General features: G+C 50.4%; 113 protein-coding genes and 1 riboswitch (1 of these 114 only partly in view). Of the genes, 37 read left to right on the top strand and 76 right to left on the bottom strand.

What is annotated here, in order from left to right; translation table 11 throughout:
* The first annotated feature begins 321 nt into the window (after window positions 1-321).
* The 3 genes from ACEPSU_RS02280 (at window position 322) to ACEPSU_RS02270 (ending at window position 3414) form a co-directional block, all read left to right on the top strand.
* Window positions 322-1632 (top strand): tyrosine-protein phosphatase, encoded by a 1311-nt coding sequence (locus tag ACEPSU_RS02280; protein WP_395322618.1) that lies wholly within the window; start codon window positions 322-324, stop codon window positions 1630-1632.
* Between the two features lie 419 nt (window positions 1633-2051).
* Entirely contained in the window at window positions 2052-2375 is a 324-nt protein-coding gene (locus ACEPSU_RS02275; RefSeq protein WP_395322616.1) for a hypothetical protein, read from the top strand.
* 10 nt (window positions 2376-2385) lie between these two features.
* A complete protein-coding gene (locus ACEPSU_RS02270; protein WP_395322614.1) occupies window positions 2386-3414 on the top strand; it encodes a hypothetical protein in 1029 nt (342 codons plus the stop codon).
* Window positions 3415-3659: 245 nt separating this feature from the next.
* On the opposite strand, the gene ACEPSU_RS02265 is transcribed toward ACEPSU_RS02270, so the two are convergent.
* Complete coding sequence (locus tag ACEPSU_RS02265) at window positions 3660-4361, bottom strand: reverse transcriptase family protein (RefSeq protein ID WP_395322612.1); 702 nt, start codon at window positions 4359-4361, stop codon at window positions 3660-3662.
* 39 nt (window positions 4362-4400) lie between these two features.
* On the opposite strand from ACEPSU_RS02265, the gene ACEPSU_RS02260 reads away from it, so the two are divergent.
* Complete coding sequence (locus ACEPSU_RS02260; RefSeq protein ID WP_395322366.1) at window positions 4401-5132, top strand: helix-turn-helix domain-containing protein; 732 nt, start codon at window positions 4401-4403, stop codon at window positions 5130-5132.
* 5 nt (window positions 5133-5137) lie between these two features.
* A complete protein-coding gene (locus ACEPSU_RS02255; protein ID WP_234898053.1) occupies window positions 5138-5977 on the top strand; it encodes an IS3 family transposase in 840 nt (279 codons plus the stop codon).
* Between the two features lie 12 nt (window positions 5978-5989).
* Here ACEPSU_RS02255 and ACEPSU_RS02250 read toward each other — a convergent pair whose 3' ends face one another.
* From ACEPSU_RS02250 to ACEPSU_RS02240, 3 genes are all read right to left on the bottom strand, one after another.
* Window positions 5990-6415: a hypothetical protein gene (locus ACEPSU_RS02250; protein WP_395322610.1), complete on the bottom strand. Its 426-nt coding sequence runs from the start codon at window positions 6413-6415 to the stop codon at window positions 5990-5992.
* Between the two features lie 237 nt (window positions 6416-6652).
* Window positions 6653-6946, bottom strand: a complete 294-nt coding sequence (locus tag ACEPSU_RS02245) for a hypothetical protein (RefSeq protein ID WP_395322608.1) — start codon at window positions 6944-6946, stop codon at window positions 6653-6655.
* Window positions 6947-6952: 6 nt separating this feature from the next.
* Complete coding sequence (locus ACEPSU_RS02240) at window positions 6953-7801, bottom strand: hypothetical protein (protein ID WP_395322606.1); 849 nt, start codon at window positions 7799-7801, stop codon at window positions 6953-6955.
* Window positions 7802-7990: 189 nt separating this feature from the next.
* Between ACEPSU_RS02240 and ACEPSU_RS02235 the strand changes: the two genes are divergently transcribed.
* Window positions 7991-9166, top strand: coding sequence for an IS256 family transposase (locus ACEPSU_RS02235; protein ID WP_395322604.1), 1176 nt, complete (start codon window positions 7991-7993; stop codon window positions 9164-9166).
* A 145-nt stretch (window positions 9167-9311) separates the two neighbouring features.
* On the opposite strand, the gene ACEPSU_RS02230 is transcribed toward ACEPSU_RS02235, so the two are convergent.
* The 3 genes from ACEPSU_RS02230 to ACEPSU_RS02220 all read right to left on the bottom strand — a co-directional run bounded on the left by ACEPSU_RS02230 (window position 9312) and on the right by ACEPSU_RS02220 (window position 12471).
* Complete coding sequence (locus ACEPSU_RS02230; protein WP_395322592.1) at window positions 9312-10250, bottom strand: ATP-binding protein; 939 nt, start codon at window positions 10248-10250, stop codon at window positions 9312-9314.
* 18 nt (window positions 10251-10268) lie between these two features.
* On the bottom strand, window positions 10269-10799 hold the full coding sequence (locus ACEPSU_RS02225) for a helix-turn-helix domain-containing protein (protein WP_395322590.1): 531 nt from the start codon (window positions 10797-10799) through the stop codon (window positions 10269-10271).
* A gap of 457 nt (window positions 10800-11256) precedes the next feature.
* Window positions 11257-12471: a PLP-dependent aminotransferase family protein gene (locus ACEPSU_RS02220; RefSeq protein ID WP_395322588.1), complete on the bottom strand. Its 1215-nt coding sequence runs from the start codon at window positions 12469-12471 to the stop codon at window positions 11257-11259.
* Here ACEPSU_RS02220 and ACEPSU_RS02215 point away from each other — a divergent pair.
* Both ACEPSU_RS02215 and ACEPSU_RS02210 read left to right on the top strand, forming a co-directional pair.
* Window positions 12470-12811, top strand: a complete 342-nt coding sequence (locus tag ACEPSU_RS02215) for a hypothetical protein (RefSeq protein ID WP_395361585.1) — start codon at window positions 12470-12472, stop codon at window positions 12809-12811. The genes ACEPSU_RS02220 and ACEPSU_RS02215 overlap by 2 nt on opposite strands.
* A 296-nt stretch (window positions 12812-13107) precedes the next feature.
* Window positions 13108-14016, top strand: coding sequence for a LysR family transcriptional regulator (locus tag ACEPSU_RS02210; protein ID WP_020088514.1), 909 nt, complete (start codon window positions 13108-13110; stop codon window positions 14014-14016).
* A 162-nt stretch (window positions 14017-14178) separates the two neighbouring features.
* On the opposite strand, the gene ACEPSU_RS02205 is transcribed toward ACEPSU_RS02210, so the two are convergent.
* The 5 genes from ACEPSU_RS02205 to ACEPSU_RS02185 form a co-directional block, all read right to left on the bottom strand.
* On the bottom strand, window positions 14179-14871 hold the full coding sequence (locus ACEPSU_RS02205; protein ID WP_395322584.1) for an RloB family protein: 693 nt from the start codon (window positions 14869-14871) through the stop codon (window positions 14179-14181).
* Entirely contained in the window at window positions 14864-16120 is a 1257-nt protein-coding gene (locus tag ACEPSU_RS02200; RefSeq protein WP_395322582.1) for an AAA family ATPase, read from the bottom strand. Before ACEPSU_RS02200 ends, ACEPSU_RS02205 begins: the two co-directional genes overlap by 8 nt.
* A gap of 217 nt (window positions 16121-16337) precedes the next feature.
* Window positions 16338-16583 (bottom strand): DUF2922 domain-containing protein, encoded by a 246-nt coding sequence (locus ACEPSU_RS02195; RefSeq protein ID WP_395322580.1) that lies wholly within the window; start codon window positions 16581-16583, stop codon window positions 16338-16340.
* Between the two features lie 31 nt (window positions 16584-16614).
* A complete protein-coding gene (locus tag ACEPSU_RS02190) occupies window positions 16615-16812 on the bottom strand; it encodes a hypothetical protein (protein WP_260339678.1) in 198 nt (65 codons plus the stop codon).
* Window positions 16813-16915: 103 nt separating this feature from the next.
* A complete protein-coding gene (locus ACEPSU_RS02185) occupies window positions 16916-17476 on the bottom strand; it encodes a sigma-70 family RNA polymerase sigma factor (protein ID WP_395322578.1) in 561 nt (186 codons plus the stop codon).
* Window positions 17477-17908: 432 nt separating this feature from the next.
* Here ACEPSU_RS02185 and ACEPSU_RS02180 point away from each other — a divergent pair, with 432 nt between their 5' ends.
* Window positions 17909-19012 (top strand): hypothetical protein, encoded by a 1104-nt coding sequence (locus tag ACEPSU_RS02180; protein WP_395361583.1) that lies wholly within the window; start codon window positions 17909-17911, stop codon window positions 19010-19012.
* A 69-nt stretch (window positions 19013-19081) separates the two neighbouring features.
* On the opposite strand, the gene ACEPSU_RS02175 is transcribed toward ACEPSU_RS02180, so the two are convergent.
* The 13 genes from ACEPSU_RS02175 to ACEPSU_RS02115 all read right to left on the bottom strand — a co-directional run bounded on the left by ACEPSU_RS02175 (window position 19082) and on the right by ACEPSU_RS02115 (window position 29077).
* Window positions 19082-19378, bottom strand: coding sequence for a hypothetical protein (locus ACEPSU_RS02175; RefSeq protein ID WP_395322574.1), 297 nt, complete (start codon window positions 19376-19378; stop codon window positions 19082-19084).
* A 67-nt stretch (window positions 19379-19445) separates the two neighbouring features.
* Entirely contained in the window at window positions 19446-19796 is a 351-nt protein-coding gene (locus tag ACEPSU_RS02170) for a hypothetical protein (RefSeq protein WP_395361582.1), read from the bottom strand.
* A 604-nt stretch (window positions 19797-20400) separates the two neighbouring features.
* Window positions 20401-20526 (bottom strand): hypothetical protein, encoded by a 126-nt coding sequence (locus ACEPSU_RS02165; protein ID WP_020088502.1) that lies wholly within the window; start codon window positions 20524-20526, stop codon window positions 20401-20403.
* 27 nt (window positions 20527-20553) lie between these two features.
* Window positions 20554-20937: a hypothetical protein gene (locus ACEPSU_RS02160; protein ID WP_395322572.1), complete on the bottom strand. Its 384-nt coding sequence runs from the start codon at window positions 20935-20937 to the stop codon at window positions 20554-20556.
* Between the two features lie 348 nt (window positions 20938-21285).
* Window positions 21286-21669 carry a hypothetical protein gene (locus ACEPSU_RS02155; protein ID WP_395322570.1) on the bottom strand — a complete coding sequence of 128 codons (384 nt, stop codon included), beginning with the start codon at window positions 21667-21669 and terminating at the stop codon, window positions 21286-21288.
* Between the two features lie 13 nt (window positions 21670-21682).
* Window positions 21683-21982, bottom strand: a complete 300-nt coding sequence (locus ACEPSU_RS02150) for a hypothetical protein (protein ID WP_260339720.1) — start codon at window positions 21980-21982, stop codon at window positions 21683-21685.
* Between the two features lies 1 nt (window position 21983).
* A complete protein-coding gene (locus tag ACEPSU_RS02145; RefSeq protein ID WP_020088498.1) occupies window positions 21984-23282 on the bottom strand; it encodes a Y-family DNA polymerase in 1299 nt (432 codons plus the stop codon).
* A gap of 639 nt (window positions 23283-23921) precedes the next feature.
* Window positions 23922-24578, bottom strand: a complete 657-nt coding sequence (gene thiE, locus ACEPSU_RS02140; protein ID WP_395322568.1) for a thiamine phosphate synthase — start codon at window positions 24576-24578, stop codon at window positions 23922-23924.
* Window positions 24578-25393 (bottom strand): bifunctional hydroxymethylpyrimidine kinase/phosphomethylpyrimidine kinase, encoded by an 816-nt coding sequence (gene thiD, locus ACEPSU_RS02135; RefSeq protein ID WP_020088496.1) that lies wholly within the window; start codon window positions 25391-25393, stop codon window positions 24578-24580. Before thiD ends, thiE begins: the two co-directional genes overlap by 1 nt.
* A 17-nt stretch (window positions 25394-25410) precedes the next feature.
* Window positions 25411-26199, bottom strand: coding sequence for a hydroxyethylthiazole kinase (gene thiM, locus ACEPSU_RS02130; protein ID WP_395322566.1), 789 nt, complete (start codon window positions 26197-26199; stop codon window positions 25411-25413).
* A 462-nt stretch (window positions 26200-26661) separates the two neighbouring features.
* Window positions 26662-26767: riboswitch (TPP riboswitch) on the bottom strand.
* Window positions 26768-26814: 47 nt separating this feature from the next.
* Entirely contained in the window at window positions 26815-27651 is an 837-nt protein-coding gene (locus ACEPSU_RS02125) for an oxidoreductase (protein WP_395322564.1), read from the bottom strand.
* Window positions 27652-27662: 11 nt separating this feature from the next.
* The gene (locus ACEPSU_RS02120; RefSeq protein WP_020088493.1) at window positions 27663-28430 is read right to left on the bottom strand and encodes an ABC transporter permease; all 768 of its coding nucleotides are present in this window, start codon (window positions 28428-28430) and stop codon (window positions 27663-27665) included.
* Window positions 28427-29077: an ATP-binding cassette domain-containing protein gene (locus ACEPSU_RS02115; RefSeq protein ID WP_395322561.1), complete on the bottom strand. Its 651-nt coding sequence runs from the start codon at window positions 29075-29077 to the stop codon at window positions 28427-28429. The genes ACEPSU_RS02120 and ACEPSU_RS02115 overlap by 4 nt, the downstream gene beginning before the upstream one ends.
* Window positions 29078-29889: 812 nt before the next feature.
* Here ACEPSU_RS02115 and rlmD point away from each other — a divergent pair.
* The 5 genes from rlmD (at window position 29890) to ACEPSU_RS02090 (ending at window position 33916) form a co-directional block, all read left to right on the top strand.
* Window positions 29890-31401, top strand: coding sequence for a 23S rRNA (uracil(1939)-C(5))-methyltransferase RlmD (gene rlmD / locus ACEPSU_RS02110; RefSeq protein WP_395323503.1), 1512 nt, complete (start codon window positions 29890-29892; stop codon window positions 31399-31401).
* 177 nt (window positions 31402-31578) lie between these two features.
* Window positions 31579-32034, top strand: a complete 456-nt coding sequence (locus ACEPSU_RS02105) for a hypothetical protein (RefSeq protein WP_020088490.1) — start codon at window positions 31579-31581, stop codon at window positions 32032-32034.
* A gap of 219 nt (window positions 32035-32253) precedes the next feature.
* A complete protein-coding gene (locus ACEPSU_RS02100) occupies window positions 32254-33111 on the top strand; it encodes a DUF368 domain-containing protein (protein ID WP_395322557.1) in 858 nt (285 codons plus the stop codon).
* A gap of 135 nt (window positions 33112-33246) precedes the next feature.
* Window positions 33247-33594, top strand: a complete 348-nt coding sequence (locus tag ACEPSU_RS02095) for a type II toxin-antitoxin system RelE/ParE family toxin (RefSeq protein ID WP_395323501.1) — start codon at window positions 33247-33249, stop codon at window positions 33592-33594.
* Window positions 33587-33916: a helix-turn-helix domain-containing protein gene (locus ACEPSU_RS02090; RefSeq protein ID WP_395322552.1), complete on the top strand. Its 330-nt coding sequence runs from the start codon at window positions 33587-33589 to the stop codon at window positions 33914-33916. Before ACEPSU_RS02095 ends, ACEPSU_RS02090 begins: the two co-directional genes overlap by 8 nt.
* A gap of 118 nt (window positions 33917-34034) precedes the next feature.
* On the opposite strand, the gene ACEPSU_RS02085 is transcribed toward ACEPSU_RS02090, so the two are convergent.
* The gene (locus ACEPSU_RS02085) at window positions 34035-35972 is read right to left on the bottom strand and encodes an acyltransferase family protein (protein ID WP_395322550.1); all 1938 of its coding nucleotides are present in this window, start codon (window positions 35970-35972) and stop codon (window positions 34035-34037) included.
* Between the two features lie 979 nt (window positions 35973-36951).
* Here ACEPSU_RS02085 and add point away from each other — a divergent pair.
* From add to ACEPSU_RS02070, 3 genes are all read left to right on the top strand, one after another.
* Entirely contained in the window at window positions 36952-37992 is a 1041-nt protein-coding gene (gene add, locus ACEPSU_RS02080; RefSeq protein WP_395322548.1) for an adenosine deaminase, read from the top strand.
* Window positions 37993-38070: 78 nt separating this feature from the next.
* Window positions 38071-38895 carry a site-specific integrase gene (locus tag ACEPSU_RS02075; protein WP_395322546.1) on the top strand — a complete coding sequence of 275 codons (825 nt, stop codon included), beginning with the start codon at window positions 38071-38073 and terminating at the stop codon, window positions 38893-38895.
* Between the two features lie 66 nt (window positions 38896-38961).
* Window positions 38962-39816 (top strand): polysaccharide deacetylase family protein, encoded by an 855-nt coding sequence (locus ACEPSU_RS02070; protein ID WP_395322544.1) that lies wholly within the window; start codon window positions 38962-38964, stop codon window positions 39814-39816.
* A 536-nt stretch (window positions 39817-40352) separates the two neighbouring features.
* Here the strand turns inward: ACEPSU_RS02070 and ACEPSU_RS02065 are convergent.
* Window positions 40353-40991, bottom strand: a complete 639-nt coding sequence (locus ACEPSU_RS02065; protein WP_395322542.1) for a helix-turn-helix transcriptional regulator — start codon at window positions 40989-40991, stop codon at window positions 40353-40355.
* A gap of 358 nt (window positions 40992-41349) precedes the next feature.
* Here ACEPSU_RS02065 and ACEPSU_RS02060 point away from each other — a divergent pair, with 358 nt between their 5' ends.
* Entirely contained in the window at window positions 41350-43074 is a 1725-nt protein-coding gene (locus tag ACEPSU_RS02060; protein WP_395322540.1) for a hypothetical protein, read from the top strand.
* 120 nt (window positions 43075-43194) lie between these two features.
* On the opposite strand, the gene ACEPSU_RS02055 is transcribed toward ACEPSU_RS02060, so the two are convergent.
* Complete coding sequence (locus ACEPSU_RS02055) at window positions 43195-43407, bottom strand: hypothetical protein (protein WP_395361581.1); 213 nt, start codon at window positions 43405-43407, stop codon at window positions 43195-43197.
* 449 nt (window positions 43408-43856) lie between these two features.
* On the opposite strand from ACEPSU_RS02055, the gene ACEPSU_RS02050 reads away from it, so the two are divergent.
* Complete coding sequence (locus tag ACEPSU_RS02050) at window positions 43857-44420, top strand: L,D-transpeptidase (RefSeq protein ID WP_395322536.1); 564 nt, start codon at window positions 43857-43859, stop codon at window positions 44418-44420.
* Window positions 44421-44752: 332 nt separating this feature from the next.
* Here ACEPSU_RS02050 and ACEPSU_RS02045 read toward each other — a convergent pair whose 3' ends face one another.
* Window positions 44753-46174, bottom strand: a complete 1422-nt coding sequence (locus tag ACEPSU_RS02045) for a MucBP domain-containing protein (RefSeq protein WP_395361580.1) — start codon at window positions 46172-46174, stop codon at window positions 44753-44755.
* 386 nt (window positions 46175-46560) lie between these two features.
* Between ACEPSU_RS02045 and ACEPSU_RS02040 the strand changes: the two genes are divergently transcribed.
* The 5 genes from ACEPSU_RS02040 (at window position 46561) to ACEPSU_RS02020 (ending at window position 50422) form a co-directional block, all read left to right on the top strand.
* Complete coding sequence (locus ACEPSU_RS02040; protein ID WP_395323499.1) at window positions 46561-47451, top strand: LysR family transcriptional regulator; 891 nt, start codon at window positions 46561-46563, stop codon at window positions 47449-47451.
* A 203-nt stretch (window positions 47452-47654) separates the two neighbouring features.
* A complete protein-coding gene (locus ACEPSU_RS02035; RefSeq protein ID WP_395322530.1) occupies window positions 47655-48032 on the top strand; it encodes a nuclear transport factor 2 family protein in 378 nt (125 codons plus the stop codon).
* Between the two features lie 70 nt (window positions 48033-48102).
* Window positions 48103-49062, top strand: coding sequence for a DMT family transporter (locus ACEPSU_RS02030; RefSeq protein ID WP_395322528.1), 960 nt, complete (start codon window positions 48103-48105; stop codon window positions 49060-49062).
* A 13-nt stretch (window positions 49063-49075) separates the two neighbouring features.
* On the top strand, window positions 49076-49723 hold the full coding sequence (locus ACEPSU_RS02025) for an NAD(P)H-binding protein (protein WP_395322526.1): 648 nt from the start codon (window positions 49076-49078) through the stop codon (window positions 49721-49723).
* A gap of 18 nt (window positions 49724-49741) precedes the next feature.
* Window positions 49742-50422 (top strand): NAD(P)-dependent oxidoreductase, encoded by a 681-nt coding sequence (locus ACEPSU_RS02020; protein ID WP_395322524.1) that lies wholly within the window; start codon window positions 49742-49744, stop codon window positions 50420-50422.
* A gap of 76 nt (window positions 50423-50498) precedes the next feature.
* On the opposite strand, the gene ACEPSU_RS02015 is transcribed toward ACEPSU_RS02020, so the two are convergent.
* The 6 genes from ACEPSU_RS02015 to ACEPSU_RS01990 form a co-directional block, all read right to left on the bottom strand.
* Window positions 50499-51506 (bottom strand): aldo/keto reductase, encoded by a 1008-nt coding sequence (locus ACEPSU_RS02015; protein WP_395322522.1) that lies wholly within the window; start codon window positions 51504-51506, stop codon window positions 50499-50501.
* Between the two features lie 49 nt (window positions 51507-51555).
* Window positions 51556-52230 (bottom strand): putative quinol monooxygenase, encoded by a 675-nt coding sequence (locus ACEPSU_RS02010; protein WP_395323497.1) that lies wholly within the window; start codon window positions 52228-52230, stop codon window positions 51556-51558.
* A gap of 34 nt (window positions 52231-52264) precedes the next feature.
* On the bottom strand, window positions 52265-52852 hold the full coding sequence (locus tag ACEPSU_RS02005) for a DapH/DapD/GlmU-related protein (RefSeq protein WP_395322518.1): 588 nt from the start codon (window positions 52850-52852) through the stop codon (window positions 52265-52267).
* A gap of 39 nt (window positions 52853-52891) precedes the next feature.
* Window positions 52892-53800 (bottom strand): amidohydrolase family protein, encoded by a 909-nt coding sequence (locus tag ACEPSU_RS02000; RefSeq protein ID WP_395322516.1) that lies wholly within the window; start codon window positions 53798-53800, stop codon window positions 52892-52894.
* Window positions 53801-53811: 11 nt separating this feature from the next.
* Complete coding sequence (locus tag ACEPSU_RS01995) at window positions 53812-54453, bottom strand: NAD(P)H-binding protein (protein WP_395322514.1); 642 nt, start codon at window positions 54451-54453, stop codon at window positions 53812-53814.
* An 80-nt stretch (window positions 54454-54533) separates the two neighbouring features.
* Window positions 54534-54914: a DUF2255 family protein gene (locus ACEPSU_RS01990; protein WP_395322512.1), complete on the bottom strand. Its 381-nt coding sequence runs from the start codon at window positions 54912-54914 to the stop codon at window positions 54534-54536.
* A gap of 116 nt (window positions 54915-55030) precedes the next feature.
* On the opposite strand from ACEPSU_RS01990, the gene ACEPSU_RS01985 reads away from it, so the two are divergent.
* On the top strand, window positions 55031-55912 hold the full coding sequence (locus ACEPSU_RS01985) for a LysR family transcriptional regulator (RefSeq protein ID WP_395322510.1): 882 nt from the start codon (window positions 55031-55033) through the stop codon (window positions 55910-55912).
* Between the two features lie 63 nt (window positions 55913-55975).
* On the opposite strand, the gene ACEPSU_RS01980 is transcribed toward ACEPSU_RS01985, so the two are convergent.
* A complete protein-coding gene (locus ACEPSU_RS01980; RefSeq protein ID WP_395322508.1) occupies window positions 55976-56557 on the bottom strand; it encodes a sugar O-acetyltransferase in 582 nt (193 codons plus the stop codon).
* 252 nt (window positions 56558-56809) lie between these two features.
* On the opposite strand from ACEPSU_RS01980, the gene ACEPSU_RS01975 reads away from it, so the two are divergent.
* A complete protein-coding gene (locus ACEPSU_RS01975) occupies window positions 56810-57496 on the top strand; it encodes a hypothetical protein (RefSeq protein ID WP_395322506.1) in 687 nt (228 codons plus the stop codon).
* 148 nt (window positions 57497-57644) lie between these two features.
* Here the strand turns inward: ACEPSU_RS01975 and ACEPSU_RS01970 are convergent, their stop codons facing one another.
* From ACEPSU_RS01970 to ACEPSU_RS01955, 4 genes are all read right to left on the bottom strand, one after another.
* On the bottom strand, window positions 57645-58490 hold the full coding sequence (locus ACEPSU_RS01970; protein ID WP_395323494.1) for an aldo/keto reductase family protein: 846 nt from the start codon (window positions 58488-58490) through the stop codon (window positions 57645-57647).
* Between the two features lie 172 nt (window positions 58491-58662).
* Entirely contained in the window at window positions 58663-59022 is a 360-nt protein-coding gene (locus tag ACEPSU_RS01965; protein WP_395322502.1) for a hypothetical protein, read from the bottom strand.
* Window positions 59023-59152: 130 nt separating this feature from the next.
* Window positions 59153-59404, bottom strand: coding sequence for a hypothetical protein (locus tag ACEPSU_RS01960; RefSeq protein WP_395322500.1), 252 nt, complete (start codon window positions 59402-59404; stop codon window positions 59153-59155).
* 86 nt (window positions 59405-59490) lie between these two features.
* Window positions 59491-61146, bottom strand: a complete 1656-nt coding sequence (locus ACEPSU_RS01955) for an FAD-dependent oxidoreductase (protein WP_395322498.1) — start codon at window positions 61144-61146, stop codon at window positions 59491-59493.
* Window positions 61147-61652: 506 nt separating this feature from the next.
* Here ACEPSU_RS01955 and ACEPSU_RS01950 point away from each other — a divergent pair.
* A complete protein-coding gene (locus ACEPSU_RS01950; RefSeq protein WP_395322496.1) occupies window positions 61653-62354 on the top strand; it encodes an ABC transporter ATP-binding protein in 702 nt (233 codons plus the stop codon).
* Between the two features lie 8 nt (window positions 62355-62362).
* Window positions 62363-64939 carry an ABC transporter permease gene (locus ACEPSU_RS01945; RefSeq protein ID WP_395322494.1) on the top strand — a complete coding sequence of 859 codons (2577 nt, stop codon included), beginning with the start codon at window positions 62363-62365 and terminating at the stop codon, window positions 64937-64939.
* A 318-nt stretch (window positions 64940-65257) separates the two neighbouring features.
* Here the strand turns inward: ACEPSU_RS01945 and ACEPSU_RS01940 are convergent, their stop codons facing one another.
* Both ACEPSU_RS01940 and ACEPSU_RS01935 read right to left on the bottom strand, forming a co-directional pair.
* Entirely contained in the window at window positions 65258-66682 is a 1425-nt protein-coding gene (locus ACEPSU_RS01940) for an MFS transporter (RefSeq protein WP_395322492.1), read from the bottom strand.
* A gap of 791 nt (window positions 66683-67473) precedes the next feature.
* Window positions 67474-68733, bottom strand: a complete 1260-nt coding sequence (locus ACEPSU_RS01935; RefSeq protein WP_395322490.1) for a D-alanyl-D-alanine carboxypeptidase family protein — start codon at window positions 68731-68733, stop codon at window positions 67474-67476.
* 215 nt (window positions 68734-68948) lie between these two features.
* Between ACEPSU_RS01935 and ACEPSU_RS01930 the strand changes: the two genes are divergently transcribed.
* The gene (locus ACEPSU_RS01930; RefSeq protein ID WP_395323492.1) at window positions 68949-69398 is read left to right on the top strand and encodes a CopY/TcrY family copper transport repressor; all 450 of its coding nucleotides are present in this window, start codon (window positions 68949-68951) and stop codon (window positions 69396-69398) included.
* Between the two features lie 137 nt (window positions 69399-69535).
* Window positions 69536-71551 (top strand): heavy metal translocating P-type ATPase, encoded by a 2016-nt coding sequence (locus tag ACEPSU_RS01925; protein ID WP_395323125.1) that lies wholly within the window; start codon window positions 69536-69538, stop codon window positions 71549-71551.
* 4 nt (window positions 71552-71555) lie between these two features.
* On the opposite strand, the gene ACEPSU_RS01920 is transcribed toward ACEPSU_RS01925, so the two are convergent.
* The 3 genes from ACEPSU_RS01920 to ACEPSU_RS01910 all read right to left on the bottom strand — a co-directional run bounded on the left by ACEPSU_RS01920 (window position 71556) and on the right by ACEPSU_RS01910 (window position 74064).
* Complete coding sequence (locus ACEPSU_RS01920; protein ID WP_260338568.1) at window positions 71556-71729, bottom strand: hypothetical protein; 174 nt, start codon at window positions 71727-71729, stop codon at window positions 71556-71558.
* A 219-nt stretch (window positions 71730-71948) separates the two neighbouring features.
* Window positions 71949-72596 (bottom strand): FusB/FusC family EF-G-binding protein, encoded by a 648-nt coding sequence (locus ACEPSU_RS01915; protein WP_395322486.1) that lies wholly within the window; start codon window positions 72594-72596, stop codon window positions 71949-71951.
* A 538-nt stretch (window positions 72597-73134) separates the two neighbouring features.
* Window positions 73135-74064, bottom strand: coding sequence for a DMT family transporter (locus ACEPSU_RS01910; RefSeq protein ID WP_395322484.1), 930 nt, complete (start codon window positions 74062-74064; stop codon window positions 73135-73137).
* A gap of 560 nt (window positions 74065-74624) precedes the next feature.
* Here ACEPSU_RS01910 and ACEPSU_RS01905 point away from each other — a divergent pair.
* Window positions 74625-75194, top strand: a complete 570-nt coding sequence (locus ACEPSU_RS01905) for a sugar O-acetyltransferase (protein WP_020088455.1) — start codon at window positions 74625-74627, stop codon at window positions 75192-75194.
* A gap of 54 nt (window positions 75195-75248) precedes the next feature.
* On the opposite strand, the gene ACEPSU_RS01900 is transcribed toward ACEPSU_RS01905, so the two are convergent.
* The 13 genes from ACEPSU_RS01900 to ACEPSU_RS01840 all read right to left on the bottom strand — a co-directional run bounded on the left by ACEPSU_RS01900 (window position 75249) and on the right by ACEPSU_RS01840 (window position 89836).
* Window positions 75249-75860, bottom strand: a complete 612-nt coding sequence (locus ACEPSU_RS01900) for a sugar O-acetyltransferase (RefSeq protein WP_395322482.1) — start codon at window positions 75858-75860, stop codon at window positions 75249-75251.
* A gap of 101 nt (window positions 75861-75961) precedes the next feature.
* Complete coding sequence (locus ACEPSU_RS01895) at window positions 75962-76966, bottom strand: GW dipeptide domain-containing protein (protein WP_395322480.1); 1005 nt, start codon at window positions 76964-76966, stop codon at window positions 75962-75964.
* A 161-nt stretch (window positions 76967-77127) separates the two neighbouring features.
* Window positions 77128-78546, bottom strand: coding sequence for a C69 family dipeptidase (locus ACEPSU_RS01890; RefSeq protein WP_395323490.1), 1419 nt, complete (start codon window positions 78544-78546; stop codon window positions 77128-77130).
* Window positions 78547-78830: 284 nt separating this feature from the next.
* The gene (locus tag ACEPSU_RS01885; RefSeq protein WP_395323488.1) at window positions 78831-81581 is read right to left on the bottom strand and encodes an HAD-IC family P-type ATPase; all 2751 of its coding nucleotides are present in this window, start codon (window positions 81579-81581) and stop codon (window positions 78831-78833) included.
* 243 nt (window positions 81582-81824) lie between these two features.
* Window positions 81825-82163, bottom strand: a complete 339-nt coding sequence (locus tag ACEPSU_RS01880; RefSeq protein ID WP_395322474.1) for a type II toxin-antitoxin system PemK/MazF family toxin — start codon at window positions 82161-82163, stop codon at window positions 81825-81827.
* A complete protein-coding gene (locus ACEPSU_RS01875; RefSeq protein ID WP_020088449.1) occupies window positions 82153-82437 on the bottom strand; it encodes a type II toxin-antitoxin system RelB/DinJ family antitoxin in 285 nt (94 codons plus the stop codon). The genes ACEPSU_RS01880 and ACEPSU_RS01875 overlap by 11 nt, the downstream gene beginning before the upstream one ends.
* A gap of 282 nt (window positions 82438-82719) precedes the next feature.
* Window positions 82720-84276 (bottom strand): bifunctional metallophosphatase/5'-nucleotidase, encoded by a 1557-nt coding sequence (locus ACEPSU_RS01870; RefSeq protein WP_395323124.1) that lies wholly within the window; start codon window positions 84274-84276, stop codon window positions 82720-82722.
* A 2-nt stretch (window positions 84277-84278) separates the two neighbouring features.
* Window positions 84279-85091, bottom strand: a complete 813-nt coding sequence (gene phnE, locus ACEPSU_RS01865; protein WP_020088447.1) for a phosphonate ABC transporter, permease protein PhnE — start codon at window positions 85089-85091, stop codon at window positions 84279-84281.
* 1 nt (window position 85092) lies between these two features.
* Window positions 85093-85887 carry a phosphonate ABC transporter, permease protein PhnE gene (phnE, locus tag ACEPSU_RS01860; RefSeq protein WP_260346835.1) on the bottom strand — a complete coding sequence of 265 codons (795 nt, stop codon included), beginning with the start codon at window positions 85885-85887 and terminating at the stop codon, window positions 85093-85095.
* A 10-nt stretch (window positions 85888-85897) separates the two neighbouring features.
* Entirely contained in the window at window positions 85898-86650 is a 753-nt protein-coding gene (gene phnC, locus ACEPSU_RS01855; RefSeq protein ID WP_020088445.1) for a phosphonate ABC transporter ATP-binding protein, read from the bottom strand.
* Between the two features lie 90 nt (window positions 86651-86740).
* Complete coding sequence (locus ACEPSU_RS01850) at window positions 86741-87688, bottom strand: phosphate/phosphite/phosphonate ABC transporter substrate-binding protein (RefSeq protein WP_020088444.1); 948 nt, start codon at window positions 87686-87688, stop codon at window positions 86741-86743.
* Between the two features lie 317 nt (window positions 87689-88005).
* On the bottom strand, window positions 88006-88854 hold the full coding sequence (locus tag ACEPSU_RS01845; protein ID WP_395322471.1) for an aldo/keto reductase: 849 nt from the start codon (window positions 88852-88854) through the stop codon (window positions 88006-88008).
* A gap of 535 nt (window positions 88855-89389) precedes the next feature.
* Window positions 89390-89836 (bottom strand): MarR family winged helix-turn-helix transcriptional regulator, encoded by a 447-nt coding sequence (locus ACEPSU_RS01840; RefSeq protein WP_395322469.1) that lies wholly within the window; start codon window positions 89834-89836, stop codon window positions 89390-89392.
* Between the two features lie 79 nt (window positions 89837-89915).
* Between ACEPSU_RS01840 and ACEPSU_RS01835 the strand changes: the two genes are divergently transcribed.
* A complete protein-coding gene (locus ACEPSU_RS01835; RefSeq protein WP_395322467.1) occupies window positions 89916-90470 on the top strand; it encodes an NADPH-dependent FMN reductase in 555 nt (184 codons plus the stop codon).
* A gap of 89 nt (window positions 90471-90559) precedes the next feature.
* Here ACEPSU_RS01835 and ACEPSU_RS01830 read toward each other — a convergent pair whose 3' ends face one another.
* The 5 genes from ACEPSU_RS01830 to ACEPSU_RS01810 all read right to left on the bottom strand — a co-directional run bounded on the left by ACEPSU_RS01830 (window position 90560) and on the right by ACEPSU_RS01810 (window position 96366).
* Window positions 90560-91252 (bottom strand): glycerophosphodiester phosphodiesterase, encoded by a 693-nt coding sequence (locus ACEPSU_RS01830; RefSeq protein WP_395322465.1) that lies wholly within the window; start codon window positions 91250-91252, stop codon window positions 90560-90562.
* Between the two features lie 200 nt (window positions 91253-91452).
* Window positions 91453-92577, bottom strand: coding sequence for a vitamin B12 independent methionine synthase (locus ACEPSU_RS01825; RefSeq protein WP_395322463.1), 1125 nt, complete (start codon window positions 92575-92577; stop codon window positions 91453-91455).
* 364 nt (window positions 92578-92941) lie between these two features.
* Window positions 92942-93892, bottom strand: a complete 951-nt coding sequence (locus ACEPSU_RS01820) for a zinc-binding dehydrogenase (RefSeq protein WP_395322461.1) — start codon at window positions 93890-93892, stop codon at window positions 92942-92944.
* Window positions 93893-93911: 19 nt separating this feature from the next.
* A complete protein-coding gene (locus ACEPSU_RS01815) occupies window positions 93912-95432 on the bottom strand; it encodes an ABC transporter permease/substrate-binding protein (RefSeq protein WP_395322459.1) in 1521 nt (506 codons plus the stop codon).
* A 1-nt stretch (window position 95433) separates the two neighbouring features.
* The gene (locus ACEPSU_RS01810) at window positions 95434-96366 is read right to left on the bottom strand and encodes an ABC transporter ATP-binding protein (protein WP_395322457.1); all 933 of its coding nucleotides are present in this window, start codon (window positions 96364-96366) and stop codon (window positions 95434-95436) included.
* A gap of 471 nt (window positions 96367-96837) precedes the next feature.
* On the opposite strand from ACEPSU_RS01810, the gene ACEPSU_RS01805 reads away from it, so the two are divergent.
* The gene (locus ACEPSU_RS01805) at window positions 96838-97257 is read left to right on the top strand and encodes an Lrp/AsnC family transcriptional regulator (protein ID WP_395322455.1); all 420 of its coding nucleotides are present in this window, start codon (window positions 96838-96840) and stop codon (window positions 97255-97257) included.
* Here the strand turns inward: ACEPSU_RS01805 and ACEPSU_RS01800 are convergent.
* On the bottom strand, window positions 97254-98198 hold the full coding sequence (locus tag ACEPSU_RS01800; protein ID WP_395322453.1) for a zinc-binding dehydrogenase: 945 nt from the start codon (window positions 98196-98198) through the stop codon (window positions 97254-97256). The two genes, ACEPSU_RS01805 and ACEPSU_RS01800, sit on opposite strands and share 4 nt — an antisense overlap.
* Before the next feature lie 100 nt (window positions 98199-98298).
* Here ACEPSU_RS01800 and ACEPSU_RS01795 point away from each other — a divergent pair, with 100 nt between their 5' ends.
* Together ACEPSU_RS01795 and ACEPSU_RS01790 are read left to right on the top strand one after the other, a co-directional pair.
* A complete protein-coding gene (locus tag ACEPSU_RS01795) occupies window positions 98299-99108 on the top strand; it encodes a MerR family transcriptional regulator (protein ID WP_395323486.1) in 810 nt (269 codons plus the stop codon).
* Window positions 99109-99289: 181 nt separating this feature from the next.
* On the top strand, window positions 99290-100525 hold the full coding sequence (locus tag ACEPSU_RS01790; protein ID WP_260338550.1) for an ArgE/DapE family deacylase: 1236 nt from the start codon (window positions 99290-99292) through the stop codon (window positions 100523-100525).
* Window positions 100526-101932: 1407 nt separating this feature from the next.
* Here the strand turns inward: ACEPSU_RS01790 and ACEPSU_RS01785 are convergent.
* The 8 genes from ACEPSU_RS01785 to fabV form a co-directional block, all read right to left on the bottom strand.
* Window positions 101933-104071 carry a lectin-like domain-containing protein gene (locus ACEPSU_RS01785; protein ID WP_395323484.1) on the bottom strand — a complete coding sequence of 713 codons (2139 nt, stop codon included), beginning with the start codon at window positions 104069-104071 and terminating at the stop codon, window positions 101933-101935.
* A 12-nt stretch (window positions 104072-104083) separates the two neighbouring features.
* The gene (locus tag ACEPSU_RS01780) at window positions 104084-105121 is read right to left on the bottom strand and encodes a DUF916 and DUF3324 domain-containing protein (protein WP_395322448.1); all 1038 of its coding nucleotides are present in this window, start codon (window positions 105119-105121) and stop codon (window positions 104084-104086) included.
* Window positions 105122-105175: 54 nt separating this feature from the next.
* Window positions 105176-105817, bottom strand: a complete 642-nt coding sequence (locus ACEPSU_RS01775) for a WxL domain-containing protein (RefSeq protein WP_395322446.1) — start codon at window positions 105815-105817, stop codon at window positions 105176-105178.
* Window positions 105818-106067: 250 nt separating this feature from the next.
* Window positions 106068-106730 carry a hypothetical protein gene (locus ACEPSU_RS01770; RefSeq protein WP_395322444.1) on the bottom strand — a complete coding sequence of 221 codons (663 nt, stop codon included), beginning with the start codon at window positions 106728-106730 and terminating at the stop codon, window positions 106068-106070.
* Between the two features lie 503 nt (window positions 106731-107233).
* On the bottom strand, window positions 107234-108604 hold the full coding sequence (locus tag ACEPSU_RS01765; RefSeq protein ID WP_027825881.1) for an amino acid permease: 1371 nt from the start codon (window positions 108602-108604) through the stop codon (window positions 107234-107236).
* 304 nt (window positions 108605-108908) lie between these two features.
* Window positions 108909-109427, bottom strand: a complete 519-nt coding sequence (locus tag ACEPSU_RS01760; protein ID WP_395322442.1) for a GNAT family N-acetyltransferase — start codon at window positions 109425-109427, stop codon at window positions 108909-108911.
* A 28-nt stretch (window positions 109428-109455) separates the two neighbouring features.
* Window positions 109456-109902: a flavodoxin domain-containing protein gene (locus ACEPSU_RS01755; protein WP_395322440.1), complete on the bottom strand. Its 447-nt coding sequence runs from the start codon at window positions 109900-109902 to the stop codon at window positions 109456-109458.
* 293 nt (window positions 109903-110195) lie between these two features.
* On the bottom strand, window positions 110196-111386 hold the full coding sequence (gene fabV, locus ACEPSU_RS01750; RefSeq protein ID WP_395322438.1) for an enoyl-[acyl-carrier-protein] reductase FabV: 1191 nt from the start codon (window positions 111384-111386) through the stop codon (window positions 110196-110198).
* A 196-nt stretch (window positions 111387-111582) separates the two neighbouring features.
* On the opposite strand from fabV, the gene ACEPSU_RS01745 reads away from it, so the two are divergent.
* On the top strand, window positions 111583-111855 hold the full coding sequence (locus ACEPSU_RS01745) for a hypothetical protein (RefSeq protein ID WP_395322436.1): 273 nt from the start codon (window positions 111583-111585) through the stop codon (window positions 111853-111855).
* 228 nt (window positions 111856-112083) lie between these two features.
* Window positions 112084-112362: a hypothetical protein gene (locus ACEPSU_RS01740; RefSeq protein ID WP_395322434.1), complete on the top strand. Its 279-nt coding sequence runs from the start codon at window positions 112084-112086 to the stop codon at window positions 112360-112362.
* A 223-nt stretch (window positions 112363-112585) separates the two neighbouring features.
* Here ACEPSU_RS01740 and ACEPSU_RS01735 read toward each other — a convergent pair whose 3' ends face one another.
* The 4 genes from ACEPSU_RS01735 to ACEPSU_RS01720 all read right to left on the bottom strand — a co-directional run.
* On the bottom strand, window positions 112586-113584 hold the full coding sequence (locus ACEPSU_RS01735; protein ID WP_395322432.1) for a tRNA dihydrouridine synthase: 999 nt from the start codon (window positions 113582-113584) through the stop codon (window positions 112586-112588).
* Between the two features lie 131 nt (window positions 113585-113715).
* Window positions 113716-114687, bottom strand: coding sequence for a DUF4097 family beta strand repeat-containing protein (locus ACEPSU_RS01730; RefSeq protein WP_395322430.1), 972 nt, complete (start codon window positions 114685-114687; stop codon window positions 113716-113718).
* The gene (locus tag ACEPSU_RS01725; protein ID WP_395322428.1) at window positions 114684-115328 is read right to left on the bottom strand and encodes a DUF1700 domain-containing protein; all 645 of its coding nucleotides are present in this window, start codon (window positions 115326-115328) and stop codon (window positions 114684-114686) included. The genes ACEPSU_RS01730 and ACEPSU_RS01725 overlap by 4 nt, the downstream gene beginning before the upstream one ends.
* Window positions 115321-115343, bottom strand: partial view of a PadR family transcriptional regulator gene (locus ACEPSU_RS01720; protein ID WP_020088417.1) — the 3' portion only. It continues 295 nt past the right edge of the window; 23 of the gene's 318 nt are visible here — the last part of the coding sequence; its start codon lies off the right edge, out of view; its stop codon occupies window positions 115321-115323. Before ACEPSU_RS01720 ends, ACEPSU_RS01725 begins: the two co-directional genes overlap by 8 nt.

Here is a 115343-nt window from a genome sequence, read left to right as displayed (position 1 = left end):
GGCAAACCCCTAGAACTATCATATTACACATAAATTGATCATCACACACAACTATAATCCTAGAATGACGCCTATCACCAATAACCTCTTCACCTGCACCTCTGCCTCATAATTTTATTAATAATCTATTCAGGCCGCGCCCAATCCCACGCCCAGAATTCAGCCCCATACCCGGCCAGCTCACGATTATCTAGCTCCAACAACTAATTCATCATTTCACAAACATTTACCGAGTTTATACATAAAATCTACAATACCGCAACATTCTCCTGCTATACTCTGTTCTTGTCATCAAGTAAAAAACATCACAGGAGGATTCATATGCAACGCGCAACGATCGTCAAATCACTAAGTCTCGCCTGGGTGGCCCTGTCTTTGGGTGGCCTGGGAACGTCCAGCGCCTTAGCCGCAACGACCGCCACACCAGAAACCGCTCCAATCACGCAGACTGCGGCACCGACCACGACCCAGCCCAAGCCTGGATCGCCAGAATATCCCGCATACTTAGCCGACCAGGTCGCGCAATACGGTGACGTTAAAGACACCCTGATTCCTCTTGAAGGTACCAAGAATACCCGAGACATTGGCGGGTACAAGACAGCCGATGGCAAATGGCAAATTCGCCAAAACCGGCTCCTCCGTTCTGATAACTTAAGCGCACTGACCCCTAGCGACGCAAACAAACTGGCCAAAGATCACCACGTAACCTCTATTGTTGACTTTAGAACGCCCGGTCAACAAGACAAGCAACCCGACAAAGCCATCCCCGGAGCGTCTCTGACGTCCATTTCAATCCTGGGGAACCTCGCCGACACCAACGGTAAGGGCGACGGCGAGTTCTACAACTGGCAATTGGAATTCGGCTACCACGCTGTAACGGGCTACCATCAATTCTTGAACATGCTGCTGACCAATCCGAACGCCACGCTCTACCACTGTAGCTCAGGCAAGGACCGGACAGGTATCGGGACCGTCCTGATCATGACCATTCTGGGGATGGACCGGAAGACGATCGTCAATGATTTTCTCCAATCTAACCAGACTGGGCGTCACGTCGAACGGGCTTGGATCATGGAATACTACCGAGAAATCTTCGCGCGCTATGGGACGATGGACAAATACATCAATGACTTGCTGAAGTTCACGCCGGCCCAACAGGACCAGTTACGTGCCAAGTACCTGGTCTCCACGGATGGTAAGAACACACCTTACCCAGCCGCCACGCAACCCAGTGCGCCGCAGGTTCCCAGCACACCGGCTCCGGCACCAACGCCAACACCGGAACCTGAGAAACCAACGCAACCAAACAAGCCTACACCCAACAAACCAGCTCAGAATAGTAAGCCGACTGCTAAGCCACACAAGAAGCAGCCTAAGGCTAAAATTGTCTCAATGAAGAAATTCAACACGAAATTTAATTACCGTTTAAAGGCTAATAAGAAAACCTTCAAAGACGTCTACCTCCACAAACTGAAGGGCCACACGCCCAAAAAGTCTGTTAAGAAGTGGAAGTTAGTCAAGGTTACCAAGGTGAAATTCAAGGGTAAGATCACCACACACTACCAAGTGAAGGACCGCGCTGGCCATCAAGTCTGGATTCTAAAAGGACACGTTGTCAAAATTCACAAATAACCCTAAGTCAGCGACACTAATCACCAAAGCGGCGTTCTTCCTACGAAGGACGCTGTTTTTGCATGGCGTGATCAACAAAATCCCTCTGAATAATCACGCTCAGCAACCCCCATTTAAATCCCGAAATTCACGTCCCTAGCTTAACCAAAACTAAAATCCACGCGACTTTTTCGTCAGAGTCCCCGAATAATCTAGCTACTGAATCAGTCCCTACCATCAGCCGCGGCAGTCCCACACATACTCATCTCAGCTGTACTCTGTTACCATCCAACACTCGTCCCAGCCACGCTAGCAAACGCTGAGATTGACGTCTAAGTACGAACTCCCCGACCACGAAAATATGGCCGAATCCTTTGCTATACTATCCCCTGTTAAGTCGTGATTGACTTAGCCACTCAAATATAAGGGAGACAATGGATATGCAATCAAGCTTAAAGAAATCACTTTACGTTGGCCTAACTGCCCTGAGTTTTTCGGGGATTGCGACCGCCACTGCGACGACTGCTTCTGCCAAGTCCTACGCGACCGCTGGTGCCTATACCACTTTACAAACGGACGAGAGCTCGCGAAACGTTGAAGTTAACGGGTCCAACGCCCTCTACTCCAAACCCAGCACGGTCAAGGGGGCCAAAGTGGTCGCTTCCAAAGCAACCATGAAGACCTTAGCAGCTTCCAAAAAGCCCGCTAGTTACTTCCGCGCTTACGGTCAAGAAGACCGCCAACCGTGGCTCCGTTTACTATAAGATTGTTTCCATGGACGGCAAATATCGTGGCTACATTTACGGCGGGAAGACGGCCGGCACGTTTGCCGGTGGAATCACTTCAGCCAATACCACGACGACGGCAACCACGCCATCGACGAAAACTTACTACTTAAAGAATCCGGGTACGGCGAATACGCTGTGGAGTGCTCCTAAGTACACCCAATATAAGGCAAGCAAGGTCATCAACAGTACGTCTGCATTGGCTTCTGATTCCTTCACGGTGGACTCCGCGGCCACGAAGACCAAAGAAGGCTCCCTGTACTACCACGTAACTGATAACAACAATACCAAGGTCACGGGCTGGATCTACGCAGGCGCCCTGCAGACTGGCGAAAACAGCACTATCACCAGCGCCAAAAGTATCACGGTTAACTACGTGGATAACACTACGGGTAAGACCGTGAAGAGTGGCGTGCTGATCACCACATCGAGTGCTAAACCTGGCGCCGCCTTAGGCACGGATGATGCCGCAACTGTCAATAAAGACATTGCCGCCTCGACCTACCTGCCAGCCGGCTATAGCCTATCAAACGCCTCAAACAGCTACGTCTCAGACACGACGACTTGGGGCAGTAGCGTGACAGTACCAGTGACGGCTAACGCGGCCGCAGGGATTACCGTGGCCAGCTCATACGCGCTGAACGCTACCTCTGGCGCCAGTGAAAAATTGACCACGACGGACGCCTTAGCTGCCGATGGGAGTACGGCGGTCGCCACGGATCAAACCAACTTCACGGCGGATTACCAAGGTGTAGGTGGCACGACTGCTTCACAGAGTGGCTTGGCGACGGCATTGACCTCGGCTAAATTAAACAAGATCTACGTACCCGTCTACGAATCGGATGGCACGACCCAATCCACCAACGCAGCTGGCAACAAGCTCTACACCAAGTACACGCTGAACACGGACACCTTACCAACGGGCATCACCTTCGGCAGTTCATCATTAGTTCTGAACTACAACGCTGCTGGAAACTATGCTTTGACGACTGGTAGTGGTACCATGACGGCCGAATAAGCTTGATTTAGCGTCAAAGTAACCCTGAGACTGCAACTACACCTCCAAACAGAATATGAGAGCTGTCCCGCATAAGCAGCTCCGGAATATAGGAAACGGGAGAAAAACCATGAATTTTGGTTTTTTTCCCGTTTTTGGAGACGAACTTACAATTGAATTGCAACATTAATTGTAAATACGACATGTACTAAAAAAAATAAGAATAAAATCCTCATTCAAACCTGAGGGCCAACACTTCTATAAAATCAATCCATATACTCCGCTATTTTATCGACTAAACGTTGTTTCACCGTTTGAAACTGCCTAATTTGCGGATTAACAAAGAGAACAAAATTAACTTTTCCAAGTAAACTTCTGAGATATCTCACAATATCACTATTTGTTGGTGTACTTTCAATTTTATTTTCCACATTCTTTTCAAGATCTCCATCTAACGCATAGTGACATTCCAATCTCAAAGATCTGCGGAAACTACGAGGCGTGTTTAATTTTTCATTGACTAAAATCCCAGTCACGATTTGATGGTTATTATCTCTCAGTACTCTGACTTTCGATGTATTCAATTTTAAACCCATAACTGCCAACATCTGTGAAACGACTCTAATCAATTCATTTCGCTTCTTCAAATTACCCGAAAAAGTCATATCATCAGCGTATCGAGTGTATCGAATCCCCTTGCTTAAACAATATTCACTAAGTTTAGCATCAAAATTATTCATTACTAGATTACTTAAAGCTGGGCTAGTGGGCGCTCCCTCAGGTAAGCCACCTTTTAAGGTAACACACCTTGCCAACAAGACTGACACGCCTGTCGCATACCCGCAGTCCACAAATACATGATAAATGCTTGAAGTAGAAATACTTGGAAAGAAATCTTTTATATCAAGTTTTAAAATCACCTTTTGCTTTCTATGATAGGATATACTCCTCTTTAGGTAGACAAGCAAATAACTAAAGCTTGTTTATCTAGAGAGGAGTTTTTTCTTATGGGCCGAAGAGGGTCTAGATATACAGTTGAGGAAAAATATTTTTACGTTAAATTGGTTCTCGACGAGGGTAACTCTTATCACGCCATTCAACGAGAATATGGCATTCGACATACTCAGGTAGAACAATGGGTAGAAAGATATCGAAAACATGGTCTAGAAGGTCTAAAACGACAGCCGACCAATCAAGCATATACCCGAGACTTCAAGGTTAAACTAATCAATATTTACCTTGAAGGACAGACCTCCTACCGCAAATTAGCTAAGCAATTCAATATTCCTAACGCTGGTATTATCTATCAGTGGGTGAACCTGTATACTAGTGGTAAATTACCAAAAACCACTAGGAGGTTAGTTTCTATGAATGGCAGAAAGACTACCCAACTCGAACGTATTGAAGTCGCACAATGGATCATCGAAAACGATTTTGATTACAACAAGGCAACCCAAAAGTTCAAAATATCTTACAATCAGGCATATAACTGGACCAAGAAATTTCAAGATGGTGGTGCCGAAGCATTGCAAGATCGTCGCGGCAAGTCAAAAGCTGACAAACCCAATCTAACTGAAGCTGAACAGCAAGAATTGCGGATCAAGCAGCTGGAGGCACGTAATGAGCATCTGGCGTTAGAGAATAAATTACTAAAAAAATTGGACGAGATAGAGAGGACGGATGCAGTTCAATCCAAAAATATCGTGCCATTCAGGCACTCTCACAAGAAGCGTCGATAAGCTATATGTGCCAGTATCTAGGTGTTTCACGAGCTGCCTATTACAAGTGGCTTAAACGAAGACCTAGTCACCGAGAACAAGAAGATAAAATGATTGTCGAATACGTTGTCAAACTAGAGGAAGATAATAACTATATCTTTGGGGTTAACCGATTGGTCACATATGTCAATATGGAGACTGAGTATCATGTTAGTAGCAATAAAATGCGAAGAATCATGCATGATTATCGGATTGTCGCCTCAGTTCGAGTCGCAAAACATGATCGAAGGTCAGAACAAAAGCAAGCTGTGTTTGACAATAAATTACTGACTGATAAGGCGACCCATAAGTTCCACCCAGACCGTTCTAACGAGGTCTGGGTCACTGACTGTAGCGAAATTAAATATGGAATTAAGGGTACCGGCAAACTTCGCGTGAGTGCGATTAAAGATCTGTACGACCACAGTGTTATCGCATGGCGAGTAGAAGCCACTGAAACAGCCAACTTAGTTACAAAGACCTTTGAAGCGGCTTTGTCCGCCACATGCGGGAAAAAGCCGCAAATATTACACAGTGATCAAGGATCAAGCTATACTTCTGGAACATATAACTTGGCCCTAGCTAAGAATGGGATTACGCATAGCATGTCGCGCCCCGGAACACCAGGAGATAACAGCCCGATGGAAAGTCTGTGGAGCCATATGAAGACCGACTTTTTCACTTTCCGGCGGCCGTTATCAGAGGATGAGGCTATCATGATGGTCGCTGAGTTTATGGACTGGTATAACCAGCAACGTCGGCAAGAAACACTGAACGGCATGACTCCGGAAGAATACCGGAATCATGCCGTTCAGGAAGTCGCATAAGACTTTAGTTATTTAATTGTCTACTTGACAAGGAGTAGCCCCATATTTAGCATTATCTAGTAATGATGATGATTTTTTATACGCCTTTGCGTATGCACTAACACGCAAATTATTAATTATATTTTCCAAAATCCACGTTTGCAGTATTTTTAAAACTGGCAATGGCACCGAAATCGGCCTTTTTCCACCATTCTTTTTATCTAAGTTAAATGTCTTGTAAAAATTAGAGCGATCGCTATTTGACACTGCATACAAATAGCCTATCTTTACACCACTGAGTTTTGACAAATGATCTGCACTTAAAATCACCGGTACTTGATTCTCAATCTGTTTCTTTGCTTGTTCCAAATATTTATCAATATAACTGTTACTTTTACCGCTTAATACTGCCTCATTTATAAACCTATTTTTAAATTCATTAAACGAAATTTTTTCCATACCAAAAGACCCCATCACTTTATTTCATGTCTCCATAGAGGTCATAAACGATGCTGGTTTTGCATCGGTTGTGACCTCTATGGAGGGTGCCTAACGACCCCGTTAGGCACCTTAGTCTAGACAAGGCGACCTCCGGGAGCCTTGGGTAGACTGAGCTCGAAGTTCTGAATTCTTCCAGATGACGAAATCATCATCCCAGCACTTGAAACAGCCCAAGTGCAACTTGCTGATGGGGCCTTAAGGTAAGTATATATGATTATTAGATCCCTGTGAAGCAACTTGCGAAAAATCAGGATACACATGCCGATATATCCCTCTAAGAGCAAGTTCTCCAGCAAGTCTTTCATGTGCACGTTTCCCTTTATTGGTCACCTTATTATCTTGATCAATCCATTTAACACGCTGAAAGAAAGAAAACGTTCTAACATAACTGAGTTCATCATCAAATATAAAATAAGGAATCCTCATTTTTCTAATTAAGCAATCTAAAATACAATAATTTTTATAATCAATTATCATTCTCTGATCCATAATTTTTCACCTCACAAATGGCGGTAATATTTTTCTCCCATTTTTGCTACCTTTTTTAAAAAAACAGGGAACCGTATTATTAGGAGTTCTTGCCATAGTAACCACCACACCAGAACAATAATTGTCTTTTGCTTGCTTAACACCTAATGCTTTAGACAACTCTATGACAGTCTGATTATCACAAACCTTTTGAACTATCTCTGCGTAATATATATTCACGTCATCTGGAAGCTCTGATTTCAAATATTTAAACCCTTCAGCTGTAGACACCAAAACTAGCGCACCTTTTACCTGTATTCCCCGTTTTTTCCAATATTTATAACTCTTCATAAAACTTTGTCCAGTTCCAACAAAGTCATCAACCATTATCCACGGATTATTTTGATGACTTTCAATATACTTTCCGTTATACGAAAATTGTCTCGTCAAAGAAACATTACCTTCAAATGTTTTAAAAAAAGTTCCTTGGTATAGATATTGTACCAGATTAGAGCTTTTTACTTTCCTACTTTGTATCCCTTGAGCATCTACGACTGGTAAAAGATTGAAATTCTTTTTGCTGTCAAAATCTTTATGTAATTTAATAAAGGCACGTTTTAACAAGTCTGGGTAAGCTTCTATCGGAAAATAACTGTATTTTCTCACCATCTCGCAAAATTTCGTTTCCATTTTAGGGTTGCCTAGATTGGCATACTCAATTGTCAAGCGGTCAACAACCTCATCATAATTCTCTCTATCAAATAGATATCGTTGAAAAGTATCATTTTCTCTAACACATTCTTCAATTAATCTTCTGGGAACACTGATATCATCAAACGACAATGTCTTCTTCGAAGCTCTATATTTTCTTCTCACTTTCTAAACCTCACCCGCGCATGAAACGATTCTCGTTCGATTGGTTAATATACTAATTCTCAAATAAAAATAGAGAGCGTAAAATATCTTGTGTAAATGCATAAAAGATTTCTGAATTGTATAGAAATAGGGAATGCCTTCCCTTATGATATTTAGTAACCACAGAAAACATCACAGGAGGCATTCCCCATGAATGAACTTACCACAGAAATTATCGCTGCACTAGCCCAAAAGCAAGATTTGGACGAAGTTTTTCGTCACCACCTCGAAATTGCGATTAACCAGCTGCTTCAAACCGAATTGGCAGAGTTTTTGGGTTACGAACGCTACTCATACGCTGGGATTAACACTGGTAATAACCGCAACGGCAGTTATGAGCGCTCGTTTGATAAGAAGTACGGCCAACTTAACTTAACCATTCCTCGAGATCGCAATGGCCGGTTTGAAAATCATACCTTGCCAGCCTACGGTCGGCACAGTGATAATTTAGAAACAACGGTCATTCAGTTGTATACCAAGGGAATTACCACTGCTGAAATTGCCGAACTCATTGAGAAAATGTACGGTGCTCACTACTCCAAAGCCACGGTTTCCAACATGACTAAAGCCGTCAATGAACAGGTTCAAGCTTTCCAGCAACGTCGACTGGCTTCACAATATGCGGCCATCTTCTTAGATGCCACTTACTTGCCGTTAAAGCGGGATACCGTTCAAAAAGAAGCCGTTCATATTGCGATTGGCATTCGTCCAGATGGTACGAAAGAAGTGCTGAACTACCAAGTGGCGCCAACGGAATCGACTGGAATCTGGACTGAACTGCTGGGAACCTTGATCAAGCAGGGCGTTAAAGATGTGCTGTTGTTTGTGGCCGATGGGTTAGTTGGTTTGGATGAAGGCTTGAATCGGTATTTCCCTAAAGCCAAACGACAACGTTGCCTGGTTCATGTTGGGCGGAATCTGATGAACAAAGTTCGCGTAAAAGACCGCAAGGCCGTGATCAGTGACTTTAAACAAGTTCATCGGGCCGCCAACCGTGAAGCAGCCGAACTGAAACTGAATGAGTTCGCCAACAACTGGCATCAGAACTATCCCAAATTAATCAAAGATCTGCTTAAAATGCCGAATTTACTCACTTTCATGGACTTTCCACCAGCTATCCGGCAATCACTATACTCCACTAACCTGATTGAGAACTTTAATAAGCATCTCAAGCGCACCACCCACCACAAAGAACAATTTCCAACGGAAGATTCACTGGATCGCTTCCTGGTTTCTCAGTTTAATGTTTATAACGAGAAGTCTCTGAAGCGGATCCACCGAGGGTTCAAAGGACTCCAGGACACCTTGGAAGCATCATTTATTTAAGTTAGATACATATTATATGTACGAAGGCATTTCATTTACACAAGATTCTTGACGCTACCTTTTTTACCTTTAGTCTTCAAATAACACACATACTTGATAATCTACCAGCGACTTCCCATCTACGACCAGTTCACTAAGTAGCCTCTTATTTTTCCCTAATCATTTTCCTTAGCAGACTAGGCATTATTTGAAGCTGTGCCATGAGCTGTTCTTCACTTGAAGATATCCCGTATCGGGTCGATCTTGCTTTTCCATACTTTACCAAGATACCCTTTGCCAGTAAGGAATTTAGAGCCCCAGTTACCAAAGCTCTTGATGTCCCTGTTGACTTCTCGATCTCTTTATGGCTAAGTGCATTACCACCCGACACCATGATACTTTTTAAGATTTCTTTCTCTTTGTCATCAATATTCTCACCCTCAAAAGATCCTAGATAGGCGACCTTCCATATCTTTAAATTAGTTTGATCAATGTTTGTAGATATATTAGGAATTCTAAACTTACTCGTCACTGCAGCTTCATATATCTTTTCGCCACCTTGTCCCGCTCGCTCACCGTCACCCATTTGCACAAATAATTTAGATATAATTGGATTTCTTGTCTTAGTGTTATTGGTCGTGAAAAAATCTTGAGAAGGTATCTTCATCTTGCCTGGATTTGTAAAATTGTAAAAGTTTATATTCGCCTCTGCTACAATCGGCGCATCACCATAATAATCTGCATGCATGAGCATATTTATAATGGCTTCTCTAAGCGCAACTTCCATGTCCCCACCAGTATCTACACGCCTTAAATTAGCATCCAATGCAAAAGGATCTGGAATAGTACTTTCAATTGCACGAGTTACCCTTTCAAAAAAGGAAAACACATTCAAATTATCTTCTACGGACGAAATTCGCTTACTCCATCGTTCATTAAGATTAGTTTTATCAAAATAGTCCAATTGAAAATGTGGGAACGTATGCAAAATGGCATTGTTTTCTCCAAAGAACAGAAGTCCCCCAGCTGTTACACCATACTTCCCATCACTCTCATAATCTTTTGCTATCACACCGACCTTGATTAAAAAGTCATCGATATTCATAGTGCGATATCGTCTGTACTATTTTCTATCACCGAGTATTTTCTTATAACTCTCTATATCAGTTAAATTCAAGTCATCTTTCCCATAATTCTTTAGAACTTTTGTATCTAAATCATCCGCGGATTGACGCACAAGCGTACTCTTTTGTTCTCTGCTTGCTTTGCGATCAATAGCTCCTTGTCTGATATAGATTTGACCATGACTATAGACTGGTTTCCTATTATCAGGCGCCTCATCAACATTTATCTCAATAATCGTCAAACTCTCAACAGAAATAAGCTTAACATCTGCATTGCTGATTGTCTTAAAGCTGATTGCACTATCAATTGTTGACCAAAATTCATCAAGCACGCTCTGCGGATTCTGAATGCCAGTTATTTCGAATGACTTTTCATTTTCATTCTTCTCAGTTACCCCCAAAACAATGATTCCGCCGTCAGTATTCTCAAAGGAAGATATCGTTTCCCACAAGTCTTTGGTTAGTTTAGTCTTATTCCTTTTATACTCGCGATGTTCATTTTCGATGGGTAACTGCCTTGAATAGTCCATAACTCATTCACCTCAAGCCTAAGTGCCAAATTTTATTTAACGTCGTACTTCACACGATACAATTACACGGATGCAAATAAACCACTAACCAAAACCGCTACGCAATAGGGTTCAGCCACATTTACACTACCCCACAGATGCAGATAAATGCAGATAAATGCAGATAAATGCAGATACGCCACAGCTCTAAAACGCTCTATACTAGGATTTTGCTGCAATTTAGCCATTTTCAAATGCAGATAAATGCAGATATCTACTCAATACCCTTTATTCTAACTTAAATTCAGATTCATTAACACGACTGGCCCTACTTTTCATTTTACAAAGGGTATACTTCACAACTTTCGCTATTTTCCAACACTCCCCTATATTTGAATTGTACCGAACTAACGACTAAGCATCCGTGGCTTGGCCAACATCGGCCAGCTACGGATGCTTTTTCACTTCTCACTAGCCATTACACCACCGGCTTCACACCCCGCACGGCCCCTTTCACCGCATCACCCAGCCGATGCATCCCAGCATCAATCACGGCCGGCGTCAGGCCCGTGAAGCACAGGCGCAAGCTGTTGTGCACGTCGCGGCCTGGGTAGAAGTTGGTACCCGGCACGTAGCTCACGTGGGCCTGCGGAATTACCGTATCCCGAAGCAAGGCTGCTGCATCGATTTCCTCCGGCAGGGTCACCCAATCAAAGAAGCCCCCGACTGGCTGCGTGTAGCTGACGTCATCCGGAAAGTAAGCCCCCAACGCGTGAACCATCGCCGCACACTGCTCGCGGTAACTGGTCTTCAGCGCTGTAATGTGTGCGTCCAAATCGTTGGCATCCAGATAGGCATCGATGGCCGCGTGCACCACGTTGCCAGTCTCCAAGTCACTAGCTACTCGCACGCGCATAATCGCCGCCAGCAGGTCGTTATCGGCCACCAGCCACCCCGTCCGTAGCCCCGGCATCAGAATTTTCGACAAGCTCGACACGAAGACCACCCGGCCCTCGGTGTCGAAGCTCTTAATGGCGGGCAATGGTGCGTGTTCGTAGCCCAGATCGCGGTACGGCGAATCCTCCAAGATGATGAAATCATAGCGATTGGCGAGGGCCACCAGTTCCCGACGCTTCGTTACGCTCATGGTGATCCCGGTCGGGTTGTGGTAGTCCGGCACGGTGTAGAGTAACTTGATCTGTGGGTGACGCTTCAACGTCTCCTCCAATTGGTCGAGATCCAAGCCATCCGCCTGAAGCGGCACCGCGTGGTAGGTCGGCTGGTACAGGTCGAACGCCGCCAGTGCGCCCACGTAGGTCGGCACCTCCACGGCTACCTCGTCCCCCACGTTCAGGAGCGCCTTGGCCACCAGCTCGATGGCCTGTTGCCCACCGACCGTCAAGACGACGTTGTCAGCGGTGGTTGTAACCTGCCCCCATTTACCGATGCGCGCCGCTAACTTCGCCCGCAAGTCCGGATTGCCCTGCGCCGTCTGGTACTGGAAGAGGTGCGCCCCAGTCTGCGCAATAGCTGTGTCAAACGCCGTCTGCATGGCCGCTACCGGAAAGAGGCTCTCGTTCGGACTCCCCGCCGCAAAGGAAATCGCACGCGGATCGGCATCTTGCGGAAACAAGCCACTCAAAGCGGAAGGAACATCAGGATTAACGCGTTGTGCAAACAAGTCATTTAACATGGCACTCACACCTTTCTGGAAAATCTTGGAAACTGGTTTAATGACGAAGCAGATTGATGGTCAACTCGCCTTGCCGGGTGGCGCCATTCGCCTGGGACGCGGTGGGCGGACCTTCTTAAAGCTTATTTATCCTTTTATCTCTATTTCTATATTTACCTATAATCCTATTTCCCTTTATCCTCATTTTTTGACAACCATCCAAGCAGGTTGGACAAATCCGCAGTCACGGTTAAATCCGACGCAAACCGTTGTCGGGCCCCCATCCACCATGTCAGCCGCAGGGCTGGTGAAAATGGGCTCAGCCGTGGGAGTTGTCTTAGCGGTGGGTTCTGCCGGTTAGACAACTGGTGGTGGGGAGACTCGTTTCCTAGAGGCTCACCGCCAAGCCGGAAGACCGCCCTGTGGCTTCCGGCGTCCGCCCACAGCGCCCTGCCCATTTTCACCAGCCCTGAGGCGCTGAACAGCCGCGAGTTAAGCGGCCCAACAACTAATTGCCACCACGAATTAACCCAACTGCCAATTGCCACTACCTGCTTTTCAAGGAGTATGATAGAATACCGTTGACAGAAAAACTATTTCAACTATCTAGAAATAGCATGAATGTAATTCATCTTAACCAATTTGGAGGTGTCCCCGATGTTACCGTTTGCCTATCGCGTCTTTCAAACTATTGTGCAGGAACAGACCTTTTACCGGGCTGCTCAAACGCTGAACGTGACGCCCTCAGCCATCAGCCACTCGGTCAACCAGCTGGAAAAAGAGCTGGGTTTTCCGTTATTCATCCGCAACCGGACCGGCGTCGAACTGACACCGGACGGGCAGACCATTCTGCCCCTGATTCAAGCCATCATCAACGCCGAGGACCGGCTTCAACAAGCCGCCGCCAACATCAACGGCCTCAACGCCGGTTCCGTGCGGATGGGCGCCTTCTCGTCCGTCTGTATCAACTGGCTACCCCCGATCATTCGGCAATTTAAACAGGATTTCCCGCAGATCGACATCAACGTCGAGCAGGCCGACTTCAGTAGTATCGCCTCCGCTGTCAAGACCGGCCGACTGGACCTGGGACTCTCCGCGTTACCGGTGGCGGAAAAGCTGACCGTCCTACCACTGGTCAAGGACGAGATCTACTGCATCACACCAACTGATTTCATCCCCGCCAACCGCACGACGGTGACCGCCGCCGACCTCGCCGACCAGAATTTCATCCTGCAACGGGGCGACTACGACAAGGACACCAAGGCGGCGCTGGACCACTACCAGATTCGGCCCAACGCGCTCCGTTTCTCCATCGACGACCAGTCCATTTTGGCCATGGTTGAAGCTGGCATGGGGATGGGCATCTTGCCCGAACTGGCGTTGGAACGGGTCAGCGGGAACGTCAACGTCTACCCATTTGACACCAAGTTCTTCCGCACCATCTGCCTGGTGGTCAACTCGGAACAGGCCAAGGCCCCCTCGACCGCCAAGATGATTGCGGCCATCACCGACTACGTGACGGCGAAGTACCCGGACAAGGTGCTGGCGCATCCGCACGTGGGGTAGCGTACTGCGCTTGGTGATGGTCAGATTAGCCCCTTTAGTGAGTAACGTCTTATGGGTTATTTCAATTCGTCTGACACTCCCATACTTAAACTGTTCAAACTAAACAGTCGCAATCCGTATCGCCATTAATCTGGTGACTCGAATTGCGACCTTTTAGTCGATCTATTTTTTCAAATTCTTTCGTAGTGTATCGGCCCGCTGTCCCAATGCGGTCAATTCCGCAACCAATTGATACACAGCCGTTCCAGGGTTTCGCTGATGATATGGTATATTCGCCTGATAATATCCAGCCAATTTCTTTGCGAACCGGATAGCTTGTTGACGTTTCTCTGGTGTGAAAAGCTGGAGAATCCGCGCCGAATTCTTTTCATATTTACCTTGAATACCATTTGTCTGCATATGCTGCGTTAACTTCATCTTGTACTCTTCACGATCAATCGCCGCATTGAGAAATTCAAAGTGAAGGAGGTACCATAGCTCAAACGAATCGTTGCTCCACGCTGCATGCCAGCCTAATTGTTCCGCTGATTTGATTGCATTATCGAATTTATCTAACGGAATATCGTCCTTATCAAATACAATCCACACATGTTCAAACAAGGTGGGGCTGAGTTGAATAACTTCTGCCACGCGCTCAATCAGTGTCAAATTACTGACACCAGTCCCTTTGACAGTCAGGCTAGGGATGGTTACCTCAATCCGATTAGCCAAGCCGGCGTATTTCTGCTCCAGTTCCTCTGCCAGGTCTCTAAAGTAAAGGACCTCGGTTTGAATCCCCTCAGTTGCAATCAAATAACTACCCGGCAATGGCAATGATCGTTTGTGCTTCGGCCTTTTACCGATTCGTTTAGACATCCGCATCCCCCAGACGTTTTAGCATCGGTGTTGCTCGAAATTTTCCCAAAATATAGTCTTTTCCGTAACTCGCATCGTTGCGCACCTTTTTACCTTCATCCAGTCGAATCGTATCCAGCGAGTATAGGTCGGAACGCCCATTCTCATCTTTGTTCACAAACCAGACTTCGTCACGCCGGAAATTATCTCTATCCAACGTAAATAGTTCTTGTGTGGTGAAAATCAGCTGCGCACCTTTAGGGTTAAGGGCCGGATCATGAAACATAATCAGAATATAACGGAGCAGTAACGGATGCAATTTAGCATCCAGTTCATCGATCAAAATGGTATTTCCTTGCTCTAAAGCTTGTTTTAAATCGACGTAAAGCATCAACATCTTTCGTGTGCCGCTAGATTCCGCCGCGATCGGTGTCTGCATGAGCTTACCCGTTTGCGGATGGCGATGAAAGGCAACTACCCGTTGATGCGGCTCAGTATCACTAGCCAGATTATGGTCATCGCTCACTACGCCTAACCCCGCGATTCCAACATCGACAGCACGGATAAACGCTTCAAACCGTGCCTTTTCTGTCTCATCTGTCAGTAAATCAACCAATGGATTTCGTGGACGATGGGTCTGTAATCGCTGATTCTTGTTGATCTCACCTCGTGGGTCCCCGTAATCCAGGACCTGCACATTTCGAAACCAGGCCATGACTTCCTTAATCACCGACAAATTTAATCGTGCAAGTGCCGATAATAGGAGCGTTCCCGGTTCAATCAGTCTCTCTAGGGTTTGAACTTCAGCTTGCGTCGTAATTTTCCCAGTAATCCCCGTTGCCGTCCGGTCAAAAATTTCCAGATACTGTTCACCAACGCGCTGTTTATCGCGCTGATACAGATATTCTGCTGTAATTGTCCCTTGCACACAAGAAAAACCATATTGATAGATATTAGTTGCCGTTGAGAAAAGAACACTAAATTCCGTAGGCGTTGTGGAATCTTCAAACCAAAAGGGCTTCACTTTGCGCAAAGCATCTTCATCGGAAAACGAAGCCAACACAACGTAAGACATTGCTTGAAATGCTTTAAGAACGTTACTCTTCCCAGAGGCATTGGCACCATAGAGTGCCGCCAGCTTCAACACGGGTTCATGTAGAACATCCACCACTACATCCGCCGGCAAATCTTTGATGGCGGATGCCGTCAAATCTAACGTTGCCTCTTCCTGAAAGGATTTAAAGTTTTTAAACGTAAATTGATGGAGCATCGTCATCACCTCTATGCGAAGAATACCTGATATGATGGTAATTTACAAGTAATTGAGATTATTTCTCAAATATAATATTATTTGTACATTAATGGCGTTTCGTGGACCCAACGACTCCACAGACTCTTTATGTACCCCAACCGGCCACCACACCTCACAAGGAAGTGGCGACCGCAGGGGTGTTGCGTTACGAGTGACTAATTACAGATGGTACGGGTTAGACGGCGGGTGCCGGTACGGGTTGTGGTCCGCCCACTAAGGCCGTCTTGGTCGTTTCCACGATTTCGGCACGCAGGGGTTCGGCGTACAGATCCACCTCGCCCTTGGCGAATAACTTGGCATCGGCAACTTGCTTCATCAATGCTTGGACTTCCGTTGGCGTGAGGTCGGCGTTGACGTACTTGAGGCGCAGGTGCTTGACGCGTTTGTCGGAACCTTTAAAACTCAATTCTAATGTCTTCATAGAGAGACTTCCTTTCTATTCTGCGGGAGAGTTAGGCGACGGCGCTTTGGCTGGACACGACGGCGTTGCGGAACGGTAAGCCGGTCAAACCGGAGAGGACGGTGCCGAAATCTTCGACTTGCTTGGCGGCTGGCGCGTTGACCGCATTTTGTAGCACAATCTTAACGGGCTTGTCGTCGATGCCGGCGAAGATGAAGGTGATAGTCGTTTTCTTCCAATTTGTTTGCATGGGTGGTGCTCCTTCCGTGGTGCGAAATTTTATAAGTGGCTGGCCAACCCTTACACTTATTACTAATGTAAAAAATCGAAAATCAGTCTCACTTATTTTCAAATTATTCAAAAAAACTTTCTGGCGGGGCCAAATGATGGACCAATCGGCGTAGCAGTGACCGCCGCCACCGAAAGACGGTCGCCCGGCCAACGCCGTGTTTGATAGCAATCTCCTCCGGTGTGAGCTGATCGATTAAGGTCCCGACCAGAAATCGCCATTCGCCGGTATTCCCCGCGCCACCAATCAGCTTGATGAGGTACGTGCGAAAGTCGTTGAGCCCAATGGCATTCAGAATATCCTCGTCGCTAGCCAGCTCATCAATGATCGGCGTGTGGTCCCCCGGTTCCATGGGAATATCCTGACGGCGATCGTTCCGCAGCTGGTTACCCACATGCCAGACTAGGGCCTGCTGGGCGAACGCCAACAACTGGTGGGGTTGGCGTTCTGGGTCACCGGGAAAGTCGGCGTAGGCTTGGGGGAAATACAGCCGGGCCTCTTGGAGATAATCCTCGTAATCGTCCTGATCTGGGCGTAACCGCAGACGTTTCAGGGCGGCGTAAATAATAGTTTCGTGATCGCCGGTGTACAAGAAGCGGTACGCGGCGGCGTTATCGGTGGTCAATATGAATCATCCCTTCACTCGTGGTGATCCATAGCGCTATGGTCAGCCCCCACTTTACCGGAGTTCAGCGATAACACCTAAGGCGGATTATTTCGTAAAACAGGTGGAAAATTCGGCTTAATTTTATCCGTTTTCATCGGAAAATCGTGAAAAAGCCGGCACACCGCGATTGGCGTTCCGGCCCGTTATTTCGGGAATTGGGGTGATTTTTTACTTTTGGCCACAAAATAAATTTCGGATTTTGTTCCCTCATACTGACTATTTTGTGGTATAAATAGTTATGTGATACGAATTTAGTGTGCCTAGAAGGTTTTCGTGCAACGCGACTATCACGATTGAAAGCGCATTCGTTAGTGAATAGACGCTATCTTTGGTCGGTCGTCGAGCATGGTACCCTACCTGACCCACAATTTCAGGAGGAGATTCGGACATATGAAGAAAGCAGTTCTATTGACCACTGTCGCTGCGGCCGCCCTATTATTTGGCGGGTTGACCACGCTGGCACAGGCCAAGACATATAATCAAAAGGGTAACGCGCTGGCAAACTACAACGTCAAGAAGTACAAGACGGTCAAGAATAAGAATTTATTCGTGAAGCGCTATACGTTTAAGACCAGCTACAGCAACATCTTCCAGACCAAGCCAACCAGCATCCACACGACTAAGGGGAAGAAAGCAACCTTCAAGTCCAACGTCTTCTTGCCAGTAACCTACAACAAGTCCGCCGACTGGGGCAATCCTCAAGCTGAAGCCCTATCCAAGGATGGTAACACGCTGTACGAACTGATCACCAAGAACGGCAGCAACCGCGGCTGGATCGTTAAGTACAACTTGGGCAAGCTCCGTAGCAAATTTGGCGTCAGCCACAGTCACATGGATGCACTGCGCCGGGCTTCCTACGACCACGCCACTAAGAACATGACCAGCAAGGACAAGCAGATCATGAAGTACGTCAAGGTTGGCCCCATGTTCAATACTGGTCATGGTCAATCACTGGCCATGAACCCCAAGAATGGGCAACTCTGGTTCATCGGTAAGCCAGTTGCCGTCAAGACCAACGTTCAACGGGTCAGCACCAGCAGCCTAAAGCCAATCACTAAGATCAACTTTAAGCTGAAGAGTACCGTCACGATGGGCTCTAACCTGACGTTTGATAAGCATGGGAATGCCTACTTCTTCACCTACTCCAATGGCGGTTGGGCGCCTAAGGGTGCGGTCAAGATCTACAAGGGGAAGATTGGCAGCAAGTCCGTCAAGTTCCACTTGGTTATGCAGGGTCTGCGCAACCGTCCTGGGACCAAGCCACAGTCAATGGCCTACAACGCCAAGCGTAACCGGCTGTACTTCGTCTCTGACAGTAGCATCTCATCCATCCCTGCTTCCAAATTGGGCAAGCTCAAAGCCAGCCAGGTTGAAGGATCTAACTTCAGCGGCAAGCGTGAGTTCGAAGGAATTCAATTCGCCAAGAACGGTGCCAGCTACCTATTAGTCAACAAGGGTGCTGAATTAATGCAAGCAACTAACAACAAATTCTAAATTTTCAACTTAAAAAGCCAGTGTCCCCTGCGACGGTTATGTCATGGGAACACTGGCTTTTTGTTGGTCTTAGATGGCATTGGCTTGTTGCGCGAGGTGGTAGACTGTATCAAGAAATTCATCGAGATCTTCAAAGGCTTCAAAATCATCAAAATAGGGATCACGTTCTTGGACTGCTTCGAAATCAGGACCAGCCGTTTTTAGCATATGAATACTATACAAGGATCCCGGAACCCTTGCCCGTTCATTCAAAGACCGCCACTGCAAACTCACATCATCTGGATTGAGACTCGCATGGTGATAGGCAACTGCCCGCTCGTAAAATTTGGAAATGACGACGAAATGAAAGTATTTGTACTCAAACATTCTGACGACCTACTTTCTGCGTTTTCCGTTCTTGAACATAGCTTCTAACTGTAAGATTCCTAAAAAACTATTTTGTACTCTGCTCTAGCCCTAAAGTTTTCGCCGTCCACAACCGCCCCAGGGCGTTATGAGCGACAGCTGAACGATAAACAGCGTCCAAAAACTCACCCATGCTTTCAAAAACCTCAAAATCATCAAAATACGGATCACGAGCCTGAACTGACTTGAAGTCTGTCCCTACCGTCTTCAACATGTGAATACCGTAAAGATAACCTGGCACTCGCGTCTGTTGGTTGAGCAATTCCTTATGATCCATAACATCGTCACCATCCGTACTGGCATAATGATAAGCTAACGATTGGCTACCAAATTTAGCGATAACTACTAAATGAATATATTTGTACATCAAATCACTCACCCTTCAACTTACGATGCTCTTTATCATGCCGAGCATGCTCAAACCTATTTTTGTATTCCCTGTTCTCATCCCATATTTGTAATTCCCATGGAAAATAACGATTGTCAGTTTGAAAGTAACAGTGTGTCGCTAAATAATCACCATCATGTCGCGTATAGTAACGTGTGATGACGCCTTTACTTTTCAAGTTATTTAGCCTTTCTTCCAGTTCATTATGCTGTTGTTCAATTCTAGTCAAGATGATCCTTGCACCGAATAAAAATTTAGGCTAAAAGTATCATACACATCTTTAATCGTAATTGCCACTTCTTCAATTATCGCAAGATTATCCATCAGCACCATCATTCCCGGAGTATTTAGGTTACGCTACCTAACTCCGTAAAATGTGGCCGAATATTTTTAATGATTGCGATAATTTATCCTTTTTCCCAACACAAATACTGCTCAAACTTGTTCCACAATGTTATACTGAGCCCGAGACGGACCGGCACTTTGATCGGTTCCGCCTGGAATAACTACCATAACTCAATCTCCAACAAAGGGAACATCGACGCCTGCCCGGCGCTGACGTTCCCTTTGCTAACTTCTATCGGTAAAAAACGGGCTACAATAAAGCGAAAATAACACCAATCATCAATAAGACGGCTAGGCCAATGCCGGCCTCATACTTTCCCCGGCGCGGTGTGCGCTCCAAGCGTAAGGTGAGGTGGGGTCCGTCAACTAATTTCATGATGGTTCTCCTTTCACGAGTCCAGAGTTACTGCAATCTGCCTAAATAGTGAAAGTCTGGATCACGACCGACCGTATAACAGGCAAAGGCCTTGGTCAGTTCGTTGTGAAACGTGACCAGAATTGCGGGAGTGGCCCACGTCGAAGCCGCCCAGAAGACGGTATCGTCGGGTTCCCGGGGATCATTGGGGTACCGGTAATATCCCTGTTGCTCGTCCCAAATCGTGCCTTGGGTGTTCAGCCAATCCTCAGCCAGTCCCGCTTGCACCACCGCCATGACGTCGTGATTATCACGAATCAGGGCTGCCAGGGTCGCCCAGTCCAATTGCCAATCGTGTTGTTTGGGCAATTGGGACCGGGTTCCCAGTGGCGTGTGGCGGAGGGCAATTGGTGTTAAATCAATAAAGTCCATGTGCGTGACCTCCTAGCGTTTTACCCTTATCATAACGCATCGCTAGGTAAATGGCCGGTAACGGGTTGGGTTACCCCAACCCTACAGGAGTTTATCGAAAATAGCGACCTTTATCGTACCCATGGACTTAGTGACTAACGGCCTGTGCAGTCCAGTCGGTTGTTCATCCAGCTTCACAATTATTAGAGCCAAACGGTCCTCAGATTGTTAATTATCTGGGGGCCATTTTTCACTGCCTATCATACATGAAAGCGTTTAAAATTGCGACACTTATCACATCGATACATTTAGTTGGTTAACCATCAGCCTATCTCATTCATTAGATATCCATCGCGAACTTTGAGTAGCCTACCGCACCCATGTCACCCAGCGGATTTCGGTCAACGTTAAATAGCGGAACCGATCATTCGCTAGCCGCAGGACAATATGGTCTTCGTTAACGCCGGCAACGATACCGTCCACCGTTGTTATAACCTGGTTATCATCCAAGATATTCAGCTGCAAGTGAACCGGCTGCTGCGCGTGCCAAGCGGCCGCCAACTCGCGGCTGATCTCTATCACTGGCTGTTGTGGCTGGGCTTGTTCGACCTGTTCTGCGGCATGCATTTTGGTCAAAGCACTCGTATGGTCGGACAGGTAAAAGCCCCCCCACTTCAGCATCCCCCGGTCATGATAGTCCCGGTGGAAGAATTCAGTTGCTAGCTTATCATCAGAGGCCTGGTGTAAGATCATGACCCATCACTTCCTAGTGCACCCAGCGCTGGCTCTCCGGCCAACGCACGTGTCCAAAGTTAATAAAGTTCAGGGACAACTGAGTCTGTATCTTGAGTGCCCCAATGACTTGTTCCAGAATTTCGAGGTCGGTCGTTTGGAGGGTGTGTAGCGGAATTGACCGCTCACGATGGCCTTTACGCTGGATGTCCATAAAGAAATTAGTGGTCTGCGCGTACTGATCATGAACGACATCAATCCGATACTGACAGTGCCACTGCGCCGCAAATAATTTATCCGCTCGCACATAAATTAAGTCGGCTTCCTTCTGCACATCAATCAAAGCTATTCCCCCCATTGTGACCACCAACCAGTGCCGCCCGTCGGAGCATCGTTCCGCCAGGCATCAAACTGCTGGCTGGAATGACCGCGGTCTTGCCGAACTTATCCCGAAGTTCATCAATGACGCGGTCGAAGCGTTCATCCTTAATCTGCCGGTGTGGATCTTGGAAAATGTCGAGTTGCAGGCCGCGACTTGCGTTCAGCCGCGATAACCCCACACCGATATTACGAATAGACTGACCTTCCCAGTGTTGGCGAAACAGCCGCAGTAATGCCGCGATAATCGTCTGCGCACTATCAGTTGGGTCAATCCGACAGCTGTGATGGAAGCCACTGCGCCCATCGTCCGCTTCACCCACACGGGCAAACCCAATAGATAGGCTGACGCAACCTGCCTGCTGACGGTGATGCCGCATTCGCGACGTGGTCTGCTGGCCGATCTCCCGGATCACCAGCTCAATCTCCTGCTGCACCTTATAGTCACGCGGCAGAACCTGCGAATTACTCCAGCTCTTCTCCTTGGCCGGCCGGAGCTCATGCAGGTGGCTCCGGTCGATACCCCAGGCCAGTGCAAATAACTGGGCACCAATCATCCCCATCTCTGCACGTAACTCGTAGGGGTTGACCATCGCTAAGTCACGCATGCTATGAATACCCAGTCGCTGCAGATGTGCGGCCGTCCGGTGGCCAATGCTCCACACTTTCTCGAGATTGGTAATTGGCCATATTTTCTCTGGAAAGGTCTCATAAGTCAGTCGCCCGATCAACTCGTGATCGTGTTTGGCTTGCAGATCAAGGGCCAGCTTGGCCTGCACCGGATTTTCGCCAATACCCACGGTCGTGTAAAGTCCCAGCTCCCGGCGAATCCGCAGTTGAATCCGCCGCGCCACAATCTCGGGGGTCGGCCCAAACAAACGCCAGGACTTGGTCATATCCAGGATGGATTCATCGATCGAGTATGGAAATAGGTCGTTATCGGCCACATACTCCCGGAAAATTTTGTTGATCTTCAAATTTTCCTGGATATACAAGTTCATTCGCGGCGGGACGACTAGAATTCGGGGGTCATCGGGCACCTCATATTGGCGCGACACATTGCTAATGCCGAAGAGTTTCTTAGCCATCGGTGAAGCGGCCAGCACCAGACCGCTCCCAGTATTATCGGCTTCGGACATCACCACAATCACCGAACGCAACGGATTTAATCCCCGCGCAGCGCTCTCGACACTGGCGTAAAAGGACTTATTATCAATCATGAAAAACATGCCGTGTGGCTCATTTCGATAATCCATCACCGCGACCCCCCTTTGCTGATGTTCTTATTATACGAACATTTGTTCGGTAATGCAAGCCTGATTTCAAAAAATTTAGATTGGTGGCCAAACATACCAGTGCCGTTACCGTTAAACGCGGTAACGCGGACTTTTTTTCGATGAGTGCTACTCGCTTCTAAACATTTAGTTTCAGTACCAATCGCATGCCATTCCGGTATACTTAGTGCACGGTTTAACCATAGAATTATATTATTCAGTAAACTAGTTCACCTAACAAATCGCTATTCACCCACAGTGGTTATGCCCATGAACACCTTATGTGCCAAATTAATAAAGTTTTCCATTTCGGTAGCTTTTCTCAAATATCCGTGTTATTATGTACTTGTGAAGTTAGCCCTAGTCAACTAGCTTCCTCAACTTTAAATGCGAAATCAGCCTTGCCGTCACTTAAACGCGGTAAGACTGATTTTGTTTTTTACAGCCAATTTTATATTTTTCAATGATGTTACAATATTAATGAATCGTTACAAACCAGTCATATTCAATTTCACAATCTGGCCTTAGACCACTAAAAAAGCTGCCGACGCGGGAAAAATACACTCCCCGTCGGCAGCCTTTCGCTATATTGCTTTCATTATTAAGTAATTAATAATTGGTCTATCCCACTACGAATGCCGTCCGCATTGCCGCGGTATCCGCTTGCGGATCGGTACTCCGCGTCAACAGCGTGATCACAGCGACCCCGGCCGCACCGGTGGCAGCGATGGCTGGCAAACTCGCTACCGTCACACCACCAATGGCTACGATAGGCACGGTCGCCTGTTCGACGAGCGCCTTCAGACCAGTCACACCCATGACAGGGTCGGCATCGGCCTTAGAGGTCGTTGGGTAAATCGGACCGCTGCCAATGTAGGAAATTCCCTTGATTTGGTTCGCCTTAGCCACCTGTTCCGCCGTATTGCAGGACAAACCCACGAACATATCGCGGTCAGCTACCGCGTTGAGGACCTTCGTGATCTTTTCATCGCTCTGACCGACGTGAATCCCATCAGCCTGCAGTAACAACGCCAAGTCCACGTCGTCATCCACGATAAACGGCACACTGGCTTCGTGACATTGGTCGCGCAAATCGCTACCTAACGCCACGCGCTGTTCCGGCGTCAACTGGCTAGCACCCTTATCTCTAAATTGAAACGCCGTGATGCCGGCCTTTAACATGGTCGCTAACACATCTCGTAAGTCTTGACCGGGAACGTCTTGGCTCCCCGCCACAAAGTATGCCCGTAATAGACCGGGCTCAAAAGTTACTGACATTAGTGCGCACCTCCCTGGCCGTAAGCCCAATGATTCAATGGGCCGTGGCCGTTTCCAACTGCAATGGGATTGGCAATGGCTGCCGTCACGTAGTCCTTACCAATGCGAATGGCCGACTCGAAATCCTGGCCCTTCGCCAACTCTGCCGTGATGCATGAGGATAACGTATCCCCCGTGCCGTGGGTCCGCACGGTATCAACGCGCGGTGCCGACAGCCAGAATGACCGGCCATCCGCCAACAAGACAAAATCGCTAGCCTTATCCGGCGTAGCCTCATGGCCACCCTTGATGATCACGTTCTTGGCACCCAAGTCCTGTAAGACAACTGCCGCCGACTCCATGGCTTTTTCATCGGCAATCTTGATATTTGTCAATCGTTCGGCTTCGGGCAAATTCGGCGTCAAGACGTCGGCCAACGGCACTAATTCATCCCGCACCGTTGCCACAGCATCGTCCGCTAACAATGCAGCTCCGCCCTTGGCAATCATCACCGGATCAACCGTGAGTGGCCCAAAATCATATTTCTTCAAATTCTCTACCACACCATGGACGTGTTCCGCATCCGCTAGCATTCCCGTCTTGCAGGCCCGAATCTTCAAATCAGCTGCTAATGACGCAAATTGTTCATCGACCAATTTCTGTGGTAAGGCCATGAAGTCCTGAACGCCCAACGTATTCTGCGCGGTCACCGCGACAACTACTGCCGTCCCAAAGACGTTGCGTTCCTGCATCGTCTTCAAGTCGGCCATGACACCGGCACCGCCGCCGCTGTCAGTCCCCGCGATCGTTAACGTTTGTGGAAATTCATTTGCCATCCTTACTCATCCCTTCTTTACTGATAGGCCGCGATTGCGTTGATCTGAGCAGTCGTGGTCAATTGTAGCCCGTCCATTAATTGGACGCTGAAGCTGCCGGCACCGAGGTTCGGCGTGGCCTGAGCCACCCGTTCACCAATTGCCGCAAAGACCAGACAAGCCGTCTGGGCCGCTTCAAAATAATCCGGTTCAACGGCGCAAAATGCCGCCACGATACTTGATAACATATCACCAGACCCAACGTGGACCTGGAACAATGGCGTGCCGTTCAGCACCTTGACGACCCGCGTGCCATCGGTGATGACATCGGTCGGCCCGGACAGGATCACGACACAATTTAATTTCTGCGCACACGCCTGGGCAATTGCCACCAGGTCGCCGGTCCCCTCACCGGCATCGATGCCTTTCGCCTGCCAGTCCACATCGGCCAACGCCGCAATCTCACCGGCATTGCCACGAATCACGTCCGGGTGAAAATGGGTCAACAAATTGTTGGCGACCATCTTACGATAAGCCACCGCCCCCACAGCCACGGGATCAATCACTAGCGGCTTGTGTTGCTGGTTCGCAACCTCGCCGACCTTGCGGATCTGCTCGACCTGCGTCTGGGTAAATGCCCCTAGGTTAAGGCACACGGCACTGGATAAGCCGACCATTTCGCCAGCCTCCGCGACCTCCTCAGACATGATGGGTGACGCGCCCAACGCGTTGAGCCCGTTGGCCACATCCTGGACCGTGACGAAGTTGGAGATGTTGAAGACGATTGGGTTCTGGTGGCGCAAGGTGTCTAACAAGTCTACTTTCATTTTTCTTCCCCCTTAGGAATACCTGACACGTTCGCAAAAAGTCACGCGTTTCGCCTACGACAGGCAAGGATTCCGCCTGCTGTGGGGACCGGTCCAAGCCACAGAGCGGTCTTGGACCTCGACTTGAAGCCGCCAAAATTCAGCCGGCTCCAAGCTCGTCCCATGGCCTAACCTGGCAAAGACCACCAGCTAAGGCCATCGTCACGGCCGGCTACATCCCTGCCTGTCTCCGGCTACACTCACTTTTAGCGAACACATCGCTTTCACTACAACCGACGCTTTACACTTACTCTTTATCAACATTTTCACGGTATCTCGCCACTTGGCTCCGACCACCGCGATACTACCCCCACTAAGTCGTGTTCCCAACGTTCTCGTTGCCCCGGCAACCTATTCGACCACTACTTCAGCCCAAATTAAAACGGGCCGCTGGCTCACAAAGTTAGTGAACCGGCGACCCGTTACCGTGCCACGACACATTCCCTTCGCAAGTTTGAGCTTGACAGGTTCCAAGGGATTGCGGTGTTCGCCGCATCTCAGCCCGTCGTGGACACCCCTAGTGTACTGGTTAATTTAAGCATAACAGGTTTTACCGCCACGTCAACGATTCTCGCATTAGCGGGTAATCTGTTCAGCCGCTTTACCAATGACCTGCCACAGACGGTCAATCGTCTTATCAGACAAGAACCGCTGTGCCCACAAAATTTGGCTCCCTGCACCCGCCGAATAGCGGGTCTTAGGCCGCCGAGACAGTGCTGCCTTGTCCACCAACCGGGCAATAACCTTGGGCTTGCTGGAGAACTTTTTGACAGCCTTTAAAATGGCCGCCGCGCGACTGGCATCCTTTTCGTAGGGACCGTTCGCCGACAGCGCCTGTAAATGGTCGGCCGCAATGTCCGCCCATTCCGATTGGATGGCGCCCGGTTCGATCACTGCCACGTGAATTCCCTGAGGTTGCAGTTCCATGCGCAACGCATCCGACAGACCTTCCAGTGCAAATTTCGACGCGACGTACCACGCACCAAAGGGCTGAGCCACCTTGCCATCGACTGAGGTGATGTTGATGATCCGACCGGCGTGTTGCTGGCGCATCATGGGCAAGACCGACTGAATCAGCCGGGCCGCCCCAAAGAGGTTCACGTTGAACTGGTCTTGGGCCTGTTCCAGGGGAACGTCCTCGACCGCCCCCATCAAACCATAACCGGCGTTGTTGACCAGGATATCCACCCGACCCGTCTCACTGACAATTCGGTCGACCACGCTTTCCACGCTGGCTGGATCGGTAATGTCCAGCGCCAAAGTCGTGATTCCCAGATCATCGAGATCGTTCATCCGACCAACTCGCCGCGCGCCAGCGTAAACCGTGACGCCGTTTCGATGTAAACTCCGGGCAATCGCATTGCCAATCCCTGACGACGCACCCGTAACCAACGCAACTTTTCGATGTACCATATGTTTTCCTCCTAATTTGACGGACCAACTAACTGTTTACGTTCATTGTAGAACTCCCGGTAGGCCCAGTAACAGGCCAGTACCGAGCCAATACTGGTCGCCGACATCAACATGAAGGTGACCATGATCTGATATTTAATCGCTCGAACCGGATCCACGCCGGCAAAAATCAACCCGGACATCATCCCCGGCAGACTCACGATCCCCACAGTTTTAGCAGAGTCGATGGTCGGTTGCATGCCCGTCTTGATGCTGGCCCGAACGATATCGCGGGAAGCATCCTTTAAATCAGCCCCCAGCGCTAACTTTTCCAAAACTGCCTGCCGTTCCTGCTTGAACTCCGCATTGAGATTGCGGTAACACAGGCCAATGGCAACCATCGAATTCGACGCAATCATCCCTGAGATTGGAATCATCTGCGCCGGAATAAATTTAATCGCCCCCGCCAACATCAACACGCCTAGGGTGACCGCCGTACTGATGAGGATTGCGCCGACGGAAATCGGCAACGCTCGTGGAATCCCGTTACTACGCTGTTTGGCGTTATAGCCAGCATTAAAAATAATAATCAAGATCAAGACTGCCGTGAGCCAAACGTTAGCCACGCGAAAGACGTATTTCAACAGGTACCCGACCACAAATAGCTGAATGACGGCCCGCACGACCCCGATGATCATGTCGCGGTCGATCCCCAGCTTCTCGTGCCACCCAATCGCCAGGGCAATCATCACCAGACCCAGCGCCAGAATCAACGACTGATTGTTCACTGCTAGATTCATCGTGCACCTCCCGTGATGCGCCCGTCGGCCAAGCTCACCAGCCGTGTCGCCGCATCGATCTCCGATTGATCGTGCGTGATGGCAATAATCGTAATCCCATCGTCACCATTAAAATGCCGAATCATCGACCAGACAAACGCCTTGTTCTCAGCATCCAGACCAGCGGTAACCTCATCTAAAATCAAGACTTCAGGATAAATCATCACGTTTCGTAGCAAGGCCACCCGTTGCCGCTGACCGCCAGACAGATCAATGACGGCTTTATCCAGATCACCGGCAGCTAAACCCACGTAGTCCAGCGCCGCCACCGCCCGTTGCTCATCGAACGGTAACTGACGAATCTGATACGGAAAGCTCAGATTGTCGCGCACGGTTTCACCGAATAGAGTCGGCTGTTGAAAACTATACGAGACCCGACGCCGATACGCGACCGGATCATAGGTATCAATAGATTTTCCGGCAAAGTTCAGTTCACCACTGGTTCGACTCAGAAGCGACGCGATGATCCGCACTAGCGTAGACTTTCCACTCCCAGACGGTCCGGCAATGGTCACCCACTCGCCGGCGTTGATGGTTAGGTCGATATCTTCCAGGATCGTTGTTTCCCCGGCTCGGTAGCCGACCCCTTTCAGTTCCAGCAGACTCATAGGCCCCGCCCCTCCTTGGTTTTAATACATCATCCCCGTTGGTCAAAAACTGTCGCCTCCGGCTGCCAGGAATTCCGGCTGCTATGAGGAACGCCTCCAGCCAAAGAACGGGCTTCCGGCTCGGTTTGAAACCTCGCCAGGAACACGCGAGTTTCCAAACGCGTCCTGCGCTGTAAGGCCGGGAAAGTTCATCCCGGTCTAACACCGCCGACACAGCTACCTCCATCCCTGGCCTCCTACGGCTAAGCTAGTTTTTTACCCAAGATGCTGGTTTACAACTTATACATATTTACCTACGCCTATGAGACGCTTTGCATGTAGCATTCACTAACGTCTAGCATCATCAGCACATGTGGGGTTACCGCCATCTCAGCCGCAGGGGCGGTGAAAATAGACCCAGCCGTGGGAGTCCTCTTAGCGGTGAACTGCCGCTTAGAAAACTGGTGACTTTGAGACTCGGTCCTCAGAGGTTTGAAGTCAAGCTTCGAGACCGCTCTTCGGCTCGGAGCGTCCGCCCACAGCGCCACGGTCCCATTTTCACCGTCCCGGAGGCGCTAGGATAGCTGTAACTCACAGCGTCACGGTCTATTTGCGGCCCCCGGCAAGGCGTAGTTTAACCACCAATGTGAGCGATAACCGCATATAATCTTATTGTACATAAATGGGGGCGGCTTGCCTATGGAAACGGCTTCAATTTGACGAAAAAGGCTTGCGGCCCCGGTGAGCTCTAAAGTTTGGTATAATGTTCAAGACCGTAACTGTTCGGAATTAATGAATTAACTTAACTAACGTCAACCTAAGTAGGAGAAAATATGCCAAATTATGAGTCAAAGAATCACCGCGGTTATAACGACCGCAATGACCGCAACGACCGGCGCCAACACGGTGCTGGCAACCATTATCGGCCTAACAATAATCACCGTCCCAACCGACGGCCACGTCAGGAGACGCCCCAAGTTCAAGTCGAAGTTGGCCAACGTTTTCCACTGACCATCAAGCGCATGGGAATCAATGGTGAAGGTATCGGCTATTACAAGCGGATGGCCGTCTTCATCCCCGGTGCCTTAACGGACGAAGAAGTCGTTGCCGAAGTCACCAGCGTGGCAACGCGCTACCTGCGGGCCAAAATTCACCGCGTCCGCAAGACTAGTCCACACCGCGTGGAACCGCGCGACAGCTACGCCGATCAAGTCGGTGGTTTTGAGCTGGAACACTTAGACTATCCCGGCCAATTGGCTTTCAAGCGAGACGTCGTTGCCCAGTCCCTCGAACGTTACAAACCCGAAGGCTACCGCCACTATGACCTGCGCTCAACTCTGGGGATGGACGACCCTTACGGCTACCGTAACAAGGCCCAATTCCAAGTTCGCCGCAACGCCGAAGGTAAGGTTGAGGCTGGCTTGTACGCCGAACGTAGCCATGACCTAGTCGACCTGGAAACTTGTTCCGTTCAGATGCCCGTGACCATGACCGTCATGCGTGCTGTGGTGCAGATGCTCCAGGACTTAGACATGCCGATCTACGACGAAGAAGCCGAATCCGGGATCGTTAAAACGCTGGTGGTTCGCGCCGCAGCGCACACCGACGATGTCCAACTGGTGGTCATCACTAATTCATCTAAATTACCACACAAACATGACCTGTTGACGCGGATCGCAGACGAACTGCCCCAAGTCACCTCCGTCATGCAAAACATCAACCCCGGTAAGACTTCCCTCATCTGGGGCGACGAAACGGTTCATTTGGCTGGTGAAGAGACGATTACGGAAAAGCTCGATGGCCTGGCTTTCAAGCTCTCCGCTCGTGCCTTCCTGCAACTGAACCCGGCACAAATGGAAGTCCTCTACGGCGAAGCTAAAAAGGCATTGGACTTACAGCCAGGTGAAACCGTCGTCGATGCCTACTCTGGTATCGGGACGATTGGCCTCTCCCTGGCAGATGTCGCCGAGGAAGTTCGCGGGATGGACGTCATTCCTGAAGCTGTCGCGGATTCTAACGAAAACGCCGCCGCTAACGGCATCACCAACGCCCACTACGAACTTGGCACAGCCGAAGAGCTCCTGCCAAAGTGGATCATGAGCGGTTTCCACCCGGATGCCATCGTGGTCGATCCACCCCGCACTGGTTTGGACGATACGTTGATTGAAACCTTGCTGGCAGTGCGACCACCAAAACTGGTCTACATTTCCTGCAACCCCTCGACGTTGGCCAAGGACTTGGTTGACCTGACGCACGATTATCAAGTCGACTACATTCAGTCCGTGGACATGATGCCTCAGACGGCTCGGTGTGAAGCCGTGGTTAAATTAAGTCGCCGGCACTAATCGCCACTTCTCGGTGATTCTTGGTGAGGCAGATGTGCGCGCTCGCGGAAACGTGTAGCCACCACTTAACCGGCACCAAATAGTCACTGCCAATAGATTAATAGGCAGACACGTCTTTTCGTGTTAGACTTTTATTTAACGTATAACACTGAATTCTGTAGAAAGTTGGCAAATGACATGCAAGATCCTTTCAAGGGCTTTAACAACGACGATGATCCTGATAACCAAAATGGTGACGGCCCTCAAGGTCTACCGTTACCGCCAAATTACGCTACCGTTGTTAATCCCGAAACGGGGAATATGCGTATCGCCAAGGTCGGATTTTCCTGGACGATGTTTATCTTCCCGCCGTTTCCGACCCTCTTCCGGGCTGACTGGTACAATTTGTTCTGTATCATGGGTGTGGAATTAAGTCTCATGATGGTGCTCTCCTTGATGGTTCCCGTCAATCAGCTCGCCCAATTCTTCGCGGTTGGCGGCTGGGAAATGCTGCGCGGCTTCCTGTGGGGATTCCTTTACAACATGATGTACTTCAAGCACCTATTCACTAAGGGCTTCGTCCCAGCAGACGATCGGTCAAAAGAAATTCTGACCCACGCCCGCTACTGGTCACAACCAAAGAATAATGATTAACTGAACTCTAAGTAAGAGCGCCCAGAACATCACCTGTTCTGAGCGCTTTTGTTATAGATATCGGGATTGATCTCGATTTAAAACTCTCAGCAAGTAAAAATCGTTCCTAAAGTAATTCCTAAATTAGCTCACCCTTAGCCGGTTTTAGTTGCGTCACTACGTGGGATTTGGTAAATTGAGGACTACGACAATAACCGTTAAGTAAAAAAGGAGAAACGCATGCAAACTACGCGATCCGATGGCCCAGTGAAACGCTTCTTTAAGGGCGTGATCATTGCGCTAGGCTTCATTCTTCCCGGGGTCTCCGGCGGGGTACTCGCCGCCATTCTGGGCATTTACGAACGACTACTGGGCTTCATGGCCCATTTCCGACAGAACTTCAAACGTGACTTCTGGTACTTTGTGCCGGTCGGTCTGGGTGGCATCGTGGGTATCGCCCTCCTGTCGGCCCCACTGGAATATCTGCTGGCGCACTGGCAGGTCATCGTGCTATGGGGCTTCGCCGGTGCCATCGTGGGTACGCTTCCCGCACTGATGCAGACGGCCAGCTCCCAGACGCCCCGCGATGCCGCGGACTACGGCTGGTTCTTTGGCACACTGCTGATCAGTGGTGGCTTACTGTACTTCATGAGTGACATCTTCGGCACCCTTCCCGCTAACTTCTGGGGCTTCGTGGTTGCCGGCATTCTGATTGCGCTGGGCGTGCTGGTGCCCGGTCTGAGTCCGTCCAACCTCCTGCTAATTCTAGGATTGTTCACGCCCATGTTGACTGGCTTTAAGAGCTTCGACTTATTGGGCGTCTACCTACCGATTGCACTGGGGGGCATGCTGGCCATGATTCTCTTTTCCAAGGGCATGGACTACCTGATTCACCGCTTCCACTCGCGCGTCTACCACTTCATTCTGGGGATCGTGGTCGCCAGCACCATCCTGATTCTGGTGCCCAATTCTCACGCCGCCGAAAGTATCTCTTACGCGGGCGCAACCTGGAGTACCCTGCTATTCAGTGCGCTGGCGCTGGTGGTTGGGATTGGCTTGGGGTATTGGATGAGCCGGCTGGAAATTAAATACAAATAAATTCAAAACTCCGCGAAAAATCGTCTCTTTTTCGCGGAGTTAGTCTATGTATCGCCAATTTAGGTCAATCCCAAATGGCAAGCCTACTTGATTGCTATTTGATAGCGGATTGGCTATCATAAGGAGGATTCATAGATGGAGTTTCAGTATTATGACTGGGAGGAATTCAAAAAGTTTTTAAATTCTCTTCCTAACAAAGATGCAACAGAACTAACCGAATTAATCTTTAAGATTCAAAAAGTAGGATTTTCTTTTTCCGCAAAACAACAGTGGATCAAAAAGTTATCACAAAATCTCTATGAAATTAGGTCCCGTCGAGCAAATAACATTCAGCGCGTTGTTTACTTTCATGTGGAAAACCACATATTTGTGATATCCCATGGATTCACCAAGAAAACCAACAAGATACCGCTCCATGAAATAAACAAGGCCCAACGCCGTAAAGTTATTTATCTGACCAGAAAGGATTTACACAATGACTAGTAAAATTCAAGAGTATATCGAACAGCGCAGTGCAGCCGATCCCGAATTTGCCGCCCTTGCGCGCCAAGCTGCCTTTAACCTCGATGTAGCTGTTGCCGTCCGTAACCTGCGCGACGAGAAGCACATGACGCAGCGTGCCTTTGCCAAATTAGTCGGTAAACCACAATCGACCATTGCGCGCATCGAGACTGGCGAAATGAACGTTTCGGTTAACTTACTGAATGAGATTGCCGCCGCAACGGGAAAGGGCCTGTCCATCCAGTTCACCGACCCCGATCCCGACGTAGCCACTTCCACGGATCAAGTTTCTACCAACAACTGATTCAGTACCGGATTAGCACCTGAGATAAGTTCTTAGGTGCTTTTTTGATGTTTTTTCCCGTAACCATAACCAAAAGAGTCAGCTCCAATCGGAACTGACTCCCTAAAAAACTTAACTATTACTGATTAGCCTTCGCAATTGCCTTGGCGATCAACGAGGTGTAGTGCCGGTTCCCGTAGTTATTTGGGTGCACGTGATCACTGACGAACCACTTGGGTTGATCCTTAGCCGTTGCGTACCAGTCGATCACGTGAACGTTATGGTATTTATCCGCGGTCTTGGCAATTCGATTGTTCACGGAATTCTGCCACTCACGCGTTGGCACGTGGGCCGTGACCCAGAAGATTTGATGATCCGGCCCGATAGCGTGAACGATAGCATCGGCCTGTTCCGGTGTCACGTAACCATTCGTCCCAATATTGATCAAGACGTTCTTCGCCAGCTGACCTTGCTGGGCCATCCCCACGATGATGTCGTGCATATCGGCCGCCTGCCGGCCAACCTTACCATTAACGATGGCGCCTGGAAAGACGTCCTGCAAGTCACCAGAGTCATCCAACAAGACGGAGTCTCCGATTGCAGTCAACGGTGTCTGCTTGCTATTTAAGACTTCATCTGGCGTCAGGTAGTAATACTTCGCTAATTTTTGATTAGCCTTCGACAACTTGGAAAAAGCAACCTCAGTGTCGTGCTTTTTCTTGGATGAAGCCGCCGCCAAAGCTTTCTGCTTCTTCACGGCCGCCGCATTCTTTTTCTTCGTCGCCGCCTGCCGCGCGGTAATAGTCTGTTGCAGCGCCGTTGGTTTGGCTGCTGCGGGCTGTTGCACGAATCCCACGGCCGTCAGTCCAAAGAGTAACGCCGCGACCACACCCAGGGTATTCGCCAAGCGGTGCGCCTTGGGTTGCTGAAAGTACCGCACAACGTCTCCCGTTAACTGCCCATAATGGTAGTGTCGCATCGGATTTTCAATCCACCGGTAACTGAGCTCGGTGACCAGTAAGATCAGAGCCACCTCAATCAGCGCATGAAACAGCGGGTGGTTCCCAATGTTGACCTTAGATTCGTAAAAAATCATCACTGGAAATTGGTAGAGGTAGATGCCATAGCTTCGTTTACCCACATAGCTAAACGCCCGATTCGTCAGGATGCGATTCATATCGCTCCCGGGATGGGCCACCGTGCCGACCAGAATGCCGGACAGCACCGTGAACCAGAACATCCCACCACGATAGGTACTGACTGACTGCCCGTTCATGGTAAAGAAGAGGTAAACCAGTGCCAACAACGAAGCACCCCCGACAATGTCCAGCGTCAATCGTTGTTGCCGCCCGACGTCAGCGTTTAATTTATGCGCCGGCCAAACAAAGGCCATCCCCGCACCAATCAAAATCGCAAACATCCGTGTATCGGTCCCGTAGTAGGCCCGGTTGGGGTTGTTAGGGCTGTACAACACGGCCATCGCAATCGCCGAAGCCACGGCAACCGCCATGAGAATACCCAGCCGTTGCGATTTTTTGTGCACGAACAACAAGAGTCCCAGCACCACCAGCGGCCAAATCAGGTAAAATTGTCCCTCAATTGATAGCGACCACAGGTGCGTAAACGGTGATTCACCACTAAAACGATCAAAGTATGACTGGCCGTGATTGATTTCAAACCAATTGTAGCCGTAAATCAGGTTGGTCATGACCGTTCCCCGGATATTAACCAGCAAACTTCGCTGAAACAGCGTGATGTAGGCCGTTGTCCCGAGAATCATGGTCACCAGCGCCGGATACAACCGTTTCAGCCGCCGTCCGTAAAAGCCTAGAATATCAATGTGATTTTGTGAGTCAAACTCTTGAATCAATAAATATGTAATTAAATATCCTGAAACGACGAAGAAAATCGGCACCCCTAAGTACCCACCCTGTAAGGTGGATGGCGCCAAATGGTAAATAATGACCCCCAAAACGGCCAACGTCCGGATACCATCGAAACCGGTGATATACCGCCGTTTGCCCGACTGGCGCGCGCGTATCCCCATCCGCGTCAATTCCGTGTTAAAATGATTCATCGCAATTACTCCTTCTCTTCAACGCTGCCATTACTCCCCCAGGTTAAGCCTGTGATAAACGCCTCCGGGACGGTGAAAATGGACCGGGTCGCGGCAGGCGGACGTCTAAAGCCAAAGAGCGGTCTTTAGGCTTGGTGTGAAGCCGCAAGAACCGCGTCTCCACACCACCCAATGTTCTAAGCGGCATAACCCACCACTAAGAACATTCCTACGGCTGACACAGGCTTAACTTGCGGCCGACTGGACCCTCGACCGCGTTAGGTAGTTCACCCAACAGCAACTACCTATCCTCTTAATTAATATTAATTTTTTAATTGAGTTATCGTGCCAATACTCCGGCACACGGGGGATTTGTTAACCCCCTGACGATTACATCAATTCTATAATGTTTAGCCCCCAGACACAACGTTTTTTAACGAAATTTCACATTTGTAAAATTTGCAATCCAACCGTCACGTATTAACGGCGACAAACCGCAAGACATCGCGGTTTTTGGCGGTCGGTTTGTTCACTAACTTTCCCTTTTGAAGACGATAAAAATGCAAAATTTGTATTAAACGACAGAACTATCTTTAAATTTGATGACTTTTAACGAATATGTCCATAGCATTTTCAAATTAATTTCCAAAATTAGAAGAACTCCGTACCAAATGATAACCGCCATTACTGCGCGACACGGACTAAACTCGTGTGAGCCGCAAGGGCGGTGAAAGGTGAAAATGGGCTCAGCCGTGGGATAACTCTTAGCGGCTGAACCTTGGCGCTCAGAGCGGTGGTGGTTTTGAGACGCGGTTTTCAGCGGCTTAAAGCCAAGTCTAAAGACCGCTCTTTGGCTTTAGACGCCCGCTCACAACGTCCCGGTTTATTTGCACCGCCCGGCAAGGCGGCCAAAAGGTAAATTTATCCCGTAAGGTCGCGTAGTTAAGCGCTATCATGGTATACTGGAAGGAAGCTACATATTCCAAAGGAGGACCTTGCCATGTCTCAAGTTAACCCTTTTACCGCAGACGCCGTTCGTCAGTATCCGAAAGTTGAGTTGCACTGTCATCTCGACGGCTCAATCTCGCTACCTGCGCTACGGAAAATGGCGGCCGTTACCGGTGCCGAGTTGCCAGCCAGCGACGCGGAGCTCCGGACATTGGTGTCGGCACCCATTGATACGGTCAGTTTGATTGATTACTTAAAGCGATTCCAGGTCGTAACCGATCTGATGCAAACGCCGGAACAGCTCCGGATTGCTGGTTACGATATGGTCCAGACCGCTGCAGAAGACGGTCTGATTTACTTAGAAACGCGGTTTGCTCCTGCTATTTTCACTGAAAAGGGGCTTTCCATTCGTGAAGCCATTGTCGCCACATTGGAAGGCCTACATGCCGGCTCCGCTGAGTTTGGGATTCCGGTCAATGCCATCATCTGCGCAATGCGCGACCGACCCCTAGACGAGTGTATCGAAGTCTTCCAGACCGCCGCCGACTTCAAGCACGAGGGCGTCGTTGGCCTGGACTTCGCAGGTGACGAGTACAACCACCCTACGATTGACCTGGTTGACGCCATCCGTGCGGGTCAGGCAACTGGCCTCCCATTCACGGTCCACGCGGGTGAGGCTGGCCCCGTCGATAACGTCGTGGTCGCCCTGACCATGGGAGCTAAACGCATCGGCCACGGAGTCCACATGAGTGGCTTCCCCGCTGCAATCGCGCAAACCAAAGCAGCTGGGGCCACCATTGAAATCTGTCCGACGAGCAATATCCAGACGAAAGCCGTTCAAAGTTGGGACGACTTCCCCCTCTCGGAATTTCTCAGTGCTGGCTTGAAGGTCACGGTCAACACCGACGATCGCACCGTCTCCAACGTTACCTTAACCGATGAATTTATCACGCTCCGTAAGCAGTTCGGCTTGAACTGGTCTCTGCTGGAACGCCTAACACTCAACGCCATCGACGCCGCCTTTATCGATGACGATCAGAAGGAACATTTACGCGAAAAGGTTCTGGCCGCTCGCACCTCAACAACGGCCTAACCCCATCACCACCACGGCTTCACGGTCGTGGTCATCAATCTAAGTTAACGTAATTTTTAGCAAAGGAAGTGTTTTGCCATGTCCCAATCCTATCCGTATCAAGACGCCTTCAACCGCACACTTCAACAGCGGGCCATGGCGCAGGCCACCGAAGATGAGTACAACGCGACCCTGACGGACTTTTTCAAATACTTAGAGAACTTCAATCCCACCTACCAGCGAGACCACCGCGTCAATCAACTGCAGACACCCGATGTGGAGCAGTACCTGGCCATGCTGGTCGACGCCCGTAAGATTCAAAACCAGACCTACAACAAGGTTTTGTCGCACCTCAACGTCTACTTCAAATTTCTCTTCTCACACAGCTGGACCCCCTATCTGCCGACTCTGGATCTGAAGAGTAAACCCAAGCAGGCCGCCCAACCACTGAACTACCGCTGGGTCGATGACCTCGACAGCTTCCTGGCCGACCCGCGACTCCACGTCTATACGCGGCTGACGCTCCTGCTCGTGGCCCATGGCTACCCAGTGCAGGCCTTTCTCCAGCCCAATTTCACGGCCAACCTGAAGACGCAGAGCTGGTCAGCACCGACGCAACAATTTCTAAATGAACTCCAGGCCTTTCTGGCCCCGCTGCAGCAACGGTTCCAGTCCAACGATTGGTTCCTGAAGCAGCGAGCTGCGGCCGATCCCCACTTAACGTTACCCGGTCTGCATAAATATTTGAAACCAGACGAGGCCATCGTGGGCTTTGCTCTGAGCCCGACCGTGCTGTACCAAGGTTACTTAGTTAACTATCTTCGCCGACACCCCCAACTTTCCGACCGTGAAGCCATTTCTGCCCTCCATTTGGAGCCAGATTCCATCGACTATTATCGTCGATTGGCCCAGCGCGCAGACTAAATACGTGCCACCAGTCATTGAACCCCCTATACTAAATAGTAAACGAACAAGCTGGGGGAATAATCGATGAAAAAGAAATGGTGGTTCTTGGGAGGCTGTCTGGCATTAATTGCGTTGCTGGGTGGCGGATTCGCCTGGAGTCAATCGCGGCCGAATACCACTAGTCATCCGGCACGCCACAACCGAATTCAAAGTCAGGACGCCGAATCCACTGAGGTTAAACCCGTCAAAACTAAACCCTGGATCAAGTTAAAGCAGCCACTCAAGTTGCCAATTTTGATGTATCACAGTATTTCCAGCGGGAATCAGTTACGGGTTCCTAAGGCCCAGTTCGCCAGTGAGATGGCCTACCTCAAGCAGCACCACTACCGGACGCTGACTACAGCCGAGGCAATTCACGCACTCTCGACTAACAGCATTCCACAGAAGAAGGTCGTCTGGATCACGCTGGACGACGCTTACAAGGACAACCTGACTAACGGTCTGCCGGCACTGAAAAAATACAATCTCCACGCAACCATCAACGTCATCACAGGCTTTACCCACAAGAGTAATCACCTGACGCTCGCTGAAATGAAACAGATGAAGGCCACCGGCCACGTGGACTTTGCCAGCCATACCGTTCAGCACTTGAACCTCGATGAATTGACGGCGACTCAGCAGAAACAGGAACTGGTCAACTCCAAACAATGGCTAGATACTCATCTCGATCAGGAAACGCGGATGTTGTGTTACCCAGCTGGCCGGGCCAACGCCACAACGCGGCGGTTGGCTAAGCAGAGTGGCTACGCGCTGGCACTGACCACACAGGAGGGTGTTGCCACCATGAAACAGGGGCGCTATAACTTGTCGCGGCTGCGGGTCGTTCCCGGCATGAGCACCGCCACCTTTGCCAGCCTCGTCGATGTTACCAATCAATGATCAGATTAGGCGTTGCATTTCCGCCTGCGGCTAAAACAGTCTATACCCTGACAACAAGCCAGAACCAAATAAGCCGTGATCGACAGCACTCCCAGCTATTCTGAACTTCAAAAAAACTGACAACGCATTACGTATATACAAATTAAATCCATCACCAAATATGCCCCAGCATAGGCCCATTCGGCGATGGATTTATTCAAAAATGTAAGCGGTTCCCATTGTGTCACTTCAGTGTTCGGCGTACAATAAAGGTAATTAGAAACCGGACAGAACCGAGGAGGTCTTTAAAATGGGAAGCGTCGCAACACTTGTTACTTGGTCATTCATGATTGTTTTAATTGGTGCTGAAATTGTGCGGGGCATTTTCATGTTTAAGCATTAATGACCCCCACTCGAAAATAAATGTGTTTAGGGGACTGGCTCAATTGGCTGGTCCTTTTGTTTTGCACCAACGCCAATCTCAAAAGGCACGCCCACCAAACTGTATCGGTGGGCGTGCTTCTTCGATGACGATCATTATTAAACGGTATGAGTGCCTACCTCTTGGGCTTTGACACTTTGTCTTCTTGCTGTTTAAGCCGGCCCATCACGTGGCCTAGCCAAATCAGTAGTAGTGTCAGCCACCCCACCAGCGTGACGCTGACCAGACTACTGGTGACCGTCGCAGAGACTGACCACCAGTTGGTCGCAATCAAGGCGCCCGTTGCCGCTAGACTTCCCAGCAATCCCGGTAGCCGACCCCGTCGCCACCGCTGTTCCCATACCGGCAGGTCACTGAGCTGCTCCGCAAATTTTTGCAGATAAGCAAAACCAACCAAGTTAGCCAGCACCGCAGCGATTAAGATGCCGCCACCCAAACGACTGGGTAAAAAGAAAATTAAGATTATTACAAATAAACTGTTCAAGATGAGCATCGCCTGGCGGATTGGCCGCAATTTCACCGCAACCTCCGACCTCCGCAAATAATCCAGTATCCCCGTATCTTCCTTGATCAGGCTGTCCAATGTCAGTCCGTACAAGTCGCTCAGCGTCACCAGACTATCAATGCCCGGATAGCTCTTCCCAGTTTCCCAACTTGAAATGGTCTGCCGCGAGACGGCCACCTGCTGAGCTACGGCCTGTTGGGTCAGCCCATGATCCGTCCGTGCCTGCTTTAATTTTCCCCCGAGTGTCATCGTGTTCCCTCCCTGCATCTATCTGCCCTAACCCTAGCAAATGCCTGCCACTTTGTCACGCTAAGTTTGCTTGCACTGTTGAATTGGCGGGCTTCTGACAGGGGCATCTTTCTTTAATCCATCCGAGCCATCTAGCCAACTGAGAGTCGCCTATCCGGTCTGCTTTGAGACAATCCGCCGTCATTGACACCACAGCCAACGATAGCAATCCCACCACACCAGCCTAAAAGCGCTACCATTATTTCTACCGATTGGGGTGTTCCCCTTTAGTCACATCGCTAAATAGGGTAAACTAGAGAAAGTAGTTATTTTTTACATAATTGGATTTTCGCTGACATTATTTGGAAAGGGTTTTTATATGTTACTAGTCGCTTTCTTCTGTACCCTATCCGCCTTCATCATGGCAATTATGGGAATCGTTCAACGTCCCCAACACTTGCAAATGCTGGCGGGTATCTACATCGTTTACTACGTCATTGCCATTGGCGTGGTCTTTGTCATTTTACCCAGCAAGGCGCTCTTTAGCCTGATCATCATGAACGTCATCAGCGGGGTGCTGTACCTGCCATTTCTGGCGCTCAGCAGTCCCAACGTGGCGGTCGAGACCGGCAGTGGCGACAAACGCCCCCACGTTCGCAGTCAAAATAAAGGCTTAAACGTGGCAGCCGGCTTACTGGCATTGCTCTTTGTCGTCAGCCTCTTTGGGGCCGCTCAGACCAAGTTCGGCGTGAAGCCAGTCTACAACTCCTTGAAGATCAAGACGATGAAGACCGCTCCCCTGCTGGACAAGGACGCGACGCCAATCGCTATCGCACCTAAGACTGTCCGCAACAAGATGAACAAAGCCATGAGTGCCGTGCCTAATACGTCTTACTACAAGCTGGGCGCTCTGCAAACGCAGGTCGTTAAGGGCAAGACTGTCTACATCGCTCCTGTTGAATTCGACGGCTTCTGGCGCTGGCAACGGGCCAAAAAGTCACCCGGTTACTTCATGATCGACGCCACCAACGTGAACGCCGAACCCCACTTCATTAAGCAGTCCATGAAGTACACACCGAGTGCTTACCTCTTTGAAGACGCGCAACGGGTCATCTACAACCGTTTCCCTGGCTGGGTCCAGGAAGGCCAACCACAACTCGAAATCAAGGATAGTGGCGAACCCTACTTCATCCAGACCGTCTACAAGGCCCGTGGTGTTTCCAGCCGGATCAACTACAAGAGCCTGCACGTCGTCGTCTTGAACGCCAAGACCGGTGACACCAAGCTCTACTCAGCTGCCGGCGCACCGAAATTTATCAACGAATCCATCGCGTCCTCTACGGCTGCGGAAATGAACGAAATCTTCGGCTGGTACGGTAACGGTTACTTCAACGCCCACTTTAACAAGACCGGCGTGAAGGACCCGAACAGTAACGGGACCGAAGATGGCGTCACACCTGTCGTGGACAAGCACGGGGACATTTCCTACTTCAACGACTTCACCTCGCCTAAGACCAGTGCGGACTCAACCATGGGTTACTCCATGATCAACGCACGGACTGGGGCGCTGACCTACTACACCGGTAAAAACATCGGGGTCATGGACAGTGACGGGGCCAAAAAGATTGCTGAAAAGGAATACGTCGCCCAGAAGTGGTCCGCTACGATGCCGATCATGTACAACATTGACGGCACGCCAACCTGGGTCGTTTCACTGCTAGACTCCACTGGGGCCTTCCGGAGCTACGCCTACATCAAGGCGGCCGATCAAAGCGTGAAGGCTTACGCCACAACGGCAACCCAAGCGCTCGATCAATACCGGGTACAACTCGCCACGGTCGGGTCAACGGCTAGCTCAACCACGAACTCCAAGACCATCAAGCTCAAGGGCACGGTGGAACGGGTCGTCGTCATTCCAAATGGCGATAACCAAAACGTGTTGTTCGCCGTCAAGGGTAACGATACCCTCTGGACGGTCGGTACCGCCGACTATCCTAAGGCCGTGTTAATGAAGGCCGGCGACCAAGTCAAATTGACGGGTCGGGTCAACGAGTCCGCTAAGACCGGGACCGTTGAAGCATTTACGAACCAGTCATTTAAGTAGCCTTACTAGTCATTCTGAATACCATAACGCATTCATCTCAATAGCTTTCAAAAAGCAGGTGTCCTCTCCTATTAGGAGGGATCACCTGCTTTTGCGTTTCGCTGTATTTCTAAACAACGATTACTTTTTAACGTTGCGTCGATCGACAAATATATCGTGCACAACCGCGGCAAAGCCCATCACAATCCCACAGCATAGTACGCTTGCCACCCACCAAGCCCAGTACAGCCAACCGGTTAGGGGCGTTGACACTGACACAAATAAGAGCAGCGTACTCCAGCCAATGACCCCCAGCGCCACAGCCGCGTAGACGCCATATTTCCCCGTCCACATTCTTTTAGGGTGCCTGATGGCGTAAACAACCACCAATACTGACATTATCAGTAGCACCACGGTAATTAAGAGCTTAATCTCCAATGATTCCCGTAAATTCATTCCAAAGAATATGGGTAAAAGGAGGTTGAGGAAAATGAAAAAGTAATTTTTTATTGATAGGACCATGACTTGCATTGACCACCTTTAAAGTAAAAGATTCATCTGTACTTAAGAACTTCTGTCTAAAATTATACGCTTCTTGAGTGGAATTATTAGTTGATTTTATGACTCCCATACAATGTTGATGCTACGATAATCCTACAAACATTGCCGGTATTAAAAAACGAGGCTCCACATCCTCTTAGATAATCAACAGCCTAATAGTTTTGACAGTCATTCGTTTCACGCATTGACAGTCCGTCTCCACCCTTATAGAATTAACACTGTATTCTATAAGGAGGAGTTCCATGCATAAAGCAAAAGTATTTATCGCCGGTCTATTAGCCGTATTGGGCTTAACCGTTGGCATTACTGCCATCACCACGCCAACCCAAATGGCCACCGCTAGCGCCAAAACTACGAAAACGGCGAAGACCCCGTCTTGGAAACAGTCTTCCGAGAAGAAAGCCTATCCTAATCTGAAGAAGCACGAGAAGGCCTTCATCAAGGTGTCCATCGCCAAGCAGCGCGTGTACATCATGGCCAGCAAGAAGAAAGTTCTCTACACCATGATCTGCTCGACCGGGAAGAAATCATCCCCGACCCCTACTGGAACGTTCCATATTCAAAATCGCGGTACGCATTTCTATAACGCCAGTTCCAAGGAAGGCGCCAACTACTGGACATCCTTCAAGTACTGGGGAACCTACCTCTTCCACTCCGTTCCGGTCAACGCTCACGGCAAGTACGTCGTCAGTGAAGCCAAGAAGTTAGGCAAACGGGCCAGCCACGGTTGCGTGCGGCTACGCGTTGCCGATGCTCACTGGATTTACAGCCACGTGCCTTACAACATGAAAGTTGTCATTCACTAATCTAATTGCTAAAAGAACCGGTAGCACTCGTTAATTGGGTGCTACCGGTTCTTTTTTTATCCGCTATTAGTTAAATATTTTCAAACTAGTTTGCACGATTCGTCCACCAATGCCAACCATCAACCCCTAATAGCAGAACGACTAGCATTGCGATTGTGCCTAAGAATAGGGGATTGAGCGGTTTGACGTTTCCGAATGTGACCATAAGGCCTTCAATGATTGCCACCCACAAAATGCCACGAGTTAATAGCTTGGTCAGCCTGTCTTTCGTTGTGTTTTTCATTCTACTTCTCCCTCAAACTCTCCATGACAGATCTAAGCAATAGTCTATTTTACACATGACGCTTTTTCCTTAAAAGTAGCCCCATATTCGCAAGTACCAGCAGGCCAATCCCCAACACGCGCATCCAGCCACTGACACGATCAGCGGTTTGCGGCAACTGCGTTTTGCCTTGCACCACTTGCCTATTGTTAAACCCTTGGTCAGTTGTCCGCTTGGAACCACGCACTACTCTATTCGCGCGAGCGACCGTTGCACGGCCATCCTGATTACGCTTTGCACTATTACTATTCCCAGCAGCTATCGTCTGATCATAAATCATGCCATTCTTCACTTGAATCACGTGTTGACTGCCATCTAACAAGGTAACCGCCAGCTTCTGACCTTCCGCAAAGTACAGTTTCTGCTTATGATCTCCGTTGTTGTTATCAATCACCGTCACTTCAATGGGCTTGCCTTTTGGCGAAAATGAAAATATGAGAATCGTGTGGCTAGCCTCACTCTCATCCAATTCAGCATATCGTAAAACACCGTTTGGATCTGATAGATAGCTCGTCAACGTACCTTTCTTGCTGTTTATAACTTCTTTATTCTTTAAAGCAGCGTAATAGATGTTGACGTTAACTGATTTGCCGCCCATCGTCCCAGTCAGAGTCTTAGGCAATTTTTTGTTAATGACATAGATACCATCATCTTCAAAATTCAAAACGGGAATTGTGTACGGTTCTCCATACTTAACGGTTAAGACCTTGGTTGCCAACGTTCCCGTGTGCGGCGTACCGACTACCTCGTCAACCTCAAGGTAGCTTACGATGTAGCGCACTTTGATTTTGTAAGACTTAGCATCGTAGTAAAAGTAAGCCTCACTGGCGCCAGAACCCAGCCCGGACGTATTCACCTGGTTCACCAAGCGATAATGGGCAATCGTCTTAACAGGTACGGTGTAAGCTTTACCAGCCGTCACTGGCAACACTTCATCTGGCGCCAGCTTATTCGTTGACCCCTTCTTATAATAATGAACCGTGATTGCGTTCGAAGCAGCAGTGGGCACAGAAGCTTGGTCAGTCTGATTACTAGGCGTCACCTGACTTGTCGGCGCGCTCGTTTTAGCTAGGTCGGACTTTGGTGCCTGCTGCTTATTCTGAACTGCTGGCTTTGACTCCTGATCAGTGCCAGATTTAAGCCCCTCATCCGTCTCGTCCTCGGTATCTTTCGACGGTTCTGCAGGGGGAGTCGCTGAGCGCTGCTTAGTTTGGACCAGTCGTAACCCGTTCGTGCCTCTCACAGTCGACTTTATTGTAGAGACTTGTGCTACCGAGCCATCCCCCGTAGATTCACGACTTTGCTTGGCCACCACCTCTGTTGACTCACCAGACACATCTGCCTGCACACTGACTGGCTTCATTTGGCTGAGTGACAGAGAAAATAGTGATACTCCTAATAAGCCCAAGTACTGGCATTTTTTATGGCGCACAAGTCTTTGTCGCTCGCTACACATTGCCTTCGACATCTTATACATATTGAATCTCCTCCCGTTTCGGACATATAAGATTGTCGACCTATCCGGTTTAACCGATGTGTGATAATCCCTATAACTACAAATTATTCTTAAACGTTATTAAAGTCAACATTCATTTTAGAACATGGTTCCTACCAAGATATATTAGTACCCAGACTAGTCTCGAGCACTTATCCCAACCACACTCATGAGCGAAAAATTATCATCATCCGCTTAGCCTACTATCTTGCTTGCCAGCTCCTCAATCGCCTAACCCTTCGCAATTTCCCTGAAATTCAGTTATGCTAAAGAGAAACTCACCTCGCGTACGATATAGAGCTGACACCTAAGGAGCGAAAACCATGTTTCGACAAATGCAATGTTTTATCGCGGTCGTCAAGAATCACAGCTACACCAAAGCAGCGGAAGAATGTCACATGTCACAATCATCGCTGTCCCAACGTATCAAGGAGCTTTCGGAACATCTCGGTGTAACCTTAGTTCAGCGCAAAGGCCGCAGCTTTGAATTGACCCCTGCTGGCGAATACTTCTATCAACACAGCCAGGTGGTCTTGGACCAAGTTACCAAGCTGGTTGACGAAACCCAGGCAATCGCCCAACAGGCTCAAGAAACGTACACCCTCCACTTGGGGTATTTAAGAAAATTCGGATCACGAGAATTCTTACAAGCCGTTTCGCAATTCTCTCACGCCTATCCTCAGGTCCGCGTTCAAATCCACAGCGATTCCTATCACGAACTTTTTTCTCTGATTCGGGCCGACAAGATCGACCTGAACTTCTCCGATCACCGTTACGAATTCTCACCGGACTTCGAAAATGAATTCTTGACCTCTGCCGATTACATGGTGGTTCTCGCCGACAAAGTAGCGGCGAGAACCACCAGCATCGACACCACTGAGCTCGTCGACCTTCCCTGCATTCTCATCGTTGGGGCCGATGAATATGCGTCTGAGCAACGCTACTATCGCGATGTCTTGGGAATTCAAAGTCCCTTTCAGATTGCTGCCAGCTTTGGCGAGGCTCAAATGTTAGCCTCTGCCGGTCAAGGCTACGTCGTCGTCAATAGCCGCACCGCTAGCCAAATTGATCCCACGATTAATCGCGTCCTAAAGCTCGTTGACCACGGCCGCGATCTCACGCAACACTACTACGCCTACTGGAAAAAGAACAATTCCGGCTTCTATGTCGAAACGTTCGCTCAGATTTTAAAGGATCAGTTTACCGAGGAATAACCGCTACTAGCCACACGAGATTAACCTGATTTCACCCGTGAAGGGCCCGCCAAATGCGGGCCTTTTTTAATCCATCGGTTTTTCCGATGATTCCTATCGTAAAGCCATATTGGTTGGCGCTACAATTCCGATTATGATAAGAAACGTCAAGAACGGACCACCGTATTTCCCCAGACGTTACGAAAGAAAGGAGCGGATTTCCATTGGACGCTAACCAACTCGCACTGATCGCCTGTTACCAACAACTGGTTACTGCATTAACAACCCAAGACATTTGCCAACTGGACCGTCTACTGGCGACTACCGCAGAACTCCACCTCATCAACGGCCGTACCTACACCAAATACGACTGGATCGATGCCATTCAAAACGAGACGCTCCGTTACCAAGCATGCTCTACTCCCGATGCGCCACAGCTCACGGCTTCCCGGGGGACTTTGCAAGTTCAGGTCAAGTGGCAGATTCAGGCAGGCGCTGCACAGACGGACCAACAGCGGCTCACATTCATGCAGGATTGCAACAGTTGGCGGTTACTCGACCAATGTTCACCAGTCATCCCAGCTATCGAAAAATCCGATTAATTAACTGACGCCGCACCATGCAAGCATCCCCGTCAACTCGACCGCAATTAACCATTTAGGAAGTGATCTCATGCTACTCTTACTCTTTCCTGTCGCCATGGGCGCAAGCTTAGCGATGCAAACCGCTGTCAATTCAAAATTGAGAAGCTTTACTTTTTCATCCTACCTCTCATCCGGCTTTTCTTTCCTGATGGCCTGGCTATTCCTATTATTACTCAGTCTCTTTACCCACCAATCGCTAATGATCAGTAGCACCGTCTTCACCCACAATCCGGGTTGGCTTTGGCTCGGCGGTCTCTTTGGGGCAATCGCGCTGACTGGCAACGTCGTGTTGTTTCAAAAGATTGGCAGCCTTCAGACGACCGTGCTCCCCATCATGGGACAGATTGTGATGAGCGTCATCATTGATCAATTTGGCCTGTTCAAATCCCCGAGTAGCCCGCTCACCCTGGCCAAGATTCTAGGATTAGGCCTCATCATCGCCGGTGTCGTGCTGTCCCTTGGCATTTTGGATGCGCAGGACGCCATCCGTAAAGATGGTAAGGACGCGCAACTGCCCATCACCCATGACTCCCTCATTTTGTATCAAGTATTTGCGATTGTCGCCGGCATGTTAATGGCCATTCAGACCGCAGTCAATGGTTATCTTGGCACGGTTCTCCGTTCACCAATTCATGCCGCCTTCGTTTCCTTTTCCATCGGGGTTCTCTGCCTGCTGATCGTTAACCTAGCCGTTTCTACAAAATTCACCAATCTCCGGCTGGCCGTCAAACAGGGCCGCCACTACTGGTGGATCTGGATCGGCGGCATCATCGGTGCGCTGTACGTGCTCTGCAGCTCCTGGCTCGTTCCCCTGATTGGCACGGGTCAAGTGGTTGTCTTAGCGCTCTTTGGCCAATTATTCTTTAGCGCTCTAGTCGAACATTTTGGTCTGTTTGCCTCTCCCAAAGCCCAAATCACCCGCTCCAAAATCATCGGTCTCTGCGTTCTATTTCTCGGTGTCTTAGTCGTTAAATTCATCTCATTCTAGGAGGATATTTATTATGAAAAAAGTTTTAATTTTAGGTGCTTCCGGTTCCATCGCTACGCTGGTCGAAGAAAACCTCATTGAAGATTCCCAGGTTCAAATGACCCTGTTGGTGCGCCACCCCGAACGTCTCACAGCTGCCATCAGAAACGACAACCGGGTGACGGTAGTCGTCGCCGACGTCATTAAGGATACCACGACGCTGACCCAAGCCATGCGTGGTCAGGACCTCGTTTACGCTAACCTTTACGGTGCTAATTTGAAACAACAAGGTCAAGCCGTGGTGCAAGCCATGCAGACCGCCAAAGTCGATCGCCTGATTTGGATCTCAGCGAACGGCATCTACGGCGAGGTTCCCGGGAAATATGGGAAGTGGAACCAACAAATGCTCGGTAGTACCCTGGACGCCTACGCCGCTGGTGCCAAGGTTGTGGAGAGTAGCTCACTCGCTTACACCATTATTCGGCCAGCCTGGTTCTCCGACAAAGAGACCATCAACTACGAGTTAACTCAGAAGGGCCAAACCTTTAAGGGCACTGAAGTCTCCAGAAAGAGTGTCGCCGCCTACATCGGTACCCTCATTCTCGATGACAGCCAAGCCATCAAGCAATCCATCGGTATCAGCGAACCGCACACCGAGGGCGCCAAGCCAAGTTTTTACTAATCGAAAGGAAGTCTGACTATGAAAATCATGGTGATTGGTGCGTATGGCCACCTTGGCCGGCTGATTATGGCGGAGGCTCAGGCCCGCGGACATGACGTTGTGGGCGTTGCGCACCGACAACACGCCGGGACAACGCAATCTCATGTGATCATCAAGGATATGCTGGACCTGACGCCGCAAGATATTGCCGATGTTGACGCCATTGTCGACGCTGTTGGTGCCTGGACCCCCGCCACCGAAGCCATCCACTACATGGGGCCTCTACACATGATTGCCCTGATCAAGGGGACGGCCATTCATTATCTGAAGGTCGGTGGCGCCAATACGCTGTATATCAACGCCGCCCATACCCACATGCTGCAAGAACTCCCCCTGTATTATCCCGACTACATGCAGGATCTCGGTTCCGCTCACGCCGAGGGATTAAAGGTGCTCCGTGCCAGCGATGAGGTGAACTGGACTCACGTCACGCCCACTTACAACTTCGATCCCGACGGCAAACGCACGGGCAGCTACCGGGTCGCGGGTGAAGAATTCAAGCCCGCTCGTTCCAAAAATCCCAATGATGGCAAGCAAGACTATATTTCCTACGCCGATTTCGCCAAGGGTGTAATCGACACCATTGAGAATAAGCAATACAGTCGTCAAAGAATTACCTTGTTCAGCGGGAACAATCCCCAACCAACACAACGTTACTAAGCGTGACTTATGCTATGGATCAAAAAAACGGTGTCGCTCCTATCTGGGGTGACACCGTTTTTCGCATCTCATCTAGTTAACGTTGATAATCCGTTTCATCAGCCGTCAATGGCCCGACCAATTCATGCGGCAGGTACGGGGCCTCCAAATAAGCCACGTCATCCGCACTCAGGTGAACGTCCAGCGCCTTGACCGCACCGGTTAAGTGCGATGACTTGGTGGCACCGATGATGGGTGCCGTCACCGTTGGCTTCTGCAACAGCCAGGCCAACGCAATCTGAACCCGTTCGACACCATACTTCTTAGCCATCTCACCGACCCGCTGAATGATCGGCAGGTCCAGTTGCTTACTGTCGTCATACTTGGACCGCGCCACTTTGTCGGTCGCATAGCGCTTGGTCTCACCGGACCAATCGCGTGTCAGTCGTCCGGAGGCCAGTGGGCTGTACGGCGTGACCGCAATCCCCTGGTCCGCACACAGTGGCAACATTTCCCGCTCCTCCTCGCGATAGAGCAGGTTCAGGTGATTCTGCATCGACACAAACTTGGTCCAGCCGTGCTGTTCCGCGACCGCTTGGGCCTTTTCAAATTGCCAGGCAAACATCGCCGAGGCCCCAATGTAACGGACCTTCCCAGACTTGACCACGTCGTGCAGAGCTTCCATGGTCTCTTCGATCGGCGTGTTGTAATCCCACCGATGAATCACGTACAGGTCCACGTAATCCGTCTGCAGGCGTTTCAGGCTCTGGTCGATCTGTGAAAAAATGGCCTTGCGCGAGAGTCCGGCCACGTTGGGGGCCTTTTCCGGCGTGAAGAAAACCTTGGTTGCCAGGACGATTTCATCCCGGTTCGCCAGCTTTTTCAATGCCTGGCCTACGAAACGCTCGCTGTCGCCGTGCGAATAAATATTCGCGGTATCGAAGAAATTGATGCCCAGGTCGAGCGCTTGCTTGATGACCTGTTCACTCTGCTCCTCGTCAACGGCCCACGGGAACATCCCCGTTGACGCATTGCCAAAGCCCATCGTGCCCAGACACAGGCGCGACACATCTAATCCCGTATTGCCAAATTTGCTGTATTCCATGTTGCCACTTCTTTCTTCAACTTCACTTATCCTAAGAAGTTCATCAGATTTAACCCTGACGATCGACCAGCGTTAACCCACCCTGATTGACCAAGGTGTCCGGACTCAGCACCGTCGTCTGCGCCGTCTGGATCGACGCCTGACTCGTGAGCTGACAGTACCTGTTAGCCGCCGTCTGCTGGTAGCGTTGATAGGCCAGCTTGTCCTGATAGACCTCAAAGATGACCCATTTTTGTGGGTCATCGACGACTCGCCCGATGGCAACGACCAACCGACTAGGCTGAACAGTTGTTGCCGCCGAACCGCTCGTCGTGATCAGTTCCTGATACGCGGCGGCTTGTCCCGGCTTGAGAGTCACTTCCGTTAGTTGGACGAAGTGGGGCTCCCCACTCACCAGCAGAAGCTGTGCCTGTTCTCTGAGAACGATTGGCATGAGATTTACCACGGCCTGTTGGGTCACGGCATCCTTCGCCACTGCCCGAAACGCCTTGAATTGTGGCGAATTGGCGTGTTGGTCGTAACTGGCGGCATCGCGATAGACCTCGATGACGCGATTCTCCAGTCCAGCCGGTGCCACGTGTAGGGTATACATGGCCAGCGTTCCGGGTTCGTTTTGAATCGACGTCACCAGGTTGTGTCTCCCCGCCGTGACAAAGTTAGCCCGTTGCTCGGCGGTGATGGTCAACTTGAATAATCGAAATAACGGCGTTGCTTGATTTGCCATTCGGCTCACTTTCCTTTACGTATCAAACGATTGCCTAGCTCTGAGGCAACGGTGGTAACGTTTCAATGATCCGTGCTGGAACGCCGGCAACGACCATATTATCTGGGACGTCCTTCGTAACCACGGCACCCGCACCGACCACAACGTTATTGCCGATGTGCACGCCGCCGATGATAGTCACGTTACCCCCAATCCATACGTCGTTGCCGATCAAAATGGGCGCGGTGGTGGTAATCAGGTAGCGACTGCCATCCGGCCGCACGCCGAACCGGTGCATGGCGTCCAGCGCATGACTGCCACAGTACAGCTTCACGTCCGGCGCAATAATGACCCGGTCACCTAGGATGATCTGGTTGGAATCCTGAAACGTACAGTTGCCGTTGATAAAGACATCATCGCCAACCTGGATGTGCACGCCATAGACCGCGCTAAAGTGCCCGTTGATGGTCAAGCGCTGGCCCGTGCGACCAAAGAAATCCTGAATGGCCGCTTGTCGCGCGGCACCTTGGCCCCCGTTGATGACCGTGAGCAGTTGCTTCCCGCGAGTGATGAGCTGCTGGAGTTCAGGATCACGGTAATCGTAATCCTGACCCGCCAATAATTTTTCATGTTCCGTCTTCATTTTAAAGTTGCCCCCTGTTGACTTGTCTTTTCGTCCAATCTACGCCATCAGTGTCCGCCAATTGTCGTGGAGGATACCCTGGCGTTGCTGGTCCGTGATGGCCATCGCGGAGACGGCCGCTTCAATGACCGCAGTCGGCCCGACCGGTGGAATCCCGAATGGCGAGTCGGTCCCGAAGAGCACGTGGTCACTGCCAAAGAATTCGACGGCGAGCTCCAACGCTTTGGGATTGCCTAGAATCGCCGTATCCACGTAGAATTTCTGGAAATCGGCATAGTCTGCCGGCCCCTGAATGTACTTGATGCGCTGGCTAAAGTACGGCACCATGGCCCCGGCGTGATGCACGATGACCTTGAGTCCCGGATACTTCCGGAAGTACTTCGCCGCCACGATCCCGTACATCGCCTGCGTCAGCTCGTGTTCCCAGCTGAACGTCAGGTTGTCATCCGGCTTGCGCGTATCAAAGACGGGATGGAGCCAAATTGGGGCACCAATCGCCGCTAATTTGGCAAAGATCGGTTCGTAAACGGGCGCCGAAATCGGTTGCCCCAGCGCCTGCGTGAAGAGTTGCACGCCGACCAAGACATCGCTACCGGCGACCTGTTCATCGATTAGCTTGAGTGCTGCCGGAACGTTATTCATCGGCAGCATGGCCACCCCGGCCGGGAAGATATCCCGGTTAGCCCGGACCGTCGCCGCTAACTCGTCGTTGGCCGACTGGCAGAGTGCCGCGGCCTGCTCGGGATCGACAAAGTCCTCAGGGTTCAGGTTGACCGCCGAGAGAATCTGTTGATGGTCGGCGGGTAAGGACGCGCGGTGCTTGGCCACGTCCGTCAACAAGTCGTTCTTCATATAGGGAAAGTTGTCCAGAATGTTGGGCTGAACCGCGTTCATTTGCGCGAGAAACTTAGGTGGTAAAATGTGGGCGAAAACGTCAATGACTGTCATAGGCGTCTCCCTTAAACCCAGCTGGGTTGGTCGCCGTCAGTCCCGGGTTTGTCCAAGCCCACACTGGCATTCTGGTAAGTATCCGGCTGCGTGATGACCTTGAAGGCAAAGTCCGCGACACTCTTTCGGGAGACCTCGGTCCCTTTGAAGTCCTCACCCAACTGCGTTTCTTCGTAGTCGACTTCGTCCCTGTTCGTCAGCCAAGCCGGACGGATCTCGGTGTAGGTCACACCGGAAGCGACCACCAATTCGACCGTCTTGCGGAACCCGGGCAGAAAGGCACTGATTGCCTGTTCGTTCCACGCGCCAAATTTGCCGGGAACTTCATGCTGCGCTCCCAACGAGCTGATGTAGACCAGCCGACGTTTCCCGGTCTGCGCCATGGCAGCGAGGACACTCTGCATTTGGTCGGCCAAGTCCGTACCACCCAGGTTAGAATAAATAACGTCTGCATCGGCCATACCCTTGGCCACTAACGCCGTGTCCTTAATGTCGCCGTCAACGAGGGTTACCCGGTCGTTTGTCGCATATTGATTTAACCGTGAAGCATCGCGCAGGAACAGCGTCAAGGTCGCCGTCGTTTCGTTGAGTAACCGTTCCGTTACCAGTTGTGCCATGGCGCCATGTGCGCCGACAATCATTACTTTTGTCATTTCGTTATCCTCCAATTCGGCTTACGTGTTCATCATGCCGCAATTTCACTAAAAATCATACCGAAAACGTTAAAAATCTATCAAATTGGTTGAATTTCAACCGTCGCAGACTGTGGGCCCGCCTGTAACATCGGTAACAAATACCCACTGCCCGCGTACTTCTGCCGGTAGGCCGCGTCAATCTGCTCGGTCACCGCACTATCGGCCAAAACTGCGGCGAAACTGACCCGAAAATTACAGCCAGCCAGGTGAATGCGCCCGCGTTGCTGCCGAACTGCCGCTTGGTACCACGAGGAACGCTGACCATTCCAGGCGCGCGCGTACAGGTGCTCGCCCACGACGACCGACCAGATCCAGGTCGGCGTGCCACAGGTTCGACCATCATCGTACAGTGGGGACACCTGTAGGTCATCTGCAACCGTAAAACTCTGTAACCGTTGCGGTGTCCATTGTTCTATCATCACGCTTCCTCCCTTCCATGTCACCTCATACATCCATCCTATGGCTTGACTTCCGGCATGTCGAATGCTTAGATTAGATTGAATGCTATACAAATTAGTTATAGGAGCTGAGTGCCATGGAATTACGCGTTCTCCGTTACTTCTTGATGATCGTTCAGGAAAAGACTATCAGTAAGGCCTCGGCCCGTTTGCACGTATCGCAACCGACCGTCTCCCGCCAATTAAAGGAACTCGAGGAAGAGCTGGGGACGACCCTCTTTATGCGCGGCAATCGGACCATTCAGCTGACACCGGATGGCGAATATTTTGCCAACCAGGCGCGCCAGATTCTCTCCCTGACCGATAAGACCCTGACGAACATTCATCAGGAAACGGACGTCAGTGGTGCCGTCTACGTGGGAAGCGCGGAGGCCCGCAGCGTGTTGACGGTTGCGCAGGCTATCGGTCACCTCAATCAGCAGCATCCCCACGTTCAGATTCATCTCGTCAGTGCCGATGCCAGCGACATTCACAGCCAGCTGACCTCCGGCGTCTTCGACTTCGGCGTGGTCATGGATCCCACGGATAAGAGTGACTATGACTTTCTGCGACTCCCGGGTGAAAGTCGCTGGGGACTACTCGTCCAAAACAGTTCACCCCTAGCCCAGCAGGCTACCGTGAGTCTGGACGACGTGGCGCAGACGCGGCTGATTCTCCCCCAACAGGGTGGCAGCGCGCGAATCCACGCCGTCTTCGGCCTCACCCAAGAAGACCTGAACGTCGCAGCCACCTACAACCTGCTGTATAACGCGTCCCTGCTGGTATCTGCCGGCGTGGGGAATGCACTGGGACTAGATGGTATCATCAACACCAACCAGTCCGACCTGACCTTCGTTCCACTGGCACCCCGGACATCTTCCGGATCGAGTCTGGTCTGGCTGAAGGGTCAACGCCTGTCCGCAGCGGCACAAGCGTTATTGACCCAGATTCGCGCAGAACTGACACCGACTGAAAATTAATCTTGATTATGACTTTAGGAGCTGGCACTTGTCGGCTCCTTTTTAAGTCGCCACGAAGTCAGCTTAGTCCGTCGGCGCACCTTTCACCCGACGCAATATCCTAGCCGGCGTGCCCACGACTACCACGTTCGCGGGGACATCCTTGGTCACCACTGCCCCAGCGCCTACAATGGCATTCTCACCAACGGTCACCCCGGGCAGCACCGTTGCCCCGGCGCCGATCCAGGCATTCCGTTCAATGTGAATGGCTTTGGCCTGAATGTCCCGGCGATGGGCTGGGTCCTCGAGATGGTTGACCGTGACCAGCGTGGCGCGGGGGCCGATCAGTGCACCTGCGCCCAAGTAGATACCACCTAGGTCCACAAACATGACGTCCTGATTCACGTAGACGTTTTCGCCGATAAAGATGTGCGGCCCGAAGTCGCTGTGCACTGGCGCGTTGATCTCCGCAGACGCCGGCACGCTATATCCCACGACTTGACTGAGGGTGGCGCGCCGCTGGGCTGGCGTCTGGTCCCTTTGGTTAAATTGTTTCAAGAGTTCCTGCGTGCGCTGGACCGTTTCGTCGATCTCCCGGAAATCCTCACCGGAAAAATCGAGGGGCAGGCCTTGTAGCGCCCGCTGAAAGATAGTTGGTTCTGTCATTTGAATGGCTCCTTTGCTTATTTCTTGATGATGCCTAGTATAGTGGCCCGCTCGTCCTATATCCAATACCTATTTCAAATGTCGCCCCATAGCCACTAGGCATAGTCTCTCTACTCAGCCAGCAATCGTCCTTATACTTACTACTAATGTAAAAATACCGACTTCTGTCTCACCCGTTCAATGAACTTTACTTTTTCTTAACCAGAAGTGGTAAGCTTTAGCCAACGACTTAAACTATGGGAGGGAATTGGCGTGAGAAAAAATTGGGGACTCATTATCGGCATAATACTTGGATTGGGACTGAGTTGGGGTCTGATTCAGGGACAGGCCGCTAGTAAACAGGGTAAGGTCATCGTTTACTACCGGTATAATGAATCGAACAAGCATCCCAAGCGGATGAGCAATTACATTGTGAAGACGCTGCATGGCCGCATTGGCCAACACTACACGACCAAAGCCAAGGATCTGTTGAAGGGTGGCGGCGGCTGGGTGTTGCGTTATCATTCCGCCACCGCCTCTGGCAAGTTCAAGGCGAAGACAATCAAGGTCTACTATGATTACCAAATTGACAGCGAAAAAGATTATGAACACGCCGACGGTGCCGGTACCTATATTGATCGCACGGCTGATCACCGATTACTCTTCTTTGGTCAAGAACACAAAAATGGTGCAGGTACCACGATTGAACGCAATACCTATAAAAAGCCCGTCTACGATGTGACATACAGTTCGCCTGACGAGCATCAAATTACGCATACTTATCGTTTCGGCAAGACCTACGTTTACTGGGATCATGAAAAGGACGTCTACACATTGACACTAAATCCTCAGGGCGACATCACACTGCAACAGGCATGGACGACTAAGAAGGGCAACCATCACGTAGAGACGACCAAGGTTTCCCATACTGGGAAGTATCTGTCCTACCACGTTAAGTAGCTTGCACATCGATGGGGAGAGCCATTATTTGTAATAATCATCGTTGCCTGACAACTCAAAAAAGCGTTGGTGCTTCCAAATTTGGAAACACCAACGTTTTTCAGTTCACTCATAAATTCAGTATCAACTAATCTTGTTCAACTCGATACTAGTCACCCACTGGATGCCAGCCGTTAGGATCCGACAACCGGTCGAGAAAGGCCATGTCCTTATCGTTGATCTCAAAGTCTAGCTCCGTGTTAGCCTGAACGTGGGCCATGGAACGGCCCTTAGGTAGCGGTGCCACACCCTTTTGAACAATGTAGCGCAGGGCTAACTGTGGAATCGACACACCGTAATTGCCAGCGACCCGTTCCAATTCGGGACTGTCGATTAACCCACCGGTAGCCAGTGGTGAGTACGCCTGAACCGTGATGTCATTGGCTTCCGCCGTCTTCACGATGGACGCCTGCGTGTGACCCACGTAGTATTGAATCTGATCAACGGCGGGCTTAACGGTCAAGCCATCCCAAGTTAACAGGTTTTCCAGGTCGTGGGAATTGAAGTTGGAAACCCCAACCGACTTAGCTTGACCGCTGGCATAAATATCCTGCATGGCGCGCCAAACGTCGCGGTTTTCGGCGTCGTGGTTAGATCCCATTTGTGCCCATGGCCACGGCGCGTGGATGATGTAAGAATCCACGTAGTCGAGGTCCAAAGCAGCCAGACTGCTCTTGAAGTCGGCCATTGCCGCGTCGTAAGACTTGGATTCAGCGGGCAACTTGGTCTGTACGAAGATGTCTTTGCGGGCCACGTCGCTGTCCCGCAAGGCTTCGCCGACACTCTGCTCATTGTTGTAGGCTTTGGCGGTATCGATGAAGCGGTACCCAGCCTTTAGGGCATTGCTGACGGCATCGTAGGTCTCCTTACCGGGCCGCGTTTGCCAGGTCCCAAACCCAACCTTGGGCATCTTGAGCCCATTATTCAACGTAAAAGTATCCGTAATTGTTGGCATAGCTAATCCTCCATTTTCTAACTGATGCGTTTATTTTAGTCCCTTAGGCCCACTCAAAGGCAAATCATTTGTTTCTTGATTTTCACTATTTTTGATTGACGAAAATAGGCCTCCAGAAATCGATCGACGACTTCCGGAAACCCTTTATCTATCTGATATTCAGTTATACCGGTTAATAAGCCTGCCCATAGATGATCCAGTAGGTCCACTGGTAAGGAACCAGACCCAGGAATGCCAGCCAGATGAACAGCCCAATTAGAAAGACAATCCCATAGAGCGTCAATAAAATCCGCTGACGCGTTGGGAGCTGGCGCCAGCCAACACGGTAGGTATGAATGCCGTATGTCAGGACGCCAATGAGTCCAACGAGCCCCCAAACCAGAAATCCCATCAAGACCAAAACATCCGGATGAAACGGATCATTCTGGGCCATCAAAACATACCCATCAATCATCACTGCCAACGGTCCCCCGATGGTCACACAAGCGATGGCTACAGCAAGCCAAGGCCGAATCTTTGAAAATGTTTGCATATGTACTCCCCCTTAGTGACAGCATGCGCGCTTTGACTTTGACAGTCAACTACGAAAGGTACTCACTGAACGGGAACACCAAAAAAGGCTGATATTTCTCCCAACCTTAGCTTACGCATTCTAAAGATGCTTACTTTTCCCAGCCACAGATCTTGTAGTGGTGGCTCTTCGCCCATTTCAGCGTCACGTGCTTGAGCTTACCCGCGTGACTGAGCCCCCGACAATTCTTGGCATAATGGTATTTCTTACCATGGTTCGGCGCAATCCAAACCTTAGAGGTCTTGGCTTCGACCGTCGTCGTGTGAATGACCATAGGTTCTGCAACCCCGGTCAGCGTAAAGGTAGCGGCAATCAATAGGGCCGCCTTCCGTAGTGTCTTCATGAGTCTCCTCCAAAATAATTGCAAGATGCGTTTCTCTCAATTAATTATATAGGGGGCCTATTAAAAATACAATCACCTTTTACGGCTTATCTCTGATAGATCAAGTCTTGTGGCCGCACCGCATGATACAGGGCAAACGCCCCATCCAGATTGACCACATCAAAACCGTGCTGACGCAAAAGTCGTTCGGCAATATAACTCCGTTGGCCACTGAAACAACTGACCACGTAAGGTTGCGTCGAATCCAACTCCGTCAACCGCTGACGCAATTGGTTCAACGGGATATTCCGCGTCCGTTTGAACTCGCCATCCACCAACTCATCGGCATCCCGGACGTCCAGCACCTGCCGACCAGCCGCCAACGTCGCTGGCAACTGATACCACTGAATCGTCTTGCTCAGGCCCTCAGCCACGTTCATCGCAACATAGCCCAACATGTTGACGGGATCCTTGGCCGACCCAAACGGTGGCGCATAGGTCAATTCCAGCTCCGGTAAGTCGTCGATTGTCAGGTCACCTTTGATGGCCGTGGCCAACACATCGATTCGCTTGTCCACGCCCTGTTCTCCGACGCCCTGCGCGCCATAGATTTCCCCAGAATCGGGATTGAAGACCAATTTCAACGTGAGCGGTGTGCTCCCAGGAAAATAACCCGCGTGACTGCCGCCGCGCACGTGAACCACCCGATAGGTGAGACCGGCCTGCTGCGCCTGATACTCGCTGAGACCAGTCGCCGCAGCCGTAAGCTTAAACGCCCGCACGATGGCGGTACCCAAGCTTCCCCGGTTGGGATGGGGCAAGCCGACAATATTATCCGCCACCTGACGGCCCTGGCGATTGGCCGGTGATGCCAGGGGAATCAGCGTCGGTTTGTTGGTCACCTGTTGCTGGACCACGATGGCATCCCCGACCGCATATATATCCGACTCGCTAGTCTGGTACTGCTGATCGACAACGATACCATCGTGAAAGCCCAACCGTAGACCAGCAGCCTTAGCGAGTTGACTGGCCGGCCGCACGCCAACCGCCATAATCGTGAGGTCGGTAGTGAGACGCGTACCATCCGCCAAGACAGCCACCGTGCCAGCATCCTCGAACGATGCAACCGCCTGACCGGTGATGACCCCCACCCCATTACGTGCGAGCTCAGTCTCCACAAACGCCGCCATTTCGGTATCTAGTGGGGGCAACACGTGCGGCGCCTGCTCAACGACCGTCACCTTGAGGCCGCTCAACACTAGGTTCTCGGCGACTTCTAACCCGATGAAGCCACCACCAACGACTAACACGCGCCGAGTGGACTCGGCCTGGATCCCGGTCATAATTTGGTCGAGATCGGGGATACTCCGCAAGGCATAGATGTTTTTGGCGTCCGCGATACCCGGTAAATCTGGCATGATTGGCCGCGCCCCCGGCGCCAGGATTAACCGGTCATAGGATTCGTGGGTGAGCTGGCCCGCATACCGGACAATGACCTCATGACTGTCGGGCAGGATCTGGGTGACCTCATGGTTCGGCCGCACGTCCAGGTTGAAGCGCTGCTGTAACTTCTCTGGCGTTTGAACCACCAAGTCAGCGCGCTCACTGATTTCACCGGACAGATAAAACGGTAGCCCGCAGTTGGCAAACGACACGTAGGGTCCCTTGTCAAAAACAACAATCTCAGCGTCTTCATCCAACCGCCGCAGTCGCGTCGCAGCCGACATCCCGCCGGCCACTCCACCAATAATGACGACTTTCATCCACAAAACTTCCTTCCGTTTCCAATTGATACCCCAACCGGTATCTCTGCGCCAAGTATACCGGACCCAGTTAGATTTTCAAGCGTTTTTGAAAACGTTTCCCGTTGCGTCCACCTTGGTTTCCGCCTACAATTGGATTAATGCTTGAATTGTGCGTTGCTGCCTGCGGTTGCCATGACACACAGCACATTTCTGAATCCAATTGAACTGCAATGTTACTAGAAACGTAAACTGCCCACGGAGGCCACTTCACTTGGTAAACGTTGTCTTAGCCGGAGGAGGCCAGGGATGCAGACGGCTGTGACAACGGCGTTAGACCGGGAGGATTTTACCCGGCCTTACACCGTGGGACGACCTGGGAAACTCGCTGAACTTTGGCGGGGTTCCCAGGCGAGCCGGAAGCCCGCTCTTCGGCTGCAGGCGTTCCCCACAGCAGGCGGAATCCCTGGCAACCGCAGGCGACAACAACTGTTACCAGCAAAACAAAAGACAAGGAGAATCCAAGTATGGCTTACATAGAAGTTCACAACGAAACGCGTCAATTTACTCAAGGTGACCAGATCACCACCGCCAACCACGACATCTCCTTTAGTGTCGAGCAGGGAGAGGTCGTCACCATTCTGGGGCCCAGTGGTGCTGGTAAATCTACGCTACTCAACATCCTCGGGGGCATGGACAGTCCTACCAGCGGCCAAGTCCTGATTGATGGTAAAGACATTGCCCAACTGACCGCTAAACAACTCACGACCTACCGGCGCCAGGACGTCGGCTTCGTTTTTCAATTCTACAACCTCGTCCCCAACCTGACCGCCAGAGAAAATGTCGAGCTGGCCTCGCAAATTACCGCGGATGCCCACGACGTCAGCGAGACGCTGGGACTGGTTGGCCTGACCGACCGAGCCGCCAACTTTCCCGCCCAACTCTCCGGGGGTGAACAGCAGCGGGTCGCCATCGCCCGGGCCATTGCCAAGAATCCCAAGCTCCTGCTGTGTGACGAACCGACTGGTGCCTTGGACTATCAGACCGGCAAACAGGTGCTCCAAGCCATTCAGGACGGCGCCCGGCGGACCAATATGACCGTCATCATCGTCACCCACAATAGCGCCATTGCCAAGATGGGCGATCAGGTCATCCACATCAATGACGCTCAGGTCCAATCCGCCCAACGCAACCCACATCCCACACCGGTTGCCGAGATTGAATGGTAGGTGCCGCTATGACAAAAAGTTATGTCAAAGCCATGTTCCGAGAGATTGGTCGCTCCAAGGCGCGTTTTCTCTCGATTATGTTGATCATCTTTCTCGGTGTCGCCTTCTATACCGGTATCCGAGCGACCGGGCCGGACATGCTGCAGGCCGCCGATGACTACTACGCCACCCAAAAACTAGCGACGAACAGTGTCCAGTCCACGGCTGGTCTCACCAAACAAGATTTGGCCGTCTTACACCAGCACCGCAGCCAGATTGCCTACCAGGCCGTGAAGTACCTCGACATCAATCAGCTCAATAACAATCAAACCGTCCGGGTGGCCGAGGTGCCCGCCAAGCAACGGGTCAACCGGCTAACGATGGTCAGCGGTCACCTGCCGCACAAGGCCAACGAGATCGTCCTTGACCAGCAGGCCCGAACCCTCCAGCCCCATTTAAAATTAGGGGCGACTTACAAGATCGCCACTACCACTAAGTTGAACAAGTCCTTTAACCGGCGGACGTTTACGATCGTTGGCTTCGTTAACTCACCCCGCTACATCGAGAAGACGACTCGGGGCGTTACGACCGTTGGCAAGGGCACGCTGGACTATTTCGCCCTGGTCAAACCGGGGACGCTAACACAGAAGGTCGCCAGTCGCATCGACGTTCAGTTCAAGAACCTTGCGGCCGTTGCCCCCTACTCCGCAACGTACAAGCACCGTCAACGGGTCAACACGGCGAAACTAAAATCCTGGCTCAAACCCCAAGCAGCGAAACGCCAAGCCCAGCTTCAGCGACAGGCCCGCGCACAGTTGGCGCCACAGGTCCGGCGGGTCAGTCAGCTAAGCCAACAACTCCCAGCCAACTCGCCAATCCTGATCAAAGCTCAGGCGCAGATCAAGCAGGCGCAGGCAAAGATTGCTGCGATTGGCCAGCCCACCTATTTCTACACCGGTCGATCCGCTAATCCCGGTTACAGCGAATACCACGAGAATACGCAGCGGGTCGTGGCCCTGTCCACGGTCTTTCCACTCTTCTTCATTGCCATCGCCGCGCTGATCTGCCTAACGACCATGACGCGAATGGTTACTGAACTGCGGATTCAAATGGGGACGCTCAAAGCCCTCGGCTACAGCAATCTCGCCATTGGTAGCGAGTTTATGCTCTATGGTGGACTAGCCAGCCTACTGGGAACACTCCTGGGCGTAGGCTTCGGGGTCAATTTCTTCCCTCGGTTCATCGCGCAAGCCTATGGCAGCATGTACAATCTCCCCGCCATCAACGTTCAGTACCTCTGGGCGGACATCCTGATTGCACTAGTCATCGCGCTGGCCTGCACCATGGGGAGTGCCGCCATCGTTCTGCGCGTTGACCTCCACAGCACCCCCGCCACGTTGATGCAACCCAAGGCGCCCAAGGCCGGCAAGACCCTGTGGCTGGAACATTGGCACGGCTTCTGGCGACGTTTGAGTTTCAATCATAAGGTCACGCTACGAAATCTCTTTCGTTATAAACAACGCCTGCTGATGACGGTGCTGGGCATTGCTGGCTGCATGGCGATGATGATCACCGGCTTTGGTTTAAAGGATTCCATTGGCGACATCAGCGTTAAACAGTTCAATCAACTCTGGCACTACGACGCCATCGTCGTGCGTAACGGCACCCAAACGACCCAGCAACGCCGCGCCCTGCACCGCCAATCGTTATACAAGAACGACCTAGTCCTCAAGCAATCACAAGTGACCGTGGAACGTGCGGGCGTCGCTAACCAAACGGCCACGTTGAGTGTCCCCCAACGGCCACAACAACTGAAGAAGTTCGTCGTCCTGCGTAACCGCCAGAGTCACCACGCTTACACACTCAATGGCCAAGGCGCCATCATCGATGAAAAGTTGGCCAAGCTCTACAACGTCAAGGTCGGTGACCAACTGCCGGTCAAGCTGGGCGATCACGCCATCAAGCACATTCGAGTAGCGGCTATCGCAGAGAACTACGTCAACCACTTCATTTATCTGTCGCCACAAGCTTATCACCACATTTTCGGGCAACACCCCGTCTACAACGGCAATCTGGTTCAGTTCAAGCATCACGGGCAAACAGCTCAGAACCAATTTGCTAGTGACCTCCTGAAGACCAAGGGGATGCTCAACGTTAGCCTACTGAGCACCGAGAAGAAAAACAACTTCCAGATGTTGGATACGATGGACCTGGTCGTCGTCATCTTCGTGGTCGCTGCTGGGGCATTGGCGCTGGTCGTTCTCTACAATCTGACTAACATCAACGTTTCTGAACGGATTCGGGAGCTCTCGACAATTAAAGTGTTGGGCTTCTACGACAGCGAGGTCACGATGTACATCTTCAGAGAAAATCTGATTCTAACGGTCATGGGCATCTTCTTTGGCTGCTTCATGGGCGACTGGCTCCACAGCTACATTCTGAATACGGCGGAGACCGACAGCCTGATGTTCTCGCCGGACATTCATCCCGTGAGTTACGGGTACTCGGCACTGCTGACACTGGCCTTTAGCTTGCTGGTGATGTGGCTGATGCACCGTAAGCTGAAGCACATCAACATGCTAGATGCTTTGAAGTCAGTGGACTAACTAAGCTCTTCCTAAACTGGTAGCCTAGTCGCCTGCGGAGTCCAGAATTCCGCCTGCTGTGGGGACCGTCCCATGGTATAAGCACGGGAAGAACCAAGCGCCCGTCCTACGTCACGGCTGGCTACATTCTGCCCGCCTGCGGCTATGCTTGTTAGTCCCCCCGTCTCTACTTCCCAATCCTCCGACTAGTTTTACTTCTATGCAACTAGCATCACAACTCACAAAAATTCCAATCACAGAAAAAGTCGTGCTCACCATTCAAAACTGAATGACGAGCACGACTCTTTTAGATTAATTTACTTTTTTAAACCGATCTGTTTACTTAGCTTCTTCTTCCTCTTCAGCGTTTTCAGAGTGAATTTCAGCTAATTTGGCAGCGTTAGCGTTCACGCGCTTCTTACTCAATGGGTAGAAGAACAGTAAGACCAAGCCGGCCAGTAACAGACAGAAGGTTGGTACCCCAGTCGCTAACGTGTAGATGTGGTTAACAACGGTCGTGGTCTGTTGTGCACCACCACCAGTAGAGGACTTGTAACCGATGAAGGTCAACATGAACCCACCGAAACCACCGGCGATAGCTTGGGCAACCTTACGAGCAAACGAGTTAACACCATAAACCACACCATCTTCACGGACACCCGTCAAGACTTCGTGATTATCGATAACATCGGTGATGAAGGCCCAAACCATCAGGTTGAAGACCCCGGCACCTAAGGAACCGAAGAACAACATTACCAGGTAGAACCCGGCGCTTTGTGTCCGGATCATCATTAAGGCCCCGTAAATTGCGGCACCGATGAACAAGGCAACAATAGAACATTCCTTACGACCAAACGTCCGCGTCATCCAGTTACTGAATGGGGCTAACAGAATAACTGTCGCAAAGTTGAAGACCAACGCGATACTCAAGGCCTTCGTATCCTTGAAGTAGTCGTTGAACAGGTACGTTAACAACGTCCCTGATAAGTTTTGGTTGATAACGATTAAGATATCAACAAGAACTAAGACAATCAAAGCCTTGTTTTCAAACAAGCCCTTAACCAAACGTGCTAATGGCACCTTTTCAGACTTTTCAGTCCGCACACGTTCAGTCGTTAAAGCAGTCGTTAACGTGTAGCAAGCCCAAGCGATGAAGGCACAGCCAACAACGACCCAGAAGAAGCGGTTCCCAGAAATCTTTTGGGAAGCCCCAACGTAAATAATCAGTGGTAAGACGTAACTAGTCAGCGCACTACCAACGGCAGAACCGATGGCACGGAACGTCGACAGTGAAGTCTTATCGTTAGGATCCCCACTAATTGCAGAAGCCATGGACCCATAAGGGATGTTAACTGAGGAGTAGAAGATCCCCCATGACAAGTACGTGATGAAGACGTAAGCCAAACGTGCTGGCATTGCCCAATCCTTAACGATTGGCACGAATGTCAAGATGAAGGCAATCATCAATGGGTACTTCATCCGGTTCATCCAAGGCTGGAACCGGCCACTCTTATGTAACTTACTGTTATCGACGAATCGCCCAACCATGATATCAGCAAAGGCATCGACGAACCGAGCAGTCAAGAACAAGATACCAACTTGAGCCCCAGTTAAACCGAGGACGTTGGTGTAGAAAATCATTAAGAACGAGTTGATAACGTTAAATGAGAAGTTATTCCCAATATCACCAAACATATAACCGATACGGTCTTTCATATTGAAAGGCGCGGCATCGATGGTAACCGTTTTTTGTGTTTTATCCAATTTTCCTGACACTTCCTAAAAATTATATATAGTCTAAACGTGCGAAATAAGGGCTTAACTGAACGCTGTGGTAATCCTAGCTAGGGTTTTTACGATAACGCTCTTCTTGTATAACTAATATACAAGTTAGGTTCAGCGTACCACGTGTAGAAATCGCTTTCAAGCACAAATTAAAAAAATTATGTGAATTGGCAGTCGATTCACCACCAGTTCATGTGCCTTCATATACTGCTACATCAACGTTTATCATGATGTATACACTTGTGATAAATTTCAAAATAAAAATGTTTCCGCTTTCACTAAAATCCAAGATTCGCCCGGATTTTCTTTCTGATATACCACCTAAGCCTTAAATCGACCGGCTATGACATCTTTTAGGTCGTAATCACCACTTCAAAATTCGGAATGGCTACTAACCGTCTCCCCCTAGCACTTAGCTACCGACTAGTCCACAGTCGGATGAACCCAGATTGACCGTCAGTTCTAGTAACTTCTGCATTATCGTTGAAGCTTCTCTAACAACCCTGACGTCCTATCCGCTCTATTCACAGTTTTTTGGGAAAAAGTAGTCCATCTTTTCTGAAAATCCGCCATATCTCTCCCATGAATTTCATCATAAAGTGGTCCGGATGAATTCTGCGTCTCTGGAATAAATCAGACCGTTCAATGACCCGCTAAATACCATTAACAGGTTAAATAACAATATTTTTTCTTCCTATAAGTAACGCCATCAAAAAAGAACCGCGACAACCGTCCCGATTCCACTTGATCATATTGAGTTGGTTTAACCGTTAAAACAAACTTGCCACCGGTTGCTTCAACGCCGTCAGCAGTTGATCGGTCGTTGACTTCGCCGTGAACACGACCCGCTCAGCAAATAAAGTCGCCGTTTGGTCGGCGCGATACGTAATCTGTTGGGCGGTCCCGGTCTGCGTATCGGTGACCGTGGCCTGAGCCACCGGATCACCAACATTGACCGTTCCCGAACTCAGCTGCGCCGGCGTCAATTTGGTCTCAACTTTCGTTTCTAAACTGGTCGTCTTGTCCTGATACCAGACACCGGCCTGTGAAGCCATTGGTGTCGCCGTTACAGTCGTGGCTAGACCATTGGCCAACGCAATCCGTTGCGCGGTCAAGGGGGTCGTCTCTAAACTATACTTCTGCTTTAGTTGCTTGATTAGCTTATTCATAGCCGAGAACGTCGTGTCCCCACCCAGAATCGTTGCCACCATGCGTTGCCCATTAACTGTATAGGTCGCCGTAAAGCATAGCTTGGCATTTTCAGTATACCCGGTCTTCAGACCATCGATGCCACTGTCCTTCTTATACTGAGACTTCCCGGGCAGACAACTGTTTTCATTGAAGATCTTCGTCCCATTGATGCTAGCCTCCGTTTGACTGGCAATCTTGGTGATGTCCGGGTCCGCCTTCAACAATTGCTGAGCGACCTTCGTGATAGCCTTGGCGGAAACCAGGTTCTGTTCATTCTTCCCGGTATCGGGCAACACGAGGTCGAAATCCTTAAGATCAGAGTTATCCAGTCCGGATGAACTGATAAAGTGGGCCTCTAGCCCCCAGTCCTCACTCTGCTGATTCATCAGCGCGATAAACTTCGCATTGTTGCCAGCGACGATCTCGCCCAATTCCGTAGCCGCACTATTAGATGAAGCAATCATCGCCGCAGCAACTAGTTGCTTGACCGTGAATTTTTCTCCCGCCTTCATCTGTAACGAGGAATAAGCGTAACTATGACTTAATTTCAAAAGATTTGACGGCATCGTAACCTCTTCATCCCAGCTGAGTTTTCCTTCATTAATTGCTTTGACGGTGAGGTAAACCGTTAATAATTTAGATAATGAGGCAATTGGGTACCGTTTATCAGCATTTTGCTGGTAAAGAACTTGGCCACTGTTGGCATCCATGACGTAAGCGGCGCGCGCCGGTACCTTACTGACCGTCTTACTTGCCGCTTGGGCCGTTGTCGGCGCCAAGATAGTGGCAATCAGGCCGATGATCGCAATGACGCGTAACCAGCGTTTTAAAAGAACCACAGGTAAATAAGCTCCCTTCGTGAACTAAACTTATCTTTCAATTATACAAAGTCTCGGCGCTAACACCACGATTATTGGGAAACTTCCACAAATTTTAATTACTTATTAGTGAATTTGTAATCGAATAGAAACTTCGTTCTTGACACTTTGCGTTTACAGATGTAAACTCTAACCATCAATTAAAACTACAACCGTAAACAAAGGAGTGACTCATCATGGCAATTACCGAAAATACCGAAGTTACCGAAACCATTACCAACGCCGAGTGGTGTGTGATGCGCATCGTCTGGACGCTGGATGAAGCCGACAGCCACACCATTATCGACTTAGTCAGTCAGCAACACGACTGGAAAGCCGCAACTATTAAAACCTTGATTGGCCGACTCGTCAAGAAGGGGGCACTCGCCACCACGAAGAATGGGCGGCAATTTATTTACACCCCGCTCATCCCGGAGCAGACCGCCATGGATGCGGCACTCACCGGGCAACTCGATCAGATGTGCGCGATGTGTCGAGGCCAAGCCTTCGTCCACGCCATTGATCAGACTGAATTGAGCCAAGCAGATATCCAAGAATTAATTACGCATTTGCAAGAGAAACTGACCACAGCACCCACCATGATTGCGTGTGACTGCCTGCCAGATGGTTACAAAGGGAGTTGTTAATGATGAAAGAAAATGAACGACACTTGGGGATGACCCACATGAATATGGACCATGACATGAAGGGCATGGATCACAGTCAGATGTCTCATCATGACATGGCTGGCATGACGATGGGCCCCGGCCACGATCATCAAGACATGAGCAATATGGATATGAGTCATATGGATATGGACATGGGCGACGGGCACATGATGCACATGGGCAATCTGAAACGCAAGTTCTGGGTCTCCCTGATTCTCACGATTCCCGTGATCCTGATGTCCCCGATGATGGGGATGACGTTGCCCTTCCAATGGATTTTTCCGGGTAGCGATTGGGTCGTCGCCATTCTTGGCACGGTCCTCTTCTTCTACGGTGGCGCACCCTTCTTCAGCGGTGCCAAGGCCGAGATTCAGATGAAGCGTCCTGCCATGATGACCCTGATTAGCATGGGGGTCGGCGTGGCCTACATCTATAGTATCTACGCCGTCATCGCTAACAACCTCTTTCACGTAACACCGACCGTCAATAACTTCTTCTGGGAACTCTCCACGTTGATCGTCATCATGCTGTTGGGTCACTGGATTGAAATGAATACGGTCATGAATGCTGGTTCCGCCGTTGAGGCGCTTGGCAAACTTTTGCCACAGGATGCGCACATCGTCGACAACCAAGGTAACACGACTGACGTCCAACTGAGCGACTTGCAAGTTGGGCAAACGGTGGCGATTCGCGCCGGTGAACAGGTACCAGCCGATGCTTTAATCTTAGATGGTAGCTCGGACATCAATGAATCACTGGTAACCGGTGAATCTAAAGCTATCCGTAAGACCATCGGCGACCGCGTTATCGGCGGGTCCGTCAACGGCACCGGAACGATCACGGCCAAGGTCACAGGGACCGGGGACTCCGGCTACCTGGCTCAAGTGATGAAACTCATCAAGGACGCTCAGAATTCCAAGTCCAAGTCCGAGAATCTTGCGGACCGCGTGGCCGGTTGGCTCTTCTACGCTGCCCTCTTTGCCGGGATTCTCGCCTTCATTGTTTGGCTGACCGTCGCTGACTTAGCGGTTGCTCTGCCAGTTGCTGTCGCCGTCTTCGTCATCGCCTGCCCCCACGCACTGGGCTTGGCTGTACCTCTGGTTGTTTCACGGAGTACTGCCTTGGCCGCACAAAATGGCCTGTTGATTCGTAACCGAAACGCTATGGAACAAGTGAAGAAAATTAAGTTTGCTCTAATGGACAAGACTGGAACGCTGACAATGGGTGAATTCAAGGTCAACCACTTGGTCAGCTTCGATGCTCAACACAGTGAGGACGATGTTTTGAGCCTGATGGCCAGCCTGGAAAAGGGTTCAAGTCACCCGCTCGCTACCGGGATCTTAACTGCCGCTAAGGGTAAGGATCTGACCTTCGCTGCTGCGACCGATACCCGCCAAGAAACTGGCATGGGGCAATTTGGAACGATTGCCGATACCACCTATGGCGTCGTCTCCGTGAACTACCTCGACCAACATCACCTCGACTACGACCATGAACAATTTACGAAATTTGCCGCCGAAGGTAACTCCATCAGCTACTTGGTTGCTGGCGATGTCGTTCTCGGCTTAGTCGCACAGGGTGATCAGATCAAGCCAGCCGCCGCAACTCTGGTGGCTTCGCTGAAGCAGCAAGGAATCACACCAGTTATGTTGACCGGTGATAATCAGGAAACGGCCACCAAGGTTGCGGCCTCCGTTGGGATCGACGACGTCCAGGCCCGCCTGCTACCAGAGGATAAGGAACGACTGGTCCAACAGTATCAAAAGGATGGCAAGGTCCTCTTCATTGGGGATGGCGTCAACGATGCACCTAGTCTGGCTCGCGCTGATATTGGGATCGCCATTGGTTCCGGAACCGACGTGGCAATTGAATCCGCTGATATCATCCTGGTTTCCAGTGATCCCGCCGATGTCATTCAGTTCTTAGACTTGGCACGGGCAACCCACCGTAAGATGACTGAAAACCTGTGGTGGGGAGCTGGCTACAACCTGATTGCCATTCCACTGGCAGCCGGCGTGTTGGCACCAATTGGTTTCCTGCTGAACCCAATGGCGGGGGCGGTTGTGATGTCATTGAGTACGATCATCGTCGCCATCAACGCCATGACTCTCAAGATTAAAACGGTCGCTTAGATGGTTAGTCATGATCGTCTGCGGTAGCCAGGGATTCCGCCGCTGTGGGGACGTTCCAGCCTGAGAAACGGGCTTCCAACTCGACTTGAAGCCACGAAGAATCACGTGTCTTCAAGATCGCCCGTGCTGTAAACTGGCAAGAAACGCCAGTTAACACCACCTCCACGGCCGGCTCCATCCCTAGCTACCTCCGACTAAGATTGATTTTTATCATCTTGGCCGTTTAACTCCAGAGTCACTCAGTCTGAATAGGTCATCAAATTTCTTATACAATATCATTGGTTACTTTCAACATTTAAACCAACATCAAGTACCGCAATTCCCTAAGCACTGGGAATTGCGGTACTTTTTAATTTAAAAGAGGACCACCATTGGCAGTCCCCTCGAAAGTTAACATTTAGCGTTTCGGTCGCACGATTTCTAGGAAATCAGCGAGTGGTTGTGGGTCGATCAGTTGGCGGTTACACTGGGCGCTGTCGCGGCAGATGTAATTACCATTTCGCGTGAAGGTTCCCAGACCAGACTTCTTGGTCGTTGAGACGAACAGGGAAACATTGCCAATCGTTTGGCAAATGGCACAGACGCCTTTAACGGTCTTGGGGCCCATGTCTCCCTGAATCCCAATGAGTCGGTCCTGATACGGCGCTACCAGATACTTTTTCTGGCTGCCCCCATCATTCCAACCGAGATAGGTCAGTTCGTGTAAATCAACACCAGCCCATTCCGGTTGCTTTAACTTTTTCACCTTACGGAATAGCTTACCCAATTGTTTCTGGCTCAGACTTGGGAACGGCACTACCAGCGGCTCGATGGTCGGTAGTAGTTTAGCTGCGGCCTCACGCGTTAAGCGATCGGGCTGTAGTTGCTGTAAAAAGTCTTGCGCGATGGGCTCATCCACCGGCAAGTGACTCGCGATATTCTCAATCGTGGTATCGCGGACGACTCGGCGCATACGTTTGTCATTAACGGACAGGTAGGCACTGACGAGGGCGTTGACTTGCTGGGTGATATAACTATATTCGTAAGCGGTGATTGTTGGTTCCATAACTATTTCTTCCTTCCAGATTTAAACCAGACACTTCTCTGAAAGGTTTTGCAGAAAAGTGTCGCTAACAGCCAGCACTCTTCCGTACAAATAACGATGCCATCATCGTCGATCATCTCCTTGTATTCAGCAATTTAGCTGAATTGTTCATAAGTATACCGAACCCGTTGTGGAAAAGCAAGATTCATTTTCATCTGTTTTCGCAATCAGCTCCAACCTGTCAATTTCCGCATCATAAAAGGCCACGCAATATCCTCTGCGTGACCCACTTTTTAAAATTTCAAAAATCCCTTACCTCAACTTAAAGTCAAGAGTAGCAACTAGCCGAAGGCGGTCAGGACGCAGACAGCTGTGACGACGGTGTTATCCCGGGCGATTGGACCTTCCCGGGGTTACACCGTGGGACGCGTTTGGAAACTCACATGAACTTCGTGAGGTTTCAAACCGAGCCGGAAGCCCATTTTGGGGCTGCAGGCGGTCCCCACAGCAGGCGGAGTCCTGACCGCCACAGGCGACAACTGATAGTCTCGATGTTAAGTTACTCAGTCCGGAAACTGCGGAGGAAGTTGATCATCTTCCGGCCATTTAAGGACAGCGCCATGACCGCGAGGATAATCAGCACCCCGCCAAACAAGTCGTAGTTGGTCAGCTGAACGTTGAGGAACGCCACGGAGAAGACTGTTGCCGCCAGTGGTTCGAAGGCATCCAGCAAGCTGGCCGTCGTCGGTAGAATGTAGCCCAGCGCGTGAGCAAACATCAAGAACGGAATCACCGTCCCCAGAATGATGATCACTAGGATCAGGGCAACCTCCGTCCCGGTCAAGGTCACGTGATCATGCCAGACCGGGCCAAAGACGTTCAGACAAATACCCGCAACTAGCAGTCCCCACCCGGTCACGGAAACCGCGCCAAATTTGGGCAATAAGGGCCGTGGCAGTAACGTGTTCGTCGCCACTCCGATGGCGGATAACCCGCCCCAGAACAAGACGACTGGCGAAATAGCCAAACTATTCAAATGGCCGTGGGTCACAATCAATAACGTCCCGAAGAAGGCCATGATCATCCCCAAAGCTTCCGGCCGCGTTGGCGTGACGTGTTTAAATAGAAGAAAATAGATACTGATGATGAACGGTCCCAGATACTGGATGATGGTCGCAATCGGTGCGTTTCCAAACTTCACGGCCTCAAAGTAACAGAGCTGGACCGGCACCAACCCCAGTAAGCCATAGCTGACCACTCGTAAGGCTGTCGCCCGTTGACGCCAGATGGCAAACGGCTTTACCCCAGCAAACTGACCGAAGACTAGCAGAATCATCCCGGCCGAGATCATTCTGACTTGAGTCAGCCATAGAGCAGTGATGTGAGGGTTCAGCATAAACAAACTGCTGGCCGCTACCCCTGAGATTCCCCAGAGGATACACGCTACACTGGCCAAAAGCACGCCGCGTAAATGATGTTGACGATTCATCGTGGCCACTTCCCGTTAGTAACTGAATTTAAATTAAACATTCCCTAATCCCTCTTATTCACGTAAAATTAATCGTCCACTGCCCATTATAGCAAAGGGTTTTGCAGGACCTCTAAGGAAAGTACGTTTACTCACACGATTATAATTTGGAATCGCTTCACTCTAACAGTCCTATTAGAAACTGACTAAAAAGGCCCCCGCCTTCGCGGAAGCCTCGCTGACCCAGCCACGAATAGTTATCAGCATTGACCATGATGGTAGCCGCCCGACATTATCCGTTTTATATTTTTAGCTGAGCACAAACTCCGGAGGACAAGCTTCTCCGCAGCTTTGACGATTATTGTATGCCATCTCGCCATAGAACACCCCGTCAAAGGTCCCAGTTAGCTTAGCGAAGAAATTAAATCCCACCACTACTACGCCCAATAATCATCCGCTACCTAGATATTTTTAACGGCGGACAATTCTACTTACCAGATAAATGTTAGCGTTTGCAATTAATCCGTACAAATATTCTTATTTATGCTACAATAATCGAAAAGACCTGGAGGCTATATCCTATGAAAACCGAAAAAGAAAAGTTTATGGCGGGCGAGCCCTACAACATCATGGACCCCGAGCTTGCAGCTGAGGAGACCAAAGCCCGGCGACTCTGTAAGATCATGAACGAACTAGATGACACGGCCGCTACCGAGAAGGAACATGTTATTCGGCAGCTCTTCGGTTCCGTTGGCAAGACGCCCTGGGTACAACCTAACTTCCGCTGCGACTTTGGTTATAACATCCACGTCGGTGACGCCTTCATGTGCAACTACGACTGTGTTATCCTGGACGTCGCTCCCGTCACCATCGGCGACCATTGTATGATCGCACCCCACGTTCAGATTTACTCCGCTTATCACCCCTTGGACCCAGCCGGCCGCGATGCTTTCGTTGGTCTCGGCAAGCCCGTGACGATTGGCGACCACGTCTGGATCGGTGGCGGTTCCGTCATCTTGCCTGGCGTGACGTTAGGAAACAATGTCGTCGTCGGCGCCAACTCCACCGTCACGAAATCCTTCGGCGATAACGTTGTCTTAGCCGGAAGCCCCGCCCGCGTTATTCGTGAAAACGTTCCAACTGAAAACTAAATTAGCTCATGCGAAAGGGACTAGCCAATCGGCCAGTCCCTATTTTTATCAAAATTAACGTAGTAGTCGGGCCACATCGTCCCGCTTAGCCTGCGAAGCGCCAATGGGCGGCAGGCGTTTGATTACCTGAGCTGGCACACCACCAACTAAGACGTTGTCCGGCACATCCTTCGTCACAATCGCCCCGGCAGCAACAACCACATTGCTCCCAATCGTGACACCGGGCATGACGGCCACCTTGCCACCAATCCAGACGTCATCGCCAAGGGTTACTGGGCTGGCCTGAGCCGTGTGGCTTCGACGATCGGTCGCCGCTAGTGGATGATTAACGGTATAGATATCCACGTTGGGGCCAATCATCACGTTGCGACCGATAGTCACTGGCGCAATGTCCAGAATTGTCAGATTATAGTTACTCAGAAAGTCCTCGCCCACGTGAATGTTGCGGCCATTGTCGCAATTGAATGTGGCCTGAACCGAGACGCGTTTCCCATGGCTACCCAGGATTTCCTTGATCTTGGCGGTCTGGGCTGCCGGGTCAGTTGCTGGAATGCTGTTGAATTCCTGACAGAGTTCAGCTGCCCGCGCCTTCCGTTCAGCGACCGCCTTATCGAGAAAATGGTAAGGCTCGCCTGCATCCAACTTTTCAATTTCAGATTTTGCCATTAACCTTCACCTCACCCTTAGCTTAACACTTAAAACTAAGCCTCAAAATCAAAAGGGTCACCCAGAATGCTCTGGATGACCCCTTAATCTTAGTTTTTAAATTATGCGATCCACCCGAGATAAACCGGAATATCGATCTTACCTTGAGGTGAAATGGTCCCCTGGTAAGTTTGCCCCTGAAGATCAAACGTCGCAACTAACTTAAACTTCAAAGTAGCCACTGGCGTGATGGCTTTGCTGGATAACAGCTTACCCGTGGCACTCCGTGTAATCTTGCGAACGGCCTTACCGTTCTCATACTCGTAAGTCATGGTCTGGCTGTTTTGCTTCAGCATGACGACCCGCTGAATCTGATTGTTCGCCGTGGCGATACCAATCTTGATGTGACCACTCTTATCGAGCGTGGCCACCTTCTTGGTCGCTGCCGCTGTCAAACCATCACGGCTCATCTCGTGCTTCATGTTGTCTGGGTAAGTTCCCTTAACAACGGCGCTAGTCGGTAACCAGCCAATGGCCTTGCCCGCGGCCGTTTCGAAGTACAAGTAGTGCTTCTTGGTCGTGGTCGTCAACGACTGCACAGCGTAGATCGTCTTGTAGCCATAGCTACTGCCAAAGTGGTTGGCAGCCGTGATACCCAACGTCTTCGCTGGCATGTTCCAGAAATCATGGGTCGTCGTTGGCGTCCAGTAGGCCGTCTTCTTAATTGACTTCATCTGAACGATCTGCTGGTGGAATTTTAGCTTACTCAGGGCAACGTAGCCACCGGTAATCTTCGTTGCCGCAACCGCATTAGATTCCATGACTTGGCCATGCTGCAGCTTCGTGGCCGTCACGTTGGCCAACCGCACGTAGCGTTTGCCATTGACGGTCACCACTTTATCCACGGTCCAGTGTTTCTTCGTGCTCAGGTTGGTCCCCAAAACCTTGCTGTGCGCGTACGCGGCGCGGGGATAGCTGTAAACCTTGGTTCCCTTAGCCTTAAACGTAAACACCCGGTGCTGCGGATACGCTGGTAACGTCACCTTCTTGGCGGCTTGAGCCGTCGTCGTTGCTCCCCACAAAGCCAATCCCAGGCTTCCGGCTAAAGCGAACTTCATCCATTTCATGTGTGGTCCTCCTAGTCTGTCCTCAACTCTTACTCTTCTGACTCAAAACTCTTTCACTCTCAGCTCATTTCTAACCATTCTACTTGAATCTGGCTAATAATCAACCAATTAGAATCAATTCACTGAGAAATAATTGCTAGTCACAACTTTCAGGCGATAAGTTAAAGGTTCTGACCCTTTTCCCACGCCGTCTTGGAGAGTAGTAAGCCCTGCTTAACCAAGTCGTTAAATAACGCATGGGTCCGCTTGGAAACTTCGCCGGCGGTCTCGGCATTACTCTTGGTCAGGAAGGTCGTGGCATCCCCATTGATCGTCGCATCCGTGGCAGCGACCCGGGCCCGACCATAAGATTGGCAACCCTCGCGGAAGGCATTGACGCTCTCCACGAATTCGTGGAAGTGGGGTTCAATCAAGACGGATAAGGTCTTGTTCAACCAGTACACGTTGTCCACGGAAACTTCGGTCGTGGTGTTCTTGTAGTCTTCTGGCGTGTCGTTGATGTTGGTAAAGAATGGCACGTAAGGTGCGTAGGCGAAGAAGCCCATGGCGATCCATTGAATGGCCGCGTGGTCATCGTCAACGTCATTTCTGATCTGGAGGATTGAGGAGCATTGGTTTCGGTCCATGGCGATTGGCCGGTATTTTCTCCGGTCATCGGCTGAGCCGGAAGCAAACGTCCCGAATGGATCGTATGGCGTGCCATTGTAGTGAGAAGATAGGAAGAATTCAACATCTTCAATCGCAATCTTCTTGCTTGGTTGACGCGTAAACGGCATGTCTTGGTCGGTTGGTTGTTGATCCGTAACTTCCGGATTGAACAGCTTCTGACCATACCAAGTCCGTGGCGTGTTGTAGTAAGCATCGTCTTCCCCGTGAGTCCCGAAGATCTCGCGGAAGTTAAACGTGCCTGGCGTTGGATTCAAGTGATACTTAGTGACAAAGTCGACGAGGTCGGTCGCCACTAAGAAGTTGTCGCTGTCGTCCAAGTTGACCTCTTGCATCAAAGTTTGGTTGGGCGCAATGGCATAGCTATCTTCAGGTAACCGCATGGCTGCCCAGTGATGGCCCCCGGCCGTTTCCAAATACCAAATTTCATTTTTATCATTGAAGGCAATACTGTTGCTTTCGCCGGTCCCGTACTTTTCCAATAAGGCGCCCAAGCGTTGGGCACCTTCCTTGGCAGTCTTCACATACGGCAGAACCAGTGTGATCATGGCCTCTTCGTTGATGCCATCGTTAACTAACGGGTCGTAACCCAAGACGCGTGCATTGGTCGCCGTTGTTTCGGTCGCGCTCATCCCTACGTTAAACTCGTTGATCCCAGCTTCTTCGTATTGGCCGTCACTTTGATCGGCTTGCGGAGTGCCCGTGTAACGGTAAGCGTGGTCGGGCAAGGGCACGTTGACGCCAGTAACAGCCGACGTAAACGTTGCTTGCTTTTGGTCCGTGGCGGGATGCACCACAAACTTGATGGGATTAATTGGCCCATAGCCATCCTCGTTACGCGCTACAATCGTGGAGCCATCCATGCTGGCGGCTTTACCCACTAAAATCTCGGTACAATCGGAACTTTTCTTCACAGTGTTCCGCCTCCTTTGCTTACCAGTATAGGATTATCGGGTGCTAAGGGCTAGGGATTTCGATAAATTTTGCGAAATAACTGGTGACCAGCTGCAGACGCGCTGAAATAACACGCAATTAGTGACGACGTTTCACTCAAAACTGTAAAAAAAGTGCACCCCGCTCCTAGACATGGAGGGGATGCACTCGTATTCAATTTCATTGGTTAAATCTAACGCAATTCATCGTAACGGCAACATCTGACGAGAGGGCAAACTCTACCGCCGACAGTCATCAAAGTAGCTTAGAAGTTACGCTGTTCACGCGCCACGGTCTGATTGTCAATGCGGTGGCGAATGGCCTTTGCAATTTCGGTAACCACCAGAACCACAAACCCAGCGATAATCGGAATCCACCAGCCGTAGAAGAAGTTGACGGATGTGGTGTGGAACACACTCTGCATGGCTGGCCAGTAAATAATGCCGGCCTGTAAGACCAGCAGAATCGCGACGATCACGAAACTCATCTTGTTCCGGAAGAAGTACTTCGACAGTACCGGGTGGTCATTCTGCAAGTTAAAGAGGTAGAAGACCTTCCCGAAGATGATCACGTTTAACGTCATGGTACTACCGATTACGGCAGATAAGCCTTGGTTCGTTAGGAAGTCGTAGGCAAACATCCCGAGTCCAGAAATCAGCAATGACACGTAGGTCACTTCGAAGACGTCCAGCTTGGACAAAATCCCCCGCGTCACATCTCGCGGACCTCGTTTCATAATGCCACTTTCAGCCGGTTCGAAGATGAACGCAAACTGAATCGTCAGGGCTGAAACCATGTTGATCCACAACAATTGGGTCGGGAACAACGGTAATTCTTGGTCCATCAGAATACTCAAGACCACGATCAGTCCTTCGGCGAAACTCGTCGGTAGGAGGAACCGGATCGTCTTCCGAATGTTATCAAAGACGTGACGCCCTTCCCGCACGGCCCGCAGAATCGACGTGAAATCATCATCGGCCAGCACCATATCGGCGGAGTCCTTGGCGACATCGGTTCCCCGAATCCCCATGGCCACCCCAATGTCGGCTTGCTTCAGTGCGGGCGCGTCGTTGACCCCATCACCGGTCATCGAGACCACGTGACCGCGTTGCTGTTGGGCCTTAACGATCCGCAACTTATCGGCGGGCGTAGTCCGGGCGAAGACGGTATATTGGTCAATCTTAGCGGCCAATTCTTCATCACTCAATTGCGCCAGTTCGGGTCCGGTAATGGCCCGTGCCTTTTCGGACAAGTTCAGTTGTTGCGCGATAGCGGCCGCCGTTTCGGGGTCGTCACCAGTAATCATTTTAACCTTGATCCCCGCGTACCGTAACTGTTTCACGGCATCAGCCACACCAGGACGCGGTGGATCAATGATCCCGGCCATCCCAGCTAAGTGGAAGTTCTGCCCAACGGTAACGTCGGCCACGTCGGTCACGTCAGCGGCAACTGGTTGGTAACCCAAGGCCACCACCCGTTTTCCCTGTTGGGTTAACTGGGATAAACGCGTTTGCCAAGCTGCTTGATCGACGGGTTGACCCTGTTCGCTCATCATCCGCATCAACGTTTGTGGCGCCCCTTTGACCAGCAACACGCGCTGACCATCATGGTCCACCAACCGCGCGGAGTAACGAATCGCGGAGTCGAAAGGTAACGAATCGATCTCTTGAGGGTCAGGTTCCGTTCCCACTAATTTATGATAGAGCGCCGTCAACGCACCATCGGTCGGTTCACCCGTCAGGACCCACTGACCGTCTTCCTCGTGGAATTCGGCATCGGAGGTCTGACCGGCAATTTGGACCAACCATTCGAGGTCAGCGTCGTGTTGCCACGGCACCGTCTGGCCCTCGTCGTTTTCAATCTGGCCGGTCGCATCGTAGCCAATGCCGGATACGGTGTAAGTATCGGCGGCGGTCAACACATCGGTCACGGTCATTTCATTTTTCGTCAGCGTCCCGGTCTTGTCGGTGTTCACGATGTTGACAGCCCCCAGCGTTTCAACGGCTGGTAGTGTCTTGACGATCACGTTTTGCTTGGTCATCGCCTGCGTTCCCATGGCTAAGACCACGGACGTACTAGCGGGCAACCCTTCTGGCATGGACCCAACAACCATCGTAATCACGGCGATCAGTAAGGTTGGCAAGCTGTACACGTGGGTGATCATCCCTAAAATGAAGAGCAAGGCCGCCACCACTAAAATAGCAATCGACAGGCCCAGACCCAGACTGTTTAAATTCTTCATCAACGGCGTCCGTTGCTGCTTAACTTCAGCCACATTCTGTTGGATGTGCCCAATCTCGGTATCCACTCCGGTCACCGTCACGATCCCGCGACCGGAACCATTGGTCACGGCCGTAGAGGCAAACGCTTGGTTCGATCGTTCAGCCAACGGTAAATCCGGTGCTGCTAAGGGATCTTCCCCCTTCAAGACGGAGTCAGTTTCACCGGTCAACGCGGACTCCTGAATCTTTAGGTTATCGGCATCGATCAGTCGCAAATCGGCCGGAACGGTATCCCCAGCTTCAAGCTGCACGATATCCCCGGTAACCAGCTCCCGGGCTGGCAAGTTAATTTTTTGCCCATCGCGGATCACAACGGCTTCGTTGACTAAGAGGGCCTTGATCCGATCCAGCGCGTTATCCGCAGATTTTTCCTGAAAGTAACCGATAAAAGCGTTCGCGATGATCACCAATCCGATAACGATTGAGTCGGAGTAGTGGTGCATAAAGAACGTGAGCAAGGCGGCGCCCGCCAGAATATAGATGATACTGTTGTTGAACTGCTTTAAGAACCGCAATAAATTGGATTGCTTCTTCACGGTCAGTTCGTTAGGGCCATTGGTCCGTAGGCGTTGTTGCGCCTCACCGGTACTCAAACCATCATCTCTATCCGTGGCATAGTCTGCAAGTAAGGACTCAGTCGTTCGCTGCCAGAGTGGCGGCTCCTGGCTGGGTCCGGGGTCAGTACTTTCTGCTACTTCAGTTGGTGTTACAGTTGCTTCTGGATCTTGTGCCATATATTAAGGTTCATCCTTTCTAAAATGAAAAATTTTAACGGTCGGGAATCGGTAATGCAATATTCCGGTAGTGCAAGGCGTCCACCTCCATATCTAAATTTTTGATTAGTTAATTTTATCAAGTTTTCATGAAAATTGCATCTCATTCAGCCGTTTGCAATACAAATTTAATATATAGGGTTAAAAAGTTGTGGTGATAATTAAAATAGGCAACGATTCAGTCGCTTGCTGAATCGTTGCCTATTACATTCCTGATTCGTGCTCTCGGGTAAACATGGCGAGTCGCCAAATGTCAGCCACTGAAAGCTTACCAATTTTTTTGATTTTCATTTGAAGTGTCTTATCAAGACGATACATCGTTCCCACATCAACCCAAGATGGCTTATCCAAATTTGCCGCTTGCCAATCCACTATCTCTAGGTAGTTTTTTCTAATGCGTGTCGATTTCTCAGCGTATTTAGTGGTCACAGGATAACAAAGTAAGTCTTTTGAGAAATCATCAATTACGATTACCGGACGGCGCTTTCCCCCAGAGGATTGTGTAAATGCTAAATAGACAATTGCAATCTCATTAGTCTCCATTGGCAATGAACTTTTCTAAGTCTGCTTGCGTTTTAATTTCCTGAACGGGTTGATTTTTCGTTGCTTCCAACAATTCATGTGTTGCTCGTTGCCGTTCCGATAGAACAACACCAAATGGTAATCCACCATGGATAATAATCTGACGATAGAACATATTAATTGCGTTAGTCGGTGTCACACCGAGATCACTCAAAATTTTTTCGGCCTGATCAGCAACTTCCGCATCAACTAGCGCCTGAACCCGTTTACTTTGATTCTGCTTTGCCGTTTGCATATTACCCCTCCTAGTTTTAAAGAATCATACTACAATAAACTCAATTTAGCTATTGATACGCTCTCATTTGAGGCTGACAGCGAGCTATCCATCTATATACCAATCAATCCTATGATTGGGTCCATGCTCTCTTTTGACCAAGCGCAAACGGCGCTACTGCTGCTAGAACATGGTGAACAACTGGGTAAAATTGTCGTCACCATCTAAAACCGGTTGATCCAAAAGGACTCTAACCCGAAAGTACCAGAGCACATCCTAAATCGTGATGGCTCTGGTACTTTTTTAGCTGATAATTTTAAAATTAGTTGGCTGTTGTCCCAAAACCACGGGGTGTTGTTCAAAGTATGTCATGATTAATTCGGGTAAATCTACATTTACTTCCCGCGTGATTTTCTTCGCACTAAACATCGGATAATCACCGCCACCATTGCCGCGGTACTGATTAACCGCTACGCTAAGCATTTGATCTGGTTGAACGGGGGCCCCGTGATAATCCAGCCGCACAACCCGCTGGCCAATCGGTTGGTGTAAGTCGAATGTGTAGTCTAGCCCGCTGTAAAAGTCATAGTTATAGAGTTGCAATTTGGGGGTCGTAAACGCCGAGTTCACGGTAATCTTTCCCTCAGCATTCAACAGCCAGAAACTAGCGCACCGCTCCAAGGCATCCCGAATATCCTGGCCCGAAAGTTGCTCCACCACGAGTGTATTGGGATAGCTGTAACTATTCAAGAGTTGTCGAATCGTGGGTTGCGTGCTTAGTCCCCGAACATCATCGTTGAAGAGACTAGTTGCGGCAATGTCAGCACCCCCCGCGGCCATTTCCACAGTATTCACGAACTCGAGATACGGGTGGCCGTGTCGCCGAGCGGCCATTGCATCTGTCACGCTTAGGCTGTCACCGCCTAATTTGCCAATTGGTTGGTCTAGCCAGCGCTGGACATGACTTTCAGTCTCGTCCGCCAACGTTGCCAGCCAATCCGCCGGTTGCGCATTCGCCGTGGTCAACAGGCGGGCATCGTGATCGATGACTTGCTTGCTTTTATCTAACACCAGATCAATCATCCCCACTGCAACGCCCTTCTCACCAGGCTGGATTGTAGGAACGCCCTGATAAATATCTGCCAATTGCCGGTGCTGATGACCGGTGATCAAAGCGTCTATTCCGGGAACCTCCGTTAAGAGCCGATACCCTTCATTCTCACCAGTTGCACGTTCAGTCAACTTGCCCGTGGTCGGGTCGGCCTCGAAGCCACCGTGATAGGCAACGACCACAACATCTGCTTGCTTACGTAACCGAGGAACCCAGCGTCTAGCCGTCGTGACGATGGAGTCGAACTGCAATCCCACGATATGGTCAGCCGTCTCCCACACCGGAATGTAACTGGTCGTTAATCCAAGGATTGCCACCCGCACGCCTTGCCGTTCAATAATAGTATATGGTGCGTCAACGATCTTTTGAGCTTCCCCACCATCAATGTTGGCACCCAACAAAGGATAGTCCCGGTCGCGCTCACAGGTCCGCAGGTAGTCCAAGCCATAGTTGAATTCATGGTTACCTAACACGCCAGCATCGTAGTTCAGTGTTGTGGTCAGTTGGCTCAAAAGCTCACTCGGTGCCTCGGAATGTTTGGCCAAGTACGTGGTCAGCGGGGATCCCTGAATCCAATCCCCATTTTCAATGGTAATCACCACTTCATCTGGTGCGGCATTTTGACGAATCTCTTCAATCACGGTTGCTGCCTTGAGCAAGCCCAAGGGCTGATTATCCGCCGCGTTCAGGTACTTCGTCGGGTAGACATAGCCGTGAACATCGCTAGTCGCGAGAATCTTAACTTTCACCACTAAATCAACCTCTTCCGTAATTGTTCCGACAGGGTATCAATCAACAGAACCATCAGGACAATCCCTAATAAGATGATGCCGACTCGCGGCCAGTTACGCGTCTGAATGGCAAAGATCATGGGGGTCCCAATTCCACCAGCACCAACCATCCCCAGAATCGAGGCTGAACGAACCGCGATTTCAAAGCGATAGAGGGTATAGGAAATAAATTCTGGCATGATTGTCGGCAAAGTTGCTAGCATGAAGATCTGTGCGCTATTACCCCCAGCACTTGTGATGGCCTCATCGGCACCCCGATCCATGTTCTCAATGGCTTCACTGAACAGCTTACCCAACATCCCAATCGAATGAATGCTGACCGCTAGGACCCCGGCGTATGAACCCGGGCCAACTGCCTTGATGAACATAATGGCAAGGACAATCTCAGGAAAAGTCCGAATCAAAGTCAATACGACCTTGCCACTTCCCGAACGGACGTGAAGCCATTCCTTACCACCGCGCGCCGCCCAAAAAGCAAAGGGCACACTGATCAGTGACGAGATAATTGTTCCCAAAAAGGCAATCGCCAACGTCTGCAGAATCAAAGACACGAGGTCTTCGCCGCTGCCGTTATAAACGTACGGCCAGTCCGGCTGAACCAGGCCATGCACGATCGAGCGAGATACAGATGCCGCCGATTCCTGCAGACCAGTGAAATGCAGTCCCGTAATCGCCCAAGTATAGATAACCGCCACGATTGCAATCCACAAGAGCCAGTTCCATCGTCGCCACAAAGTCAACGTGGCGGGCTTTTTTGAAATAGTCGTTTGCATATTAAAGTAGCACCCTCCTTAAGTGATTGCTGATGCCGTCAATGGCCATGACCACCACCAGCGTTGCCAAAATAATCACCGCCGTCTGGCTATAGTTGAACTCATTCAGTGACCGCTGTAGAAATACCCCAATCCCACCGGCACCTAAATACCCTAGTACCGTTGAGGCCCGCACGTTGATCTCTAAGGTGTAGAGAAAATAGCTCACGAATTGATTCATGATCTGCGGCAAAACGGCGTACCAGATAATGGTTAGTTTGTTGGCTCCCACAGACTCCAAAGCTTCCAGCGGACCCATATCAATCGTCTCAATAACTTCATAGAAGAGCTTGGAAACCATCCCAAACGAGAAGATAGCTAGCGTCACAACCCCTGCTGTTGACCCGATCCCAAAGATTGCCACAAAAATGGCCGCTAGGAGTAGGTCCGGCAGTGTGCGGACAAGGTCGAGCATCAAGCGAATAATACCTCTGAGCCAGCGGTTGTGAACCAAATTACTGGCTGCCAGCACGGCAAAGGGAACAGCGAAAGCAGCCCCAATCGTGGTTCCCAAAATGGCCATCTGAATGGTCTCGTATAGGGGATGGAGAATGACTGGGAGATAGTCCCAGGCCGGCCGCGACATCCGCACGAGCAGATCCGTAAACTGGCCCAGGTTGCTGAAGAACATCCCCACATCAACGCCAGTCATCCGTGACGAAGCTACCAGTAAAATAAGAATGACGAGCGTCCAGCCAATTGGTTTCACGTGCCAGCGCTGTAGCCACGGTCGCCGAGGTACTTGTGTTGTCATCATTTTCGCCCCCCTAGACCGTCTGGTAGACCCGGTTCAGGTCTGCCTCGGTCACATCCGCAATCGGCTCATCGTAGACCACCTCACCGGCGCGCAATCCCACGATCCGGTCGGCATACTCCCGAGCTAACGCCACGGAATGTAAGTTGACAATCACCGTAATGCCATCCTCTTGATTCAGACGCTTTAAAATATCCATGACCGTCTTAGTCGTCAGAGGATCCAACGAGGCAATCGGTTCATCGGCCAAAATAATCTTAGGATCTTGCATCAGCGTCCGCGCAATTGCAACTCGCTGCTGTTGACCACCAGACAGCTCATCGGCACGGGCATATAACTTTTCTGCCAGACTGACCCGTTGTAGGGCCTGTACAGCCTTCTGCTTATCCGTAGCGCTAAACAAGCCTAAGATACTCTGCCAGGTTGCGTAATAACTCACCCGGCCCGAGAGCACATTCTTAGCCACGCTCGACCGTTTCACTAAGTTAAAGTTTTGAAAGATCATCCCGATTTTTCGCCGCAACAGGCGTAGTGACCGGCCCTTATAGGCCTTGATTGATTCGCCTTCAACCCGAATCTCACCGGACGTAATCTCATGCATTCGATTGATGGTCCTCAGTAAGGTACTTTTTCCCGCACCAGATAGGCCGACGACCACTAAGAATTCACCCTGTGGAATCTCAAAGTTAATGTTCTTCAGACCAACCGTGCCGTTGTCGTAAACTTTATTGACGTTCTTAAATGAAATAATGGGTGTCTTGTCCATCCGTCTGATTCCCCCTATGTAAAAGAGCAGCGAAGGCGCCGATACTATCGCTCCCCCTGCTACTCTTACCGTCGTTACATCAATTAAATTTTACTTATCGAGGGCCTTAGCCTTCTTGTCGTACTGACGAATAATGTTAAAGTTGCTATCTTTTGAGTCCGTGTAGCCTTCATGCGTGTAAACGCTGGAAATGATGGCGTGACCCTTCTTAGTCTTGGCAATCTGTTTGAACGCCGTCGCAATCTTCTTTTGCCACTTACCGGTCATGTCCCCACGGACCGTAATGGTATCGTTTGGAATCTTCCCTGTGGTGTAGATTGGAACGACCTTACTCATAATGTCCTTCTCGTCCTTCTTCACCAGGTTCCGCGCGCCTTGGAAGACAAAGGCAGCATCCGTGTTCTTGTTGTAAACGGATAAGACCCCTTGATCATGGCCCTTGACCGTAACCGTTTGAATGCCGTCCTTGTTGATGTTGACACCTTGGTCCAACATTTCAACTGCTGGATAGATCCAGCCGGCCGTAGATGTCGTGTCCTGGACGGCAATCTTCTTGCCCTTCAAATCCTTCACCGACTTGATGCCGCTATCCTTGCGTACCAGAATTTGGGAACGGTAGTAGTCGACCAGTTCAGTATTGGCTTTGTCTCCCGGTTCCGTGAGCCCGTGTCGTTGTGCTTGCAATAAGACCTTGTCATGGTACTGCTTATGAGCCAAAACGTAGGCATCAGGTGGCAGGAAGCCCACATCAACCTTCTTAGATCCCATCGCTTCAACAATGGTATTGTAGTCGGTCGAAACACTGACCGTGACTGGAATCCCCAATTGCTTCTTCAGCAACCCTTCCAGTGGCTTAGCCTTAGCCTCAATCGTCCCCGCATTGGATGATGGCACGAATTCCACCGTCAACTTCTTAGGGGCATACCCCTTTGATCCAGACGTGGATGCCGTGGTCTTCCCACAGCCCGCCAACGTTGCTGGCAAGACCAGTAATGCGGTGAAAACTAAGAGCCATTTTACTTTCTTACTCAAGTGCATCTAGCTCACTCCTCAGTTATGTAGTAGTCCTCTTTGACCACTCCCAATACTAGCAGAAACCCGAACTTTTACAATCATTTTCTGAAAATATGCCGGTTTATAATTATATTAATGATTAAAAAAGCGCCTATTTTCAATAAGTAAATCGTAAAACTCGAACTATATATTTATTTTTCGATAAAAGTATCTTGTTGGCGAATCTAATGAGCTGACCAACCAATTTTCAGTGGAATCACCCGCCCAAATAATGATTACAGGCAGCAAAAAACGGCTGATCACGCTTTATTCGTGCAACCAACCGTTTATTTTTATCGAATTTAACCCTGCGTCCCATTGTGCTCATGATTCTTGGCTGTATCGCTCATCGCGTTTAACTTAGCCATGTCACTCGCGGCAATTGAGAAGTCCAACTGCGCATTAGCCGTAATGTGGGCCTGACTCGTCGCCTTAGGCAGAGGCAATACGCCATTCTCTAAGACAAATCGCAGAGCGAGCTGTGCCGCCGAAACGTGGTATTTATTGGCCATCTCTTTAATCGCCTCATTGGCCAACATATCCCCCGTTGCCAACGGTGAATAGGCTTCAACCAACATATCGTGGTCCTGCGCAAACTTCGTGATCTTGGGTTCCGTGTAGCCAACGTAATATTGAATTTGATCAACCATCGGTGCCACCTCAGCATGATTTAAGACGTTTTGCAAATCGTGACTGTTGAAGTTCGAGACCCCAATGGCCTTCGCTTTACCGCTGGCATAAATTTTTTCCATCGCGCGCCAAACATCAAGGTTACCGGCGTCACAGTCCTTGCCGATTTCGCCCCATGGCCACGGTGCGTGAATCAAGTAGAGGTCAACGTAACCAACGTCCAAGTTCGCCATGGTCGTGTCAAAGGCATCCAACGCGCCTTGATAGGTCTTGACTTCAGCTGGCAACTTCGTGGTCACAAAAATCTCTTCTCGTGGAATCCCAGAATCGCGAATCGCCTTGCCAACACTAGATTCATTAGCATAAGCCTTTGCCGTATCAATGTGCCGGTAACCAGCCTTCAATGCGTTAGCCACCGCATTATACGCCGTGTCACCACCCGGAATCTGCCAAGTACCAAATCCAACTTGTGGAATCTGCGACCCATTAGCCAAACGAAACGTATCCGTTAAAACTGACATATTTGACCCTCCAATTTATTCAGTAACTGGGATAAGTATACGCTTTCTTTACACACGTAAGGTCAAATTGGCTTTCGGATTTGTTCGGAATTTCATTTAGATTTCAGGAAAATTTCGCTTCCATGAATTTGTAATATTACAAATCACGAGAATTACCCAAAACCCTTGATTTCTCTGTTATTATAAAGATGTCGTAAAACAATTGCTTAACAACCAGACGACAAACTAAAGCTTTTTTGGTAACAATTGTTAAGGTACCCGGAAAATGCCTCGACAATTGATTGTCCAAATTAAATATTAGCCTCATTGAATCAGACTAAATCCCAGTTCGATTCAATGAGGTTAATTTTTTTACACTTTTTTTGCGACCAGACTGACTAACTACGCCGATTTTAGCGTGCGCCAAATTCAGCGAATCACACCACAGCCCACCGTCAACCTTAGTTTACGGATAACACCAACCAGCGTTGATTCACCCAACTTACTTCCATCAACCAGTCGTCACTAAAATAGCCGCTCAGCGCGATGTGCATACTTATTCATGATAATCTTCCTTGTTACCCGTCAACGTATCCGCTAACTGTTGCAGGACTCGCGCCAACTCGGCACGATCGGTATTGGAATAGCTCGCTAATTTTTCACGTAATGCGGCCTCCCGAGCGAGCTTTATTTGTATTAGTCCCCGTTGTCCTTGCGATGTTAGCGTCACCTGGCGAACGCGTTGATCTCGACGCTCCGCCTCTGCTAGCCAACCAGCCGTCATTAACTTATCGACCTGCCGACTAATGGACGAGTGGTTGCGACCAATCTGATTGGCCAGCTCACCGATGCTAATCCCCGGCTGCCGACCAACTCGAACCACGATGGGCAGTGCCGCCGATTCCAACGGCACATCGGCCTGTTGGAGCAGATGGCGGTCCTGTTGTGGTTGGTTAAAAAACGTCACGATTTCAAATAGTGCTTCAAAAATTTCATTATCCATACTTGCTAGTATACCAGAATGCTGTTAAGATGTGTGCATAGTGCACGGATAAATTCAAATTTAAGGAGCGCCCTAACTCATGACATCTAAAATCGGCATCATCATCGGCTCCACGCGTCCCTCCCGGATCAGTCCCGACATCGCAACTTGGCTTCAAAAGGCCGTTGCCCAGCCCAATCTAACCGTTGACCTCATCGACCTCGCTGAGATCAACCTGCCCTTCCTGGACGAAGTCGCCCAGCCGTCAACGGGAATCTACAGCGAGGCTCACACGCAACGTTGGAGCCAACTGATTCAGGGTTACGATGGCTTCATCCTGCTCTTTCCACAATACAATTGGGGCTATCCGGCACCGCTGAAGAATGCCTTGGACTACCTCTACAAAGAATGGGCCGGTAAGCCCGTTAGCATGGTCTCATACGGTGGACACGGCGGCTTCCAAGCGGCCCAGGGTGTGAACCTCATCATTCGTGGCCTCAAGATGCAGCCGTTGAACAACAATCTGCAGATTAGCTTGCACCGTGATGCCATGGACGACCAAGGTCACTTCATCGACGTTGACCAAGCCCTGGCACCATACGCATTTAACGCGCAACAGTTGGGGGCTGAGTTCCAGAATTTACTCAATAAATAACTTATCATTGGATGGCTTCTCCAATACTTCACGCCTCCTTTGAAAATCTAACAAGCGCCCCGTTCTGTCATCGAAACGAGGCGCTTGTTTTAATTTGCAATCTGTTGTTTCACCTGCATCATCATCTCGAAATCATCCGTGAAGATCCCGGCAACGTGCTGCTTCATGAGATCCGCAGCCACGGTCGGATTGTTGACCGTCCAGATACGTTCGGTGATGGGTAGACCTGATTGAAAGTGACTCAGGTGCAAGCCGCTCAGATGTTCCTTCGCTACCAGCATTGCCGGCTGAGCCACCGGCTTGTCCGTCAACCAACAATAACTCTCGTTGGGCGCAATCTGCTGACAGGTCTTCAAGGTCGGCAAGTGAAACGATGAGAAAATCACGGGACGCCGTAGACTGGTTGCGTGCACCATCTGCATGACGATGGCTTCAATCCCCGAATACTGAATCTTATCGGTCTTCAACTCCAAATTGAGCTGCACATCACGATCGGTAACCAACGCCAGGAACTCTGCCAGTGACGGAATCGGTTCCTGATTGGCCAGACGAAAATGCCGCAGTTGCGCGTAGGTATAGCTCTCAATCAAGCCACTGCCATCCGTGGTTCGGTCAATCCGTTCGTCATGCATAATGACTGGCACACGGTCCTTTGTCAGATGCACATCAAACTCTAAGCCCTCAATTCCATGATCCAAAGCATAGCTGAATCCCGCCAGTGAATTCTCCGGAAAACGCGCCGGATATCCCCGGTGGCCAAATACGGTCGTTGTCATCGTCACCAGTCACTCCCTATTTTCAGTCTCAGTTACTGTCATTAGGATACCTCTTATTTTACGTAATGTTTGTAAAGAATTGCTGAGGTTTTGGTAAAGACCTGGTAAACACATTGGCGAACATAGTGGTTAATTCTATCAATCATCGCACGAGAAAGGTGGCTCCCCGGCATGCACTGCCGTTGAGCCACCACTTGATACCCTGATTATCCCCAAACACTATCCGAAATCCGCTTGACCAACTTCAACTTGGCCCACTGCTGGTCCTCCGTCAACTGGTTCCCTTCTTCAGTCGAGGCAAAACCACACTGCGTGGAAAGAGCCAAGTTGGCCAACGGTACCTGTTTGGCGGCATCCGCGATTCGAGCCTTCACGACCGCCTCATCCTCCAGTTCGGGGAACTTGGACGTGATTAATCCTAAGACTAGCCGCTTGCCAGCATCGCCGTTCCAGATCTTCTTCAATGGCGCAAAGCTTCCGGCCCGATCACTGTCGTATTCCAAGAACAGCCCGTCATAGTGCAGCTCACCCAGATAGTCCGCCACGTCATCGTACCCACCGGAGAACAGGTAGGTCGACTTGAAGTTCCCCCGGCAAATGTGGGTTGTAACCGTCAGATTGTCTGGTAAACCTGCCAACAGACTATTGATGACGTGAACGGCATCCTCAGCCAGACCAACGTACTTTTGGTGTGCGGTGGCATCCTCAGCCGTCTCGTTGAGCTTGCTAATCAGGAAGGCCCACGTCGTATCATCCAGCTGTAAGTACCGGCAACCTAGGTCGTAGAAATGCAAAATCGTTTCGTGATAGGCCTTGGCCAAGTCATCTAAGTAAGCGTCCCAGGTTTCATAGAATTGATGCCAGTTATCACTCCGGTTGTCCCGGAACAACATCGTTGGTGAAGGGATCGTCTGCTTCACGACCACACCATCTGGTACCAAACTCTGTAAGTACGCGAAGCTCTCAAAGAAGGGATGGCCCGGGTTAAAGGCAATCTTGCCGACCAAGTCCGCATTGTCCGTTCGGGTCTTACTCCCATGAAATTTATAACTCTGCTGATAGTCGTAGTGGCCCACCCCCGTCAGACCCCATAGAAAGTCCAGGTGCCACCAACTGCGGTTGAATTCGCCATCGGTGACCGCCTTCAAGCCGAGGTTGACCTGTTCAGCCACGACACGCTTCGTTTCAGTCCGCTGAACCGTCTTCAATTCGTCCGCCGTAATCTCACCAGCCGCAAATTTCGCCCGAGCATCCTTCAAGTTCGCTGGCCGTAAGAGACTACCTACAACGTCATACCGGTAAGGAAATGCTTTTAAAGTCGTTGTCGTCATGATAAATTCCTCCTATATTTTGTGATTTGCCATGGGACATAAAAAACGCATGCGTCCCCGAACTAATTGCTTAGCTCAAGGGACGAATGCGTCGTTTTACCACCCTAGTTTACAAGGCCTTCACAGACCTTGCCTCAACGGTACCTATTGATACCCGGAAAGTTAACGGTTCCTACCGATCAAGCAGCGTGAACCGCTTGATAGCTATCAGGAGCTCATCTTCATGGCTAACCGTTGACCCGTTCTCACTTACCGGGCTCACTGAACAACGCTGTCACCACTACTCTTCTCCTAGCTTTTATGACAAATCGATTAGAAATTAATGATAGTTTAGTCTTCTCAGCAAGCACTGTCAAGGATATTTTTAGGAAAGCACCACGACTTTACCAAAACTATGGTGACTTGCTAAATATTCATGAGCCGCTCGCATCTCGCTCAGTGGAAAGGTTTTAACGGGCGTGACATCAATATTGTGACTGGCGATTAACTGCAAGAGATCTTGAATCCGGGTTACCTGCACATCCCCGGAATAAAATGACGTCAGGTAACAGTCGTTAGGAATTCTCATAATCGGATCGAAATCCGTCAGCGTCCATTGCCCACCCAACTGTCCAGTTGAACTCACAATACCCCCGGGATTCAGGTGGGTCAGGGAATCGGCAACCGTTGCGGGACCAATCAGATCCAACACGCGGTCAAATGTCGCCGAAGTCAGCAGCTGACCCTCGCGTTCTTCAACGACCGCATCGAAGCCGGCCGCCTTCAGCTGATCCGTCTTACCAAGTTGACGGGTCGTTGCCGTCACGGTCACGTCCGCCATCGCGTGCGCTAACTTGGCTGCCGCAACGCCGACACCACTGGTTCCGCCACGGACTAACAGCTGATCATCGGCCTCCAAGCGCAATCCTAGCAGCGCCCCATAAGCCGTGTAGTACGTCTCGGGTACCGCTGCCAACGAGGCCCACGGCAACTCAGTGGTTACCGGGAAGATTTGCGCATTGGGGACGAGCACGTACTCCGCATAACTCCCATCGTAGGCCCGACCCATTTCACCCATAAAGGTCACTACCGTCTGACCCACGGGTAGTCGCGTCGCCGCAGTCGATTCGGCGATTATACCGACCGCTTCGATCCCCAGGATTCGTGGAAAAGCAACGCTGGGTGACTTTCCCTCACGCGTAAAGATCTCCGAATGATTGACGCCACGCCCCTTGACTTGAATCAACGACCAGCCTGACTTGACCTTGGGCGTGGGAACCGTCACATTTTCCAATACCGCCGGTTCTCCCGGATGACGCACAACAACTGCTTGCATCCTACTAGCTTCCCTTCGATTAATCTAACAACCCATGACTCTTCAAATATTCTCGGGCCACCGTTGCTGCCTTCTCGTGCTTAACGGTCACCTTATAGTTCATCTTCTGCATATCGGTCGTCGACACCTTGCCGGCCAGCTTATTCAGTGTCGTCCGCAATTCGGGATGCTCCGTCAACAACTTTTCAGTCATCAGCGGTGCCCCCTGATAGGGTGGGAAGAATCCCTTGTCATCCTTCAGCACAACTAAATGATACTCCTGAATTTCGGGGTCAGTCGTATAGCCGTCGACCAGGTTGACCTTACCGTTCGCAATCGCCTTGTAGCGAATCGACGGTTCCATCGTCTTAGCGCTCGCAAACTTCAAACCGTAAGTCTTGCTCAGCCCCGGATAGCCATCCTTGAGTTGATAGAAGTCCGGATCAAAACCCGCGTGGATCCGATCCTCAACTGCAGTCAAATCGGAAATCGTCTTTAAATTATATTTCTTGGCAAATTGCTTGGTGACCGCCAAATCGTACCCATTTTGATACTGCATTGGCTTCAGGTAAGCCATCTGATCCTGCGACTTCAGGGCACGCTTGGCGACCTTATAAGTTGTCTGAGGATCATGGCTCGCCGACTTCTGCCCGGTGACCAGAGACTCCAATACCGTCCCGGTAAACTCGGGATAAATATCAATGGACCCCGACTTCAACGCCTTGAATAAGAAGGACGTCCCCCCAAAGTTGGCCTTGGTCGTCACCTGCATATTCGGATGGTCGTGCTCAATCAGGTCCTTGTACATATTAATCAGAATCTCCGGCTCGCTCCCCATCTTCCCGGCAATGGTAATGTCGGTCGTCGGACTGACAATCTTGCGGTAGCCCGCAAAGCCGCCAATCAAGACGATCAAGGTAAGTACCACGAGACCGGCCTTCTTAAACGATAACTTGCCCAGCCAGTCGATACCGGCGCCAAAGACCAGCGCCAGAATGGCCGACAGGACGGCTCCGATGATCAGGAGGGCATTGTTGTTGGTTTCGATTCCCAACAGGATATATGTCCCCAACCCACCGGCACCAATCAAGGCGGCCAGTGTGGCGGTCCCAATAATCAGGACCATCGCGATTCGAATTCCAGAGACGATCATGGGCATCGCCAATGGTAGTTCAATTCGAAATAACTTCATCCGGCGCGACAGACCAAACGCCGTCGCGGCCTCTTCTAGGTTGGGATTGATCGTCGTCAGCCCAGCGTAAGTATTTTGAAAGATCGGCATCACCGCGTAGATCACCAACGCAATGATTGAGGGTACGGTCCCAATCCCCACGATGGGAATCAGAATCCCTAACAGTGCCAGACTGGGAATCGTCTGGAGGACACTGGTAATCTGCAACATCACGTTAGCCGAACGCTTGTGGTTCATCAGCAGAATCGCCAATGGAATGGCAATCACCGCCGCAATCAACAGTGAAATCAGGGACAGGCCAATATGTTGCCCAATGGAGCGGACAATATCGTCGCCCTGCGTCTTTAGAATATGAATAATCGCTTGCAACCTAGTCCGCCTCCTTCGCTGCTAAATAATCCAACAGGTCCGGCGTGTTGAGTGCACGTGGCCCCTGCGATGTCATCACAACCACCGGCGTTGCCTGCTTCAAGGCCGCCGCTAGTTCACTGATTGGCGCGTCGGCGGCCAAGGTTGCGTTGGCCACCGTTGTCTGGCCATAACCCGCATCCAGTAGCGTCTGAATCGTTGCGGGTTGTGGCGTGTATTCGTTTTGGAAAAAGCCGCGCACAAAATCATTGGCCGGGTGCTGCATGATTTCCTCGCCCGTCCCAATCTGTTGAATGTGGCCCAACCGCATCACCGCGATGTGCTGCCCGAGGCGTAAGGCTTCGTGCATGTCATGAGTCACGAAAATAAAGGTCATGTCGAGCTCGCGGTGCAGACGCAAGACCAGGTCCTGCAACTGTTTCCGCGAAATTGGGTCGAGCGCGCTAAACGGCTCATCCATCAAAACGACTTTAGGCTTGATGGCTAACGCCCGAATAATACCGACTCGTTGTTGTTCCCCACCGGATAATTCACTAGGCATCCGAGTGGCATACTGGTCCGGGTCGAGATCGACCTGAGATAACAGATGCCGGGCCCGGGCAATCCGGTCCTTGCGTGGCCATCCCAGAGACTCCGCCTGAATGGCAATATTTTCCTGAATGTTTAGATTGGGAAAGAGGGCAATATTTTGCAGCACGTAGCCCATCTGTAACCGCAACTGTTTCAAGTCATAATCAATAATCCGTTTATCATCAAAGTAGATGTTGCCATCGGTCGGTTCAATCAGCCGGTTCAGCATCTTGAGGGTGGTCGTCTTCCCACTCCCACTTGGTCCCACCAGCACGAAGAAGTCCTGGGTCGGAATCGTTAAATTTAACTTGTCCAACGCCAGGTTGTTCTCATACTGCTTGCTCACATTTTTAAATTCTATCATGCTACCCTCCATGCCCTTTACTTATTCTCTCCATGCCTTGCTTCGCCTTTTTGGTTGAAAATTGTCGTCTGCGGCTGCCAGGGGTTCCGCCGACTAAGCTAGTTTTTAACCAAAAAAGCTAGAATTCCAGTCCTTCTTAATCTCACAGTTTCATGGGTATTGTCACCGTCTAGATTTACCAATTTTTTCAATTAGCATCCTGCTCTAATTCATTCTTTAACTTGGCATCTCTGCCAAATCAAAAGCTCGCCCATACCAGTCCTAACCATCATCCATTCAGGCGATGTTCTTGACCGGCACCAAGCAAGCCCTATAGTGCCTAATTATACTAATCTTCTCTAAATTACCTAGGAAAACGCCTCACGAATTTTTCGTTACAGTAGAGACTACTTTACAGCTTTTTGACGCGGCTGTTAATATTAGAAATAAAGAGTTTCGTTACAAAATACTTATAAAGTAAGGTGTTGTCCTGTGCTCGATCAAACTGACGCTCAAATCTTAAAGGAACTGACAAAAAATTGCCGTATCAAGGTGAACCATCTCGCCCAACGCGTACACTTAACCGCGCCGGCCGTGACTGCGCGGATCAACCGTCTCGAGGATACCGGCGTCATCAAACGGTACACGATCGAAGTCGATACCGAAAAATTAGGTTACGACCGGCAGATCTTTATCCGAGCCGCCATAAAGGACGCCAAACAACGCCTTGAATACAATGACCTAATCAAGCGTCATCGTAACGCTATTCGCCACCATTACCGTGTGACCGGCGACATGCCGTACCTTATCGAAGGCGCCTTTCATTCACGTGCGGAACTCAACGACTTCCTGTTAGAACTAGGTGAGGTCGCAATCTACAAGGTCATCGACGTCATCGACCAGTTGATCTAGTCGTTGTCCACGATGACCTGGCCCATGTCCCGACTCGCCATCACGTAATCGTGCGCTTCGCGGATGTCGGCAAGCTTGAAGACCTTAGCGATTGGAATCTCTAAATGATGCTTGGCAATCAAACTGAACATTTCGTCTACCAAATCTTGTTGCACATTGGTAGAGTCAAAGAATGTCAGGTACTTATCCGACAGCGTGAATGGGCTGAATTCCTTAGCGACCCATTCGCCCGCCAACAAACCAATCAACGTGACCACGCCGCCCTTGCTGAGGTGCGCAATCGAATCGGCCATTGTGACCGTTCCGACCATGTCGATGATACCATCGTACGTTTCCGTCGTCACCAGTGCGTTGTCACGGTCAAGAACGGCCTTGTCCGCGCCATTTTTGACCAACTCAGGTAACATTTCTTCCCGTCTGCTCGTGGCGGTCACGGTCAGACCTAACACCTTGGCCAGTTTAATGGCCGACAGTCCAACCGCACTCGTTCCGCCACGTACCAGCAACGTTTGACCGGCTTTGAGCGACAGCGACTTGATGGACCCCAGTGCCGTGTAGAAGTTTTCGGGATACTGCGCCAACGTTACCCAGTCATCAGCGTAGTCGACGGGGAATAAGTTGGCGTCATCGATCAGCGCATACTCCTCATAGCTTCCATCGACTTCACGTCCCAGGCCACCCATCATGGTGATCACCTTTTGGCCTACTTTAAATTTGCCGTCCGCAGCTGCCTCGTGAATTTCACCCACGGCCTCCACACCGATTACCCGGGGAAACTTCACATCGGGAGACCCACCGGCACGGGTCAATACTTCGTAACGGTGCACGCCAAAGGCATGAATCCGCATGACCGATTGCGTCTTCGTGGCCTTTTGGATGGGCCGTTCAACAATATTCATGACACTGGTGTCCCCTGGTTCGTTAATGACAACTGCTCGCATAATTAATTACTCCATTCTATTTTTTAGTTTGCTTATTCAATGGGTTTAGTATAAGGTGTACCGTAACGTTACAGTCAAGCAAACGAATTGGAGATGCCTCATGTTAACCATTCAGAAATTCGCCAAGCTAGCCGGTACGACTCGTCGGACGCTGATTTTCTACGACGAAAAGGATTTGTTCAAGCCGAAGGAAGTCGCCGCCAATGGCTACCGTTACTACGACTATGATCAACTTTATGAAGCCACCTTTATTTTGGAGTTGCGTCAGTTAGGGCTCTCAATTTCAGAAATCAAGACGCTGAATTCTGCCACAGATTCACACGCATTGAATGAGAACCTCAAAGACGTTCTGACGAAAATCAACACCCAGATAGATAATCTAAATGTTCTACAGGCAACGCTCAATACCCGCTTCAATCAACCTACCGAGGCGACGACCAGCGTACGCAACCAACCGTTCGTCGAAACAGCTCCCGCAGCGCTGTTCTGTCACTCAAGGCAGTCTGTAGCTTGTACTGAAGAGGAGATTGCTGAAATTTATGCCGACTTCTACGACCGCCTCGGCAAGCTTAATTTGGTCAACAAGCAGGACTCCGGATTCCGTACGCAATTGCCGAATAGCGATGCCAACCGCTATCCCGACGCCTCCTTCTGTATTCTGAAGGCGGTCACGGCGACGATGGATACCGGTGACTTACCCCGTTTGGAGAAACCCGCCGGCGACTACGTCTCAATCAACACCACCAACGATACTAAACACATCTGCATTGGTCTGCGAATTCTAGCCGAATATATCGCTAAGAACCATATTCAGATCAACGACCATCTCTGGCAGATGAACCTGGACGAAACCTTCACGAGCAAGGGCGCCTCCAATCTGGTGCGGTTACAGTATCAGATTCAGGCGTAATATTCAAATGGCTCAACTCTCTAGAGAACATCATCTTCCATGGTGTTCTCTTTTTTCTATCAATTTTCCCTGACAGTCGCGTGTTTCTTGACCACCCCTACAAAAAGTGCTGTAATCAAGTTAGTTATCACCCTAATCTTGTTAAAACCGGGTGGCCATATTTAAAATGAGGTGGAAGAACATGGATGAAGTTGTTCAAGCGCTGAGCGATATCGTTAAGATGAATACCGTTAATGGTGCTGAGGGGCAAGTAGCAGACTACATCGCTGCCCTCCTGGCAAAGCATAATATTGAAAGTAAATTAGTTGAATACGCTCCTGGGCGGGCCAGTCTGGTCGCCGAGATTGGTGACGGCAACGGTCCCGTTGTAGGATTCGATGGTCACGCCGACGTGGTTGCCCTAGGCGACGCTGACAAATGGAAGGTCGACGCCCTCTCCGCTACCATCAAGGACAACTTGATGATTGGCCGGGGAACTTCCGACATGAAGTCTGGCTTAATGGCTGGTGTTTGGGCAATGATTCATTTACAAGACAATCACATTCCCCTACATGGAACGTTGCGCTTGATGGCAACGGTTGGTGAAGAGTACGGCCAATACGGCGCCAAGCAACTCGCCGAAGCCGGTTACGCCAAGGACCTCGACACGCTGATCGTCGGTGAACCTAGCGGGGTCGCCAAGCAATTACTGATGCAAAAACAGATTCAATACATGCTTCAAGCCGACCAAGCCGCTGCCCAGAAGTTATCCGATGCCAATCAGACCGGTGAGCAACACTTCATCGAACTCGCCCACAAGGGATCCTTGACCTACACGGTGCACTCTAACGGGGTCGCTGCGCACAGTTCCATGCCTGAAATCGGTAAGAACGCCATTACGCCTTTAATGGCCTTCTACCAAAAGGAAGAGGAATACTTCGCCTCCATCAAGAACTACCGCAACCCCGTTCTGGGTGCGGTAACGCCCGTCGTCACAATGGTTCGTGGTGGGGAACAGATCAACACAGTTCCCGCCAGTGCCGACTTATCCGTTAAAATTCGGACGATTCCAGAGTTGCCAAATGCCGATATGACGGTCGCCATCAAGGAAATCATTGCCGACTTAAACGCCGCCGGTGCCGACCTGACCTTGGACATTCTGAGCGACTTGCGGCCAATGCACACCATGGAAGACGCCCAATTAGTCACGGTTGCCCGTGAAGTTGGGGAAAGTAACCTGGATCAGAAGTTGCCATTAATTGGTGTTCCGGGTGGCACTGACGCCTCCTCCTTCCTGGCTGCTAATCCTGACATTGACGTTGTCATCTTTGGACCGGGTAACATTACAGCGCACCAGGTCAACGAATACGTCGACTTGGACATGTACCACCGGTTCATCACGATTTACGAGCAAATGGTCACGAAGTTATTGAAGTAACTAGACGTTAAACGTTATCGCCTACGGCTGTCAGGGATTCTGCCGCTGTGGGGACCGCCTCCAGCCAAAGTACGGGCTTCCGGCTCGGTTCGAAACCTCGCCGAGTTCAGGCGAGTTTCCAAACGCGTCCCACGCTGTAAGGCCGGGAAGAATCAAACGCCCGGTCTAACACCGTCGTCACGGCTGGCGCCATCCCTGCCCTCCTCCGGCTAGACTAACTTTTAAGCTCTAATTAAACAATTACGTTCCATATAGACTGCATTAACTCGACTTGAAAAGGGTCGAGTTAATGCGGTCTCTTTTCTATACGGCATATATCGGTTAATTTTCCCCTTTACTTACTACTAATGTAATTTTGACTGAATTTGTCTCACTTTTTTTGACAAGCAAACACAATGCCTGTTATTTCTATTCGAAGAGCACTGATATATCAAGGGTTTAGAGAAAGTTAAATCAATTGAAAAAATACGACTTAATTCACTCAATCTAGAATGAACACATATGCTGTAGCCATTTTTCACAATGACTAAAAACTAGCCGGAGGTGGGTAGAGGTGGAACCAGCCGTGAAAATGGCGTTAGAACGGGCGCTTGATTTTACCCGTTCTTACACCATGGACGACCTTTGAAGTTCACGGTCTTGGTGAGATTCAAAGTCGAGGTAAAAGACCGCTCCTTGGCTTTTACCGGTCCCCACAGCAGGTGGAACCTCTGCCAGCCGCAGGCGCTGGTATTGGTATCATCCATATACAAAATGGCGCCCGGGCTTTAGGCCTAGGCGCCATTTCGTGGCTTTGATGAAACTTAGTTAATCTGTTAGCGATAAAATCGTTGCATATTAGCTTCTGTGGTAGGGTGATTCGTCTGTAATCTCCCAAATTGACTGACATTTGACCTGCCCACCTAACAACTGAATACGGTCTAGCTTCGGTTAGACTACATCCCCGGTGAACAGATTCGATTCTGAATACTCGAACAGTAAGTGCTTCAGAAGACGCGTCTCACATCGGATATCCCGATCCTGGCGGCTTCCGAAACGTGCTACCCAAGGCAGGTTCCTGCGCTTAGAAACCTAAGTGACTCACTTGCCTGAAGTAACACTGCTCCGAGAAGCACAGCCCCAATCGAATATTCTGATCCTGGCGGCCTCCGAAACGTGCTCGGTTGGGCTGACCCCTCCGCTTAACCCGGATAAGCACCGGATCTTGCGTTATTGGTTACAGCCGCCATACCCATTTCAAAAGACGCGTCTCGCATCAGATATCCCGATCCTGGCGGCTTCCGAAACGTGCTACCCAAGGCAGGTTCCTGCGCTTAGAAACCTAAGTGACTCCTGTCCGGCGAAGCCGAACAGAATCCCCTTAGCTCCCTAATGCTCAGAACCTAAGCGCCTTGGTCCGCACTCTTACTACTGTGGTGCATCCTCCAGCGTCCAAGTAATGCTCCCGGAATAATTGCCAGGAACCGTTCCTGAATCCACTGCGAGTAAGACCCCAGACTTCTTTTCCCAATGTGCTGAAACGTCGAACTTACCGTCGAGGTTGGCATCGTTCGTCGTGTGGGTCAGCACTGGCGTTGGGCTTGCGCCAATTGGCGTTACCCCTCGCTTGCTGATATACACGGGACCGCCACCTAACTTGACACCAGTTTCGCTAACGAACGGCGATGCTTGTGCCATCAGCGTCCACTGAGAACCCGTCCCCCGGGTATCCTGAACCACCAATTGCCAATCACCATCCCGGTGCACCAACTGATTTTTATCCGTCAGTGTACTGTTCTGAAAACTTTCATTTGGCGAAATATAACTAAACTTCAATTCACCGGTCACCGTGATGGTCACGGTAACCAGATTGGACTTATCACCATCCGCCGTGACGGCCCTGAGATTCAAGGTATTTTTACCCTGACGTAGCATTTCATTGGTCACCGGCAGGGTAAACGTCCCATCGGCGTTGAGTGCAACATCCGGTAACTTTGCTTTGTTCAGAGTCGCCGCGAGTTTGGCTAGCGGCGCGGTTTCAGCACTCGTCACCATATCAACCTTCCCAGCAACAGTGGTCCCCTCTTGTGCCTTCAAGTTTACCGTCTGCCCACTGGTAACGGCCAAGTTCAAGTCGACGCTCGGATTAATCGTAAACGTCGGCGTCTCGACCGTTCTAATCAAGGCGTTAGACGAGAAAGTACTTGATGTGCGTGCCACCTTTGTTGTCTTGGACACCGGCGCCACCCGCCCAGTCAGGCTGATGGTTGCGGAGGGGTATGCGCTATCCATCGCGTAACCCAACTCGGTAAGCAGCTGGTTGTCCTTGATTTTGCTGACGTCCAATGTCTCGGGAAGACGATCACCACTATAGGTGATCTTGGCTTGCTCGAAATCAATGGACTTAGGAAGATTTAATTTAGCGATAATACTTGACCAGGGTTGCCGACCGTCACGATAGTCCAAGTGGTAGTCGAGACGAACTTGGTCGTTAGCGACCGTCGTCCCGTGATCCTGAATCTCCCGTTCACGCGTCAGGTCAGTCAAGGTGGTCCTTGTATCCGCCTTAACGTTTCCCGGCGTGTCTTCGAAGACGACCAGGTTGTTACTCCACCTAGAACCCGTGGCACCGGTAATCCCCCAGCGAACCCGATTCGAGCCTGTGGGATCGATAGCCTTCTGGTTCAGCCGAACCGTTCGACTGACCCCCGGCTGTCGTTCCCCAGTTTGTGGATTCTTGTCATTGAACGTGTAGGTCATGGTCTCCGCCAGATCATTCCAATGAATGGTGACGTGATGCCACTGCCCGTTCGCCAAGAACCCAGGATTCTTAGAGTTGGTGATCAGTCCGTTGTGTTGGAGGGAATAGTAGTAATTGGTTTTCGTAATGCCCCACGTGCCAGGATCCACGTACTGATGGTACGTCGTGGCTAGACCTGGATACGATGACGCGATGTGGGCTGCTGGGAAGCCGATATCGAACGAATTTCCCTGACCGGCAGCGTGTCCACCGGTTTGGTTGTTAAACGCCGTATCGAATTCAACTGCCCAACTATTCTGGATTGCCGTTTTAGCGATTCCCGCGCTGGAACTTTGGACGGGGTTCTTGTCGATTCCCCAGGCACCCAGTGTTTCCCCAATAACGCCAAATCGGCCAAATTTGGGACTCGCACCAATGCCTTCTGAATCATTTTGCAAGACGAAGGCCATGCCATCAGCCGCCTTCGTACCCTTATCGCCAAAGTACATCCACATTGAGACTGTTTCGTCCTCTTTTAAATTAAAGTAGTTATCATCCGTCGACCAAATCGCGCCAAATTGATTTGAGCCATTAGTCAGACGTGCTGCTTGCGTATTCGGAGCGGCCGGATTCGTTGTATCAACTACAGCAGCAGAGCTCATGCTAGCTGTCCCTAAGGTCATAATAGCATCCGTCTTGTCCAATAGAATTCCTTGCGGCGCCGTTGCCAACGCGTTCGTGTAATCACTATCGGCATGGGCCGTTAGCCCATTGCTTAGGGTCACTGCTAGTAGAATCAAGCCGGCGCTCAACCACCGTTTGTGCAACGTAATTCCTCCTTACTTCGTGTCGGGTGTGTGTCGGTTACGATAGATGAGATAGCCAATAATGGCTAACAGGATGACGATCAAGAGTACCAGTAACAGGTACAACAGGTAATTTGGTTGGGTCGGAGTTAAGGCGTGCCGGTTCAGCCGCTTGATGGTTGGACCGTTGATCGCGAAGTTGCGGACGAACTGCCACTGTTGATCACCGGATTTCGCCGTCAAATACAACGTATAGTTGCCAGCAACTAAGGCCTCGTTACCCCAAGGAATCCCAAAGTTAAAATTACTGTTCGGCGCCATCCCCATCTGTCCCTGCTTCTGTGACAGCAGGGTCTGGTTACTGCCCGCCTTGGTCACCCGGGCGTTAACGGTCAACTTCTGTAGAATTCCGGGTTGAAAATTCTGCAGGTTGGCCGTCACGTAATTCCGGGCGTTGATCTGCGCAGTTGCGACCCGATCTAACCGGAGATCGGGCTTCACGGTCGCCCCCTCTTGCAGGGACAACCCAATAGCATACGCAAACGCGTTCTTGATCATGATCTGACCATCAGACTTCGCGTTCTCAGGATTCAATTGGGCGATATAAATGCCGCCCAAAATAATGCCACGAATCTTCTTCGCGGGCATCGTATAGCTCAGACTGACCTGCTTCTGTCCGTTTGCCGGAACCGTCACGGTTTGGGTGGCGTTCTTGGTAAAGACATCAGCAATGCCCACCTTCAAGGACGAATCCCGCTTCGGGTTAAGCTGACTATAATCGATGACCCCATTATTATTAGTGACTGCCTGATTCACGCTGATTCGAAATTTCTGGGACCGGTTACTGGTGTTGGCGACCAAGATCTGAAGCTGTTGCGTTTGACCCGGTTTAACCCGTAAGTCAAAGTACGACACCTTCTTCGTGATCTGATTCGCCGGTAATACCGGTCGAACCGTGTAGCCCACATTGTTTTCCGCCGTCTTAGCGGCGCGCGCCGTGGGTAAACTCCAAACCATCGCAATTAACGCGAGACTGACTGCCAACAAGATCTTCCATCCACGTTTCATCATAGACGCCCCCCTCATCACACAATGACGCCCCAACGACACAAATCAACGACTAACTCATTGTGGCGTATCGTTCAGCTGCCAGGTCATCGTTGACGTGTAAGTCCCACCAAGTTGCCCTGCTGGTACCGCCAATGAAATCTCAGCTAAACCGTAGTTAGCATCCCAGATTCCCAAACCACCTTTAGCAACCGCGCTGTAGATAACCGCGTTGGTGCCAGTACCGTCAAGCTTAAACGCTGAAGCCGTTGGTGCAGTGGAAGGGTTGCCCGTGTTGGCAGCCTCGATGTCAGGTTCACCCAATGAAAGGACGGCGCCTTTCAGGATGTCCCCAGCAGGATCCGTAAACGCCGTATTCTTCACTTGAACGTTCCAGCCACTTGGTAGCCCAGGGTTGGAAACTTCAACTGGATTGTCCGCCGTCGTTGCGTTATACGTCATATCAAGCTTGCCGTTTGGGGTGGCGTTGGCGCCGAACCCGATATTAGGTGCCGAATCCAGCGCAATGGTTGCGTTGGGACTCGTATCGAATTCTGCCGTAGTCGCGGTCGTCTGTGAGGTTGGCCCACTACTACTGCTATCACTAGCGCTACTGGACGTATCGGTCGTTGCCGCAAAAGCGGGCACTGCACCGATCCCCAGTGCTAAGGCTGCGACACCACTTAGTAGTGCAGCCTTCTTCATTAACTTTCGAGTCATGATACTCACTCCTCATATTTGCTAAATTTATACCTCCCGATTACCCGTTTTAGCAAACATGGATGGCCCCGGTAATGGCTAAGCCACCCGTGACGTTACAGACTAAATTATTCCGTGCTGGCCACCTTGTTCACCAGCCGTCTGTCCGAAGCCGTGTCTTACTTGTCCCTACATGCTTGATTCACTAGATGATGATACCCGGTGGTAAATAAAAAGGCCAGCTTTTCGCTGACCTTTCGTACCTAGTCACTTAGTGATGGAAATCGCCCACCGTTAAGCCCCTTAAATCATTAAGCCACTGAGTAGTCTTTTGATCGGTTCCCGGCGTCACCTGGAAACCTAAGGGCGCAAATAACGCCGCTACGGCAGCCCATTGGAGCTGATTGGCAACTAGAAAGCTACCTGCCAATTGCTGACGTTGCTTGACGGTCACAGGGACTGCGCTGACCGTTAATAAGTTCACCGCCAATTGGTCGGCCAAAAGCTGTTGCCATGCGGCTTCGCTGAGCGGTGAGATAATCTGACGTGGTGTCGCTAACGGTACGACTGGACCTTCACGCACGAGTAGCCGTTGCCACCGCAGCGCCTGTCCGGCCAGTAGCCCGTAGAATTGCCACGGCACCTGATTGCCGATACGTTGTAGGGTTGTCGCCGTTAGGGCTGTGACGTCCCACTGAACCTGGTCTTCACCCTGAGCCAGCGCTGTCTGGAGCCATTCACTGAAGAAGCGCTGGACGGTGGCATCAACGATTGGCGGGAGCTTGCTCCCCTGAACCAAGTGATAGCGGCCGAGCAAGAAGTCCTCAACCTGGTTCCAGCCAATGGTGCGACTGGTTTGTTGCTGTTTACGCCGCCGAATTTGCCGCAACTGCTTGAGACGACTCGACTTGCCATAATTCCCTGGACGACTCATATTTTGCCCCTTTTCCTTCGATTTTTGACGGTAAATCCCGCCGAGTTTGGATAAAATCACACCTAAAATCCGTGCAAATTTGGACGCTCTACCAACGAAAACTGACCGTTCATTTTGGGTAAGTATCCGTTCAACTTCAAGATTGATTGAAACACGCTAAAGATATTATAGTCATTTCCAACTAAAAATAGCCAGCTAATCCAACACAAATTGTGTCATGACTAGCTGACTATTGATGATTTACGATTATTAAGAACGATGCAATCCCCCGGCGATGACAGACAATTACCTGACTAGCGACTGCCTCGCCGGAGGAGGACAGGATGGCGCCGGCCATGACGATGACCTTAGCTAGCGTTTTAAGTCAGGTTAGGTCATGGGACGAGCTTGAAGACGGCTGAACTTTGACGGCTTCAAGTCGAGGTTCAAGACTGCCCTTTGGCTTGGACCGGTCCCCACAGCAGGTAGAATTCTGGCAGCCGCAGGTAACGATTATTGGTCAGTTATAAAGTCTTTTCCTCGTTTTCGCGGGGTTGGTACTTTCTGAAGTAGATGATGGTCATGATAGCCAAGAAGACCACCCCAACCAGGATCGATACCCGCGTCTCAGGATTCAGGAACATAAAGATCAGCGTAATCGCCAGGAAGACCAGCGTCACGTAGTTCGACCACGGTGCGAACGGCATCTTGAACGGATGGGTAGCCATTTCCTTGGGATTTTGCTTACGGAATTCAATCTCACTGATCAGAATCACAAACCACGGCACCATACCGGGTAGGACACTGGAACTGTAAACCATAACGAAAATCTGGCTGGCATCCTTGAAGAACATCGGTAAGACCACGTTCAACACGACCCCGATACCGATCCCGATGGAAATCGCGATAACAGCATATACGGGCACCCCATGACGATTCAGCAGCGTCACTTTTCGTGGCAACTGTTGCTTTTCCGCCAAGGTAAACGCCATCCGGCTGGCACTGTAAATCCCGGAGTTCGAACCGGACAGTGCGGCCGTGATCACCACGAAGTTAATGATCGAAGCAGCTGCAGTAATCCCGATCTTAGCAAACGTCTGCACGAAGGGTGACCCAATCTGATTCAATTGATTCCATGGGTAAATGCTGACGATAACAAAGATGGCCCCCACGTAAAAGATCAGGATCCGGGCAACCGTTGACCGAATCGCCGTCACCAGCGTGTGCTGGGGGTTCTCGGCTTCACCAGCCGTGACCCCGATCAACTCAATCCCCTGATACGACGCTAGCACAATGGCCAACGCGAAGATAAACCCTTTGGCACCACCGGTGAAGAAACCACCATGCGTCCACAGGTTACTGATACCGACCGCGTGACCGCCATTCCCAAAACCAAAGAGGATGACCCCCAGGCCAGCAATGATCATCAGCACAATCGTGACCACTTTGATCAGGGCGAACCAGAATTCCAGCTCCCCAAACATCTTGACCGAAATCAGGTTAGCGATACATAGGAAGGTAATCGCTACCAACCCAGGAATCCAATCCGGTAAATTCGGCCACCAGAAACGGAAGTAGCCACCTAACGCAATCATTTCACTCATCCCCACGACAATGAATTGGAAGATATTACTCCAAGCCGTGAGATACCCAAAGACTGGGTGCATGTATTCGGAAGCAAAAGTTGAGAAGGACCCGGTTGTGGGGTGAACGTAGAGCATTTCCCCCAAGGCCCGCATAATTAAGTATAAGAAAACACCGGAGATAATATAGGCAATGAGGACGGAAGGTCCCGTCCACTTGATTGTGGAACCAGACCCCATAAATAATCCAACGCCGATCGTTCCGCCTAACGCAATCATCTGCATTTGGCGTGCGCTTAGTCTTCTTTGCAATCTAATTCCTTCTTTCTATCCCCTATTATCAGGGATTATTCAGTTTAAAGATTAAAAGTATATGAGAATATGCTACCTGGTTCTGAGCAATTAAGCAACTGCTTTTTAAGCCTCCAGGAAAATATTCACAAATTCCAATCCCAATTATGCCGCAACGGCGGCGTTTATTCAAACTTGATGTATAAAAAAAGAAGCCACCGCCGGCACTAGACCGGTAACGGCTTCCGTTAAAATTATTTTTTTCGTATAAACATTTCGTTAAGCCCGGTTCGTTTAGTGACTAACGGTTTCCCGCCAACCCCACCTAAATAAGCTTTTCGTAAACGAAGCAGACATCGTCTGGGTGGTAGACGCCATCGATTTGGCCAACCTTTTTGAAACCAAACTTTTCGATCAAGTGTTGCATCTTCAAGTTGTCCCGGTGGGTATCAATTCGAATACTTTCAGCTTCTGGATGATGTTCATCGATGTAGTCGAATAAGTCCCGGAACAGTTGGGACGCGTAGCCCTTGCCTTGATGATGGGAGAAAATCGCGACCCGGTGAACCGTCACGTACTTCGTCGCGTCGGAGAGCCATTCACCCTTCATCGTATCGTAGGCGTGGTCTGGCGCTTCAATCACGGCAGCGACCCCTAACGTCTCGTGGTCATCACTGTTGTAGATTACGGCCCGACCATCCTCAATATCACCTTCGATAACGGCGCGGTTGGGATAGTTGTTCTGCCATTGGTCGATACCGGCATCGGCAAGCTGCTTTTTGCCATCTTCAATAATGTCACAAACTAAGTCAATTTCTTCTGCTTTCGCTTTACGTAAATACATTCTGGTTTCACCTCGTTAAATTTTCCGATTAATCTTCGACGCTCTTTAAAACGCGTTGTGCGAGTTGGTCAACCCGTGCCAAGTCGTCGGCGTCCGGATCTTGGTCGATCTTGACGGAATCAGCCACTTGTTCACCGTTGCTAGAATTCAGCTGAATCGTTAAATAATCCACGGCCCGACCAAAGTGCAGGTGCTTCTTGGAGCTAGACCCTAAAACGGCAAACTTTGTCCGATTCAGGTCAACTTCTTTCAGATCTTCAAAGAAGTCTTGGGCCTCATCCGGCAAGTCACCATCATGATAGGTATAACTGATCACAATAACGGCATCGGCTTTTGGCAACTCGAAAACATCCGCCTGTGAGATCTCCGTAATCACCGTTTGGGCTCTGGATGCCAGCTGAGCTTGTAAATGACCAGCGAGTGCGCGGTTACGGCCAGACATGCTGGCAAAAATGATTTGAATAGTTGGGGTCATAGTTGTGTAAGTTCTCCTTAATCGTCAGCATTGAATTGTGACACGTCTGGTGATCAGGTCAGCGGTTAACTCACGCCAACCGATGGATCAACGGCCAAATGATGTTGCGGCCCCACCACATCGGCGGCGAGAGTCGCTATAGACTGCTGAGTATTATAGACCTTTTTTCGCCGATTCCCTAGCAAAAAGCAACGACTCTCAGAAAATTGTAATTTGGCTTCGCTTACATAAGGTTAGCGCTAAAAAGGCATTACGACGGGCTTATGGACCATCTCGCTATCTCAGCCTATTGGCTAGTAAACCAGATCATTTAACTCAGTCATATCGAAATCAACGGACACCCCCGGGACATCGAAACCACTCAATTGGCGGAACTCCCGTCGGTACTGCTGATAACCTGGCAAATCCGGCGTAAAAGTCGCTGGCGTAATCTTTGGCAGGATTTGGGCCACTTGCCCCTGTGTCGGTGCCGAAAGTTCCCAAGCATCCGGCCGTAACCGACCCAAGTCATCGACCTGACGCTGTCGACCGTAAACCATGTCGCGGAACAGCCGGTCTTGGTGTTCCACGGTTGTTTCATACGTGCCCGTGACCTGTTCCGCCTGTAACAACGCCAAGCAGTAACGCGAGAATCCCGGAATAACGGCCGAAGCCTTGGTCGTGGCCGACCGATTCACGCTGATCAAGGCCTCCCCGCCTGCCGGGCCCAGCTTCGCCTGCAACCGCCGTGCACTGGCCTCGGCCGCGCGTTTCGCCTGACCCAACGTCCCATCGTGATAGATCGCCGCAGTCGCTGCCGGTCCTTCATAGGAGAACAGGATCGTCTTACAATCGGGCGCCAGAACACCGGCCGTCTTGAGCGCTTGTACCCACAGCTCCCAGTCTTCACCACCCATGACGTGGGTTGTCGCCGCAATCTCTTCCGGAGTTGCGGGCGCAATTGTTTGTTTCACCAACTCTTCATGTTCTAAATCAACTGAAAAATCGGTGACTGGTGCGCCAATCGGTTTGATCACGGAACGCCAGACCTCATCGGGATCTTCCGGATTAACGCGTTTGGGCGCCGCAACCGAATACACCAATAAGTCAATTGGCCCATCCAAACGTTGCCGAATATAGTCGATCACGAGTTGTTTCGTGCTAGTTAGAAAGGCATTAGCATTGAAGTTCTGCGCAACGAGGCCGGCCCGTTCTGCAGCCTGCTTGAAATACACTTGATTCCACCAACCAGCCGCCCCGAGGAAGTTATCCTGTGGCGGTCGCGCATAGCCGACGGAAATCGTAGTAGCGCCTTGACCAAACGCTGCTGTCAGCCGACTCCCCAATCCGTAACTGGCCGACCCACCGAGAATTAACGCGCGTTTTGCTCCGGCGTAGACTCCCCGCTGCCGCACCGTTTCAATCTGTTGTGCCATCATCCGTTCCAAGCCATGCGGATTGACCGAACGAGAAACGTTACCTGTAATCTTTTCGGATAGTTGCATGTTGTTCACCGAGCCTTCCATTTTTCTCTAATTTAGCACTCTTTTGTTGAAAGCGATACCTTGGTTGACTCGCCACCCTTTACCGCTGATTGGACGACTCTCGGGAGGTGATTTCATAGTTGTATCGCTCAACCAACTTGGGTATGATAAATGAGTTGTATCCTATACCTCAGTAATTCAAGGGAGAAATTCAAACATGCTTAAAAGTAAACTCGCAAAGTCACTGATCGTTCTAGTCGCCGCCATCATCGTGGCTATCGCCATTCCCACTGCTCTGGGTGCGAACAACGCCCAGGCTTCTGGCAACTATACCTTCAACGGTCAAACCTACAAGACTGCGACAGCTAAGCAACGGGCAGCCAAGCATTGGCAAAGCCAGCGCCTAACCGAAACGCAAAAGCAATTGGTCCAAGCTGCCAACCGTGAGGCCGCAACGTCTACTCGCCTCAGCCACAGCTTCAGTAACTAACTTGATTCTTGAAAACAGCGGTAGCCACTCCCCAAGGAGCGCTATCGCTTTATTTTTTACAATATTATGGAAGCGATGCCTTTATTTTACCATCAGTATTCTGCGCTAATCGCCCGTCAGACCGGCGAAAATTACTAGTTGCATAGACCAACCAACTTACGGTATGATGGTTGAGCTGCTCATCAGAGTTCAGCGGAAATCAGGCATAAGTAAAGGGGAATTTTCAATATGTTTAAGAGTAAACTCGCAAAATCCATTATCGCTTTAGTTGCAGTGGTCATCGTTGCCATTGCCATTCCAGCTGCCATCGGTGCTAACAACGTCGAAGCTTCCGGTGACTACACGTTCAACGGCAAGACGTACAAGTCCGAAGACGCCAAGAACGCCGCCGTTCGCAAGTGGAACGACAGCCGCCTTTCTGACACGCAAAAGAAGCTGGTTCGAGCTGCCAACGACGAAGCCGCTGCCTCAACTGGTTTCACTAGCAGCATCTACAAGGCACGTTAATACCTAATTAATTGACTACGGCTTAAAGGCGCTAACTCATCGCGAGTTGGCGCCTTTTAATTTTACATATCCCGATCAGAAGTGTTAGGTTTATCTCTCGTGCGGGTGATCAGTCGCTGGTAGTTAAATCGTCGCAAATTCACGATTCATTCAGCCAATCAAATAATTTGGTTAAAACAAAGGTCCCGAGGAAAAATTCCTCAGGACCTTTTGTCAGTCAATGCTATTTCGTAAATTCCGAATCCGCCAGCAACTGCCGTACTTCATCGGTCGTGTGGGTCTCCATCATTGCATTCCGCAAACTAGCTGCGTTGGGTTCACTCCGCACGTAAATCTTGAAGAACCGCTTGAGGGAGGCAAACCGCGACGTGTCGAACCGTTGCTCGAACTCATCATAGAGGTCGAGTTGGTAATCCAATAGCCCAAGTAATTCCTTGACGTCATGGTGTTGCGGCGTCTGCTCAAAGGCGAACGGACTCGTGAAAATGCCACGGCCAATCATGATACCGTCCACGCCGGGATGTGCCTTGGCCAAAGCCAGACCCTCTTGGTAGTTTTCAATATCCCCATTTAACTGCAGTAAGGTATGTGGCGCTACCTCATCACGTAATTTCACGATGTCATCGATCAGTTCGTAATGGGCGGGCACCCGACTCATTTCCTTCTTCGTCCGCAGGTGAATCGTCAGTAATGGAATATCCTGTTCGAATAAGAAGGTCAGCCAGTCGCGCCATTCATCCAAACGGCTGTAGCCTAACCGCGTCTTGACGCTCACGGGCAAACCAGCCGTCTTGGCACCGACGATTACGGCCGCCGCACTATCGAAGTTGCGAATCAGGTCACTCCCACCGTGATTCTTGATAACGGTTGAATCCGGGCAACCCATGTTGATATCGATGGCTTCGTAGCCCCGTTCCTTCACGTTCTCTGCCGCACGAGCAAAGGCCTCTTCGTCGTTGCCCCACAACTGGGCAACCGGCATGTGCGCCTCTTCGGGTGCCACGTAGAGCCGACCAGCAACGGTGAACTTGGCCTTGGGATGGGTCACACTGATGGCGTTGGTGAATTCCGTAAAGAAGACGTCGGGTGCGGCTGCCCGAGCCACGACGCGCCGAAAGATGGCGTTCGTGACGGCTTCCATTGGCGCCAAACTGAAGAAGGGCCGGTCTTCGGCCTTGGCGTGATCCGCGATGTTTTGCCAGTAAGATGATGAATCAGACACGATAAAATCTCCTCTAGTACTTGTATTTGATGTTTAATCCGGTATAAAGCAGTCATTACATTCTACCACGTTTCGCCCCAGAAGCCAGAAAAAAAGAGTTGTGCGCAAGGCACAACTCTTCCACTTGCTACTTAATCCGTTCCATCTGAGACCCGAACATCGCCGTCGCCCGCCGTTAATTGGTACTGCGACTTGGCTTCTCGCCGCAGCCAGTAACCGCTGTGTCGGTGTTTGCCGAGGACTGTGATATCACTCATATCAGCATCCCCTGAGAAGACCCTAGCGCCCGCTGACCTGGCAATATCCGCGTGAATATCGCCATCATTCGTGCGCGCCTTGAGCTTCTGCGTGATTCGATTACTTTGGAGGCTGATGTCACCATCATTCGAATCGATACGGCCACCTCCCAGCTGACTGGTCGACAACCGCACGTCGCCATCGGTCGAGGTAAACTGATTATCATTTGCCATTAACTGGCTATTCGAGATGCCCATATCCCCGTCGTCAGCGTTGACTCGCAACTGTTTGGCGCGCACTTGATCCGCGTAAATGTCACCATCGGTTGAATAGACTGTAACGTTCCGATCGACCCGCAGTGCGTAGAGGTTGACGTCATCCGTGTTTTCAATGGCCACTTGCTTGACCCGCAACTGGCGCAGAGAGAGACTGCCGCTGCCCGTCTTCACGACAATGCTGTCTAACTTTTTATCTCGCGGCACAGTGATCAATACGCCACCGTTAGTCGTCGACCGATCAGACAAGCTAAAGATCGAGACGTTTAAATGACGCGTTGAATTGCCACCCTTGATGGTCAGTGTCCCCTTATTCACATTGGCCTTGGGTAAGCTGGCATCCCCATCCATGTAGCTGACCGTTACGCGATTGGTATCGCCGTCCTTAATGGTAACCGGCGCCTTCGAATCCACCACGATTCGCTGATAATCCCCCGGATGGTAACTACGTTTGACGTTCTGAATCGTTTTAAATCCCCGTGTTGACTTATTCCAAACGACGGCCTTGTCCCCGTGATTCATCCAACCAATACCGAATAAGACGGCCCCCAAGGCCATTAAAGTCAACCCAATCTTTAAGCTCCGTTTCATAGCTTACGCCCCCGTTCTGCTCGACTCCGTGGAATGAAACGACGATAGATTTCCTTCGCCGCCCATGACAGTGCCCAGACCACTTTACTCCCGAACCATTTCAAAATTAACCACCCGATGATGCAGGCTCCCAGAGAAAATAACCCAATCCCTAGGTAAAAGAGGCCCGTCCATGGCGTCTGCCAGATGACGAAGAGTCCCGCAACAATGCCCACTAATCCGAGGGCCATCACACTAAACACAATTGCAATTACAGCGACAACCAAGCTCCCCAGCACGGCCACCATCGCAAATAATAAAGCTGCCACCACAATCAAGATGGGAATCGTGACTGGCGTCGACAACAGTGCCAACACAATCAGCCAAACCGTCCGCACGTTATTCTTAGTCGCCTGCACGCTGGACCGTGATTGTCCTGTAGATGCGTTTTCCTTAGTAGCGCGTTCACTCATCCGAATCGAGTAATCCGCCAAGACCTTACGCGCCAACGACCGAGGTGTCCCCAGCTCGTCGACGGCCTGCTGATACGTTTCAATTCCGGCATCTAATAAGTACTCGCGATAGTATTCCACCACGTCCTGTTGCTCCGCCGTCGTTAGCTGGCCCAGCAGCTTTTCAATGGCCTGAATGTAATCATTCATGCGTATTTCCCTCCA

This window comes from Levilactobacillus parabrevis (assembly GCF_044051715.1).
In the GTDB taxonomy this organism is placed as follows: domain Bacteria; phylum Bacillota; class Bacilli; order Lactobacillales; family Lactobacillaceae; genus Levilactobacillus; species Levilactobacillus parabrevis.
This window is presented reverse-complemented; position numbering and strand designations above follow the sequence as displayed.

What these genes read in the sequence shown, in the direction of transcription:
- ACEPSU_RS02280 (WP_395322618.1), top strand. Translation starts at nt 322, where the DNA reads ATGCAACGCGCAACGATCGTCAAATCACTAAGTCTCGCCTGGGTGGCC.
- ACEPSU_RS02275 (WP_395322616.1), top strand. Translation starts at nt 2,052, where the DNA reads ATGCAATCAAGCTTAAAGAAATCACTTTACGTTGGCCTAACTGCCCTG.
- ACEPSU_RS02270 (WP_395322614.1), top strand. Translation starts at nt 2,386, where the DNA reads ATGGACGGCAAATATCGTGGCTACATTTACGGCGGGAAGACGGCCGGC.
- ACEPSU_RS02260 (WP_395322366.1), top strand. Translation starts at nt 4,401, where the DNA reads ATGGGCCGAAGAGGGTCTAGATATACAGTTGAGGAAAAATATTTTTAC.
- ACEPSU_RS02255 (WP_234898053.1), top strand. Translation starts at nt 5,138, where the DNA reads ATGTGCCAGTATCTAGGTGTTTCACGAGCTGCCTATTACAAGTGGCTT.
- ACEPSU_RS02250 (WP_395322610.1), bottom strand. Translation starts at nt 6,415, where the DNA reads ATGGAAAAAATTTCGTTTAATGAATTTAAAAATAGGTTTATAAATGAG.
- ACEPSU_RS02245 (WP_395322608.1), bottom strand. Translation starts at nt 6,946, where the DNA reads ATGGATCAGAGAATGATAATTGATTATAAAAATTATTGTATTTTAGAT.
- ACEPSU_RS02235 (WP_395322604.1), top strand. Translation starts at nt 7,991, where the DNA reads ATGAATGAACTTACCACAGAAATTATCGCTGCACTAGCCCAAAAGCAA.
- ACEPSU_RS02230 (WP_395322592.1), bottom strand. Translation starts at nt 10,250, where the DNA reads ATGAATATCGATGACTTTTTAATCAAGGTCGGTGTGATAGCAAAAGAT.
- ACEPSU_RS02225 (WP_395322590.1), bottom strand. Translation starts at nt 10,799, where the DNA reads ATGGACTATTCAAGGCAGTTACCCATCGAAAATGAACATCGCGAGTAT.
- ACEPSU_RS02215 (WP_395361585.1), top strand. Translation starts at nt 12,470, where the DNA reads ATGGCACTCACACCTTTCTGGAAAATCTTGGAAACTGGTTTAATGACG.
- ACEPSU_RS02220 (WP_395322588.1), bottom strand. Translation starts at nt 12,471, where the DNA reads ATGTTAAATGACTTGTTTGCACAACGCGTTAATCCTGATGTTCCTTCC.
- ACEPSU_RS02210 (WP_020088514.1), top strand. Translation starts at nt 13,108, where the DNA reads ATGTTACCGTTTGCCTATCGCGTCTTTCAAACTATTGTGCAGGAACAG.
- ACEPSU_RS02205 (WP_395322584.1), bottom strand. Translation starts at nt 14,871, where the DNA reads ATGTCTAAACGAATCGGTAAAAGGCCGAAGCACAAACGATCATTGCCA.
- ACEPSU_RS02200 (WP_395322582.1), bottom strand. Translation starts at nt 16,120, where the DNA reads ATGCTCCATCAATTTACGTTTAAAAACTTTAAATCCTTTCAGGAAGAG.
- ACEPSU_RS02195 (WP_395322580.1), bottom strand. Translation starts at nt 16,583, where the DNA reads ATGAAGACATTAGAATTGAGTTTTAAAGGTTCCGACAAACGCGTCAAG.
- ACEPSU_RS02190 (WP_260339678.1), bottom strand. Translation starts at nt 16,812, where the DNA reads ATGCAAACAAATTGGAAGAAAACGACTATCACCTTCATCTTCGCCGGC.
- ACEPSU_RS02180 (WP_395361583.1), top strand. Translation starts at nt 17,909, where the DNA reads ATGAAGAAAGCAGTTCTATTGACCACTGTCGCTGCGGCCGCCCTATTA.
- ACEPSU_RS02175 (WP_395322574.1), bottom strand. Translation starts at nt 19,378, where the DNA reads ATGTTTGAGTACAAATACTTTCATTTCGTCGTCATTTCCAAATTTTAC.
- ACEPSU_RS02165 (WP_020088502.1), bottom strand. Translation starts at nt 20,526, where the DNA reads ATGAAATTAGTTGACGGACCCCACCTCACCTTACGCTTGGAGCGCACA.
- ACEPSU_RS02160 (WP_395322572.1), bottom strand. Translation starts at nt 20,937, where the DNA reads ATGGACTTTATTGATTTAACACCAATTGCCCTCCGCCACACGCCACTG.
- ACEPSU_RS02155 (WP_395322570.1), bottom strand. Translation starts at nt 21,669, where the DNA reads ATGATCTTACACCAGGCCTCTGATGATAAGCTAGCAACTGAATTCTTC.
- ACEPSU_RS02145 (WP_020088498.1), bottom strand. Translation starts at nt 23,282, where the DNA reads ATGGATTATCGAAATGAGCCACACGGCATGTTTTTCATGATTGATAAT.
- thiE (WP_395322568.1), bottom strand. Translation starts at nt 24,578, where the DNA reads ATGTCAGTAACTTTTGAGCCCGGTCTATTACGGGCATACTTTGTGGCG.
- thiD (WP_020088496.1), bottom strand. Translation starts at nt 25,393, where the DNA reads ATGGCAAATGAATTTCCACAAACGTTAACGATCGCGGGGACTGACAGC.
- thiM (WP_395322566.1), bottom strand. Translation starts at nt 26,199, where the DNA reads ATGAAAGTAGACTTGTTAGACACCTTGCGCCACCAGAACCCAATCGTC.
- ACEPSU_RS02125 (WP_395322564.1), bottom strand. Translation starts at nt 27,651, where the DNA reads ATGGTACATCGAAAAGTTGCGTTGGTTACGGGTGCGTCGTCAGGGATT.
- ACEPSU_RS02120 (WP_020088493.1), bottom strand. Translation starts at nt 28,430, where the DNA reads ATGAATCTAGCAGTGAACAATCAGTCGTTGATTCTGGCGCTGGGTCTG.
- ACEPSU_RS02115 (WP_395322561.1), bottom strand. Translation starts at nt 29,077, where the DNA reads ATGAGTCTGCTGGAACTGAAAGGGGTCGGCTACCGAGCCGGGGAAACA.
- rlmD (WP_395323503.1), top strand. Translation starts at nt 29,890, where the DNA reads ATGCCAAATTATGAGTCAAAGAATCACCGCGGTTATAACGACCGCAAT.
- ACEPSU_RS02105 (WP_020088490.1), top strand. Translation starts at nt 31,579, where the DNA reads ATGCAAGATCCTTTCAAGGGCTTTAACAACGACGATGATCCTGATAAC.
- ACEPSU_RS02100 (WP_395322557.1), top strand. Translation starts at nt 32,254, where the DNA reads ATGCAAACTACGCGATCCGATGGCCCAGTGAAACGCTTCTTTAAGGGC.
- ACEPSU_RS02095 (WP_395323501.1), top strand. Translation starts at nt 33,247, where the DNA reads ATGGAGTTTCAGTATTATGACTGGGAGGAATTCAAAAAGTTTTTAAAT.
- ACEPSU_RS02090 (WP_395322552.1), top strand. Translation starts at nt 33,587, where the DNA reads ATGACTAGTAAAATTCAAGAGTATATCGAACAGCGCAGTGCAGCCGAT.
- ACEPSU_RS02085 (WP_395322550.1), bottom strand. Translation starts at nt 35,972, where the DNA reads ATGAATCATTTTAACACGGAATTGACGCGGATGGGGATACGCGCGCGC.
- add (WP_395322548.1), top strand. Translation starts at nt 36,952, where the DNA reads ATGTCTCAAGTTAACCCTTTTACCGCAGACGCCGTTCGTCAGTATCCG.
- ACEPSU_RS02075 (WP_395322546.1), top strand. Translation starts at nt 38,071, where the DNA reads ATGTCCCAATCCTATCCGTATCAAGACGCCTTCAACCGCACACTTCAA.
- ACEPSU_RS02070 (WP_395322544.1), top strand. Translation starts at nt 38,962, where the DNA reads ATGAAAAAGAAATGGTGGTTCTTGGGAGGCTGTCTGGCATTAATTGCG.
- ACEPSU_RS02065 (WP_395322542.1), bottom strand. Translation starts at nt 40,991, where the DNA reads ATGACACTCGGGGGAAAATTAAAGCAGGCACGGACGGATCATGGGCTG.
- ACEPSU_RS02060 (WP_395322540.1), top strand. Translation starts at nt 41,350, where the DNA reads ATGTTACTAGTCGCTTTCTTCTGTACCCTATCCGCCTTCATCATGGCA.
- ACEPSU_RS02055 (WP_395361581.1), bottom strand. Translation starts at nt 43,407, where the DNA reads ATGTGGACGGGGAAATATGGCGTCTACGCGGCTGTGGCGCTGGGGGTC.
- ACEPSU_RS02050 (WP_395322536.1), top strand. Translation starts at nt 43,857, where the DNA reads ATGCATAAAGCAAAAGTATTTATCGCCGGTCTATTAGCCGTATTGGGC.
- ACEPSU_RS02040 (WP_395323499.1), top strand. Translation starts at nt 46,561, where the DNA reads ATGTTTCGACAAATGCAATGTTTTATCGCGGTCGTCAAGAATCACAGC.
- ACEPSU_RS02030 (WP_395322528.1), top strand. Translation starts at nt 48,103, where the DNA reads ATGCTACTCTTACTCTTTCCTGTCGCCATGGGCGCAAGCTTAGCGATG.
- ACEPSU_RS02025 (WP_395322526.1), top strand. Translation starts at nt 49,076, where the DNA reads ATGAAAAAAGTTTTAATTTTAGGTGCTTCCGGTTCCATCGCTACGCTG.
- ACEPSU_RS02020 (WP_395322524.1), top strand. Translation starts at nt 49,742, where the DNA reads ATGAAAATCATGGTGATTGGTGCGTATGGCCACCTTGGCCGGCTGATT.
- ACEPSU_RS02015 (WP_395322522.1), bottom strand. Translation starts at nt 51,506, where the DNA reads ATGGAATACAGCAAATTTGGCAATACGGGATTAGATGTGTCGCGCCTG.
- ACEPSU_RS02010 (WP_395323497.1), bottom strand. Translation starts at nt 52,230, where the DNA reads ATGGCAAATCAAGCAACGCCGTTATTTCGATTATTCAAGTTGACCATC.
- ACEPSU_RS02005 (WP_395322518.1), bottom strand. Translation starts at nt 52,852, where the DNA reads ATGAAGACGGAACATGAAAAATTATTGGCGGGTCAGGATTACGATTAC.
- ACEPSU_RS02000 (WP_395322516.1), bottom strand. Translation starts at nt 53,800, where the DNA reads ATGACAGTCATTGACGTTTTCGCCCACATTTTACCACCTAAGTTTCTC.
- ACEPSU_RS01995 (WP_395322514.1), bottom strand. Translation starts at nt 54,453, where the DNA reads ATGACAAAAGTAATGATTGTCGGCGCACATGGCGCCATGGCACAACTG.
- ACEPSU_RS01990 (WP_395322512.1), bottom strand. Translation starts at nt 54,914, where the DNA reads ATGATAGAACAATGGACACCGCAACGGTTACAGAGTTTTACGGTTGCA.
- ACEPSU_RS01985 (WP_395322510.1), top strand. Translation starts at nt 55,031, where the DNA reads ATGGAATTACGCGTTCTCCGTTACTTCTTGATGATCGTTCAGGAAAAG.
- ACEPSU_RS01980 (WP_395322508.1), bottom strand. Translation starts at nt 56,557, where the DNA reads ATGACAGAACCAACTATCTTTCAGCGGGCGCTACAAGGCCTGCCCCTC.
- ACEPSU_RS01970 (WP_395323494.1), bottom strand. Translation starts at nt 58,490, where the DNA reads ATGCCAACAATTACGGATACTTTTACGTTGAATAATGGGCTCAAGATG.
- ACEPSU_RS01965 (WP_395322502.1), bottom strand. Translation starts at nt 59,022, where the DNA reads ATGCAAACATTTTCAAAGATTCGGCCTTGGCTTGCTGTAGCCATCGCT.
- ACEPSU_RS01960 (WP_395322500.1), bottom strand. Translation starts at nt 59,404, where the DNA reads ATGAAGACACTACGGAAGGCGGCCCTATTGATTGCCGCTACCTTTACG.
- ACEPSU_RS01955 (WP_395322498.1), bottom strand. Translation starts at nt 61,146, where the DNA reads ATGAAAGTCGTCATTATTGGTGGAGTGGCCGGCGGGATGTCGGCTGCG.
- ACEPSU_RS01950 (WP_395322496.1), top strand. Translation starts at nt 61,653, where the DNA reads ATGGCTTACATAGAAGTTCACAACGAAACGCGTCAATTTACTCAAGGT.
- ACEPSU_RS01945 (WP_395322494.1), top strand. Translation starts at nt 62,363, where the DNA reads ATGACAAAAAGTTATGTCAAAGCCATGTTCCGAGAGATTGGTCGCTCC.
- ACEPSU_RS01930 (WP_395323492.1), top strand. Translation starts at nt 68,949, where the DNA reads ATGGCAATTACCGAAAATACCGAAGTTACCGAAACCATTACCAACGCC.
- ACEPSU_RS01925 (WP_395323125.1), top strand. Translation starts at nt 69,536, where the DNA reads ATGAGCAATATGGATATGAGTCATATGGATATGGACATGGGCGACGGG.
- ACEPSU_RS01920 (WP_260338568.1), bottom strand. Translation starts at nt 71,729, where the DNA reads ATGGAGCCGGCCGTGGAGGTGGTGTTAACTGGCGTTTCTTGCCAGTTT.
- ACEPSU_RS01915 (WP_395322486.1), bottom strand. Translation starts at nt 72,596, where the DNA reads ATGGAACCAACAATCACCGCTTACGAATATAGTTATATCACCCAGCAA.
- ACEPSU_RS01910 (WP_395322484.1), bottom strand. Translation starts at nt 74,064, where the DNA reads ATGAATCGTCAACATCATTTACGCGGCGTGCTTTTGGCCAGTGTAGCG.
- ACEPSU_RS01905 (WP_020088455.1), top strand. Translation starts at nt 74,625, where the DNA reads ATGAAAACCGAAAAAGAAAAGTTTATGGCGGGCGAGCCCTACAACATC.
- ACEPSU_RS01900 (WP_395322482.1), bottom strand. Translation starts at nt 75,860, where the DNA reads ATGGCAAAATCTGAAATTGAAAAGTTGGATGCAGGCGAGCCTTACCAT.
- ACEPSU_RS01895 (WP_395322480.1), bottom strand. Translation starts at nt 76,966, where the DNA reads ATGAAATGGATGAAGTTCGCTTTAGCCGGAAGCCTGGGATTGGCTTTG.
- ACEPSU_RS01885 (WP_395323488.1), bottom strand. Translation starts at nt 81,581, where the DNA reads ATGGCACAAGATCCAGAAGCAACTGTAACACCAACTGAAGTAGCAGAA.
- ACEPSU_RS01880 (WP_395322474.1), bottom strand. Translation starts at nt 82,163, where the DNA reads ATGGAGACTAATGAGATTGCAATTGTCTATTTAGCATTTACACAATCC.
- ACEPSU_RS01875 (WP_020088449.1), bottom strand. Translation starts at nt 82,437, where the DNA reads ATGCAAACGGCAAAGCAGAATCAAAGTAAACGGGTTCAGGCGCTAGTT.
- phnE (WP_020088447.1), bottom strand. Translation starts at nt 85,091, where the DNA reads ATGCAAACGACTATTTCAAAAAAGCCCGCCACGTTGACTTTGTGGCGA.
- phnE (WP_260346835.1), bottom strand. Translation starts at nt 85,887, where the DNA reads ATGATGACAACACAAGTACCTCGGCGACCGTGGCTACAGCGCTGGCAC.
- phnC (WP_020088445.1), bottom strand. Translation starts at nt 86,650, where the DNA reads ATGGACAAGACACCCATTATTTCATTTAAGAACGTCAATAAAGTTTAC.
- ACEPSU_RS01850 (WP_020088444.1), bottom strand. Translation starts at nt 87,688, where the DNA reads ATGCACTTGAGTAAGAAAGTAAAATGGCTCTTAGTTTTCACCGCATTA.
- ACEPSU_RS01845 (WP_395322471.1), bottom strand. Translation starts at nt 88,854, where the DNA reads ATGTCAGTTTTAACGGATACGTTTCGTTTGGCTAATGGGTCGCAGATT.
- ACEPSU_RS01840 (WP_395322469.1), bottom strand. Translation starts at nt 89,836, where the DNA reads ATGGATAATGAAATTTTTGAAGCACTATTTGAAATCGTGACGTTTTTT.
- ACEPSU_RS01835 (WP_395322467.1), top strand. Translation starts at nt 89,916, where the DNA reads ATGACATCTAAAATCGGCATCATCATCGGCTCCACGCGTCCCTCCCGG.
- ACEPSU_RS01825 (WP_395322463.1), bottom strand. Translation starts at nt 92,577, where the DNA reads ATGACGACAACGACTTTAAAAGCATTTCCTTACCGGTATGACGTTGTA.
- ACEPSU_RS01820 (WP_395322461.1), bottom strand. Translation starts at nt 93,892, where the DNA reads ATGCAAGCAGTTGTTGTGCGTCATCCGGGAGAACCGGCGGTATTGGAA.
- ACEPSU_RS01810 (WP_395322457.1), bottom strand. Translation starts at nt 96,366, where the DNA reads ATGATAGAATTTAAAAATGTGAGCAAGCAGTATGAGAACAACCTGGCG.
- ACEPSU_RS01800 (WP_395322453.1), bottom strand. Translation starts at nt 98,198, where the DNA reads ATGCGAGCAGTTGTCATTAACGAACCAGGGGACACCAGTGTCATGAAT.
- ACEPSU_RS01795 (WP_395323486.1), top strand. Translation starts at nt 98,299, where the DNA reads ATGTTAACCATTCAGAAATTCGCCAAGCTAGCCGGTACGACTCGTCGG.
- ACEPSU_RS01790 (WP_260338550.1), top strand. Translation starts at nt 99,290, where the DNA reads ATGGATGAAGTTGTTCAAGCGCTGAGCGATATCGTTAAGATGAATACC.
- ACEPSU_RS01780 (WP_395322448.1), bottom strand. Translation starts at nt 105,121, where the DNA reads ATGATGAAACGTGGATGGAAGATCTTGTTGGCAGTCAGTCTCGCGTTA.
- ACEPSU_RS01775 (WP_395322446.1), bottom strand. Translation starts at nt 105,817, where the DNA reads ATGACTCGAAAGTTAATGAAGAAGGCTGCACTACTAAGTGGTGTCGCA.
- ACEPSU_RS01770 (WP_395322444.1), bottom strand. Translation starts at nt 106,730, where the DNA reads ATGAGTCGTCCAGGGAATTATGGCAAGTCGAGTCGTCTCAAGCAGTTG.
- ACEPSU_RS01760 (WP_395322442.1), bottom strand. Translation starts at nt 109,427, where the DNA reads ATGTATTTACGTAAAGCGAAAGCAGAAGAAATTGACTTAGTTTGTGAC.
- ACEPSU_RS01755 (WP_395322440.1), bottom strand. Translation starts at nt 109,902, where the DNA reads ATGACCCCAACTATTCAAATCATTTTTGCCAGCATGTCTGGCCGTAAC.
- fabV (WP_395322438.1), bottom strand. Translation starts at nt 111,386, where the DNA reads ATGCAACTATCCGAAAAGATTACAGGTAACGTTTCTCGTTCGGTCAAT.
- ACEPSU_RS01745 (WP_395322436.1), top strand. Translation starts at nt 111,583, where the DNA reads ATGCTTAAAAGTAAACTCGCAAAGTCACTGATCGTTCTAGTCGCCGCC.
- ACEPSU_RS01740 (WP_395322434.1), top strand. Translation starts at nt 112,084, where the DNA reads ATGTTTAAGAGTAAACTCGCAAAATCCATTATCGCTTTAGTTGCAGTG.
- ACEPSU_RS01730 (WP_395322430.1), bottom strand. Translation starts at nt 114,687, where the DNA reads ATGAAACGGAGCTTAAAGATTGGGTTGACTTTAATGGCCTTGGGGGCC.
- ACEPSU_RS01725 (WP_395322428.1), bottom strand. Translation starts at nt 115,328, where the DNA reads ATGAATGATTACATTCAGGCCATTGAAAAGCTGCTGGGCCAGCTAACG.